General features: G+C 37.9%; 111 protein-coding genes and 1 tRNA gene (1 of these 112 running past the window's edge). 8 read left to right on the forward strand and 104 right to left on the reverse strand.

The features are described from left to right. Positions 1-103: 103 nt before the first annotated feature. The gene (locus LQE94_RS01900) at positions 104-463 is read right to left on the reverse strand and encodes a hypothetical protein (protein ID WP_240576872.1); all 360 of its coding nucleotides are present in this window, start codon (positions 461-463) and stop codon (positions 104-106) included. 181 nt (positions 464-644) lie between these two features. Here LQE94_RS01900 and dtd point away from each other — a divergent pair, with 181 nt between their 5' ends. Continuing rightward, on the forward strand, positions 645-1,091 hold the full coding sequence (gene dtd, locus LQE94_RS01905) for a D-aminoacyl-tRNA deacylase (RefSeq protein WP_022076415.1): 447 nt from the start codon (positions 645-647) through the stop codon (positions 1,089-1,091). A 156-nt stretch (positions 1,092-1,247) separates the two neighbouring features. Here the strand turns inward: dtd and LQE94_RS01910 are convergent. The 20 genes from LQE94_RS01910 to LQE94_RS02005 all read right to left on the reverse strand — a co-directional run bounded on the left by LQE94_RS01910 (position 1,248) and on the right by LQE94_RS02005 (position 20,424). Continuing rightward, positions 1,248-1,320: transfer RNA gene (locus LQE94_RS01910), tRNA-Thr, on the reverse strand. Between the two features lie 120 nt (positions 1,321-1,440). Then, on the reverse strand, positions 1,441-1,860 hold the full coding sequence (locus LQE94_RS01915) for a CBS domain-containing protein (RefSeq protein ID WP_022076416.1): 420 nt from the start codon (positions 1,858-1,860) through the stop codon (positions 1,441-1,443). 25 nt (positions 1,861-1,885) lie between these two features. After that, positions 1,886-3,205 carry an aspartate kinase gene (locus LQE94_RS01920; RefSeq protein ID WP_022076417.1) on the reverse strand — a complete coding sequence of 440 codons (1,320 nt, stop codon included), beginning with the start codon at positions 3,203-3,205 and terminating at the stop codon, positions 1,886-1,888. Between the two features lie 150 nt (positions 3,206-3,355). Continuing rightward, positions 3,356-3,838, reverse strand: coding sequence for a Cys-tRNA(Pro) deacylase (gene ybaK / locus LQE94_RS01925; RefSeq protein WP_022076418.1), 483 nt, complete (start codon positions 3,836-3,838; stop codon positions 3,356-3,358). Next, positions 3,835-5,028 (reverse strand): ribonuclease E/G, encoded by a 1,194-nt coding sequence (locus LQE94_RS01930; protein ID WP_240576873.1) that lies wholly within the window; start codon positions 5,026-5,028, stop codon positions 3,835-3,837. The genes ybaK and LQE94_RS01930 overlap by 4 nt, the downstream gene beginning before the upstream one ends. 8 nt (positions 5,029-5,036) lie before the next feature. Next, on the reverse strand, positions 5,037-5,786 hold the full coding sequence (locus LQE94_RS01935) for a TIGR03936 family radical SAM-associated protein (protein ID WP_240576874.1): 750 nt from the start codon (positions 5,784-5,786) through the stop codon (positions 5,037-5,039). Continuing rightward, positions 5,770-7,635, reverse strand: coding sequence for a TIGR03960 family B12-binding radical SAM protein (locus LQE94_RS01940; protein WP_022076421.1), 1,866 nt, complete (start codon positions 7,633-7,635; stop codon positions 5,770-5,772). The genes LQE94_RS01935 and LQE94_RS01940 overlap by 17 nt, the downstream gene beginning before the upstream one ends. A gap of 108 nt (positions 7,636-7,743) precedes the next feature. Next, entirely contained in the window at positions 7,744-8,049 is a 306-nt protein-coding gene (locus LQE94_RS01945; RefSeq protein ID WP_118723710.1) for a hypothetical protein, read from the reverse strand. Between the two features lie 95 nt (positions 8,050-8,144). Then, positions 8,145-9,428 (reverse strand): bifunctional phosphoribosyl-AMP cyclohydrolase/phosphoribosyl-ATP diphosphatase HisIE, encoded by a 1,284-nt coding sequence (gene hisIE, locus LQE94_RS01950; protein ID WP_022076423.1) that lies wholly within the window; start codon positions 9,426-9,428, stop codon positions 8,145-8,147. Between the two features lie 57 nt (positions 9,429-9,485). Then, positions 9,486-10,076 carry an imidazoleglycerol-phosphate dehydratase HisB gene (gene hisB, locus LQE94_RS01955; RefSeq protein WP_022076424.1) on the reverse strand — a complete coding sequence of 197 codons (591 nt, stop codon included), beginning with the start codon at positions 10,074-10,076 and terminating at the stop codon, positions 9,486-9,488. A gap of 54 nt (positions 10,077-10,130) precedes the next feature. Continuing rightward, on the reverse strand, positions 10,131-11,420 hold the full coding sequence (gene hisD, locus LQE94_RS01960) for a histidinol dehydrogenase (RefSeq protein WP_022076425.1): 1,290 nt from the start codon (positions 11,418-11,420) through the stop codon (positions 10,131-10,133). After that, entirely contained in the window at positions 11,410-12,066 is a 657-nt protein-coding gene (gene hisG / locus LQE94_RS01965) for an ATP phosphoribosyltransferase (protein WP_022076426.1), read from the reverse strand. Before hisG ends, hisD begins: the two co-directional genes overlap by 11 nt. An 18-nt stretch (positions 12,067-12,084) precedes the next feature. After that, positions 12,085-13,350, reverse strand: a complete 1,266-nt coding sequence (gene hisZ, locus LQE94_RS01970; protein ID WP_240576875.1) for an ATP phosphoribosyltransferase regulatory subunit — start codon at positions 13,348-13,350, stop codon at positions 12,085-12,087. Between the two features lie 75 nt (positions 13,351-13,425). Beyond that, positions 13,426-13,959 carry a Holliday junction resolvase RecU gene (locus LQE94_RS01975; protein ID WP_118723712.1) on the reverse strand — a complete coding sequence of 178 codons (534 nt, stop codon included), beginning with the start codon at positions 13,957-13,959 and terminating at the stop codon, positions 13,426-13,428. Further along, entirely contained in the window at positions 13,959-14,939 is a 981-nt protein-coding gene (locus tag LQE94_RS01980; protein WP_117988944.1) for an RluA family pseudouridine synthase, read from the reverse strand. The genes LQE94_RS01975 and LQE94_RS01980 overlap by 1 nt, the downstream gene beginning before the upstream one ends. A 24-nt stretch (positions 14,940-14,963) precedes the next feature. Then, positions 14,964-15,542, reverse strand: a complete 579-nt coding sequence (locus LQE94_RS01985; protein WP_186864879.1) for a hypothetical protein — start codon at positions 15,540-15,542, stop codon at positions 14,964-14,966. A 16-nt stretch (positions 15,543-15,558) separates the two neighbouring features. Then, positions 15,559-16,323 carry an SDR family NAD(P)-dependent oxidoreductase gene (locus tag LQE94_RS01990; protein WP_240576876.1) on the reverse strand — a complete coding sequence of 255 codons (765 nt, stop codon included), beginning with the start codon at positions 16,321-16,323 and terminating at the stop codon, positions 15,559-15,561. Positions 16,324-16,333: 10 nt separating this feature from the next. Beyond that, a complete protein-coding gene (locus tag LQE94_RS01995; protein WP_118723713.1) occupies positions 16,334-18,277 on the reverse strand; it encodes a YgiQ family radical SAM protein in 1,944 nt (647 codons plus the stop codon). Then, on the reverse strand, positions 18,262-18,978 hold the full coding sequence (locus tag LQE94_RS02000; protein WP_240576877.1) for a pseudouridine synthase: 717 nt from the start codon (positions 18,976-18,978) through the stop codon (positions 18,262-18,264). Before LQE94_RS02000 ends, LQE94_RS01995 begins: the two co-directional genes overlap by 16 nt. Positions 18,979-19,032: 54 nt before the next feature. Then, positions 19,033-20,424 (reverse strand): RsmF rRNA methyltransferase first C-terminal domain-containing protein, encoded by a 1,392-nt coding sequence (locus LQE94_RS02005; RefSeq protein WP_240577010.1) that lies wholly within the window; start codon positions 20,422-20,424, stop codon positions 19,033-19,035. A 162-nt stretch (positions 20,425-20,586) separates the two neighbouring features. Here LQE94_RS02005 and LQE94_RS02010 point away from each other — a divergent pair, with 162 nt between their 5' ends. Continuing rightward, entirely contained in the window at positions 20,587-21,501 is a 915-nt protein-coding gene (locus LQE94_RS02010; RefSeq protein ID WP_240576878.1) for a transporter, read from the forward strand. 40 nt (positions 21,502-21,541) lie between these two features. On the opposite strand, the gene LQE94_RS02015 is transcribed toward LQE94_RS02010, so the two are convergent. The 7 genes from LQE94_RS02015 to LQE94_RS02045 all read right to left on the reverse strand — a co-directional run bounded on the left by LQE94_RS02015 (position 21,542) and on the right by LQE94_RS02045 (position 27,815). After that, a complete protein-coding gene (locus tag LQE94_RS02015; RefSeq protein ID WP_022076436.1) occupies positions 21,542-22,114 on the reverse strand; it encodes a hypothetical protein in 573 nt (190 codons plus the stop codon). Between the two features lie 2 nt (positions 22,115-22,116). Continuing rightward, entirely contained in the window at positions 22,117-22,608 is a 492-nt protein-coding gene (gene coaD / locus LQE94_RS02020; protein ID WP_118723715.1) for a pantetheine-phosphate adenylyltransferase, read from the reverse strand. Further along, a complete protein-coding gene (gene rsmD / locus LQE94_RS02025) occupies positions 22,602-23,171 on the reverse strand; it encodes a 16S rRNA (guanine(966)-N(2))-methyltransferase RsmD (RefSeq protein ID WP_022076438.1) in 570 nt (189 codons plus the stop codon). Before rsmD ends, coaD begins: the two co-directional genes overlap by 7 nt. A 91-nt stretch (positions 23,172-23,262) precedes the next feature. Then, positions 23,263-23,469: an alpha/beta-type small acid-soluble spore protein gene (locus LQE94_RS02030; RefSeq protein ID WP_022076439.1), complete on the reverse strand. Its 207-nt coding sequence runs from the start codon at positions 23,467-23,469 to the stop codon at positions 23,263-23,265. A gap of 149 nt (positions 23,470-23,618) precedes the next feature. Then, positions 23,619-25,679, reverse strand: a complete 2,061-nt coding sequence (gene recG, locus LQE94_RS02035; RefSeq protein WP_240576879.1) for an ATP-dependent DNA helicase RecG — start codon at positions 25,677-25,679, stop codon at positions 23,619-23,621. A gap of 109 nt (positions 25,680-25,788) precedes the next feature. Beyond that, positions 25,789-27,441 carry a DAK2 domain-containing protein gene (locus LQE94_RS02040; RefSeq protein WP_240576880.1) on the reverse strand — a complete coding sequence of 551 codons (1,653 nt, stop codon included), beginning with the start codon at positions 27,439-27,441 and terminating at the stop codon, positions 25,789-25,791. Positions 27,442-27,455: 14 nt separating this feature from the next. Next, the gene (locus LQE94_RS02045) at positions 27,456-27,815 is read right to left on the reverse strand and encodes an Asp23/Gls24 family envelope stress response protein (RefSeq protein WP_117988934.1); all 360 of its coding nucleotides are present in this window, start codon (positions 27,813-27,815) and stop codon (positions 27,456-27,458) included. Between the two features lie 236 nt (positions 27,816-28,051). On the opposite strand from LQE94_RS02045, the gene rpmB reads away from it, so the two are divergent. Then, positions 28,052-28,237 carry a 50S ribosomal protein L28 gene (gene rpmB, locus LQE94_RS02050; protein WP_022076443.1) on the forward strand — a complete coding sequence of 62 codons (186 nt, stop codon included), beginning with the start codon at positions 28,052-28,054 and terminating at the stop codon, positions 28,235-28,237. Between the two features lie 353 nt (positions 28,238-28,590). On the opposite strand, the gene LQE94_RS02055 is transcribed toward rpmB, so the two are convergent. From LQE94_RS02055 to LQE94_RS02105, 11 genes are all read right to left on the reverse strand, one after another. Next, entirely contained in the window at positions 28,591-28,980 is a 390-nt protein-coding gene (locus tag LQE94_RS02055) for a GerW family sporulation protein (protein WP_022076445.1), read from the reverse strand. Beyond that, positions 28,973-29,926 (reverse strand): DUF2953 domain-containing protein, encoded by a 954-nt coding sequence (locus LQE94_RS02060; RefSeq protein WP_240576881.1) that lies wholly within the window; start codon positions 29,924-29,926, stop codon positions 28,973-28,975. The genes LQE94_RS02055 and LQE94_RS02060 overlap by 8 nt, the downstream gene beginning before the upstream one ends. 3 nt (positions 29,927-29,929) lie before the next feature. Further along, positions 29,930-30,274, reverse strand: a complete 345-nt coding sequence (locus LQE94_RS02065) for a hypothetical protein (RefSeq protein ID WP_022076447.1) — start codon at positions 30,272-30,274, stop codon at positions 29,930-29,932. Between the two features lie 19 nt (positions 30,275-30,293). Then, a complete protein-coding gene (locus LQE94_RS02070; protein WP_118723809.1) occupies positions 30,294-31,643 on the reverse strand; it encodes a penicillin-binding transpeptidase domain-containing protein in 1,350 nt (449 codons plus the stop codon). 37 nt (positions 31,644-31,680) lie between these two features. After that, positions 31,681-33,099, reverse strand: a complete 1,419-nt coding sequence (locus LQE94_RS02075) for an FtsW/RodA/SpoVE family cell cycle protein (protein ID WP_118723721.1) — start codon at positions 33,097-33,099, stop codon at positions 31,681-31,683. A 37-nt stretch (positions 33,100-33,136) separates the two neighbouring features. Continuing rightward, a complete protein-coding gene (locus LQE94_RS02080; RefSeq protein ID WP_240576882.1) occupies positions 33,137-35,554 on the reverse strand; it encodes a U32 family peptidase in 2,418 nt (805 codons plus the stop codon). 75 nt (positions 35,555-35,629) lie between these two features. Further along, a complete protein-coding gene (gene zapA / locus LQE94_RS02085) occupies positions 35,630-36,040 on the reverse strand; it encodes a cell division protein ZapA (RefSeq protein ID WP_022076451.1) in 411 nt (136 codons plus the stop codon). Between the two features lie 69 nt (positions 36,041-36,109). After that, on the reverse strand, positions 36,110-37,102 hold the full coding sequence (gene ruvB, locus LQE94_RS02090) for a Holliday junction branch migration DNA helicase RuvB (RefSeq protein ID WP_022076452.1): 993 nt from the start codon (positions 37,100-37,102) through the stop codon (positions 36,110-36,112). 86 nt (positions 37,103-37,188) lie between these two features. After that, a complete protein-coding gene (gene ruvA / locus LQE94_RS02095) occupies positions 37,189-37,800 on the reverse strand; it encodes a Holliday junction branch migration protein RuvA (protein ID WP_118723723.1) in 612 nt (203 codons plus the stop codon). Positions 37,801-37,822: 22 nt separating this feature from the next. Then, entirely contained in the window at positions 37,823-38,317 is a 495-nt protein-coding gene (locus LQE94_RS02100; protein ID WP_118723724.1) for a Gx transporter family protein, read from the reverse strand. Positions 38,318-38,332: 15 nt separating this feature from the next. Then, on the reverse strand, positions 38,333-38,689 hold the full coding sequence (locus tag LQE94_RS02105) for a NusG domain II-containing protein (RefSeq protein ID WP_118723725.1): 357 nt from the start codon (positions 38,687-38,689) through the stop codon (positions 38,333-38,335). A gap of 139 nt (positions 38,690-38,828) precedes the next feature. Between LQE94_RS02105 and LQE94_RS02110 the strand changes: the two genes are divergently transcribed. After that, complete coding sequence (locus LQE94_RS02110) at positions 38,829-39,797, forward strand: FAD:protein FMN transferase (protein WP_118723726.1); 969 nt, start codon at positions 38,829-38,831, stop codon at positions 39,795-39,797. Positions 39,798-39,871: 74 nt separating this feature from the next. Here LQE94_RS02110 and LQE94_RS02115 read toward each other — a convergent pair whose 3' ends face one another. The 21 genes from LQE94_RS02115 to LQE94_RS02215 all read right to left on the reverse strand — a co-directional run bounded on the left by LQE94_RS02115 (position 39,872) and on the right by LQE94_RS02215 (position 61,175). Then, positions 39,872-40,681, reverse strand: a complete 810-nt coding sequence (locus LQE94_RS02115) for an RnfABCDGE type electron transport complex subunit B (RefSeq protein ID WP_186864869.1) — start codon at positions 40,679-40,681, stop codon at positions 39,872-39,874. 10 nt (positions 40,682-40,691) lie between these two features. Beyond that, positions 40,692-41,267: an electron transport complex protein RnfA gene (locus LQE94_RS02120; protein ID WP_022076458.1), complete on the reverse strand. Its 576-nt coding sequence runs from the start codon at positions 41,265-41,267 to the stop codon at positions 40,692-40,694. Continuing rightward, positions 41,264-41,983 carry an electron transport complex subunit RsxE gene (rsxE, locus tag LQE94_RS02125; RefSeq protein ID WP_022076459.1) on the reverse strand — a complete coding sequence of 240 codons (720 nt, stop codon included), beginning with the start codon at positions 41,981-41,983 and terminating at the stop codon, positions 41,264-41,266. The genes LQE94_RS02120 and rsxE overlap by 4 nt, the downstream gene beginning before the upstream one ends. Further along, positions 41,976-42,590, reverse strand: a complete 615-nt coding sequence (locus LQE94_RS02130; RefSeq protein WP_022076460.1) for an RnfABCDGE type electron transport complex subunit G — start codon at positions 42,588-42,590, stop codon at positions 41,976-41,978. Before LQE94_RS02130 ends, rsxE begins: the two co-directional genes overlap by 8 nt. Continuing rightward, positions 42,590-43,522, reverse strand: coding sequence for an RnfABCDGE type electron transport complex subunit D (locus LQE94_RS02135; RefSeq protein ID WP_022076461.1), 933 nt, complete (start codon positions 43,520-43,522; stop codon positions 42,590-42,592). The genes LQE94_RS02130 and LQE94_RS02135 overlap by 1 nt, the downstream gene beginning before the upstream one ends. 14 nt (positions 43,523-43,536) lie before the next feature. Next, positions 43,537-44,856 carry an electron transport complex subunit RsxC gene (rsxC, locus tag LQE94_RS02140; RefSeq protein WP_240576883.1) on the reverse strand — a complete coding sequence of 440 codons (1,320 nt, stop codon included), beginning with the start codon at positions 44,854-44,856 and terminating at the stop codon, positions 43,537-43,539. Positions 44,857-45,111: 255 nt separating this feature from the next. Then, entirely contained in the window at positions 45,112-46,194 is a 1,083-nt protein-coding gene (gene rpsA, locus LQE94_RS02145) for a 30S ribosomal protein S1 (RefSeq protein WP_240576884.1), read from the reverse strand. Then, a complete protein-coding gene (ispH, locus tag LQE94_RS02150; protein ID WP_240576885.1) occupies positions 46,175-47,032 on the reverse strand; it encodes a 4-hydroxy-3-methylbut-2-enyl diphosphate reductase in 858 nt (285 codons plus the stop codon). The genes rpsA and ispH overlap by 20 nt, the downstream gene beginning before the upstream one ends. Before the next feature lie 9 nt (positions 47,033-47,041). Next, the gene (cmk, locus tag LQE94_RS02155; protein WP_240576886.1) at positions 47,042-47,698 is read right to left on the reverse strand and encodes a (d)CMP kinase; all 657 of its coding nucleotides are present in this window, start codon (positions 47,696-47,698) and stop codon (positions 47,042-47,044) included. 23 nt (positions 47,699-47,721) lie between these two features. Further along, positions 47,722-48,951 carry an NAD(P)/FAD-dependent oxidoreductase gene (locus LQE94_RS02160; protein WP_240576887.1) on the reverse strand — a complete coding sequence of 410 codons (1,230 nt, stop codon included), beginning with the start codon at positions 48,949-48,951 and terminating at the stop codon, positions 47,722-47,724. Positions 48,952-49,008: 57 nt separating this feature from the next. Then, positions 49,009-49,881, reverse strand: a complete 873-nt coding sequence (locus tag LQE94_RS02165) for a MurR/RpiR family transcriptional regulator (protein ID WP_442920067.1) — start codon at positions 49,879-49,881, stop codon at positions 49,009-49,011. Positions 49,882-49,944: 63 nt separating this feature from the next. Next, positions 49,945-51,735: an aminopeptidase P family N-terminal domain-containing protein gene (locus LQE94_RS02170; protein ID WP_240576889.1), complete on the reverse strand. Its 1,791-nt coding sequence runs from the start codon at positions 51,733-51,735 to the stop codon at positions 49,945-49,947. 377 nt (positions 51,736-52,112) lie between these two features. After that, positions 52,113-53,528: an oxaloacetate decarboxylase subunit alpha gene (locus LQE94_RS02175; RefSeq protein WP_022076469.1), complete on the reverse strand. Its 1,416-nt coding sequence runs from the start codon at positions 53,526-53,528 to the stop codon at positions 52,113-52,115. Positions 53,529-53,551: 23 nt separating this feature from the next. Next, a complete protein-coding gene (locus tag LQE94_RS02180) occupies positions 53,552-54,703 on the reverse strand; it encodes a sodium ion-translocating decarboxylase subunit beta (RefSeq protein ID WP_022076470.1) in 1,152 nt (383 codons plus the stop codon). A 21-nt stretch (positions 54,704-54,724) separates the two neighbouring features. Next, positions 54,725-55,090 carry a biotin/lipoyl-containing protein gene (locus LQE94_RS02185; protein ID WP_022076471.1) on the reverse strand — a complete coding sequence of 122 codons (366 nt, stop codon included), beginning with the start codon at positions 55,088-55,090 and terminating at the stop codon, positions 54,725-54,727. A 16-nt stretch (positions 55,091-55,106) separates the two neighbouring features. Beyond that, entirely contained in the window at positions 55,107-55,877 is a 771-nt protein-coding gene (locus tag LQE94_RS02190; RefSeq protein WP_118737005.1) for an OadG family transporter subunit, read from the reverse strand. Between the two features lie 14 nt (positions 55,878-55,891). Continuing rightward, positions 55,892-57,328, reverse strand: a complete 1,437-nt coding sequence (locus LQE94_RS02195) for an acyl-CoA carboxylase subunit beta (protein ID WP_186864862.1) — start codon at positions 57,326-57,328, stop codon at positions 55,892-55,894. A 166-nt stretch (positions 57,329-57,494) separates the two neighbouring features. After that, entirely contained in the window at positions 57,495-58,874 is a 1,380-nt protein-coding gene (locus LQE94_RS02200) for a D-alanyl-D-alanine carboxypeptidase family protein (RefSeq protein ID WP_240576890.1), read from the reverse strand. 88 nt (positions 58,875-58,962) lie between these two features. Next, on the reverse strand, positions 58,963-59,535 hold the full coding sequence (gene scpB, locus LQE94_RS02205) for an SMC-Scp complex subunit ScpB (RefSeq protein WP_118723738.1): 573 nt from the start codon (positions 59,533-59,535) through the stop codon (positions 58,963-58,965). A gap of 4 nt (positions 59,536-59,539) precedes the next feature. Next, positions 59,540-60,292, reverse strand: coding sequence for a segregation and condensation protein A (locus tag LQE94_RS02210; protein WP_240576891.1), 753 nt, complete (start codon positions 60,290-60,292; stop codon positions 59,540-59,542). A gap of 13 nt (positions 60,293-60,305) precedes the next feature. After that, positions 60,306-61,175 (reverse strand): metallophosphoesterase, encoded by an 870-nt coding sequence (locus tag LQE94_RS02215; protein ID WP_240576892.1) that lies wholly within the window; start codon positions 61,173-61,175, stop codon positions 60,306-60,308. A gap of 335 nt (positions 61,176-61,510) precedes the next feature. Here LQE94_RS02215 and LQE94_RS02220 point away from each other — a divergent pair, with 335 nt between their 5' ends. Both LQE94_RS02220 and LQE94_RS02225 read left to right on the forward strand, forming a co-directional pair. After that, positions 61,511-62,641 carry a D-alanyl-D-alanine carboxypeptidase family protein gene (locus tag LQE94_RS02220; RefSeq protein ID WP_240577011.1) on the forward strand — a complete coding sequence of 377 codons (1,131 nt, stop codon included), beginning with the start codon at positions 61,511-61,513 and terminating at the stop codon, positions 62,639-62,641. Positions 62,642-62,711: 70 nt separating this feature from the next. Then, on the forward strand, positions 62,712-63,428 hold the full coding sequence (locus LQE94_RS02225) for a J domain-containing protein (protein WP_118737008.1): 717 nt from the start codon (positions 62,712-62,714) through the stop codon (positions 63,426-63,428). A gap of 21 nt (positions 63,429-63,449) precedes the next feature. Here LQE94_RS02225 and LQE94_RS02230 read toward each other — a convergent pair whose 3' ends face one another. Continuing rightward, the gene (locus LQE94_RS02230; protein WP_186864861.1) at positions 63,450-65,879 is read right to left on the reverse strand and encodes a cation-translocating P-type ATPase; all 2,430 of its coding nucleotides are present in this window, start codon (positions 65,877-65,879) and stop codon (positions 63,450-63,452) included. A gap of 205 nt (positions 65,880-66,084) precedes the next feature. Between LQE94_RS02230 and LQE94_RS02235 the strand changes: the two genes are divergently transcribed. Together LQE94_RS02235 and LQE94_RS02240 are read left to right on the forward strand one after the other, a co-directional pair. Beyond that, the gene (locus LQE94_RS02235) at positions 66,085-67,446 is read left to right on the forward strand and encodes a Mur ligase family protein (protein WP_118723741.1); all 1,362 of its coding nucleotides are present in this window, start codon (positions 66,085-66,087) and stop codon (positions 67,444-67,446) included. Further along, entirely contained in the window at positions 67,443-68,201 is a 759-nt protein-coding gene (locus LQE94_RS02240) for a type 1 glutamine amidotransferase (protein ID WP_117989887.1), read from the forward strand. Before LQE94_RS02235 ends, LQE94_RS02240 begins: the two co-directional genes overlap by 4 nt. 53 nt (positions 68,202-68,254) lie before the next feature. Here the strand turns inward: LQE94_RS02240 and LQE94_RS02245 are convergent, their stop codons facing one another. From LQE94_RS02245 to LQE94_RS02455, 43 genes are all read right to left on the reverse strand, one after another. Then, on the reverse strand, positions 68,255-70,879 hold the full coding sequence (locus LQE94_RS02245; RefSeq protein ID WP_240576893.1) for a cation-translocating P-type ATPase: 2,625 nt from the start codon (positions 70,877-70,879) through the stop codon (positions 68,255-68,257). Between the two features lie 263 nt (positions 70,880-71,142). Beyond that, positions 71,143-72,477, reverse strand: coding sequence for an NADP-specific glutamate dehydrogenase (gene gdhA / locus LQE94_RS02250; RefSeq protein ID WP_022075141.1), 1,335 nt, complete (start codon positions 72,475-72,477; stop codon positions 71,143-71,145). A 511-nt stretch (positions 72,478-72,988) separates the two neighbouring features. Then, complete coding sequence (gene rpsU, locus LQE94_RS02255) at positions 72,989-73,165, reverse strand: 30S ribosomal protein S21 (protein ID WP_004054229.1); 177 nt, start codon at positions 73,163-73,165, stop codon at positions 72,989-72,991. 160 nt (positions 73,166-73,325) lie between these two features. Next, on the reverse strand, positions 73,326-75,965 hold the full coding sequence (gene alaS / locus LQE94_RS02260) for an alanine--tRNA ligase (RefSeq protein WP_118737010.1): 2,640 nt from the start codon (positions 75,963-75,965) through the stop codon (positions 73,326-73,328). A gap of 131 nt (positions 75,966-76,096) precedes the next feature. Next, on the reverse strand, positions 76,097-77,605 hold the full coding sequence (locus LQE94_RS02265) for a 4Fe-4S dicluster domain-containing protein (RefSeq protein ID WP_240576894.1): 1,509 nt from the start codon (positions 77,603-77,605) through the stop codon (positions 76,097-76,099). 18 nt (positions 77,606-77,623) lie between these two features. Continuing rightward, the gene (locus tag LQE94_RS02270) at positions 77,624-80,002 is read right to left on the reverse strand and encodes a homocysteine S-methyltransferase family protein (RefSeq protein ID WP_240576895.1); all 2,379 of its coding nucleotides are present in this window, start codon (positions 80,000-80,002) and stop codon (positions 77,624-77,626) included. Beyond that, positions 79,999-80,649, reverse strand: a complete 651-nt coding sequence (locus LQE94_RS02275; RefSeq protein ID WP_118723746.1) for a vitamin B12 dependent-methionine synthase activation domain-containing protein — start codon at positions 80,647-80,649, stop codon at positions 79,999-80,001. The genes LQE94_RS02270 and LQE94_RS02275 overlap by 4 nt, the downstream gene beginning before the upstream one ends. Before the next feature lie 12 nt (positions 80,650-80,661). After that, positions 80,662-81,531: a methylenetetrahydrofolate reductase [NAD(P)H] gene (gene metF, locus LQE94_RS02280; RefSeq protein ID WP_022076142.1), complete on the reverse strand. Its 870-nt coding sequence runs from the start codon at positions 81,529-81,531 to the stop codon at positions 80,662-80,664. A 44-nt stretch (positions 81,532-81,575) separates the two neighbouring features. After that, complete coding sequence (glgA, locus tag LQE94_RS02285) at positions 81,576-83,024, reverse strand: glycogen synthase GlgA (protein WP_118737013.1); 1,449 nt, start codon at positions 83,022-83,024, stop codon at positions 81,576-81,578. 128 nt (positions 83,025-83,152) lie between these two features. Beyond that, positions 83,153-83,941, reverse strand: coding sequence for a sporulation transcription factor Spo0A (gene spo0A / locus LQE94_RS02290; protein ID WP_118737014.1), 789 nt, complete (start codon positions 83,939-83,941; stop codon positions 83,153-83,155). Positions 83,942-84,067: 126 nt separating this feature from the next. Continuing rightward, positions 84,068-85,144: a SpoIVB peptidase gene (gene spoIVB, locus LQE94_RS02295; RefSeq protein ID WP_118723749.1), complete on the reverse strand. Its 1,077-nt coding sequence runs from the start codon at positions 85,142-85,144 to the stop codon at positions 84,068-84,070. Between the two features lie 134 nt (positions 85,145-85,278). Further along, a complete protein-coding gene (gene recN / locus LQE94_RS02300) occupies positions 85,279-86,955 on the reverse strand; it encodes a DNA repair protein RecN (RefSeq protein ID WP_118723750.1) in 1,677 nt (558 codons plus the stop codon). An 11-nt stretch (positions 86,956-86,966) separates the two neighbouring features. Further along, positions 86,967-87,422, reverse strand: coding sequence for an arginine repressor (gene argR / locus LQE94_RS02305; protein ID WP_022076137.1), 456 nt, complete (start codon positions 87,420-87,422; stop codon positions 86,967-86,969). A 4-nt stretch (positions 87,423-87,426) separates the two neighbouring features. Beyond that, complete coding sequence (locus LQE94_RS02310) at positions 87,427-88,260, reverse strand: NAD(+)/NADH kinase (RefSeq protein WP_240576896.1); 834 nt, start codon at positions 88,258-88,260, stop codon at positions 87,427-87,429. Positions 88,261-88,270: 10 nt separating this feature from the next. After that, the gene (locus tag LQE94_RS02315; protein ID WP_240576897.1) at positions 88,271-89,077 is read right to left on the reverse strand and encodes a TlyA family RNA methyltransferase; all 807 of its coding nucleotides are present in this window, start codon (positions 89,075-89,077) and stop codon (positions 88,271-88,273) included. Position 89,078: 1 nt separating this feature from the next. Next, positions 89,079-90,953, reverse strand: a complete 1,875-nt coding sequence (gene dxs / locus LQE94_RS02320) for a 1-deoxy-D-xylulose-5-phosphate synthase (protein WP_118737018.1) — start codon at positions 90,951-90,953, stop codon at positions 89,079-89,081. A 13-nt stretch (positions 90,954-90,966) separates the two neighbouring features. Continuing rightward, complete coding sequence (locus LQE94_RS02325; protein WP_118723754.1) at positions 90,967-91,857, reverse strand: polyprenyl synthetase family protein; 891 nt, start codon at positions 91,855-91,857, stop codon at positions 90,967-90,969. After that, entirely contained in the window at positions 91,847-92,080 is a 234-nt protein-coding gene (gene xseB, locus LQE94_RS02330; protein ID WP_022076132.1) for an exodeoxyribonuclease VII small subunit, read from the reverse strand. Before xseB ends, LQE94_RS02325 begins: the two co-directional genes overlap by 11 nt. Beyond that, positions 92,058-93,284 carry an exodeoxyribonuclease VII large subunit gene (gene xseA, locus LQE94_RS02335; RefSeq protein WP_118737019.1) on the reverse strand — a complete coding sequence of 409 codons (1,227 nt, stop codon included), beginning with the start codon at positions 93,282-93,284 and terminating at the stop codon, positions 92,058-92,060. The genes xseB and xseA overlap by 23 nt, the downstream gene beginning before the upstream one ends. A 39-nt stretch (positions 93,285-93,323) precedes the next feature. Beyond that, positions 93,324-93,722, reverse strand: a complete 399-nt coding sequence (gene nusB, locus LQE94_RS02340; protein WP_118737061.1) for a transcription antitermination factor NusB — start codon at positions 93,720-93,722, stop codon at positions 93,324-93,326. A gap of 154 nt (positions 93,723-93,876) precedes the next feature. Continuing rightward, entirely contained in the window at positions 93,877-94,260 is a 384-nt protein-coding gene (locus LQE94_RS02345) for an Asp23/Gls24 family envelope stress response protein (protein WP_022076129.1), read from the reverse strand. An 82-nt stretch (positions 94,261-94,342) separates the two neighbouring features. Beyond that, a complete protein-coding gene (locus LQE94_RS02350) occupies positions 94,343-95,935 on the reverse strand; it encodes a peptide chain release factor 3 (RefSeq protein WP_118723756.1) in 1,593 nt (530 codons plus the stop codon). A 132-nt stretch (positions 95,936-96,067) separates the two neighbouring features. Then, positions 96,068-96,679: a SpoIIIAH-like family protein gene (locus LQE94_RS02355; RefSeq protein WP_022076127.1), complete on the reverse strand. Its 612-nt coding sequence runs from the start codon at positions 96,677-96,679 to the stop codon at positions 96,068-96,070. A gap of 13 nt (positions 96,680-96,692) precedes the next feature. Continuing rightward, a complete protein-coding gene (locus tag LQE94_RS02360; protein ID WP_118723757.1) occupies positions 96,693-97,286 on the reverse strand; it encodes a stage III sporulation protein AG in 594 nt (197 codons plus the stop codon). After that, positions 97,243-97,578: a stage III sporulation protein AF gene (locus tag LQE94_RS02365; protein ID WP_118723758.1), complete on the reverse strand. Its 336-nt coding sequence runs from the start codon at positions 97,576-97,578 to the stop codon at positions 97,243-97,245. The genes LQE94_RS02360 and LQE94_RS02365 overlap by 44 nt, the downstream gene beginning before the upstream one ends. A gap of 14 nt (positions 97,579-97,592) precedes the next feature. Then, entirely contained in the window at positions 97,593-98,756 is a 1,164-nt protein-coding gene (locus LQE94_RS02370; RefSeq protein WP_118723759.1) for a stage III sporulation protein AE, read from the reverse strand. Then, complete coding sequence (spoIIIAD, locus tag LQE94_RS02375) at positions 98,753-99,139, reverse strand: stage III sporulation protein AD (RefSeq protein WP_022076123.1); 387 nt, start codon at positions 99,137-99,139, stop codon at positions 98,753-98,755. Before spoIIIAD ends, LQE94_RS02370 begins: the two co-directional genes overlap by 4 nt. Before the next feature lie 56 nt (positions 99,140-99,195). Continuing rightward, entirely contained in the window at positions 99,196-99,390 is a 195-nt protein-coding gene (gene spoIIIAC / locus LQE94_RS02380; RefSeq protein WP_022076122.1) for a stage III sporulation protein AC, read from the reverse strand. A gap of 14 nt (positions 99,391-99,404) precedes the next feature. Then, complete coding sequence (locus tag LQE94_RS02385; protein ID WP_022076121.1) at positions 99,405-99,923, reverse strand: stage III sporulation protein AB; 519 nt, start codon at positions 99,921-99,923, stop codon at positions 99,405-99,407. Beyond that, positions 99,908-100,852 carry a stage III sporulation protein AA gene (gene spoIIIAA, locus LQE94_RS02390; RefSeq protein ID WP_022076120.1) on the reverse strand — a complete coding sequence of 315 codons (945 nt, stop codon included), beginning with the start codon at positions 100,850-100,852 and terminating at the stop codon, positions 99,908-99,910. The genes LQE94_RS02385 and spoIIIAA overlap by 16 nt, the downstream gene beginning before the upstream one ends. A 267-nt stretch (positions 100,853-101,119) precedes the next feature. Next, positions 101,120-103,207 (reverse strand): polyribonucleotide nucleotidyltransferase, encoded by a 2,088-nt coding sequence (locus LQE94_RS02395; RefSeq protein WP_118737021.1) that lies wholly within the window; start codon positions 103,205-103,207, stop codon positions 101,120-101,122. A gap of 276 nt (positions 103,208-103,483) precedes the next feature. Continuing rightward, positions 103,484-103,750 (reverse strand): 30S ribosomal protein S15, encoded by a 267-nt coding sequence (rpsO, locus tag LQE94_RS02400; protein ID WP_022076118.1) that lies wholly within the window; start codon positions 103,748-103,750, stop codon positions 103,484-103,486. A 111-nt stretch (positions 103,751-103,861) separates the two neighbouring features. Then, entirely contained in the window at positions 103,862-104,752 is an 891-nt protein-coding gene (locus LQE94_RS02405; protein WP_118723761.1) for a bifunctional riboflavin kinase/FAD synthetase, read from the reverse strand. Position 104,753: 1 nt separating this feature from the next. Continuing rightward, complete coding sequence (truB, locus tag LQE94_RS02410) at positions 104,754-105,689, reverse strand: tRNA pseudouridine(55) synthase TruB (RefSeq protein WP_240576898.1); 936 nt, start codon at positions 105,687-105,689, stop codon at positions 104,754-104,756. Positions 105,690-105,694: 5 nt separating this feature from the next. Next, a complete protein-coding gene (locus LQE94_RS02415) occupies positions 105,695-106,666 on the reverse strand; it encodes a DHH family phosphoesterase (RefSeq protein WP_240576899.1) in 972 nt (323 codons plus the stop codon). A 2-nt stretch (positions 106,667-106,668) separates the two neighbouring features. Further along, positions 106,669-107,031, reverse strand: coding sequence for a 30S ribosome-binding factor RbfA (gene rbfA, locus LQE94_RS02420; protein ID WP_022076114.1), 363 nt, complete (start codon positions 107,029-107,031; stop codon positions 106,669-106,671). Positions 107,032-107,092: 61 nt separating this feature from the next. Continuing rightward, complete coding sequence (gene infB, locus LQE94_RS02425) at positions 107,093-109,783, reverse strand: translation initiation factor IF-2 (RefSeq protein ID WP_240576900.1); 2,691 nt, start codon at positions 109,781-109,783, stop codon at positions 107,093-107,095. A 25-nt stretch (positions 109,784-109,808) separates the two neighbouring features. Then, a complete protein-coding gene (locus LQE94_RS02430) occupies positions 109,809-110,123 on the reverse strand; it encodes a L7Ae/L30e/S12e/Gadd45 family ribosomal protein (RefSeq protein WP_117989857.1) in 315 nt (104 codons plus the stop codon). Next, positions 110,110-110,388 carry an RNase P modulator RnpM gene (rnpM, locus tag LQE94_RS02435; protein WP_117989856.1) on the reverse strand — a complete coding sequence of 93 codons (279 nt, stop codon included), beginning with the start codon at positions 110,386-110,388 and terminating at the stop codon, positions 110,110-110,112. Before rnpM ends, LQE94_RS02430 begins: the two co-directional genes overlap by 14 nt. 32 nt (positions 110,389-110,420) lie before the next feature. Further along, positions 110,421-111,620, reverse strand: coding sequence for a transcription termination factor NusA (nusA, locus tag LQE94_RS02440; protein WP_118723765.1), 1,200 nt, complete (start codon positions 111,618-111,620; stop codon positions 110,421-110,423). A 252-nt stretch (positions 111,621-111,872) separates the two neighbouring features. Further along, on the reverse strand, positions 111,873-112,340 hold the full coding sequence (gene rimP / locus LQE94_RS02445; protein ID WP_118723766.1) for a ribosome maturation factor RimP: 468 nt from the start codon (positions 112,338-112,340) through the stop codon (positions 111,873-111,875). Between the two features lie 249 nt (positions 112,341-112,589). Further along, on the reverse strand, positions 112,590-114,836 hold the full coding sequence (locus LQE94_RS02450) for a DNA gyrase/topoisomerase IV subunit A (RefSeq protein ID WP_022076108.1): 2,247 nt from the start codon (positions 114,834-114,836) through the stop codon (positions 112,590-112,592). Positions 114,837-114,857: 21 nt separating this feature from the next. Then, positions 114,858-115,343 carry the final stretch of a DNA gyrase/topoisomerase IV subunit B gene (locus tag LQE94_RS02455; protein WP_240576901.1) on the reverse strand. The gene runs 1,437 nt beyond the window's last position, so 486 of the gene's 1,923 nt are visible here — the last part of the coding sequence; its start codon lies off the right edge, out of view; it ends in the stop codon at positions 114,858-114,860.

The raw sequence follows: 115,343 nt of genomic DNA on the forward strand, positions 1-115,343 counted from the left end.
ATATTATACCTCTACAGGCACAAAAAATCAAGAGTTACACATGTTTTGTATAACATGCATAACCCCCGATAAAATCTGATCTTTTTATGTTTTTAAAAATCCTTCATGAAACAACCCTGCAGAAAAACCCGTCTATAACCGACACTAATTGAAGGAATTCTAAACAAAGTTCTGTTTTATTTTCACGTTCACCTATCAATAAATCAAAAGCAGGAATTCCCCATACGCTATGATTGGCTTCTCGCCAATCCCGGATCAAGATGTCTTTTAAACGCAAAAATAACGTTTCCCATTCATTTGCATCCATTGGGGCGTATAAATAGATTTCAATATTGTTCTTCATGTAATCCAGAAAACAATAAAATTGCGGAATTCCGACACTCGGTATTTCCCTTACAAATTTCATCAAAGAATTTAATGCATCACGAAGAGGAATAAGTTGGTTTCGTTCGAAATGTTCCATATGCTCACCATATCTTTCTGGCTTACAAAAGCCTTTTATTTTTAGGACAATCGCTTAGCATTTTACTTACTTACAAATTATATTTTGCAACAAAATGTTTCATGTTTTTATAGACTTTTTTCACAGCACACGATAAAATAAATTCAACGCTTTATTTTTATCCAAGGAGGATTTATTTAAGATGAGATTTGTAATACAAAGAGTTACCGAATCTTCTGTTTCTGTTGATGGTACGGTCATTGGGCAGATTGGAAAGGGCTTTATGGTTTTAATTGGTGTAGCTGAATCAGACACGGAAGAAATTGCTGATAAATTAATCCGCAAATTAATCGGGCTTCGTATTTTTGAAGATGAAAATGGAAAGACAAACCTATCCTTAGCAGATGTCGACGGAGAACTTCTTTTAATTTCACAATTTACCCTTTACGCAAATTGTAAAAAAGGCAATCGTCCGAGTTTTATAGATGCCGGCAATCCAGACAAAGCAAACGCACTCTACGAATATATTATCTCCAAGTGCAAGGAACAAGTTGGCATTGTACAAACTGGAAGCTTTGGTGCAGACATGAAGATTTCTCTCATAAACGATGGCCCGTTTACAATTATTTTAGATTCTGAAAAATTATAATAATTTCTACAAAAAAGTTACAGTGCTCAGGCTTTGACACAGCTTGTGCACTGTATTTTTTACTATATATTTAATTATTTTCCTACGAATTCTATTTCAAAATCCAAAAAGCCCCGGAAACACCGCATATATCAGTGTTTCCGGGGCTAAGTTCAAAGCTGCCTAGGGGACTTGAACCCCCGGCCTCCGCCTTACCAAGGCGACGCGCTACCGACTGCGCCAAGGCAGCATATATCGTTGCCACTTATGTGACAACGATATTAATATACACTATTTTCACAATCTCTGTCAATTCTTTTCTAGCGTTCTGTAAAATTCTTTAGCTTTTTCATCAAAAGTTCTTCCGTTTTTAGTTGGCTTCTTCCATCTGCTTCATATTTTCAAAACAATACTCGATGATGCTCTTTCTTGTTATAATTCCTATGAATTTATTCTGGTCATCTACAACCGGGACAAAATTTTGATTCATTGCTTTCTTTATCAAATCTTCCATATCAGAATCTGCACGTACTACATCATAGTCTGCTCTACGTGGAAAATCCTTAATAAAGATTGTTTCTGATTTCTTTACATTCAAATCAGTATAGTTCTTAATTCCCCAAAGAAGATCCCCTTCTGTCATTGTCCCAACATATTCGCCTTCTTTATTCAGCATTGGAATACTTGCATATTTGTGAAATTCCATCGTTTCCAACACCTGCCGAAGTGTACAGTAGTCATAAATATATGCCACGTCATTCTTCGGCTTCAAAAAGAACAAAATATTCATTTCTCAATATCCCACCTTAATTGTATTAAATTCGTGTTTCAACGAAAATCTCATATAAAGCACGAATTGCATTTTTAAAATCATCATGTCTTACACCGACGATGATGTTAAGCTCGCTTGAACCCTGATCGATCATCTTTACATTGATATGTGCATGTGCCAATGCAGAGAAAATACGACCTGCTGTTCCGCGTGTTGCACGCATACCACGTCCAACAATTGCAATCAATGCCAAATCTGATTCTAACTCAATGTGATCTGGTTTAACCGCCTTATGAATCTCTGAAAGTACTTTCTGTTCTTTCTCTTCAAATTCATCTTTGTGTACAAAAATTGTCATTGTATCGATTCCTGATGGCATATGTTCGATAGAAATATCATTATCTTCAAACACCTGCAGTACCTTACGACAAAATCCAATTTCTGAGTTCATCATTGCTTTTTCAATTGTTACAGAAGCAAAACCATCTGTACCTGCAATTCCTGTAATTGTATATTTAGGCTGTCTGCATGTTCCCTCTACAATCAGCGTACCTTTATCTTCCGGTGCGTTTGTATTACGAATATTGATAGGGATTCCTACTTTTCTTACTGGGAAAATGGCATCTTCATGTAATACACTTGCTCCCATATATGACAACTCTCTAAGTTCTTTGTATGTAATTGTATCAATTGGCTTTGGATTTTTTACAATTCTTGGATCTGCGATCAAGCATCCTGATACATCCGTCCAGTTCTCATACAAATCTGCTGAAACAGCCAGTGCAACAAGTGAACCTGTAATATCAGAACCGCCTCTTGAAAATGTAACAATTCTTCCAGCTTCAGTTGCTCCGTAGAATCCAGGGATTACAGCCCCTTTTGATTCTTTCAGTCTTTCTGCAAGCAATTCATTTGTAGTGTCATCATCAAATGTCCCATCTTCGTTAAATCGGATTACTTCTGCTGCATCAACAAATTCAAATCCGAGATATGCTGCCATAATCTTACCATTTAAAAATTCGCCTCTTGATGCTGCATACTCTCTGCCGATTTTCTTTCCAAAATCTTCACGGATCGTTTCAAACTCTTTATCTAAAGATAATGTCAGATTCAGTCCTTCTATGATTTCCTGATATCGTGCATGAATATCGTCTAATTGATTTACAAATTTTTTCTCTCGGATCGCCGCTCCATAACAGCTGTATAACATGTCTGTTACTTTTATATCATTTGAAAATCTTTTTCCTGGTGCAGACGGAACCACAAATTTTCTTGATTCATCCGCACGAATAATCTTTCCGACTTTCTTAAACTGTTCTGCGCTTGCCAGTGAACTTCCACCAAATTTTACTACTTTTTTCATTTTCAATCCTCCAACGTACTGTTGTATACATACTTACAACACTTTATCATCCTGTTCTGTTCGGAAGCATTGGTTTACTTCTTCATGAATGCAAGGTGCATCCGCAGTTCAACATTATAACTGCTAAATTCAAAGTTGTAAATCCACTTTTTAATGAAAAATAATATCTGCAAACTCTGCATTTGCAGCTTTTTTCAAATTTTCGGGTGCAAGTTTTAACTGCATTCCGATTTTTCCACCACTTACGTAGATTTCTTCCAGGCTCTTTGCTGAGCTGTCTATCACTGTCGGAAACTGCTTTTTCATGCCAATCGCAGTACATCCGCCGCGAACATATCCGGTCACTTTAGTAATGTCTTTTACATGCAGCATTTCAACTGATTTTTCATGTACTGCCTTTGCTGCCTCTTTGAGATTTAATTCTTTTTCTATTGGAATCACAAAAACATAATGCTCTCCGCTCTTACCGGTTGTAACTAATGTCTTATATACCTGTTCATGTGGCAGCCCGATTTGTTCTGCTGTCTGCACGCCACTGACAAATTCATCGCATTCATAAGTTTCATATTCATATGGTATTTTTAATCGGTCTAACAAACGCATTGCGTTGGTTTTTAATTCTTTCTTACTCATCTTTTTCTCCAACATTCATATAATGGTTTTCGTACTTTTTTTCTTGTAATTTCCATAAGCTGTAATTCTGTTACATCCACCACTGTTGTCTGAACAGGATCCTTGCCACACAGGATACGCATTTCTTTAATTAACTGCTGCATCAATTCATCGTCATCCATATTTATAAAGTCAACCAGTATAATTCCGGAAATATTTCGAAGTCGAAGCTGTTTTGCAATCTCTTGTGCTGCCTCCAGATTTAATTTCAAATAAGTTTCCGGCGTCTTTTTCTTCGAAACACATTTTCCTGAATTCACATCAATTACTGTCAGTGCCTCTGTTGGCTGTATCACAAGATATCCGCCATGCTTAAGCCAAACACGTTCATTCATTGCCCTGTCTCTGATTGTATGCAGATTATACAAACTTGAAAGCGACAGCTTATCATTTTCATAAAAATGTAATATTTCTAATAATTCCGGCTGTTCTTTTTCAAAATATGACCGCACTTCTTCATACAAATCTTCGCATTCCACCTGGATTTCTGACAAACCATTCGTATACACATTTTTAAGTCCTGACAAATATGGCTGCATAGCCATCTCTAAGCAAGAGTAACAGGTTCTATGTACTGCATGCTCTTTAATTGATTCATATCGTCTCTTCAACTGCTCAATCTCATCCAGAACAATATCAAATGGAACATCTTTTGCATTCGTCCGCACAATAATCCCATATTCTTCATTCGCAAGATCTCCAAGCTTTCGCCTGTACTCTTCACGTTCTGATTTTGCCAGCTTTGCAGATACTCCGATTCTTGTGTTGCCCGATGTCAAAACTGCATATCTGCCTGTAAAATTCAGATTACTGCTCACCGTAGGTGCCTTTGTTTTTACCGCCTCCCGGCTTATCTGAACCACAAGCTCATCTCCGATACACAATGGTTTCTTTCCGATTTTATTTGTAAATAGTGCAGTCTCAGCCTGACTCATATCGTAATAGCAGTTTACGCCTCCAATATCAATAAAAGCTGCTCCGATATTGGCTACAATATTCTGCACCTTACCAATATAAATATTCCCCAGCACAGGAGTTTGTTGCTCTGTCTGCTCCATATCATTGCAATGAATTTCAATTATTTCATCATTCTCTTGAAAATATGTCCAAACAATTCCATCTTCTCTTGTCATGAGAATTTTTCGTTCCATCTTCTTCACTACTTTCCTACAATTTCTTTTCCAAGGTTCTCTAAGGAAACCAGATTCCGCGGTTGTCCCTCTTCTGCTGTATTTGCATACATTTCCATTCGATGATATGCACATGTTACATCGGAATCTTTGATTCCTGCAAAATTCAAAAACGCAGACATAACCAAATCAGGTTTTAAATTTTCTACACTTCCTGCCGCAAGTTGAAGTGCAACCACACGGGTATCTGTCGGACTCTCGAAACAATCCGAACAATTTTTTTGCATTTTCATCTGATAGATCATCGGTCGAATATCTACGACTTTTTCGCTTCTTTTCGTTTGTTTCAAAACTTCAATCTGATCCTGAGCTATAAAATTTTGAACCAGTTCTTCTAAATTATCCGGAAACAATCCTTTTCTAAGTCCTACCAGATAATCTGCTGCTGCAACAATTGCCATACCGGTGGCTTTCTTTTCTTCTGCAATCTGACGAAAACTAAGTACTTCAATTCCCTCTACACCAACTTCATTCATCTGACGTACAGCCTTTTCACTTTCAATTGGCTCTGTAAGTTCAATGTCAAAATACTCACCCTCACTAGTCAATCCTATTCCAAGCGGGCTTGCAAATGACATGATCATATGTGGACTATAGCCTCCCGTAAATGCAATTGGAATTTGTGCGCGACGCATAACCTTCTGAAAATAGCGCATAACATCCAGATGTCCGATAAAACGAAGTGCACCATATTTTTTAAATTTAATTCTTGCCTTCATAACAGACACCTCCTCCAAACTGTGCTGCCCCGCAGCCTGAACACTGCTGACGGCAGTTCGGTGTTACCTCTCCATTCATGGCACGATTCCATTCTCTTTCTAAGAACTTTCTCGTCACACCTATATCAATGAAATCCCAAGGGAATAATTCATCCATCTCACGTTTACGCAAATTATAAAATGCCGGATCGATTCCGGTATTCTCAAAAGCCTGCATCCATAACTCATTGTTAAAGCTTTCTGACCAAGAATCATACAGACATCCTAAACGATACGCTTCCTCTAATACTTTTGCTGTTTTTCTATCACCTCTTGCAAATACACCTTCCAACACAGTTAAATCTGCTTCATGCCAGTTGTATTTCAAACTCTTACGGTTCAACTGTTCCTGAAATTCATGTCGTACTATATGTGCACGTTCAATATATTCCTCTGCTGTACACATTTGTGCCCACTGAAATGGCGTAAACGGCTTTGGTACAAAGAATGAAGAACTTGCTGTAATCTGGCATTTACCATGACGTTCTTCTTTCGGAATCTCATAATAACGTCTTGCTACTCTCTCTGACAAATGTGCAATTTCTTTCATATCTTCTTCCGTCTCTCCTGGAAGACCAAGCATAAAATAAAGCTTTACTTTTGTCCAGCCGCCTTCAAATGCCTGTCCTGCACCATTGATAATATCATCTTCTGTCAGTCCTTTATTGATAACATTTCTCATTCGTTGAGAACCAGCCTCCGGTGCAAATGTCAGACTGCTCTTTCGGATATCCTGAACCTTGCTCATAACATCTAATGAAAATGCATCAATTCGAAGAGACGGAAGTGAGATATTAATTCCTTTTCCCGGAAATTCCTCAATTAAGAAATTAACCAGTTCTTCTAGCTGTGAATAATCACTTGAGCTCAACGAACTCAGTGAAATTTCTTCATGCCCGGTGCTATCTAACATTGTTCTTGCATATTCTTTTAATGTCTCTACATTACGTTCGCGAACCGGTCTGTAAATCATACCTGCCTGACAGAAACGACACCCTCTAATACATCCACGCTGGATTTCAAGAACCACTCTATCCTGTGTAGCTTTTATATATGGAACAACAGGCTTCATCGGATATGTCGTATCTGTCACATCCATAACGACCTGTTTTCTCACTTTTGCAGGCGCATGCTCATTTATTCTATGAAATGCTTTTAAAGTCCCATCTTCGTTATATTCCGGCTCATAGAACTGTGGCACATAAATCCCTTCGATCCCGGCTGCCATTTCCAAAAATTCTTTTCTGCTCTTTCCTTCTGACTTGCATTTTTTATATGTATCTAACAGTTCATCATATACTGTTTCTCCCTCACCTATATAAAATAAATCAAAGAAATCTGCAAGTGGTTCCGGATTGTAAGCACACGGACCGCCTCCAATCACAATAGGATCTTCCTCTGTTCGTTCTGTACTATGAAGCGGAATCTGACTCAATTCTAATACCTGCAAAATATTTGTGTAACACATTTCAAACTGAATCGTAATTCCAAGAAAATCAAAATTTTTAACAGGTTCCTGAGATTCCAGTGCGAATAACGGAATCTGTTCTTCTCTCATAATCTTATCAAGATCTGTCCATGGAGAATACACACGTTCACACCAGACATCTTCTCTTCGATTAAACATATCATACAAAATCTGTATACCCAGATGTGACATTCCAATTTCGTATACATCTGGAAAACACATGGCAAAGCGCACATCTATATTCTCTTTATCTTTCATAACCGAGTTCACTTCCCCTCCGATATAACGGGCAGGCTTCTCGATTTTCATTAATATCTCATCATCTAATGCTAGTTTTCTCATGAAGTCCTCCTTTTATTTTTTGTAAAAGTCACTTGTTTAATCATAGCTTTTAGTTGAAAAATTTGCAACCTCTATTTCCAATTTACTATGATTGAGCAAATTGATATTTTACTGTCCAATAAAAGAGCTGTATAAAAACGTTTTTCCAATCTGATTAACAATCTGAGTGCTAGTTACATTGATAATCTTCACATCCTCTTGTTTCATCCATACAAATCCGGCAAAACATATAATTGCAATGACGCATCTCAGCTGAAAAGTACTTTTTTCTGTTCGTTCTTCTTTTGCGTAAAGTGATTGATAGCTATTTCTATATCTCGGATGTATTGCCGGAATATCCCATCCCTGATATTGCTTTACTCCTCTCACCTGGTGTAATAATTGTTTTCTGCGTTCTTCTGTTTCACTGAGCATAAAAACACCTCCAAAAAAGACATAGTATACCGTATTCCCTACTGCATACTATGTCTTTTTTTTGTTCACTAGAACTATCTGTACAAATCGTTTTTCTATCTTTCAGAAAGTTCCTTTATAATATCTTCCCATGTGATTCCGCGTTCAACCATCAGCACCATCATATGATATAAGAAATCAGAAATTTCATACTTGACTTCTTCCTGATTTGGATTCTTTGCAGCGATTACAATCTCTGTTGCCTCTTCTCCAACTTTCTTTAAAATTTTATCCAACCCTTTATCAAAAAGATAATTCGTATAGGAACCTTCTTTTGGATTTTTCTTTCTGTCCACTATCGTATTATATACTGCCTCAAAAATCTGAAGAGGATTCTTTTGCTCGACATCATTTCCTACGATTGGCTTAAAGAAACAAGTTCTGTTTCCAGTATGACATGCTGCTCCTATCTGATGCACTCTTGCCAAAAGAGTATCGTTATCACAATCTGCTGTCAACGATTTTACATACTGGTAATGTCCTGAAGTTTCTCCTTTTACCCACTGTGCCTTCCTGCTCCGGCTAAAATATGTCATCCGCCCAGTCATCATCGTATGCTCAAATGCTTCCTTATCCATATATGCAAGCATCAGCACTTCATTTGTCTGATAATCCTGGACAATAACCGGGATTAAACCATCTGAATTTAATTTTAATTCTGAAAAATCCATCATACTCTCAAAAGAAGTCATCTGTATTCCTTCTTCTAAACAGACATTTTTAAACTGATTGAAATCCATATCCTGCTGACTGATAAATTTACCAGATACTCCCTTTACACCCTGTGACTTTAATATTTTCACAATTTCTGCCTGTTCCATTGTGTCTGTCACAACAACACATGGTATATCTGTAATATTCTCTACAGATGCAAGATCCAAACGATGCATAAATACTAATTCCGAGGCCGATTCATCAATCAGATGCTGGTGCTTAAACAACTGATCAAAATCATTCATAGATACAGCAATACGATGTTTGCCAAACCGCTGTGACACTTCTTTTAATAATTCTACAGATATTGGTTTTGACATATTTAACATTGCACGTTTTGCACCCGCATATAGAATTTTTTTCACATCTTCCTGTCGGGAAATATTTCCGCCTACCACCATTGGAATTCCAATGACGCGATTTATCTTTTTCATCAGATCGATCGTCATATCGTGCTCTTCATCTGAATTGGACAAATCAAATATAAGCAGTTCATCCGCACCATGCTCGCTATACTGCCTTGCCAATTCTACTACGTCTTCTGCAATCACTGTTTTGTCATCAAACCAGCGAACTGCTTTACCCCCATCGATCAAAATACATGGGGTCAGTCTTTTATAACTCATGTTATGTTACCACTCCTTTATAAGTGTTACTGTTATTGGATTCCTCCAAGCAGTAACCTATAAGCTGCCTTTTGTAGACCAGACGTCTTTCATACGAGGCTCTTCCATAGTTGCAGCATCTAACGCTTTCCCGAATGCTTTGAATAAAGCCTCTGCCATATGATGACTGTTTCCGCCATCCATAATTTTCAAATGCAGATTCATGGCTGCACTGTAACTTACGGCATAAAAGAATTCTTTGATCATCTCAGTGTCTAATCCACCAATATGCTCGGTTGGAAATTCAGCCTGAAAATTCAGATACGGACGACCTGAAAGGTCAATTGCACAAAGTGCAAGTGTCTCATCCATTGGAAGCAGGAATGAACCATACCGTTTGATGCCTGCTTTATCTCCCAAAGCTTCTGCGATTGCCTGTCCTAACACAATACCTGTATCTTCTACAGTATGGTGACAATCCACCTCAAGATCACCAACAACCTTTACATCCAGATCAAACAGTCCATGTCTTGCGAATCCATTTAACATATGATCAAAAAACGGAATACCTGTATCAATTTGATTCTTTCCCTGTCCATCTAAATTAATTGTAATTGCAATATCTGTTTCTTTTGTTTTTCTTATACAATTTCCGATTCTTTTTTCCACTGAGATAATCTCCTTATCTACTAATTTCTATTAACAATAATAATGTCAGCTCTTTTATTCAAATCTTACTTTAATAGAATTTGCATGTGCTGTCAGTTGTTCTGCTTCTGCAAATTTTTCAATATCTTCATGAATCTCACTTAACGCATTTCTTGAATAAGAAATGATGCTGGATTTCTTTAAAAAATCATCCACTGACAATGGAGAAAAGAATTTTGCAGTTCCATTTGTAGGCAGGATATGATTTGGTCCTGCGAAATAATCTCCCAAAGGTTCGCTGCTGTATTCTCCGATAAAAATAGCCCCGGCATTGCGAATCTTTGTCATAACATCAAATGGGTTTGCTGTCATAATCTCTAAATGTTCTGATGCAATCTCATTTGCAGCATCAATTGCATCTTCCATTGTATCTGCAACTAAAATGTGTCCATAATTATCCAGTGATTTCTGAATAATCTCACCTCTGGATAACTCCTGGATAAATTTGTCCGTCTCTGCTGATACTTTTTCTGCAAGTTCACTACTTGTTGTCACAAGAATTGCAGAAGCCAGTTCGTCATGTTCTGCCTGAGAGAGCAGATCTGCTGCGACATAACGTGGATTTGCAGTCTCATCTGCCAAAACAAGAATCTCGCTTGGTCCGGCAATAGAATCAATACTTACATGTCCATATACAGCTTTCTTTGCAAGTGCGACGTAAATATTACCTGGTCCGACAATCTTATCTACCTTTGGTATACTCTCTGTTCCATACGCAAGTGCTGCAATTGCCTGTGCTCCACCAACCTTATAAACTGCTGTTGCTCCTGCTTCTTTTGCAGCAACCAGTGTTGTAGGATTTACCTTTCCGTCTTTTCCGGGAGGTGTCACCATAATGATTTCCTCAACTCCGGCAACTTTTGCAGGCATAATATTCATCAAAACAGAAGATGGATAAACCGCCTTTCCACCCGGAACATAAACTCCGACACGTTGAAGAGCCGTAACTTTCTGTCCAAGTATTGTTCCATCAGGTTTGCTGTCAAACCAACTATACTGCATTTGTTTTGCATGGTAAGATTCAATATTTTTTAATGCCCTTCTTATGATTCTCAGTAACTCTTCATCTACACATTCATAAGCTTCCTTTATCTCTTCTTCAGTCACTTGAATATTCTGTGCGTTAATCACTGCTTTATCAAATTTCTCAGTATATTCAAATAAGGCAGCATCTCTTTTTTCTTTGACTGTATCCAGGATTTCCTGCACACTTGCTTCATAAGAACCATAGCTGTTCGGACTACGTTTCAAAAGATCTTCCAGAAGATTTTTCTTCGTATTTTCGTCTAATTTCTCAATTCGCATTTTTCTCCTCCTGTAAGAGATTACGTAAATTTGTAATCAATTCATTAATTCTTTCATTCTCCATACGCATGCTTACCGGATTAACGATCATTCTTGCAGAAAGTGGGCACACTTCCTCTAACACGACCAAACCATTCTCTTTCAACGTAGTTCCGGTTTCAACAATATCTACAATCACTTCAGAAAGTCCAACAATTGGTGCCAGCTCAATAGAACCATTCATTTTTACAATTTCAACTGTCTGATGTTTTTTATTATAAAAATAATCCTTTGCAATATTAGGATACTTTGTGGCAACACGAATCAACTCATGGTGCTGCAACAATTCCCGTGCGCTTTCGTAACCACATACGCACATCTTACATTTTCCAAAACCAAGATCCAGCACCTCATGTACTTTACGCCCTTCTTCCACGATTGTATCTTTTCCGACCACTCCGATATCGGCTGCTCCGTATTCTACATAAGTCGGAACATCCGGTCCCTTCGCAAGGAAGAACTTAAGTTTCAACTCTTCATTGACAAAAATCAATTTTCTGGAATCCTTATCTTTCATTTCTTCACAAGTGATTCCAAGATTTTCTAACATCTCTAATGTTTTCTTTGCAAGTCGTCCTTTTGTCAGAGCAAATGTTAAATATCTCATCTGTGTTCCCTCTATTTCTTAATTTGATTCTGTTTTTGTCCTCTTTGCTACATCAATTACTCGTTCTTTCCCGCTTCGCAGGTTCACCATTGTAATCGTTCTGTTTTCATTCAGATACATTAAACTAACTGCATGCATCTGTCTTCCATACTCCACATAAACTTCTTTTGATTCCAGTTCTTCTCTTTTTATTAATTCCATACATTTTCCTCTGAGACGGAATTCTTTTGCAAGAGAAACGGCCCATTTTAATGTGGTATCTGTATATACAATAAGATTTGTCTTTTCTATTTCAACTGCAATTTTCTGACGGCTGAGTGCACTCATCAGTTCATCAATAATAATTGCAAATCCAATCGATGGTGTCTGCTTTCCAAACTTTTCTATCAAATGATCATAACGTCCACCACTCACAACTGCATCTCCGGTTCCATATGTATATGCCTTAAATACAACCCCTGTGTAATACCCATAATTACCACACATGCTCATATCAAATGTAATATGATCTTCCACTCCATAAAAAGCAAGGATCTTGTAAATTTTAAGCATACGTGCGACTGCTTTTTTGGCTTTATTGTCTGTAGCTACAGCAGATGCTTTTTTCAACACTTCTACTCCACCCATTAATTCAGGCAGCACTTGAAATTCATCACGGATTTTTTTGCTCACATGATTTTCTGTAAGTACTTCATCTACTCCGAAGAAATTACGATTCAAGATCAATGAATATAATTCTTCCTTAATTTCTTCCGACAATTTTGTCTCATCCATCAGACTTTTCAAAAAATCAACATGTCCGATACTCACCTGAAACTCAGAAAGTCCTATCTGTTTCATTCCATCTACAACCATCGCAATCATCTCTGCATCTGCTTCAATAGAATCATCTCCGATCAATTCAGCTCCAAGCTGTGTATTCTCTTTCAGTCTTCCCTGATAGCTTGTGCGATTGATAAATGTATTACCTACATAACAGAGACGAAGTGGCACACGGTCTGTTTCAAATAATGTTGCAACTGCCCTTGCAATAGATGGTGTCATATCCGGACGAAGTGCAAGTGTATTACCCTCGCGATCAAAAAATTTATATAATTCTCTGGAATCAATTGTACCGATTTCTTTTCGGAATACATCGAAATATTCAAATGTAGGTGTCTGAATATCCTGATATCCGTATAAATGCAAAAGCTGATGTAGTTTATCTTGAACTGCCAGTTTTTTCTTGCATTCTGAATTGTAGATGTCTCTGACACCTTCCGGTGTATGTAATTTCTGTTCCATAATTCTTTGCCCCTTCACTTTATCGTGCTAAAACACTAAAATCTTACGTTATTATACGAATTTTCCTTCTGAATGTCAATCCCTTGTATCTAAATCCTTTTGAACATAATTTAAATACGGAATAAACGCCCTGTTTTTCTGTTGAATAATATATTGGGAATCCAGCTCGTCAAACCGGAAGCTCTTTCGCCCCCCTTGTATTGCACGCTCCCAAAACTTTTTTATTTCTTCAAATCTCATATAATACAGCACGTCTTTCGCCGTATAATATATGATTAGAAATGAAATTCCTCCCTGCTTTTCATATTTTTCCATAAAAGAAATCTGATGTTCGTGTACATTTTGCAGCGGAAATGTATCCGCACTACATTCTTTTGCATCAAAACAGATGGGAATCCCCTGCACTGCACCGATATAATCTACTGTACTGATTTTATCAAAATATGCCAGTGTGATATGCCGATGTTCTTTATCTATCTGTACCGGAGTAATTGGTGTTGGAATCTTCTGGATCAATGCAAGTCCCAATTCTTCATACTGCTCATTGGTCCGGTTTATCAAATCCTCCAGTGTAGATCCTCTAAGTCCTCTGGAATTCCATGTTCCCATTATAACACACCCTTATCCTTACAGATTTTAATAAATTTATCAGGAAGCTCGGCAACAAATTTTTTATCATTTAAATATGCCAGACTTCCATCCGATGACGGCATTTCCAGACGGTATGCATGTAAAAGCTGCGATTTTAGACCATATTCTTGTCGGTACATCTCATTGATCTGCTTATCCCCGTATTTGTAATCTCCAATAATAGGATGTCCTATGGATGCAAGATGAGCTCGAATCTGATGTGTCTTTCCGGTAATAAGATGCACTTCCAGCAAACTCACTTCGTCATTGCTCTGAATAACACAATATTCTGTTTCTATTGGAACACCTTCTTCGGTCTTTTTCTTTGTTATACTCACCTTGTTTGTTTTCTGGTCCTTTACCAAATATCCTTTGATGTAATCCTCGTTTTTTATTACTCTGCCTTTTACAAGACACCGATAATATTTTGCAATTGTACGCTCTTTAAAGAAACGATTCATCTCCTGAAGTGCCGGTAATGTTTTTCCGGCCACCAAAATTCCGCTTGTATTCCGATCCAGACGATTGCAAATGGATGGATGAAAGGTTCTGAACTGCTCTTTAGAAAGCTGGTTTGTTTCTATTAAATAATTTATCAATATCTCAACTGCAGATACATCGGAATCCTTTGCTTTCTGCGATAATACACCTACTGGTTTATTCATAAGCAAAACCTGTTCATCTTCATATATAATCGGAAGCATATTTATTTTTTCTTTCTTCGGTGTTACATAAGTTCCTGCTGAAAACTTCTCTATTGTCTCATCTGAAAAAAATAATTTTATACTGTCACCTTGTTTCAGTTTCTCATTTCCTGTACATTTTTTTCCGTTCAGGACAATATTCTTTTTTCTCATCATTTTGTATAGAAAACTTTTTGGAGCCTGATTCAAAAATTTAGCCAAAAGTTTATCTAACCGTTGTCCTGCTTCATTCGCTGTCACATGTAATTCTTGCATAACATATCCTTTTCTTTATCTGTTTTATAGAGAAATATTTAAAATAATATTTTTTATGCCTTCTTCATACTCTTTCATATCACTTTTCTCAATCGTCTGAATATTATTAAGGCCTTCTGCTCTTGCCAGAAATGCGGAATACTGATCAAACAATTTTACTGTTAATCCTTCATATTGATTTTGATTCAAAATTGTTTTAATATGCTTCGCTGCATAATTCAAATCTACTTTTGAATTGGAAACATATCCAAATATTTTATTTCCTGAAATCACAACGCACTCGATTGGCATGATTTTTTCTGTACTTGTCACGACAAGATCAAATGCTAAAGTAAGAAGAGATGCTTTCTGAGTAATCTCTTTCGCCTTATCCGCAGCAATGGAATGATACGGCCACCTTGTAATCACCCCGACCAATACTTTACAGGCCGGCAGACATCCTACAATTCCAACCACTGTAAGTAAATTCTTCTTAGTATGAGTCTGGCTGTACCCCAGTAGTATAATTGCTGCAACGATTAAAAAATAAATCACTGCGCGAAGAATCTCCATTCTTTTTTTATAATCCAGATATCCCGGAGAACCTTTTTTTCTTTTCTTCATTTGTAATACTATCTCCTTACTTCTTTCTCGTCATTGCTTTTAATATCGCAGAATGTGGAATCACTTTTGTCCCTGCCCAGGCACATTTCATTGCTATTCCATAAACTGAAACTTCTTTTTTCTTTCTTGAATCCTGCAGTGCTTTTTTGACTACATTTGAAGCTTTTACAAGGGTTAATTTTTTCAACACATTTTCCAGTTCACCTGATACTTTAAAAAACTCTGTATCTACAGGTCCGGGACATACTGCCGTTACATAAATATTGCGTGGTCTCAGCTCTCGGTTTAATCCTCTCGAAAAACTCAAAACATAGGATTTTGTAGCAGCATACACAACAAACTCTGGTTGTGGACAAAACGCTGCCGCAGAAGCCAGGTTAATAATCCTGCTTCCTTCTTTCATATATTCCAGGCACAAAAATGTCATTCTTGATAACGCAATACAATTCAGGTCGATCATTTTTAATTGCACTTTTTGATCTTCCTTTAAAATATCTTCTGCCAGCCCACTTTTCCCGAATCCGGCCGCATTTACCAGCATACGTATATCTGGCTTTTCTTCCTCTAACGCTGCCCTTAATTCATGATAAACCGGAGGATGAAGCAAATCCCCACAAAATATTCTCACTGGTACCAGCAATGTTTTTTCTAATTCTTCCAGCCGTTCTTTTCGTCTGGCAATTACCCAAATTTCATCTAAATTTTTATAGAAATGTGTAATTTGTTTTGCAAATTCTCTTCCCATTCCAGAAGAAGCTCCTGTAACGATTGCTATTTTCATATTCAACCTCCTATCGTCTCTTCTCTGTTTTGTTCCGCTTTCCAGAGCGTACTCTGTTGTTTTTAGTATCTACTCTGTTTTTTGAATTTACACGAGTCCCTGCTTTTTTCTTTTGTACATTTGTGCCTTTACGTTTTGGCGCCGCATCCTGCTTTTCTTTTGCAAATTGTCTAGGCCGTATCAGACACTGTTCGTCAAATCCAATCAGATCTGTTCTCCCCGCCTTAACTAGTGCCTCTTTTACAAGATTATAATTTGCCGGATTACGATATTGTATGAGTGCTCTTTGCATTGCTTTTTCATGCGGATTCTTTGGTACATAAACCGCTTCCATTGTTCTTGGATCCAATCCTGTATAATACATACATGTAGATATTGTTGATGGAGTTGGATAAAAATCCTGTACCTGTTCCGGCATATAGCCTAAATCTCTGCAATACTCAGCAAGTTCCACCGCTTCTTTCAGTGTCGAACCCGGGTGTGAAGACATCAAATATGGTACGAGATATTGTTTTTTTTCAAGCTGTTCATTCATCTTATAAAATTTCTTTGTAAATGTCTCATACACTGAATTTTTCGGTTTTCCCATCTTCTGCAATACTGCATCTGAAACATGCTCCGGAGCAACTTTTAGTTGTCCGCTGACATGATATTCGCAGAGTTCTTTTAAAAATGTCGGATCTTTATCCGCAAGCAAATAATCAAATCGAATACCAGAACGGATAAATACCTTTTTCACTTTTGGCAGACTTCTCAATGTACGCAATATATCAATATATTCTTTATGATCTGCAACTAAATTCTTACATGGTTCCGGAAACAAACATTGCTTATTTGTACATGCCCCATATTTTAATTGCTTTTTACATGCAGGTTGTCTAAAATTCGCTGTTGGTCCTCCCACATCGTGAATATATCCTTTAAATTCTGGCTCCTGAATACATAATTTTGCCTCCTGGACCAGCGATTCTTTACTACGTGTCTGAATAATACGCCCCTGATGAAAGGTCAATGCACAGAAGCTGCATCCTCCAAAACACCCTCTGTTACTGATCAAACTAAATTGTATCTCCTTTGCTGCCGGAATCCCACCATCTTTTTTATAGGACGGATGAAAGGTTCTCATATAAGGCAGTGCATACACATCATCCATTTCCATCTGTGTAAGTGGTTTTGCCGGTGGATTCTGCACCACATATAAATGTTCGTTATATGGTTCAACCAATCTTTTCCCGGAGAAAGGATCTGTATTACAATATTGCTTATAGAAACTTCTGGCATAAGTTTCTTTGCTTTCCTTTATTTCTTCAAAACCAGGTAAAATCTCGGCATCATATATAGAATCGAGATCTTTCACTTTTACAACAGTTCCATCTAAATACGTAAGATCCTGTATTTCAATTCCTGCATTCAATGCATCTGCAATCTCTACAATAGAGCGCTCACCCATTCCATAAGAAATCATATCTGCCCCTGAATCCAGCAGAACAGAACGCTTTACTTTATCTGACCAATAATCATAATGTGCCAATCGGCGTAAACTTGCCTCGATTCCGCCAAGAATGATAGGTGTATTCTTATAAGTCTGACGAATTAGATTGCCATATACAACCGCCGCATAGTCTGGTCGCTTTCCCATCACCCCTCCTGGTGTATACGCATCGGATGGTCTTCTTTTTTTCGAAACAGAATAATGGTTTACCATAGAATCCATATTTCCTGCCGATACGAGGAAACCAAGTCTTGGTTCTCCAAAAATCGTTACACTATTTTTATCTTTCCAGTCTGGTTGTGATATAATCCCCACTTTATATCCCCTGGATTCCAATATTCTGCTTATAATTGCATGACCAAAAGAAGGATGGTCCACATAGGCATCTCCAATTACATATACGAAGTCTACCTGCTTCCATCCTCTCCTTTTCATATCTTCTTTACTTATTGGTAAAAACATAAATCTGCAATCTCCTGTTCTGTCAATTCACGATATTCTCCTGGCTTCAATGATTCGTCTAAAATCAATGTCCCCATCTGAAGACGTTTCAAATATACTACTTCTTTTCCTACTGCTTGAAACATTCTCTTTACTTGATGAAACTTACCTTCACATATCGTAAGCTCAATTTCTGACTGTGTTCCTGATTTTAAAACCCGAAGCTTTGCAGGACGAGTCAATTTTTCTTCCCCTATGTCAACCCCTTGTTGAAATGCCTCTACATCTTCAATTGTTACCTCCCCATCAATTTTTGCATAATACACTTTATCCACATGCTTTGATGGTGACAAAAGTCTATGTGCAAGTTCACCATCATTTGAAATAAGCAACAATCCTTCTGTATCTCGATCAAGTCTTCCGACAGGAAAAAGATCTCTTCTCTTCCTTTCTATAATTAAATCTATTACTGTTTTTTCGCGTTTATCTTCCGTTGCTGAAATCACACCGGCCGGTTTATTCAACATATAATATTCATGCTGTGCATAACCCACCAAAACTCCGTCAAACAAAACATGGTCTGAATCTGTATCCAACTTTGTTTCCGGTTTCTTGACAATCACATTATTCACCCGGACAAGTCCTTTACTGATTGCTTTCTTTACTTCACTTCGTGTACCTTTCCCCATATCAGCAAGATACTTATCCAATCTAATTTTCATCTTTCTTCTCCCCTGCTTTAAATGCTTAACACCGGCCTTTAAAAGTGTTCCTTATTATGACATCCAACGCCAACCCGGAAGATATTTATTCTTCAACGTCTGGTTTGCAAGTTTTCCAAAACCTAACGGATAACCGTCCACGCAGACAAGATACCACCCTTTTTCTTTCCTTGAAGTAATATCTTCTACATCCAGTGTTTCCCCTTTTAAATATTTTATTACTCTGTCGTCCGACACCGGCAAATCTAATATGCGTGGATATTCCTCCTTTTTTAAACACATTGCCAGTGCCTGGCTCGGCTCAAAACGGTTCTTTTTCACTTCTCCTAACAAAAGTCCTGAACGAAGGAAACGCACTCCTTTTAACATCGGAAGATTCTCTGGCATATAGTAAACACGCTCTTCGCGAATATCCAATCGAGATTTATCAATATCCCATGACAGCTCCTTTAAAAACTGTTCCAGTTCTTCTGGAAGTTTTTTCACCCCGCCTTTTGGTTTTGCTGGTTTTTCATTTTTTCCTTCTGCATTGTCATCACCTTTTTTTACTAAAGCAAGATAATGGCCTTCGCCTTGCATCTTATGTGGAAAAATACGAACTGTCTTACGATATTCCTCACTATGATTTTCAACATATTTCGGAATTCCTTCACAGAAGCCCTCATATCCCTCCATTTCACAAATTTTAAACTCAGGACATGTCTCTAGCAGGTATTCTACTGTTTTCTCATTTTCCAACGGATCAAACGTGCAAGTTGAATATAATATCATTCCCCCCGGCTTCAACATCGCTGCTGCCTGTGTAATGATACTTCTTTGCAATTTAGAGAAGAACTCCGGTCCATGCTCTTCCCACGCTTTTACCATCTTTTTATCTTTTCGGAACATTCCCTCTCCGGAACATGGTGCATCAATCAGTATTTTATCAAAATACTCCGGAAAATATTCCACAAGTTTTCCCGGTTCCTCACTGATCACCATCATATTTCCAATACCAAACAATTCCAGATTTTTGAGCAACCCTCTTGCTCTTGAATTGCTGATATCATTGGCGATCAGTACACCCTCTCCTTTTAATTTTGCTCCTAATTCTGTAGCTTTTCCACCGGGAGCAGCACATACATCCAGAACACGTTCTCCTGGTTCAACCGGAATACGGCTTGCAGGCGTCATTGCACTCGGCTCCTGAAGATAATACAATCCGGCAAAATAATATGGATGTTTCGACGGCTGTATTTTATCTCCATCATAATAAAATCCATTTGGTATCCATGGAACCGGTGTTAATGACCATGGCGCAATCTTCAAAAAATCTTCTACTGATATTTTATTTGTATTCACACGCAGTCCATAATAGCGCGGTTCATCATAACACTGCAAATAATTGTCATATTCATCCTGCAGTAATTCTTTCATTTTATTCTCAAATTTTTCCGGTAATTTTATCATTCTATTGCATTCCTCGTGTCTTTATTTTCACTGTTTTTTACAGTATATACAATAATCATATCATACTTCATTGTGTCACAGGAATCATAAAAAATCAAGTTGTTTCATATATCTTTACCAACCCACTTTCTCTTAGGTCATCCGAATGGAGTAGTCTTTATGCAAAAAACTTTTCTTGGTATTTCCAGTGTTATCTTGTTTATATCTATGCTTATTTTTCCAAAAGCAGTTTTACTTGGAGCCTCAAACGGACTCTTGCTCTGGTTTCATATTATTATTCCCACTTTGTTTCCGTTTCTCTTATTAAGCACTTTTCTTTTATCTACAAAAAATATCTGCTACATCACAAACATGTTTGGCAATTTTATTTCTTATATATTCGGTGTATCCAAACCTTCCAGTTATTGTATTCTGGTTGGATTTTTGTGTGGTTATCCTCTCGGCGCGAAAACAGTTGCGGACTTTGTACGTGATGGGCTCATCTCACAAGAAGAAGGGCGTTATTTGTTGTCTTTCTGTAACAATACAAGCCCTTCTTTTATTATGAACTATCTTGTACTTAAAACATTAAACAAAGAAAAACTTTTACTCCCTACTCTCTTTATTTTATTTTTCTCATCATACCTCATCAGTATTTTCGAACGTAAACACTATCATTTTACACCTTTAAATAGGCATTTTTCATTCCACAAACCTGTCTGGTCTATAGAGGCCTTTGACCTTGCAGTTCTTGATAGCTTTGAATCACTTGTAAAAATAGGCGGATATATCATATTTTTTTCTGTCTTGCTAACACTTTGTCAGCAGATTCCATTCCGTTCCCCTGTTTTCCAGATAATCTTTTCTTCTCTTGAAATTACAAACGGACTCAAACTTCTTGCGAATCTTCCGTTTTCATTCCAGACACGATATATTCTATGTGTAGGACTTACAGCCTTTGGCGGTTTATGCTCTGTTGCTCAAACTAACTGTATGCTTCATGATACCGGTCTGTCCATATGTTCCTATACAAAACAAAAACTGGCAGCCGCAGTGACCGCCAGTATTCTATGTATGCTTTATTGTAAAATTTAATTCATACTTGTCTTTCTATTTTAAATCAATATGAGCACTTCTATGCATCTACATCTTCCGGAACAAGTCCATCATCCTGTACAAGTTCTGCACGATTTGAACGTACTACATCATAACACTCCTGCAATGAATTAATCAGTCCATCATATTTTGTAGAATAACTGTCCAAAGTATGTCCAATAATGTTCTCAGCATTAGAAAGAAGGTCATCCGTATACTGAATTGCTCCCATACGGATTGCATTTGCATCAGAAGTAGCATTGTCAACAATCTCCTGCGCCTGTGCAGTAGCCTGTGTTACAATCTCGTTTGCCTGTGCATATGCCTGCTGCATAATCTCATGTTCACTTACAAGTTCTGTTGTCTGTACCTGTGCTTCTTCAATCATAGCATCAGCTTTCGCCTGTGCATCTGCCAGAATCGCATCTCGATTAGCGATAATCTTCTGATAACGTTTAATCTCGTCTGGCGTTTTCATACGAAGCTCTCTTAACAATTCATCTAAATGCTCTTTGTTAACAATAATTTTAGTAGTAGACAATGGCTGATATTTACAATCTCTGTCTATGTACTCTTCAATCTCTTCAATAATCTGTTCAATACGACTGCTCATGATTATACTCTCCTTTTTTCTTTCATCTTCTGTTCAAGCTTTCCAACTACCGCTTCCGGCACAAACTGTGTAATATCTCCACCATAAGAAGCAATTTCTTTTACAGTTGTAGAACTTAAATATGAATATTCTATACTAGTCGTCAAAAATATGGTCTCAACGTCCGGATTCAGTTTGTGATTCGTCTGGGACATCTGTAACTCATATTCAAAATCTGTGATTGCACGCAAGCCACGAATTACAACCCCTGCCTCCATCTTGGCAGCAAAATCAATCAACAACCCATCAAAAGGATAAATCCGAACATTTGGTATATCTTTTGTCACTTCCTTTAACATTCTAACACGTTCTTCGACAGAAAACAACGGCATTTTAGCATTATTATTCAGCACTCCGACAATCAATTCGTCAACCATTTTACTAGATCTTCTGATCACGTCCAGATGTCCATTTGTAACCGGATCAAAGCTTCCCGGATATATTGCTCTTAACATATTTCTTGTTTCCCCTCTTTTTCTATAAAGACATGTTTGTTTGTTTTATATTCTTTTGTTTTAATCATTCGAAATCCCATCTGTTCCAGATAAGAAAACTCTGTATCTAATGAAGCTTCTACGATAATTACGGTATCTTCATAAACCAGTTCTGATTTCGATAAATAAGATAGCACCATCTTCTCCAGTTCCTGATTATATGGTGGATCCATGAAAATATAATCGAAGGTTTTTTCACCTTCCAATTGATACAACGCTGTCATGACATCCTTTGTCATAGTCATCGCTTTCTTATCTAATTTTGTATATTTTAAATTTTCTTTAATACATTCCATCGCACGAGGATTCTTTTCCACAAATACCGCTTCTTTCGCACCTCTGCTAAGCGCCTCTATCCCGATTCCTCCACTTCCACTGAACAAATCTAAAAATATGCTATCATAAATATATGGGGATATCATATTAAACAATGTTTCTTTAATTCGATCCGTCGTCGGTCTCGTCTCCATCCCATCCAGTGTTTTTAATTGTAATCGTTTTGCACTTCCTGCTATTACTCTCATAAGACTCCTCCTGTCTAACATGGTGAATTTTAGCAGAAAAAAGCACCTAGGTCAATTCCTAAGTGCCTTTTCTTCATATTTTCTATGGTTGTTATTTACCTGCCATCTGTTTTTCCTGCTGCTCGATCATCTTTTTAACCATATAACCGCCAACAGAACCATTCTGTTTTGATGTCAGATCCCCGTTGTATCCATCTGACAACGGAACTCCAAGTTCACTTGCTACCTCATATTTAAATTTGTCTAATGCACCTTTCGCTTCTGGCACAGCTGCTCTGTTTGATGAACGATTTGCCATGTTTGTTTCCTCCTTTTGCGTCTTTTTGTAACTCTCTTTTCGTTACGTTTTTTGTTGTAACTGTGTTGTTACACTCATAGTATATGAAGGATTCAAACTTTTACACTGGGAATTTTTCCTATTTTAATTTCTACACTCAAATCTTTTTATTACAGTGTTGTCTCAAGCATTCCTCCCTGAATGATTTTTTGAACTTGTTGTTTTAAAGATTCATATTTTTCTTTTTCAAGTTGTGGATCTTCTTCCAGAATCAGATTTGCAACTTCACTTGCCTGTTGAAGCACCTGCGAGTCCTGAAAGACATCCCCAAGCTTAAAATCAAGAATACCGCTCTGCCTGATTCCGAATAAATCTCCGGGACCTCTAAGCCTCAAGTCTTCACTCGCTATAAAAAATCCATCATTTGATTTATTCAAAATATCCAAGCGTTCTTTTGTCTCTTTGGATTTTGACGCACTCATAAAAATACAATATGATTGATACTTTCCTCTTCCGACTCGCCCGCGCAACTGATGTAACTGTGCAAGTCCAAATCGTTCTGCATTTTCAATCAGCATGACTGTCGAATTCGGCACATCAATTCCGACTTCAATTACAGTTGTTGAGACTAATACTTGAATTTCATTTTTTGAAAATGCTTCCATAATCTCGTCTTTCTGAGACTGCTTCATTTTACCATGAAGGCATTGTACCTTAATGTTCACACCCATTATTTCCTGCAAATTTTCCGTATAATCTGTAACATTTTCTACTTCAAGTGTCTCACTTTCTTCAACCATAGGACAAATCACATAACATTGTCTTCCCTGTGCTATCTGATTTTTTATAAACCGATATGCTGTATTGCGATAGCCCGTATCAACGACACAATTTTTTATCGGAAGTCTATTTTTCGGGAGCTCGTTTATTACAGAAATATCTAAATCCCCATACACTATAATTGCCAGAGTTCTTGGAATCGGTGTCGCACTCATCACAAGAATATGTGGACTTACACCTTTATTTGCCAAACTTTCACGCTGTTTTACTCCAAAACGATGCTGTTCATCTGTCACGACCAGCGCCAGATTTTTGTAAATCACCTTTTCCTGGATTAATGCATGTGTGCCTATAACCAACTGAATTTCACCTGCTTCAACTGCTTCATAAACCATTCTTTTTTGTCTGGCTGTCATAGAGCCCGTCAAAAGTCCCACTTTCAATGAAATCTCATATTCCTGCAACATATGATTGATGTTTTCAAAATGTTGTCTTGCCAAAACCTCTGTTGGTGCCATCATCGCAGCCTGATATCCATTTAGTCCTGCATACATCATTGCAAGCAATGCAACAATCGTTTTTCCAGAACCTACATCCCCTTGCACAAGTCTCGACATCACATGGATTCCTGCCATATCATTTTTTATTTCTCTCCAGACTGTTTTTTGCGCATCCGTAAGTTCAAATGGCAGACTGTTTAAAAATTTCTCAATTTGCGGTTGCTTGCGAAAACAATACGGATTTAAAACACGTTCCTCGCTTTCTTTCAGCATACGAAGTGAAAGAATAAACAACATAAATTCCTCAAAGACAAGTCGTTTTCTCGCATGATAAAATTCTTCTTTATCTTTTGGAAAATGAATTCCATAAATTGCCCGGCGATAATCAGAAAGCTGATATTCCCTCACCATATCTTTTGGCAAGATTCCCTCTCCCACATCACACTCTTCCAACACCTGCCTGACTGCTTTCATCACTGCGTGATTGGTAAGCCCGGTAACTAATGGATAAATCGGCTGAAGCGTATCTTGTTTCAGATCATATTTGGATGCAGGGCAAAACACTTCCGGATGTTCCATTACAAGCCCTTCTTTTTTTCGGATAACACGCCCTCGAAGTGTGATTGTCCCTGCTTTTGCCAATGTATTTCGCAAAAACGGCATGCGAAACCATATAACCTTTAGTGTTCCTGAAATATCTTTTAAATATACTGTTGTAATCTGCATCTTAGGACTTCCGCCAACCTGGATTCTCCCATAAATACTCCCGGTAACAGTCATTGTTTTTCCTTCTTCTAATTCACTGATTGGCACAGGCTCTTCATACACATCATAACCTCTCGGGAAATATCTGATCAAATCTCCAATTGTATAGATTCCTGCTTTTTGAAATATCTTTTCTGTCTTCTCTCCAATTCCTTTCAGGGTACTGATCCTTGCTGTCTCGTTCATCTTTTATATCACCTTATATTTTAAAACAGATCAGTCTTCACATAGAAAACCGATCTGTTATTCAATCTCTTTTGGTCTCTGTTTTTGTTTTATAGAACCCTCTTACTTTTTATTCTACTGACAGCACATAATAATAAATTGGCTGTCCACCACAATGAAGATCTACATCTGCATCTGGATATAATTCTTCAATTTCAGATGCAAGTTTCTCTGCATCTTCTTCCTGAGTATCTTGTCCATAATAAATACTGATCAATTCGCTGTCTTCATCTGCCATCAAGGACAACATCTCTTTTGTTGTTGCTTCTACAGACTGCCCTACTGAAAGGATTCCTTCATCCCCGATACCCATGATATCCCCTTCGTGAATTTCTTTATCATCAATGTGTGTATCACGAACCGCATATGTCACCTGACCCGTCTTAACATTCTTGATTTCTTCTTTCATCATCTCTTCATTAGCCTTTGCGTCCTCTTCAGGCACATAGTTAATGATTGCTGTAATTCCTTGAGGAACTGTCTTTGTTGGAACTACGATAATGTCTTTATCCTCTGTCAATGCTTGTGCCTGGTTTGCTGCAAGAATGATATTCTTATTATTCGGAAGAATAAAGATATGATCTGCATTGACCTGATCAATTGCTGTCAACATATCTTCTGTACTTGGGTTCATTGTCTGACCGCCTTCAATGATATAATCAACTCCCAGCTCACGGAAAATCTCATTCATTCCTTCTCCGATAGATACAGCAATAAATCCCACATCTTTACGTGGCTCTTTTTTTGCCTGCTCTGCTGCAAGTTTTTCTGCATCACGGATTAATTTTTCCTGATGTTCTTCTCTCATATTATCAATCTTCATACGCGAAAGCTGTCCATAAGTAAGAGCTCTCTGAATTGCAAGTCCTGGATCATTCGTATGCACATGGATTTTAACAATATCTTCATCCGCTACACATACAATCGAATCACCTATAGATTCCAGAAAAGCCTTAAATTCATGCTCATCTTTCTCTGTAAATGCTTTTTCTGTCATAATTATAAATTCTGTACAATATCCGAATTTGATATCTGTCTGTGCCTGTGCATCCGGCTTAACCATCGTTGTTCCCACACCGGATTCAATTGCACTATAATCAATCTCTTTACCTTGGAAAGCATCATATGCACCATTCAGCACTTCAAGAAGACCCTGTCCGCCAGAATCCACAACTCCTGCTTCTTTTAATACCGGAAGCATCTCAGGTGTTTTAGAAAGAACTTCTTTTGCATATGCGATAACTTCTGGAATGAATACTTCCAAATCGTTCGTTGTCTCAGCCATCTCACGGGCTTTCTCTGATGCACCTTTTGCCACTGTCAGAATTGTTCCCTCTTTTGGCTTCATAACCGCTTTATAAGCAGTTGCTGTTGCACGTTCACACGCTGACGCCAATGCCTGCACATCTACTTCTTTATGTTCTTTGATTTCTTTTGTAAATCCACGAAGAAGCTGGGAAAGAATAACTCCTGAGTTACCTCTTGCTCCTCTTAATGAACCAGACGAAATTGCTTTCGCAAGTGCTGTCATATCTGCAGATTCCAAACCTTGTACTTCTTTTGCAGCTGACATAATTGTAAGTGTCATATTTGTACCTGTATCTCCGTCTGGAACCGGGAATACATTCAATTCATTAATATATTCTTTTTTAGCTTCCAGATTTGCTGCTCCTGCAAGAAACATCTTTGTAAGCAGCTCTGCATTTATCGAATTCGTTGCCACGATCAATATCCTCCTTAATCAATCACTCTGACACCTTCAACGAAGATGTTAATTTTATCGACTGTCATACCGGTGAATTCTTCTACTTTATATTTTACATTATTCATCAAATTATCTGAAACAGACAGAATATTTACACCATAAGCAACAATCACATGAAAATTCAGAGTTAAACTGTTCTCATCTGAAATCTCAATCTGAATCCCATGAGTCAGACTCTCTCTTTTTAATAATTTTACAAGACCGTCTTTCATATTCACCGCTGCCATACCTACAACTCCAAAGCACTCTACTGCAACGGAACCTGCATACTTCGCAATTACTTCCGGGTTGATTGTAATAATCCCCAGATCTGTACTCATACTACCTTTCATTTCTATATACCTCCAATTTCAAATGGATTTCAAACCTATACTTTTTAATACAGATATGATTATATTAGCATGAAAACTATATTCTGTGAACCATCTTTCTTTAAAAAATATCGAGAAAATTAAAAATAAATGTCACTAATTCAAAAAAACGCTTGCATTCATTGCAGCTTTCTGCTAGAATATCAGTGTTGTGAGTCTAATTATAGACTATTTCAAATTGTTAGGAGGTGTTTGTGATGGCTAAATGTGCTATTTGTGAAAAGGGTGCTCACTTCGGAAACAACGTAAGTCACTCTCATAGAAAATCACCAAAAATGTGGAAATCAAATGTAAAGTCTGTTAGAGTTCAGACTGAAGGCGGAGCTAAAAGAATGTACGTATGTACATCATGCCTGAAATCAGGACGCGTAGAACGTGCTTAATTTAAGTATCGTTTTCAGACAGAGCGGATTGTAAATGACCGCTTTACAGACACGGATTAAAAAAGACTCAGTATTCTCTTTGAATATTGAGTCTTTTCTTTTTTCTGTCAAGCATATGATCAAACAGATTACTGTTCAATAACCCTTTTTGGTTTCTTATTTACAGAATAATATATATCCCGCTATCATAAATCCAAGAAACAGCATTATACGAAAAAACAAAGTCTCTGGCATCATCCATGCGATTACCATCCCTATTGCTGCACAAAAAAATGCAAACCCTATCACTCGTTTCATTCTATTCCATCTATCATATCCACTTCTTATTTATGCTTATGCAGTTCTTTCTGTCTTTATTCTGCATCATCCAACATTTCTGCAACGTCTTCTTCTGTTACAGTGTCTTCTTTTCTTGTTGTAAATTTATCTAAAATTCCAGGTACCATATCAAGCAATTTTGTCATCGTATCTTGATTCTTAATATTTACCAATCGTGTTGTTCCATCTTTAATCACCAGCACAGCACTTGGTGTGATTTTTCCACCAATACCTCCACCGGTTCTTTCTTTCTTATCGTTATCAAATGCACCGGCACCAAGTCCAAACGAAACATCTAAGAGCGGAAGTATTGTCACTCCATCTGTATGAATTGCCTCTCCTACTACTGTCTTTGAAGATACTACTCCATCCATCCCCTTAAACAAAGCACCTACTGTATCTTTAAAATTATTTGTATCAGCCATTTTGTACTCCTCCTTCATCAAAACTGAATTTCCTAATATCTCCAATTGTTATTCTGACATTTTTTGTCCAAATAAGATTCCATGCCATCTTTACGATACTCGAGATTCTGATTTTTCCTTTTATAAATAATCTTCCATCCAAAACAGACTTTTCAAAATCCGGACTGATATTTAGATATTCTCCAATCAACGGATATATCATTCCCAGCACTGCTAAAACTTTCCCTGTCAAATCAGGCTCTTCAAATCCAAAATGGATATCTCCCTCTACTTTTTTGGGGCAATATTTTTTCAACAATTTCTTTAATTCACAAATAAGCTTTTTTAATGCTGCCACGTGTGTCTCTTCTGTTATAAATGCCATTAAGATATTCTTTTTTTGAATAAGTAATTTTATCTTATCACAAACCTTTTGAACTGTACACCTAAGTGTCCGCAATTTAGAGACTGCTCTTTCATAAAGACTTGATTTTTTTTCTTTTTTTGACTTGATTTCAGCTTTTTTTTCTGAAGTAGTCTCTTCTTGCACATGCTCTTCCTTTGTTTCTGACACCACAGCCTTCGGCTTGTGGATTGGTTGTTCTCCCTCTTTTTCTTCCATAGCAGTCAATATTTTATCATTATCTGATTGTAGTACATCGCTCTTCTTTACATTTTCTTTTTTTACATCTGTTGTTTCGGCAATATTACTTTTTTGTATCCAGGCAATTCGTATTTTCCAGGTAAATTGCTCTTTTTTGTAATTTATCTCTCCCGAAATCAGATGAAACAGATACGTAAATGACCCATGAACATCAAGATTTTTTATTTCTTTATCACATTTGCCTCTTGCCTGATAACAAAATGGTGATAACAATACTGTAATAAGCATTAAAGCAAGTAACACGATAATTCCCAGTATCAGATACCCTATTAACTTTAATATAAACAGGATTACATGGAGCATTTTTCACCCTCTGCTTTCTTCAAATCTTCTTTGTTGTTCTACTATATACGCCCTAATCTCTACACCACCAGTTTTTTCAACTGTGTCCTGTGTGATACATTCAACAAGACTCATTGCTGATGTATAATCTTCGGCTATCCCAACAATAAATATTGTCTCATCATCATAAATTCCTTGTTGTAACAGCAGAGAAGAATATATATCAAGATGATTCTGTTCTCCCTGTGCCAATGTAATCAAGTAAAAAGGTGTTTGAAATTTCCTTTCCATTAATTTTTTCAGCACTTGATTCTTCTTTTTTTCAAATCGTTCACTAACATATAAGTCACAAAAACATCTAATCTGCATTCTTTTCCCTGCTCTTTCATTATCTGTTATAGTATGAATCCAAAATCTGCTTTGCTATCGGCACTGCTTTTGCACCACTGTTTCCATCATATCCTTCGATAATAACACTGATCACCAACTCTGGATTATCTACATTGGTAAAACCAACAAACCAAGAATGGGTTTTTTCACCATCATCCATACTGTACTCTGCTGTTCCGGTCTTTCCGGCAACCGTATAAGAGCCATAATTCAAATCCATTCCGGTTCCTTCTTCTACTACCGCACGCATATATTCTTTAAGCTGAGCCGCTTCATCTGAAGTCATAAGCTTTTTATAACTCTTTGGTACATTTTTACTAATTTCATTACCAGTATGGTTCGTCACTTTATCAACCAGATATGGGCGCATCAGTGTTCCTCCATTCGCCACTGCTGATGTGATAAGTGCCATGTGATAAGGACTGACCAGGGTGTTTCCCTGCCCCATCGCTGTCATCATTATCTCTGCTTCTCCGGTATTCTCATCCACCGCAAAAGAACTCTTAGAATAATCCAATACCGATGGAAGTTTTTTATTAAACAATAATTCCTCCGCTGTTTGTCTATAAGATGTTTTATTTAATGACAACCCTATATTTGCAAAAGAGGAATTACATGAATTTGCAAAAGAGCTTCTTAAATCTTCCAGCCCATGAACAGTACTTGCAAAACAATGAATTGTAGTATCTCCCCAAGTAATAGCTCCCTGACAATCATATGTATAATTTGCATAATCTGGATTTTCTCTCATAAACTCTAACGCCGTTACAATTTTAAATGTTGATCCCGGAGCATATGCTCCCTGCGTCACACGATTTAAAAGCGGACTATTATCACTATCCGAATTCAAATAATCCCACTCTGTTTCAATCTGATTCGGATCAAAAGTCGGTTTTGACACCATTGCCAGTATCTTTCCTGTAGCTGGCTCCAAGACAACTACCGCACCTTTATTGTCTGCAAGTGCATCATATGCCGCTTGTTGAAGCTGGGCATCCAACGTTGTTACAACTGTATCTCCGATATTTTTTGTGTCCTGAAACTCATTTCTAATCTTCTCCAAGAAAAATGCATTCGATGTTAAAAGTTCGAAATTTTCTACTGATTCCAATCCGGTTTTTCCAAGACTGGAATCATACCCTATAACATGTGCAAATACATCTCCATATGGATACACTCTCGATTCATTTCCCGCTTCATCCGTTTGCGTTTCTGCAAGCACAACTCCATTCTTGTCTGTGATATTGCCTCTGACTACCTGTTGTGCAAAATTATTCTGTCGTTCATTGTGTGGGTTGTTCACAATTTTCTGTGCACGCACAAGATTAAAATAAACAAGATATCCCATCAACGCAAGGAACAACAATACAAAAATATACGTAACTCTAGCGAATTCTTTGTTTCGGGACTTCTTCGAATTTTGTTTTGTTCTTTTTGGACGTTCTTCCCGTTTCATTTCTTACTACTCTCTCTTTTCTTGCTCTTTTTAATTCTCTTTTTTCAACTTCATCTTCTCTGACTATGTACAAACCTTGTATGATACCAAACATAATCATTGTACTTAACATGGAACTTCCACCATAACTTACCAATGGCAGTGTAACTCCTGTAGAAGGAATAAATTTCGTTACTCCTCCGATCATCAAAAACACCTGGAAAATGTAGCAGGTTCCCAATCCCAGTGCAACCAATTTATAAAATTGATTTCTAATTTCCATTGCAATATTTAAAAACATAACATAACAGCTTACACAAATCAAAATCATACATAACGCATAAATCAGCCCCATCTCCTCGGCAATCGCTGCGAATATAAAGTCAGACTCTGCTACCGGTATCAAATCCGGACTTCCCTGCATCAGTCCCATTCCAAACCAGCTGCCGGTACCAATCGCAAATAATGACTGTGCTACCTGATACCCGCCCTCGTTATATGAAGCGAACGGATCCTTCCATACAGATACTCGTACTTTAATATGTGCAAACAAACGATATCCCAGCATAGCTGCAACACTTCCTGCACCAATTCCTGCTATTGCATACAGTGGTTGTCTTGTTGCCACATACAGCATAACCAGATATACGACAAAGAAAATCAGTGCTGCTCCCAAATCTGTTGATAAAACTAAAATAAGTACGTGTGCTGCCGCAATTGCTGTTGTAATCAAAACATTTTTAAAGTCTGTTGATTTTTGCAAACTCGCTGCAACAAAAAACACAAACAATATTTTTACAAATTCTGATGGCTGCACTCCAAATCCTGCAATCGTAAATCCTAATTTTGCACCTCCGGAAGTTGCAGCAAACACTGCAACAAGACATAAAAGTGCAAATCCTACACCCGCATATATATATGTCCAATCTATCAATGTCTTCATCTTACGAATAATAACCGGAACAACAAGTCCAATCACCGCACCTACAATTGCATAAATAAACTGTTTTACTGCATCTGCAAACTCCAGTCTTGTGATCATGATTAATCCAATACTGATCAACATACACATATTGTTTACAATCAAACTGGATACATTCGGATAGATAATCCGATACAATACGATTACTGCAATAAAATATACAACCTGACATCCGTAAAAAACAATTAGTTTCTGTTCTCCTGTTTTTAAATACATAACCATATAAGCCATAAAATGTATTAAAAACATTAATATATTCTGACGAATCAGAATGTGTCTTTCGCTCTCTTCGTATTCTTGTACAAAGATAGAAAAGCACGAAAATGTATATGCAGTCATCAAAAATATAATAATATATTTTGAAAGTTCTATTATAATATTAACCACTTTTCCACCTACCTAATAATAATCTTTTCTAAAATTTTCAAGAAACTCCTCTTCTGAAATGTCCTCTCGTAATAGAATCCTTTTGTGAAAACAGCTCTCCCTTTTCGTCACTAAACATGCTATTACATTGGTTCAAAATTTGCTTCACTTCGTCTCTGTTTTCTATTGAAAACTGAATGCGATACCGTTCTGCATTCAATTCTTCCAAATCTTCTTTCAGGTCTATCAGATACAGTGGCGCTGTATTATAAATTACATTATAACAATCTCTACACTGATTTTTGACCGGAAATTCATTCTGATACCGATCCTTTAACATCGTGATCTTACAATCTTTTTTACACCCGTGAACCGTAGATGTCACGCACTGGGCTGTCACCATTGCCGGAATATACCCGTATACAATCATCTCATCCTGTTTTGAATCCAGGTTTACAATTTCGCTTTTATTTAATTCAACCGGTATTGTACCATAAGTAATACCCTGCTTTTTCCAGAATTGCTTTGCAAATCTATTCATAATATATAAATTATAATCCAAACGAATGTTGCCCGAATAATTTTTTGATTTTAAAAACTGATATTCTTCCATGCTTCGAATCAACATTCCATCAAAGTATCTTGTCAAAATGCTGTCATATGCCTGTTCAAAAATCTCTATCGTCTGATTTCGAAAAATACGTGGCATTGCTAAAAATACTTCTATATTCTTTTTATGAATCCTGTCCGATATTCCATTCCATAGTTCCGCATCTAATCCTGTTGTATCAAGATTACTGTCAACATAGATACATGCAACTGAATTATCATTTTCTAAAACTGCTTCTAATTGTTCTTGTGTCTCAACCAAAACAGACAGCTTATTCTCTTTCTTACTAAATTTCACCGATACTGTATCCAATATTTCTTCTTGTAAAACTTTCTTTTCGGCTGTTTTTCTATGAAAAGAATCCTGTATCTTTTTTTCTAATTCTTCTAACGCTTTTCGTCTCATTTCATTAAGTTGCTGCATCGGAAGAAAGACTTCCCCATGTAATTCGACATCTAACATATCAAACGCAAATTCCGTATTTCCTGTTTTCTGTAGCTGCTTTTTTATTCGCTCTTCATCAAGTGGACGGCTGCTTGCTGCTTCAACTTGTTGTTCCGATTCTACTTCTACGCTATATTCATCTTTACAAACTACTAATTTTGCTGCTTTTCCTGCTTCCATTGAAATGTATCCATAAAGTTTTTCGATTACCTTTCCTTTTGAATACATTATCTCTAAAGTATTCAGTAATTCCGGACTCTGAACACGATATAAAACTTCACCCGCAGGCAGTCTCATTCCTTTTGGCGCAAGAATTGTTATCACTTCTCCCTGCTTACAAGATTTTCCAGTGGTATAACGCTGTGCCTCATTTTTAAATTCAATCAAATCACCTGCAGCTATATCAGTCAGAGCTCTCATCTGAACTTCTCTTCCTTTTTGAGAAAGCACCGCCCCGACTTTAACTCCAATATGATTCGGCTTTTGAATTGTAATCATATTACGACCATTTTTCTGTTTATAATATCCGGTGTGAAACCCGCCTCGGTTAAACAAATCCATCAGCATCTCTTTGTCTTTATCATCCACCAAATATGGTTTTTGAGGATTTTTCAGATATAAATCTACATATTTACGATATATTGATGTTACACCGGCAACATACTCCGGACGTTTCATTCGACCTTCAATTTTAAAAGAATCAATCCCTGCCTCAATCAAATCCGGAATGATATCCAAAGTACAAATATCTTTTAAACTAAGTAGATATCCTTTTTCTCCATCTACTGTATAAGGAAGTCTGCAAGGTTGAGCACATTGCCCTCTATTTCCGCTCCGCCCTCCGATCAGACTGCTAAGCAAACACTGTCCGGAATAGCAATAGCACAATGCTCCATGTACAAAACATTCCATCTCCATACCTGTTACAGATTTTATATTACGAACTTCTTCCAATGAAATTTCTCTCGCCGGAACAACACGCACTGCCCCGTTTTCTTTTAAAAATTGTGCCCCATTTACTCCGGTAACCGTCATTTGTGTACTTGCATGTATGTCCATATCCGGGAAATATTGCCGCACTACATTTAAAACTCCCATATCCTGAACAATTACTGCATCCAGCCCTCTTTGATAAAGCGGTTCCAGATATTCCGGAAGCTGTTCAATTTCATAGTCCTTCAACAAGGTATTTACTGTAAGGTAAAATTTTCTCTGATGTAAATGTGCATAATCAATTGCATTTAAAAGCTGATCTTCCGTAAAATTCTCAGCAAATGCCCTTGCACCAAACTTCGGTCCGCCGGCATAGACTGCATCCGCTCCGGCCACAATCGCTGCATGAAAGCTTTCGTAGGAACCCGCCGGTGCAAGAATTTCTATTTTTCTGTCTTGATTTTTATTTAAATCATACTTTAAATTCATATAGACTCCCTTTTCTATATCAATATATGGTTGATATATTAAATAGGCTGTCTGAACCAGACAGCCTACTATATTTTACTTTCTGTGATTCTTCATCTCAGTTTCCAATTTTACAATCTGCATCTGCAGATCATTATTCTCTTCTTTCATCTTCGCCAGTTCTTTTTCTGCATTCTCCAGCTTAATCTGAACAGAAATCAACTCATGTTTTAAATCATACATCTCTTTATCTTTCAGTTCAATATCACTCTCCAGCGAATCGCCCTGTTTTTTTGCTTTAAAATAATCATCTGCAATATTCAGAGCAAGGAGCACATTTCTTGTATCTGCACTCTGTTTTCGATATCCTTCACTGTTCGTGCATTCTGTAATTTTATGGTTCAGATAAGAAGATACTTTTTGTAAATACTCTTCTCCCTCAAATCCACTTAACGTATATACTTTTCCACCTATTAAAACTTCTGTAAAATGTTTTGCTGAACTCATAGCTTCCTCCTTGCGTTTCTTCATTGCTATTATAAACTATATAAACACAAAAACCAACCATTTTTTAAATTATATCTCAATCCCAAGATGTTTATATGCCAACTCCGTCACAACTCTTCCTCTCGGAGTTCTCTGTATAAATCCATTTTTCAAGAGATATGGTTCATATACATCTTCCAGTGTTCCCGCATCTTCTGCTATAGATGCAGCCAAAGTTTCAAGTCCTACCGGTCCACCTTGGAATTTTTCAATCATTGTAAGTAAGATCATTCGGTCTATGTGATCTAGTCCATACGTATCAACATCTAACAAATTCAGTGCGTAATTTGCCACTTCCTCTGTAATCACTCCATCATATTTTACTTGTGCAAAATCTCGTACTCGTTTTAATAAACGATTAGCAAGACGCGGAGTTCCTCTTGAACGCTTTGCCAACTCCACAGCTCCGCTTTCTTCTATTTCAACTTCCAACACCTTTGCTGAACGCAATATAATCGTAGTTAATTCTTCTTCTGTATATAATTCCAGATGATGAATAACTCCAAAACGATCTCTCAAGGGTGCTGTTAGCATTCCTGCTCTTGTTGTTGCACCTACTAATGTAAATTTAGGAAGATCTAAGCGGATAGATCTTGCTGATGCCCCTTTTCCGATCATGATATCAATTGCATAATCTTCCATTGCCGGATAAAGAACTTCTTCAACCTGCCGATTTAATCTATGAATCTCATCAACAAATAAAATATCATTTTCTTGCAGATTATTCAGAATTGCTGCCATCTCTCCAGGTTTTTCGATAGCAGGACCAGATGTAATCTTTATATTAACACCCATTTCATTTGCAATAATACCAGCAAGTGTTGTCTTTCCAAGCCCCGGAGGACCATAAAATAACACATGATCTAAGGCGTCTCCACGTTCTTTTGCTGCTTTAATATAGATCTCCAGTGTTTTCTTTGCTTTTTCCTGACCAATATAGTCTTTCAAATACTGTGGCCTCAAATTATTTTCTATTTTTATATCTTCTTCCAGATTTTCCGTTGTAATAATTCGTTTTCCCATATTATCCCTCTGTCATTGCTTTTGCCGGTATTTAGATTTTGACCAGTGCTTATATGTGCTTTGGTAATATAATAACATCAGCCGTTCTAAAACAAATTTTTAAGTGCCGCCTTCAACACATCCTCAACTGTCTCGCATTTTGCTGATACTTTCTTGACCGCCCGAAGACTTTCCGTACTTCCATACCCAAGCGCAACCAATGCCTGAACCGCTTCTGATTGGATTTCACTTGTACCGCCTGATGTATTTGACTCCTGAAAGCCATCCCCATTCGCCTTGTTTTCTAATACTTCTTCTAAATTCAATTTGTCTTTCAATTCAATGATCAACTTTTCTGCCGTCTTCTTCCCAATTCCAGGTGCTGCTGATATCGCTTTTGCATCCCCAGACAGCACTGCAAATCGAAGATCATCTGCTGATAAACTTGATAGAATATTTAATCCGCCTTTCGGACCTATACCACTTACTCCTATAACTAATTTAAAAATTTCCAAATCATCTCTCGTGCAAAATCCATATAACTGCATCGCATCTTCACGCACATTCAGATAGGTGTGAATTTTTACTTCTTCGCCAATTGACGGTAAACGTCCCATTGTCTGTTCCGGCATATAAATTCCCCATCCTACACCATTCACATCCACCACTATTTTATCTTTCTCAACTGCTACCAATTCTCCTCTTATATAAGAAATCATATAAATAGAACTCCTTTTTCCTCTATTCAAAACAAATGTTCCTGATACGCTTTAAAACTTCTTGTGATACAACTCCTATTCCCAATCCGGTTAAAACACCTGCTACAAGTAACACAGGGAAATAATATCCCACTTGATATGTCTCAACCACCAGCATAGCAACAATGAGCTGACCTACATTATGACTCACACCGCCAGCTACACTGACTCCAATTACACTAAAGCCGCCTTGCTTCTTTAACAGCGTCATAATTCCCAGACTTAATACACCTCCGGCAATGCTATATAAAATACTTGATAAATTACCAAATAAAAAACCTGAGAGCATAATTCTAACAATTGAAAGTAATAAAGCCTCCTTAGCACTGCCTTTATAAAGCATAATTACGATCATTATATTAGCAAACCCCAATTTAATACCGGGAACTCCAAATCGAATAGGTATCATAGTTTCAATGTAACTAAACATCAAAGCAAGTGCCGTAAAAACACCAAAATAAGCCACTCTGTTCTTCATATTGCCAGCCTCCTTCTAGTTCGTTACAGCATCTAATTCTTTCTCTTCTCCACCAACAATCGACACAACTACTTTATTAGGCAGACAAATAATGCTTTCGCCTTCTTTCGAAATAGCTTTCTGCCTTACACATATCTGATCCGGACAATCTGCACTTTCCATCTGTGCCCTCCCGTCTTTTATCATTAATACATTCGAATCTTGTATAACAATCTTTTGTTCCTTGGAAAGATCATAAGTACCATATATTTTGCCGGCCACATATACTTCTGCTTTTCCCTGTATTGTCCTGCCGCTTGTTATATGTAGGACAAAAAAAATCCCTGCAATCGCAAGAATCACAGTAATCAATATCCAATCTTTTTTCTTCATACTCTACCTCTTGCATACCATCATAGCACAGCATTTTCAGAAATGCAACCACATGTTCGATTGTATAACCTTCTGTTTTCCGTTATAATAAAGTGTATTTTTTATATTATACAATAAAGAAATAGAATTTGAGGTGCATATGAAAAAATATATCGCATTGTTACTTACTTTTTTTACTTTTTGTTCGATTTTGGGTTGTACTTCGCCAAAAAAAGAGGAACTTATTCAAGTATCTGGTGTTTATTTTGATACCGTCATTCAAATCCAGGCATGGGATGCAGCCCCTGATGTGTTAGAAAACTGCAAAGAAATGTGTCAGGAATATGAAAATAAATTCAGCACAGAAATTCCAACAAGTGAAATTGCTCAGATTAATTCCGCACATGGAAATCCTGTCAATGTATCTGATGAAACCATCGATATTCTAAAAACTGCTTTGTATTACTGTAAACTTTCAAATGGGAAATTTGATATTACAATTGCTCCTGTCAGTAAACTTTGGGACTTTAATGGTGAACACAGTGGAACACTACCAAACAACGAAGACATTTCCAATGCATTAACTCATGTAGGGTATCAAAATATTGTCCTCAATGGCAATTCTGTAACATTATTAGATCCAGAAGCACAAATTGACTTAGGAGGAATTGCCAAAGGATATATTGCTGATCGTTTAAAGGAATATTTACTCAGTATGAACGTCCATCACGCCTTGATTAATCTAGGAGGAAATATTTTGGCAGTAGGCAATCGTTACGATGGACAGCCTTTTCATATCGGAATCCAAAAACCTTTTGACAAACAAAATGAACCTATCACACAACTTGAAATTACAGATAGGTCCGTTGTATCTTCCGGTAATTATGAACGCTATTTCAAAGTAGGCGACACCATTTACCATCATATACTGGATACTTCTACCGGTTATCCATGTCAAAATGATCTTTATCAAGTAACTATTATTTCTGACAACTCTGTAGATGGCGATGCCCTTAGTACGACCTGCTATGCTCTTGGCTACGAAGATGCCTCTAAATTAATCAAACAGTTAGATAACATAAAAGCTATTTTTATTACATCTGATTACAAACTTCTTACAGTAGAATAATAGAAAGAATAAAAGTCTTTACCTTATATGGCAAAGACTTTTTTATTCTTTCTATTATTTTAATTACAAATCTATTAAGATACCGGAATTTTTCTCGGAACAATGACTTTTCGTGGACATTTATCTGCACAAACTCCGCAATTAGTACATTTAGATGCATCAATATGTGCCAGGAAATTTGTAACTGTTATAGCTCCTGCTTCACAGTTTTTCTCACACAGCTTACATCCAATACACCCTACTGCACAGACATCCATCAGGGCTTTTCCTTTATCATTAGAATTGCACTGTACAAATGTCTGCTGTTTGTATGGAACAAGTTCAATCAATTTTTTTGGACATGCAGCAATACATTTTCCACATGCCTTACATTTTTCTTTATCTACCACTGCAATTCCATTTACAATATGGATTGCATCAAATGGACATGCCTTCACACAGTTTCCAAACCCAAGACATCCGTAATCACAGCCTTTTGGTCCGGCATCCTGCATCATATTAACCATAACACAGTCTCTCACTCCATGATACTCATACTCATCTTGTGCTTTCTCGCAAGTTCCCGCGCATTTTACAAATGCTGTCATTTTTTCCTGTCCGTCTGCTGAAACACCCATGATTTCACCTATCTTGACTGCAACCGGAGAACCACCAACAGGACATCCGCTTACTTCTGCCTCTCCTGCTACAATTGCTGCTGCAAGACCTGAACATCCTGCATACCCGCAACCACCGCAGTTATTTCCCGGGAGTACACCGAGAATTGCTTCTTCACGTTCATCTACTTCAACGGCAAATTTTTTCCCAGACACTCCAAGGAAAACACCGATGAACAATCCTGTTCCGCCGACAATAACGGCTGCCAGTATAATACCTGTAATCATATTTTCCCTCCTAAATCAATCCTGAGAAGCCAAAAAATGCTATCGCCATCAATCCTGCAGTTACAAGCACGATTGGTGTTCCTTTAAATGCTTCCGGAATATCATTGTATTCAATTTTTTCACGAATACCTGCCATCAATACAATTGAGACAAGGAATCCAAATGCTGTTGCAATTCCATTTACAACACCTTCTAAAATTGAATAAGATTTCTGCACATTTGTCAACGCAACACCTAAAACCGCACAGTTTGTTGTAATCAATGGAAGAAATACTCCAAGTGCGTTATATAGTGGAGGCATAACCTTCTTCAAAAACATTTCTACAAACTGAACCAGAGCTGCAATAACTAAAATAAATACGATTGTCTGTAAATATTCAAAGCCTGTCGGAATAAGAATAAACTTGTAGATCAAACCAGTAACAAAGGAAGATATTGTAATAACAAAGATAACGGCACCTCCCATACCTGCCGCAGTCTTTGTGTTCTTTGAAACACCGAGGAACGGACAAATTCCAAGGAACTGACTCAATACGACATTGTTTACAAATGCAGAACCTACTGCAATTAACAATAATTCTTTCATTTCTGTTCCTCCTCTTTCTTATCTGTCTCTATTGTAGTACTGCCACCACACTCCAAACGCTTTCCACATGATTCACAACCTGCTCCGCATCCGATTTTTGCTGCATTCGGATCACCTTTTGCAATTGCTTTTTTCTTCATTACATTTTGCAATGCAGTCAGGCATGCAAGAACAAAGAATGCTCCTGGTGCAAGAATGAAAATTGTAATCGGCTGATAAGAATCCGGAAGTATCTGATAATTAAAAAGTGTTCCGGCACCGATTAACTCTCTGACGATACCAATTGATGTCAAACCAACTGTAAAGCCAAGTCCCATACCAAGTCCATCAAAAATGGATGGAAGAACCGGATTCTTTGAAGCATAGCTTTCTGCTCTTCCAAGAATAATACAGTTTACAACGATCAGCGGAATATATAACCCTAATGAGTCATAAAGGCTTGGAACAAATCCTTCGAGAAGAAACTGTACAATTGTTACGAAAGAAGCAACTACCACGATAAACGCCGGCATTCTCACCGAATCCGGAATGATTTTACGAAGCATAGAGATCAACATATTGGATAACACCAATACAACTGTTGTTGAAAGTCCCATACCAACACCGTTAATAGCAGATGTTGTAACCGCCAATGTCGGACACATGCCAAGCATTAACACGAAGGTAGGGTTTTCTTTGATTAGTCCGTTATATAAACGTTCTGTATATTTATTCATTTACACTACCTCCTAACTCTTCTTGAAAATACGCCAACGCAGAATCTACTGCATTTGTTACTGCATTTGTTGTAATTGTTGCACCACTCAATGCATCAATTTTATCATCGCCTTCTTCTCCTGATTTTGTATAAGAGAATTTTTCAACCTTTTTATCTTTAAACTGATCTTTAAAATCAGCCTCTGTCGCCTTCATACCAAGACCTGCTGTTTCACTGATAGAGAGCATTTCAATACCTTTTACTGTTCCATCTGTCTCAATACCAACTGAAATCTGAATATCTCCGCCATATCCTTCATGAGATGTAACAGTAATAACATATCCTACAGTTTCTCCTGAAGTATCTTGTCCGACAACAACTTCTGAAATATCGTCGCTTACATAGCCTGCTTTATTCAAAATTTTCTGAGCCTTACTTTCTTTAAAACCTTCTTCATTTACAAATGTATCTGCATCTGCAAGAACTGTTCTATAGGCTTCTTGTTTTGCATCTTCCTGAGCCTGTGCGATTGGTATTTTTGTTACTTCATATACCAGACCCAAAAGTGCTCCCGCAACCAATGTGATTGCCATCAAAATCCCTGTATTTTTTATAATCTTATTCATTATTTTTCTCCTCCTTTACCGAATGGTTTTGGAAGAGTAACCTTTTCAATCAATGGAACTAAAAGGTTACTGATAATAATCGCATAAGAAACTCCTTCTGCAGATCCTCCGAACAAACGGAATAATCCAGTTAGCACACCTAGGCAGATACCATATACTATCTGTCCGCTTTTTGTAATCGGTGATGTAACATAATCGGTAGCCATAAACCAGGCTCCAAGCATCAGACCACCACCACAAAGATGTGCTGTGATAAACTGCGGATCAAAACCATGTCCACCAAAAATAGAAATAAAAATCACAAATGTTACAATATAAGTACCCGGAATTCTAAGATCAATAATCCCAAGAAGAATTAAAAACATTGCACCGATCATGATTGCAAGTACAGATGTCTCTCCGATTGTTCCACGAATATTTCCAATAAGCATATTCATTGTATTAACAGTTTCTCCCGCCTTTAATTCAGCTAACGGAGTCGCTCCTGTTACACCATCATATACAAAATACGTCATCTTTCCTGTAAAAGAAATCAAAAGAAAACATCTGGCTCCAAGTGCCGGGTTCATGAAGTTCTGGCCAAGCCCACCGAAAAGCTGCTTTACAACCAGAATTGCAAATATCGAGCCTAAAGCTCCCATCCATACAGGAAGTGTAGGAGGAAGGTTTAATGCAAGCAATAATCCGGTTACTACTGCACTAAAATCCTTGATTGTAATAGTTTTATGCATTAATCGCTCATAAATATACTCTGTAGCTACCGCCGTTAAAGTTGTAACAACCACAAGTACCCATGCATGTTCATGACGGAAGTTATAAATTCCGAAGAAAGTTGCTGGTAACAGTGCGATCACTACCATCAGCATAATGTTGCTGGTTGTCACCTTATCCCTAATGTGTGGAGAAGATGATACTTTTAACTGTTCATTCACTGTCTTTCACCTCTCTATTTTTTTCTCTTATTTGCAAGTGCAATTTTTCTCATCGCACCAATGGATTGTTTCAATTGACGTTTTGCCGGACACACATAACTGCAAGAGCCACATTCTACACATTCAAGTCCATTCCATTTCAAAAATGCCTCTTCATTAAATCGCTGAGCAAAATCTGCCAATCTGGACGGAATGATTCTACTAGGACAGACTTCTACACAGCGTCCACAGTTAATACAGGCTGATTCAGAACTTGCTGCAACAACATCTTTCTCAAATGCCAGAATAGAGGACGATGTCTTTGTAATTGGAGTATCCAGAGAAATCATTGCAAATCCCATCATCGGGCCACCGGAAATTACTTTCTCAGGTGAACAGTTAAAGCCACCTGCTGCCTCGATTACTTCCTGATGATTTGTTCCTAATAATACTTTAAAGTTTCCCGGACGTACCACAGCATCTCCACTGACAGTCACAATTCGTTCCATTAAAGGTTTTCCATTTATAACCGCATTATGGATTCCCACCAATGTTTCCACATTATCTACAATACATCCTGCATCGGCTGGCAGCATTGATGAATTAATTGCCCGCTTTGTCAGAGCATAAATAAGCTGACGCTCTGCTCCTTGTGGATATTTTGTCTGCAAAATGCGCACTTCCATACGAGGTTCATCTTTAACTGCTTCCTGTAATTTTTCAATACAGTCTTTTTTATTATCTTCTACACAAAAAATTCCTTTTGCATTCTCAAACAATGACAATACAACACGCATACCACTTACCAGTTCTTCTGTATTTTCAAGCATTCTTCTGTAATCTGCTGTAATATATGGCTCACATTCTGCACAGTTTGCTATAATATATTCAATTTTATCTGGTTCCTTCGGTGACAACTTAACACGTGTTGGGAAACCTGCACCTCCCATACCTACAATTCCCGCTTCGCCAATTTTGTTAAGAATTTCTTCTTTTGACAGTTCTCCTAATGCTTTTGAGCAAGAATATTCCACTTCATTATATTCACCATCATTTTCAATCACAATACAATCCACACTGTTTCCTGTCGGGTTCAAATGTTTTTCCAATGCAAGTACTTTACCTGATACAGATGAATAGATTGGCGCTGAGACAAATCCACCTGCTTCCGCAATCTTCTGCCCCTTTAACACAGCATCTCCCTTTGCGACAATTGCAGTTGCCGGAGCGCCTATATGCTGAGACAATGGATAAATCATCTTTCCTGTTGGAATTACTTCTTTAATTGACTGATCTTTTGCAAGACTTTTACCATCATTTGGATGAATCCCACCTTTAAATGTTAACAATCCCATTCTTTTTTCTCCTTTCCCTTACGTTAATCACAATTTTACTAAATTATGTATACAAAATCCAGTATATTTTGATAAGTCTTTGTATCTTTTGATGTACATAAAGCTAATTTCGTTCATTTTTAGATTGTGAATTTTTCATCATTTTTGCATTAAAAAAGACCAGCTCCTAACGGATGCTGGTCCTTTACGTTCTTCAAAGAATTCGAAAAGATCTAGCAGACCTCTTCTATTGTATATATCTTTTTACAACTAAAATTATTCTTCTGTCGCTTCCTGAGAATCATCAGTGCTCTCAAGTGCTTTCATGCTCAGGCTGATTTTCTTATCTGCTTCGTTCAAATCAACGACTTTAGCTGTTATCTCCTGTCCAACTGCAAGAACATCTGAAGGTTTTTCTACATGTGCTCTTGAAATCTGTGATACATGAAGTAATGCATCAACACCTGGTGTCAACTCAACAAATGCTCCGAAGTCTGTCATACGAGCAACTTTACCTGTTACTACTGAACCTACTGCAAATTTTTCTGAAGCATCAGCCCATGGATTTGTCTCTGGGAATTTCAAGCTAAGTGCAATCTTAGTATCATTGATATCTTTAATAAGAACTTTTACTGTATCTCCTACACGGAATACTTTCTTAGGGTTCTCAACTCTTCCCCAAGACATCTCTGAAATATGGAGTAAGCCATCAACACCACCAAGATCGATAAATGCACCGAAATCAGTTACATTTTTAACTGTTCCTTCTACTACATCACCAACATTCAGTTTTGCAAAAAGTTCTTTCTGTTTTTCAGCTCTCTCTGCAACAAGAAGCTGTCTTCTATCACCGATAACACGGTTTCTTCTTGGATTGAACTCACTGATCACGAACTCGATTTCCTGTCCATCGTATTTGCTCAAATCTTTTTCATAAGAATCAGATACCAGACTTGCCGGGATAAATACTCTTGCACCTTCAACCTCTGCGCAAAGTCCACCGCCAAGAATCTGTGTTACAGTTGCTTTTAATACTTCTTTGTTCTCAAAAGCTTCTTTTAATCTCTCATTTCCTTTTTCAGCTGCAAGTCTCTTATATGTCAGTAACACCTGACCTTCACCATCATTTACTTTTAGCACTTTTACAGTCATAGCATCTCCAACTTTTACTGCTTCAGTTAAGTCTACAGACTGATCATTTGAGTACTCGCTCTTTGTAATAATACCATCGGCTTTGTATCCGATATTAAGGATAATCTCTTCAGGTTTCACATCGATAACTGTACCCTCTACAACCTCTCCATTATGAATTGTTTTGAATGACTCATCTAACATTTGTTCAAAAGATAATTCTGACATTATTTTGAACCTCCTCAATTATATTGTTGGGCGTGGATGCCCCTGCTGTAATACCTACTGTTTCCACTGACCCTAATTGATTCATATCCAAATCGTCAAGTGTCTGTATGTAGTACGTATCTTTACATGCGTTTTTGCATATTTCAAATAACTTCTGGGTATTGGAACTATGTTTATCACCAATCACGATCATAGCATCCACCTCTTCTGCAATGCGTTGTGCCTCTGTCTGGCGCTCCTTTGTAGCATTACAGATTGTATTTAAAACACTTACATCATAACTCTTTTTTAAAATAATTTCAACTAATTCTTTAAATTTATTGTAATTAAATGTCGTTTGAGAAACAACACAGGCCTTTTCATTTTCCGGAATTATCAACTTGTCTATATCTTCTTTCGTTTGTACCACCACAGCTTTTATACCAGCCCAGCCACGAATTCCCTCTACTTCCGGATGCTGTGGGTTTCCTACTATAATAATATAATTTCCGTTTGTGCTTTCTTTTTGTACAATATTATGGATCTTTTTCACAAAAGGGCAGGTTGCATCTACAATCTTAATTCCTTTCGCATTTAACTTGTCATAAATCGCTTTCTCCACTCCGTGTGAACGAATAATCACCGTTCCTTCTGTCAACGCATCCAGTTCTGCTTCACTTTGAAGTACGATAACTCCTTTTTGTTTCATATCCTTTACAACTTCTTCATTATGAATGATCGGACCATATGTGTATATCGTTGTACTTTCCGAAGCCTTTTCTAATTGTTCATATACGGTATCTACTGCGCGTTTTACACCAAAGCAAAATCCTGCGGTTTTTGCACGAATCACTTCCATAAGCTCCTCCTATTTACAATAGCTGCAGATTGTTTTTACAACTTCATCTATTGTCATTTCTGAACTATCTACTAAAATAGCATCTTCTGCCTGTTTTAACGGAGCAATCTCTCGATTCATATCGCGTTCATCTCGTTCCTTGATGTCTTGCGCGATTTCTTCATACACACAGTTTTCTCCTTTTTCCAGAAGTTCTTTGTACCTGCGTGTTGCTCTTGTTTCAACGCTCGCTGTCAGATAAATTTTCACATCTGCATTCGGCAGAATATTTGTGCCAATGTCACGACCATCCATAATAACATCTTTTTCTCTTGCCAGTGTTCTTTGAAGTTCTAATAATTTCTCGCGTACTGCCGGAATTGCCGATGTTTTAGAAGCCATATTACCAACTTCTTCCGTTCGAAGCATAGCTGTTACATTTTCACCATTCAAATATATCTGCTGTACATCGTTTTCATAAACGATACTCACTTCTGCATCTTTGCAGGCTTCCACGATTCCTTTTATATCTTCTGCTTTAAGTCCTTTTTTTATAAAATGAATTGCAAGCCCTCTGTACATTGCACCAGTATCTACATAAATATATCCTTTTTCTTTTGCAACCAGCTTTGCAATCGTACTTTTTCCTGCTCCTGCCGGGCCGTCAATTGCTACATTATATCCCATTTTTGCTTCCTCTTTCTTAATATTTATTGTATCGAAATTCCTGCCAAATATCCTGTAGACCAGGCAATCTGCAAATTAAATCCACCTGTCAATGCATCAAGATCTAATACCTCTCCGGCAAAATACAATCCCGAAACTTTCTTCGATTCCATCGTTCCAGGATCAATATCCTTCACGCTTACTCCACCTTTTGTGATAATTGCTTCATTATAGCTACGCAATCCTGTTAATGTCATTTTAAAATTCTTTATCAGATCAACAAAGTAAAGTCTCTCTTCCTTTGAAATTTCATTTACTTTCTTCTCTGGCGAAATTCCACTTAGCTCTATCATAATAGGTTTAAGTTTTGCCGGAAACAACTTATCTACTGCGTTTTTAAATTGTTTGTTTTTATTTTCTTCAAAATCCCTTAAAACTCTCTGGTCTAGTTGTTCTCTGCTTAGTGCCGGTTTCAAATCAATCTGCAGTGTAAGTTCTTTATCTTGCAATTTTTTCCCAACAACACTGCTTGCACTGATGATGATTGGACCGCTGACGCCATAATGTGTAAATAGCATCTCGCCAAATTCATCATATAATTTCTTCTTGCCATCCAAAATGGTTCCCCGGACATTTCGAAGGGATAATCCTTGCAATTCCTTTGCATACCATTCTTTTACTTCTATAGGCACAAGTGATGGATATAATTTCGTTACCTTATGCCCTGTTTTTTCTGCGAAACGATATCCATCCCCCGTAGACCCTGTAGATGCATAAGAAATTCCTCCTGTTGCAACAACACAGGCATCTCCCGAAACTTTCTTCCCATTTTTCAAAACAATGCCTGTAAACTTTTCATGTTCCACCAGCACATCTTTTACTTCCGTACAAAAATGTATTTCTACACCTAATTGCTCTAATTCATGCTTCAATGCATGAATAATATCAGACGAATGGTCTGACTCCGGAAAGACTCTGTTTCCTCTTTCCACTTTTAATCGAACACCCAATTCTTCAAAAAAATCCATTGCCTGTTCATTGGTAAAGCTATAAAAAGCACTGTATAAAAATTTTGGATTACTCTTTACTGCATCAAATAGCGCATCCATATCTCCTGCATTTGTTACATTACAGCGGCCTTTTCCAGTTATGAATAACTTTTTTCCAATTTTTTCATTTTTCTCAAAGAGTTCTACCCGATGTCCGTTTCTTGCCGCAAAAATTGCCGCAACAGCTCCGGCTGCTCCTCCTCCTATAACTATTACTTTACTCATATACTTCCATTATCCTATCTTCTATATTTCTTTGAATACCACATTTAACAGGTACTCTTACACTTCAGAATTATCCTCGATATGATTCAGTTCATCTCCACTGTAAACTTGGTATTCACCCCAAATTTGTTCTAATGTCTCAAGTGTCCCTATTACTTCTTCCTGTTTTTTCATACATAATGCAACTATCAATGCATTCACTACACTCAATGGTGCTACCAGGGAATCTACAATTGATGCCATATCGCTTCGTGCGATCAGATTACATGAAGAATATATATTTATCGGTGAATGGACACTGTCCGTCAATGTAATAATTTTTGCTTTGCGTTTACTGGCAAATTCCAATGCTTTCAATGTTCTTTGAGAATATCTAGGAAAACTGATCCCTATGATCACATCCTCTTCTCCAATTCGAATCAGCTGTTCAAAAATCTCACTTGAACTGTTTGTATTTACCGCAATTACATTATCACAAAGTAGATTCAAATAGAAACTCATAAAAGCTGCCAATGGTGCACAACTTCGAATACCAAGCACATATATTTTTCTTGCATTTAAAATAGTATCAATCGCTTGATTGAAGGCTGAATGATCAATTCCATTCAATGTCTGTTTTATTTTTTCAATATCTGATTGAAGCACCGTTTCCAAGATTTGAGACTGACTAATTCTTCCATATGTCACTTTCATTCGTTGAATAGAATTCAATCTGTTCCTCACCAGTTCTTCTAATGCTTTTTGAAATTCCGGATACCCTTTATATCCAAGCTGTGTTGCAAAACGCACCACTGTAGATTCGCTGACACCTACTACTTCTCCTAATCTCGCAGCAGTCAAAAATACTGCTTTATCATAATTATCCAGCACATATTCCGCCACACGTTTCTGTCCTTTACTGAGATCTCGATATTTTTCCTCTATTCTCATCTGCAATTCATTTGTACTGTTTTCGACCACTTTGAAATCCTCTTTTTCTTTCATGTTAATTATTTAAACTTCTCTTGTATAAAGCTTAAGCCATTCTTTTTCTTCATCGTTTAAATACGGAGAAACTATACTATAAACATCTTTATGATATGCATTTAACAGTTCTTTTTCTTCTGTTGTCATAATTGTTGCATCAATCGCATCCAGATCGATTGGAACAAAAGTCAAGATCTCAAATTTCATAAACTGACCATATTCATTTGACACATCTTTCTTTACCAGCAATTCATTTTCAATTCGCACACCATGAGAGCCTTCAATATACAATCCCGGCTCATCTGTAATCACCATGTGCTCTTCTAACGGATGATTGTTGTCTTGATTGAACTTCCATTGGAAGCGCTGTGGTTCCTCATGAATGTTTGCTAAATATCCAACTCCATGTCCTGTTCCATGATTATAGTTTAAATGTTGACGCCAGAATGGTTCACGTGCAATACAATCAAGATTCATTCCTGTACAACCATACAAAAATGTAGTTTCAGCCAATTTCAGCATACTAATTGCCACTGTTGTGAAATGACGTTTTTCCTCAGCCGACACCTCTCCAAGAGCTATTGTTCTCGTAATATCTGTCGATCCTTCCCAATAGTTTCCGCCTGTATCACTAAGCAGCAATCCTTCTGGTCTTAATTCCACATCAGTTTCCTCTGTTGCAGAATAATGAACGATTGCACCATGCTCTTTATATGCACTGATTGGTCCAAAACTTGGCCACAAATATCCTTCCTGCTCTGCACGAAAGGCTGCCAGTTTATCTGAAGCACTAATTTCTGTAATTTTTTCTTTTCCGACATGTTTTTTCAGCCAATACATGTATTTTGTATGAGCCACTCCATCTTTTATATGTGCATTTCGAATATTCTCAACTTCTATATCGTTCTTAACCGCCTTCATTAGAATAATTGGATTTTCTTCTTTTACAACTTTAACTTCCTTTGGAATGTTATTAAACAAAGCATAATTCACCTGTCTTGGATCTACCATTACAGTCTCGTTTTCAGATATTTCTTTCACTCTCTGATAAATAGAATCATATGCATATACTTTTACATGGCTATCTTGTAAATGCTTTTTTAGTTCCTCATCTAATTTTTCCGCATCTACATACAATTCCACTTCGTCCATTTTAACAATTGCATAACTTAACAACAATGGAGAATATTCTACATCATCACCACGTATATTAAGCATCCAATCAATATCATCCAGGCTTGCCAGAATCTGCATTGTTGCCTTGTGTTCTTTCATCACCTTACGTACTCTTGTAAGTTTTGATTCTACACTTTCGCCTGCGTAATTCAACGGAAGTAAAAATGCTGGTTTCTTTGACATCTCTGGTCGATTACTCCAAAGTTCTCCTAACAAATCATATTCATATACAATATTTCCATTCTTTTCTTCTACGATTTCAGCAAACTGTTCACCTTCTTGTTCCCCAATGGTTCTTCCGTCAAATCCGAGAACTTCATTTTCTTTTAATTCTGCTTTTAAAAACTCCTCAATTGTAGGAACTTCCGGTTCTCCCATCTTCATCAGTTGGACTCCTGTTCCTTTTAACTGTGTAGCTGCCTGTAAGAAATAACGTCCATCAGTCCACAAGTATGCACTATTTTTTGTTACAACTGCAGTTCCTGCTGATCCGGTAAAGCCAGTTAAAAATTCGCGTTCTTTAAAATAATCCCCCACATATTCGCTCTGATGATAATCTGCTGTCGGAACAATATATGCGTCTATTTTATGCTTCTTCATAAGCTCTTGGAAATTTGCAATTCTGTCTGCAATCTGATTCATTTCAATTACCTCTCTTTCATTCCCGTTTCGGGCAAATCTATTCTATTCAAGAATGCCTCGGCATTCTTGCTGCGAGGTGCGCGTCATGCAATTGCATGACATACTTCTACTGCGCACCTCTGCAATCCTGCCGGAGGCTATATCAGATGGGGGATTGACTCCCCCACTGATACCAGCTTGTTTCTCACCACCTATAGAGGTGGGAGTCATCTCCCAGCTGATATAATGTTTTATCAAGCCTGAACCACACTATTTTTATTATAACATATTTCTTTGCTTTTTTACCAATTAAAATATTTGTCTGTATTTCCTATATTTCTCTCCAAAGAAAAAGGGTCCCTTTCGAACCGAAAGCGACCCTGATATTTTACTTATTCTTATACTGGATATGCTCCATTTTCTGTATCTGCAACTGTTGCATCTACTTTTGTCTGCTGTGCTTCTCTGTATTTAAAGAAATCAATAGCTACCTGTGGGAATAATGCATATGTCAATACATCTTCATCCTGCTGAATGTACTGTGCACACTCTTTACGAAGTGTATCAAGCTCATCAGGAATCAAATCTGCCGGACGGCATGTAATGATTTCCGCATCCTCTCCGATAACTTTCTTCTGTACTTCTGGATTAACCGGTTTTGCAGTCTTTCCATATTTTCCAGCAAGAACATCTTTTGTTTCTTTTGTAGCCATTTTATAACGTTCACCCATCAATACATTGAATACAGCCTGTGTACCAACAATCTGTGAAGAAGGTGTTACAAGTGGTGGCTCACCAAGATCTTTACGTACGCGTGGTACTTCTTCCAATACATCATAGAACTTGTCCTCTGCTCCCTGCTCAGCAAGCTGTGATGTCAGGTTTGAAAGCATACCGCCTGGTACCTGGTAAAGAAGAGTCTTGATATTTACACCAAGGTTCTTTGGATTGAGCAGACCACTGTCTAACGCTTCATCACGAATAGGTCTGAAGTAATCAGCAATCTCAGAAAGTAATGTCTGATCTAAGCCTGTGTCATACTCTGTTCCCTTAAATGTCTCAACCATAACCTCTGTAGCCGGCTGTGATGTTCCCATTGCAAATGGAGAAATTGCTGTATCAATAATGTCAGCACCTGCCTCTACAGATTTCAAATATGTCATTGATGCAACACCAGATGTGTAATGTGTATGCATCTCGATCGGAATATTTACTGTATCTTTTAATGCCTGTACAAGTTCTGTTGCTTTGTAAGGTACAAGAAGACCTGCCATATCTTTAACACAGATAGAGTTTGCACCCATATCCTCGATTCTCTTCGCAAGATCTTTCCAGTATTCCAGTGTATAAGCATCACCCAATGTATAAGACATTGCTACCTGAGCATGTGCTTTTTCTTTGTTTGCTGCTGTAACTGCTGTCTGTAAGTTACGGATATCATTCATACAATCGAAAATACGAATGATATCAATTCCGTTTGCAACAGATTTCTGAACGAAATATTCTACAACATCATCTGCATATGGACGATATCCAAGGATATTCTGTCCACGGAATAACATCTGTAATTTTGTATTTTTAAATCCATCTCTGAATTTACGAAGTCTCTCCCATGGATCTTCTTTTAAGAAACGAAGGGAAGCATCAAATGTAGCTCCTCCCCAACACTCTACTGCATGGTATCCGACTTTATCCATTTTCTCTACGATTGGCAGCATCTGTTCTGTTGTCATTCTTGTAGCAATCAGAGACTGATGAGCATCACGCAGAATTGTTTCTGTAATTTTAACTGGTTTTTTTACAACTTCTGCCATTGTATTTGTCCTCCACTAATATTCTACTTCACACCGAAGATGGCCATAAATGTTCCGGCTGCAACTGCTGTACCGATAACTCCGGCAACGTTTGGTCCCATTGCATGCATCAGCAAGAAGTTTGTAGGATCTGCTTCTGCACCAACTTTCTGAGAAACACGTGCTGCCATAGGAACGGCAGATACACCTGCTGAACCAATCAGCGGATTTACTTTTCCACCTGTAGCCTTACACATAATCTTACCAAAGACAACACCTGCTGCGGTACCAAATGCAAATGCGATCAAACCAAGAATTACAATTTTGATTGTATCCCAGTTCAAAAATGCTTCCGCACTTGTTGTAGCACCTACTGATGTACCAAGCAAGATAACAACGATGTACATCAATGCGTTAGAAGCTGTATCAGAAAGCTGTCTAACAACACCTGATTCTTTGAACAGGTTACCAAGCATCAGCATACCAACCAATGGAGCTGTTGTTGGAAGAATTGTACATACTACGATTGTAACAATAATTGGGAACAAAATTCTCTCCAATTTTGATACCGGACGGAGCTGTTCCATTTTAATTTTACGCTCTTTCTCTGTTGTAAGGAGCTTCATAATTGGTGGCTGGATAATTGGTACCAATGACATATATGAATATGCTGCTACCGCGATTGGTCCCATAATTGCAGTCTGTGACAATTTACCTGCAAGGAAGATGGATGTTGGTCCATCAGCTCCACCGATGATAGAAATTGCTGCTGCTGCTTTATCAGAGAATCCCATAGCCATAGCTCCAAGATAAGCTGCAAAAATACCAAACTGTGCTGCTGCTCCAAGAAGGAAACTCTTTGGGTTAGCGATCAATGGTCCGAAATCTGTCATTGCTCCAACACCAAGGAAAATCAATGATGGAAGAATTGACCACTCATCTAATACATAAAAGTAATAAAGAAGTCCACCTGTTCCATTTGCCGCATCTTCTGCATGAAGCATAATATCCGGATAGATATTAACAAGCAACATACCAAATGCGATTGGAACAAGCAGCAACGGCTCAAAGCCATGTCTGATTGCTAAATATAAGAACACACATGCAACTGCAATCATGATCAGGTTACCAAATGTAAGATTCATAAATGCCGTCTGCTGCACGAGGTTCGATAGCGTATTTGAAATATATTCCATTTTTCAAACCTCCTGGTCTAACTAGTTTAATGTAGCTAAAACTGCTCCTGATTCTACGGCGTCTCCTACTGCTACATCAATACTAGCAACTGTACCAGCCTCTGGGGCAACTACTGGGATTTCCATCTTCATAGCTTCAATGATAACTACTGCATCACCAGCTTCTACTTTCTGTCCAACGCTTGCTTCTACTTTAAATACTTTACCTGCTGCTCCTGCTTTAACCTGGATGCTTCCTGCTCCTGCCGCTTTAGCTGGTGCTGCTGCAGGTGCTGCAACTGGTGTTGCTGCTACAGGTGCTGCTGCAACTGGTGCTGCTCCTGCACCTTTTTCTTCTACTGTTACGTCATATACATTGCCATTTACTGTAATTGTATAGTTTTTCATTCTTGTATCCTCCTGATTAACTCCACTTATTGGATTTTCTTCTCTTAATAGAACGAACAACAAAACCATCTGTTGAAGTTCCCTCTGATGCTGCGATTGCTGCTGAAATTACAGCAATAAGCTCACTATCATCTGTTGCCGGTACCACTTCAACTGGTGCCGGTGCTGCTGCAGAAGTTTCCTTCTTTGTTTCAGCCTGTGGTTTTTTACTAAACTTATTCTGAATTGCAGGAATAAATTTAAACAGGGAAATGATAAATGAGATAAAGATCAATACAACAAATACAGTTCCCATACCTAACAATGTGTTAAGTCCTGCTTTTTTCAAAATCTCAGCCATGCCATAGTGGCCATTGACTGTGATGCTGTCCATGTTCATCTTCTCGTCAAATGTGAATTCCAGGTCACCATCTCTTGTTTCGCCTTTGAATGGTACAGTCAATGTAGCGCTGCTGCTCTTTACTGTCAGCTCATAATCCCCAAGATCTGAGATTGTACCGCACTCATCCAAACCTGCTTTCCAAGCATCAATCATAGATTTAAAATCATCTGCTTCGATTGGAAGACCTGACTGCATCAATGTCAGATTCAATTCGAGGTCTGACATGTCAGCAAACTGATCCAGATTCTCCTCGGACATATTACTGAAACTTGTAACGATTGTGTCAGCATACTGTTCCATCGTAGCCTGATCATATTCTGCCTCTTCACTAGCCTTGCTTCCACATCCTACAAGACTCAAGACTAAAATGAGGACAAGTCCTAATAAACTGAATTTTTTCTTCACTTTGCCTCACCTCACTAAACCGTACCGTGTTTTTTGTCCGGACGATCCTCTCTCTTTGTGAACAACATCTCGAATGCTCCGATTACATATTTTCTTGTATCTGCTGCTTCAATGATTGCATCAACATATCCTCTTCTTGCTGCAGACATTGGGCTTGACTGAAGTTCTTTATACTCTGCTGCTTTCTCTTTCAATGTATCTGCGTCAGCACCTTCATACATGATCTTAGCAGCCATAGTTGCATCCATCATTCCAACTTCTGCTGTTGGCCATGCAAATACCATATCTGCTCCGATTGATTTACTATTCATTGCAACATAAGCACTTCCGAATGCTTTACCTACGATTACGTTTACTTTTGGAACTGTTGCATTTGCAAATGCATATGTGAGTTTTGCAACACTTCTTGCCATATCTTTCTCAGCTTCTTTTGTCGCCTCAAATCCTGTCACACTTGTCAATGTAAGTACCGGGATAGAGAATGCATCACAGAAGTTGATGAAGTCTGTTGCTTTCTTGCATCCGTCAACTGTAAGAACTGCATCAAAGCTTTCTGCATTTCCTTCAGCGTCATATACTTTAGAACGATTTGCAACAGCTCCGACTGTCATACCATTCAGACGGATAAATCCTGTTACCATCTCTTTTGCATAATCTTTTTTTGTCTCAAAGAATACATTGTTGTCAGCGATTGTTGCAAGTGCAATACCTGTGTCTTCTGCTGCGTTTGCAAGATCAGAACAAACACGGTTCAGATCATCTGTACACTCTTCATATGAAGCATCATCTTCATTATTTGCTGGGATCATGCTAATCAATGTACGGATCTGTCCAAGGATTTCTGCCTCTGTTCCAATTCCATCAACAAGACCTGCTGTCTCACTCTGATATGCAGCACTTGCTGTATCACATTTAGAAACTTCGTTTCCTTCCAAAGCATTTGGTGAATTTACAAAAAGCTTTCCTTCTTTGCTTTCCATAAATGTAAAATCTGTAAGTCCTGGAACAACTGCCAATCCGCCACCACACATTCCAAAGATTGCTGTGATCTGTGGTACAACACCTGAAGCCATTGCCTGTTTATGATACAGGCTTCCAAATGCCTCTAGTGCGTCTGTTGCTTCCTGAAGTCTAAGTCCTGCACAATCTACAAGACCGATCACAGGTGCTCCCATCTTCATTGCCATATCATAAATATTTGCGATTTTTTTTGCATGCATCTCTCCGATAGCACCCTTTAACACTGTAGCATCCTGACTGTATACATACACAAGATTGCCATCGATCACTCCATAACCGGTAATAACGCCGTCAGACGGAGTTTCTTTTGTCTGTAAGTTAAAATCTGTATTTCTTGCTGTTACAGCACCACCGATTTCAACAAAGCTTCCCTGATCAAGCATTGCGGCAATTCTTCTGCTTGCTGGGTTTCCAGTTGCATTGTAGCTCATATTCTAGCCCTCCATATTGTAAATATTTTTAAAATAAACCAAAATTTTTGCCTATTCTAGTATAAACCACTCTTATCTAAATTTCAATCAACAAAATACATATTTTGTCATTTTTTTCACACGTTTCTTAATTTTCACGTTATTACAATTTCAATTCACATTACTATTATAATAGGAAGTTTTCCACTGTTTTCCTTGCACACCATTTATAATTTCTCCTTTCAATGGCATTTTTTACTATCAGCGTTTGTCTTTTTACGACATTTCCATCTAATAAGTACTGTATTTCTCCCACTTCTGTTTTTGCTTCAACCGGTGCATATAACTGTTTTTTCAGTACAATTTGCAAATGTACTTTTTGATCTTTCCGAACCAAAAGCTGTTCCAACTCTGCTGAATCTGTATTTTCTCCATCTTCCATATATTTCATCCACACTTTTGTATACGATTTTCCACTTATTTTCCCATTATCCGGAACTCCATTTACAACTGGAATTTTAATATCTGCCAATTCTTTTGAAATGTTTTCCTTTCCTATCATAACATATTCAAATGAGTCCAATCCATATTGTATCAATTTACGTGTATCCTGCCATTTATAGCCCTTGTTATTTGGCCAGCCACAACCTAAAAGTGCAACAATTAATTTTTTATTATTTTGTTCCAAAGCTCCTACATAACAATATCCTGCCTCACCCGTAAATCCTGTTTTCCCTGCTATTGCACCCTCCATCATTTTCAAAAATGCGTTATGATTATTGCATATATACTTGTATACATGTGAGCAATCTTCAAAGTGATGTGTTTCTGTCTGTGATATTGCCACAAACTGTTTTGCCTGTGCTGAATCCTGTATGCAATATTTCATGATTCGTGCAAGTTCTTCCGCTGTTGTCTGATGACTTCCGTTTTTGTCTGAAGCATCTAATCCATTTGGTGTAATAAAATAAGTATTTTTACATCCTAAGCTTTGTGCTTTTTGATTCATCATATCTGCAAAACCCTCCACACTGCCTCCAATATGTTCTGCAATCATGACCGCCGCATCATTATGGGATTCCAACATCAATGAATATAACAAATCCCTCAACAAAATTTTTTCTCCTTCGACAACTCCCAATCGTACTTTAGGCTGATTTACTGCATTTGAACTTGCTATAACAACATCATCCAAATCACCATATTCTAATGCAAGAATGCAGGTCATAATCTTTGTTGTGCTTGCCATCGCACGTTTTTGTCCTCCATTTTTTTCAAACAATATTCTTCCGCTTTTTGCATCCATGAGCACCGCAGATTGAGCATATAAATCATGCGGTTCCTGAATCTTACTTTTTTCAGATGCTTCTGTTTCTTTTGTATTTTGTATTTTTCTAGTAGTATACACCTCCGTTTCATTCACCATACACATCGGAACAGAATAATTTTCTTCATTTGAGCAGATAAAATCCCACAAAAAATAAAAGCCAATGATAAATATCGATGCAAGCATCAACACCTCCATGGCTCTCTTTTTGTTTAATATTCTATTTTTCTTCAGCATCATAAATTCACCCGACATTATTTATTAACTATTATATGCCGGTCTATTTGCTATATGTCTTGCAAATTACAACTATACAAACGAATCCACTTTACAAATTCAATTTCAGTTCCGCTTCATCTTCTGCCTCTTCTTTAAACTGCTCAATTTGATCTGTATTAAGCATCGGAAGTTCATCTAAAGACTGTACACAAAATCTCCGCAAAAATTCTTCTGTTGTTCCAAATAAAATAGGACGTCCCGGAGCATCTAACCTTCCAACCTCCTCTGCCAAACCATACTCAACAAGCTTATTAACTGCATGATCTGATTTCACACCTCTGATTTTTTCAATCTCAATTTTTGTAACCGGCTGTTTATACGCTATAATAGACATAGTTTCCAATAATACATCCGTTAAAACATGTTTCTTCGGTTGTCTTGCAACACGAATTAAATATTCATAAGCTTCTTTTTTGGTACACATCTGAAACGCATGATCTAACTCGATAATCCGAATTCCTCGATCCTTTGCTTCATATCGTTTCATCAATTTATGTATCAATTCCAACGTTGTATCTTCATCCTGTTCAATTGCACGTGCAATCTTATTTAGCTCAACAGATTCTCCCATTGTAAAAAGAATTGCTTCTATCGCCCCCTGAAGTTCCTTTTCTTTTTTCATTTTATTAACACTCCTGTATTTGAGACTCTATGATAATCTCACCACAAGTCTCTTCCTGCTCTACCTTGATCATTCCGCTCTTCATCATTTCTAAAATCGCAAGAAAGGTTACTACCACATGCATCTTGCTTTTTTGTTCCTTCAATAATTGTCGGAAACTAAACCTGCCATGTGTTCTTGCATAAGATTCTACATAAGCCATCTTATCCGGAAGGGGAACCTCTTCTTTTTCTATTTTTCCAAATTTACTTCGAATAGGATCAATTTTTCGCTCCTGCCGCTTCATGACTTCTTCGAAAATTTTATGTAATCTCTGCAGATTCAAATCTCCCAATAGCAAATCTAAATCAACCGGCTCTTCATATTTTAAAATTTCATCAGGAACTGACGGATTCTTATACATAATATACTCCGAATCCATTTCCCTATCTTTTAGCTCATAAGCCATATATTTATACATTTTATATTGTAGTAATTGTTCCACAAGCTCTTGACGCGGATCTTCTTCCTCGCCTTCTTCGTTTACTTCCTTTGGAAGCAACATTTTGCATTTTATATCTAATAATGTAGCAGCCATCAGCAAAAATTCACTCATAATATTAAGATCTTCTCTTTGCATCTGATGTATATATTCCATATACTGATTTGTAATTTCAACAATTGGAATATCGTAAATATCTACTTTGTTTTTATCAATCAGGTGCAAAAGCAAATCTAACGGTCCCTCAAACACCTCTAATTTTATAGGAATCCCCATATATATTCTCTCTTTACTGTTTACTTATTTGAAATACGATCAATTCTGCCGGATTAAACAACCGAATATTGACTGTATGTGTTCCCAGACCACGACTTACGATTGCTGTCTGATTCCCTTTGACTTTCATCTCTCCTGCATGCTTTGGAAAAAGATGAAATTGCGGTGTTATTACACTTTTACCATTCGGAAGACAAATCAAACCTCCATGCAAATGCCCGGACAAAGTAATATCTGCCCCCCATGCCTGGTACGCCTCCATATATTCCGGATTATGTGCCAGCAATATCTGAATCTCTTCCTGCTTTGCCGGACCAACCTTCTGTGCTATATCACCTTTAGTCACCTTATGAGTTTTCATCTTTTCATATACTTCCATCCGTAATTCCAAGCCTGTCAAAGACAATTTATTTCCATCCAACTCTACTTCTGCACTTTCATTTTCCAAAAAACAAACTCCTGCATCAAGTAATCGTTTTTTATATCCAACAAATGCATTTCCATATTTTTCCGGCTTTTCTTTCATACGTTGTTCATGATTTCCATTTGCATAATACACCGGTGCAATCTTACAGATTGCTTCCACGAATTTTGCTGCTGATTCATATGAGATATCTTCTTTTCCGACCAGAATATCTCCTCCAATTAAAATCAGCTCTGGATTTTCCATCCTTATCTTATCGATCAGTTTCTTATTATGTAAGCCGTACTCATGATTGTGGAGGTCACTCAAAAATATGATTTTACCGCTTTTTTCACCATTCCATTTTGGTGACAGTACTTTGTATCTCGTAATACAAAATGTGTGTAATTCTCTTTCAACCTCAGCAAACACGCTCGCTATTAATAACAGAATAACTATACAAAACCACATTTTCCACATATGTTATGTTTCCTCGTTTCCTATTATCTTAATAATTTTTCATTTTTATACGACAAATATGCCCAATCCATTTTATATTAACATTTTTCTTTTTGGAATTCAACTATTGCAATCCTTGAGTTTCCGCAATATATGAACCATTCCCGCAATATTGTTTTGATTAGATCATCAATATTTTGAGATAATATATTCGAATTACTAAAACAGGATATGAATATAAATAGATTAAATAGTTTTATGGTGTGTGTCCATTGAAAAACAAAAAAATATTATTTCTACGAAGTTTTTGTCTGATTCTAGGATTGATAATCCTCGTAATAGGAAATCATAATTTCATCCTTTTTGCCAAAGAAAATCCAAAAAATTCCAAAATACTCGCCAACATTGAATTACATGCGCCTTCTGCAATCTTAATGGAGGCATCTACCGGAACTATCCTTTACGAAAAAGATCCCGATACACCACGTCCGCCTGCCAGTGTAACGAAAATCATGACAATGCTTCTGATTTTTGACGCTTTGGAAGAAGGAAAAATACACTTAGATGATACTGTGCCTGTTTCAGAACATGCCGCTTCTATGGGAGGTTCTCAAGTATTTTTAGAGGTTGGTGAAACCCAAAGTGTAGATACCATGCTAAAATGCATTTCTGTCGCAAGTGCAAATGACGCATGTGTATGCATGGCGGAATATATTTGCGGCAGCGAGGAAGAATTTGTCCGACAAATGAATCAACGTGCAAAAGAATTAGGTATGAACCACACCACATTCATCAACTGTAACGGACTGGATGCAGATGGTCATGAAACAAGCGCACGGGACATTGCACTCATGTCAAAGGAACTGATTACGAAATATCCTCAGATTCATGATTATTGTACTATCTGGATGGAAAACATAACTCATACAACGCGTAAGGGAACATCTGAATTCGGACTCACTAACACTAACAAACTAATTCGTCAATATGAATATGCCACTGGCCTGAAAACCGGCTCCACAGGATTAGCAAAGTTTTGTGTCTCTGCAACTGCCAAAAAAAATGATATCGAATTAATTGCCGTGATTCTTGGTGCCGACAATTCTAAAACTCGTTTTCAAGATGCTGTCACCTTATTAAATTATGGGTTTGCCTCCTGCCAGATTTATAAAGATTATTCGCCTCCTAAACTCGGAAAAATAAAAATAATTGGCGGTGTAAAAGAAAACATTCCTTGCAAATACAAAACTACATTTCAATATCTCGATACTAATGGACAAAATCTATCGGCTATAACAAAGCACTTAGAATTAAAAAAAGAACTGCACGCACCTATCCAAAAAGGAGATTCCGTTGGAAATTTGATTTATAAATTAAACGGAGAAGAAATAGGACGAATCCAAATTCTGGCTGCTGTTTCTAGTGATAAAGCCAGCTTCTGGGATTGTCTAAAAAAATTACTTTCTTTCTACTTTCATGTTGCTTAAACAGTTGATTTTTTTTATTTCTTGCCTTACAATAAATAACTAGGTATTTATTAACAATCAAGGAGAACTTATGGCAAAACGCACATATTATCATATACTTGGCGTTTCCCGAGACGCCAGTTTAGAAGAAATTACAGCTGCTAAAAACGCATTGGCAAAAGTGTATCATCCGGATGCCAATATGCATACAGATATCGATACCACTGCCCAGATGCAGGAAATCCTCGAGGCTTATCGAATATTATCGAATCAGGAAAAAAGGAAGGCCTATGATTTAGAATTAGGTGGTGGAAAGAAACGTGTTTTCCGTACATTTAATATGGAAGAAGAAGCAAAACAAGCAAAGAAAAAACCTGAAGCAGACTCTTTTGTAACTTATTGGAATGCTGCACAAAGACTAAATGAAATTGTTACAAAAAGTTCTATGCTTATCCAACGAGAGTCCAAACGAAAAAGCATTCCAATTAAAATACTGGAAAAATTTGGAAACAAAGAATTTGAATCACCTGCTTTGAATGCTGAATTAGAACATTTGTCTATCGAAGCCTTAAAATATATTACAACATTAAAAACTGCTAATATTCCCATGCAATACTGGAATTCTGAAACAATGAACTGGCTGTTGATTCAATGGGGGCAGGGTGTATATCCAGATCATCAAACACTTCTTGCACAATATGATGTTTATTTAGCTCAGAACAAAACCAGTTCAGAACGAATGAAATTAAACAACGAAAACAAACAATTTCATCATCACTTAAAAAAGCTGCTGACTTATGCTCTATAAGTCAGCAGCTTTCATTTATAATCATTCCGTCGCTTTTCCACGAAGTCGCAAATAATAAAACCTTGTTTTATCTACAAGAATTGTCAAAAATCTAAATGCTGATTCTGTTGCAATTGAAAATACTACAAACAACATAATGCATTTTACAGACATTCCTGTGATTGCAAACAGTCTATGAAGATATACACTGCAGAACAATAGCCCTGCGATACACCCCATAAGAATTCCAACACGTAATTTATTCATTGGTGCACTAATCTTAAACAAAATCATAAATCCGACTATTGCAAGCAGCATCGTTGCTGCAGTCGAAATATCTTTTGAATCCACACCAAAAGTCTGTCCAAATATCACCAAAGCCCCTACCGCCAGGACATCTGTCAATGCTGCCGGTAATGCTTTCAAGAACACATTTGTAAGGAAATGACCTTTGATAATATTTTTGTTTGGCTCCAATGCAAGGAAGAAAGCCGGAACACCAATCGTAAACATACTGATCAAAGAAATCTGTGATGGTTCCAATGGATAAGTAATCATAAATACCACAGAGAACATCGACAATAAAAATGAGAAAATATTCTTCACAAGGAACAAGCTTGCCGAACGCTGAATATTATTTACAACACGACGTCCTTCCAATACAACCTGTGGCATACACGAAAAATCTGATTCCAGTAACACAAGCTGGGATGCTTGTGCCGCTGCATCACTTCCTGATGCCATCGCAATACTGCAGTCTGCATCCTTCAATGCAAGTACATCATTGACACCATCTCCTGTCATGGCTACTGTTTTTCCTGCATCCTTCAACATCTGAACAAACTGCCTCTTTTGATTCGGAGTAACTCGTCCAAATACATTATATTTTAATACTGCATCTCTCATTTCTTCTTCATCTTTGAGTGTAGATGCATCGATATAGCGTTCTGCGCCTTCTACCCCGGCTTCTTTGGCAACCTCCGACACTGTACGTGGATTATCCCCGGAAATAACTTTCACTTCAACTCCTTGCTCTGCAAAATATGAAAAGGTTTCTTTTGCAGCTTTACGGATTGGATTTGCCAGCATCAAATATCCTAATGGGCAAATTGGTTTTGCCAATTCATTTCCATCTATTTCTCCATCATATGTTCCAAATACCAGAACTCGCAGCCCCTTAGCGGCATAACTTTCAATGTCTTCCTCATATTTTTCATACGCTTCTTTCAAAACAAACTCTGGTGCGCCTAATACATATGCTTCGTCTTCAAATGTAACACTACTATACTTTGTTGCTGATGAAAATCCCGTTTTTGAAATCGGTTTGCGTCCAGAAGCATGTGGAAAACTCCTTTTAATTGCTTCCATCGTAATGTTATCTCTATCCATTGCCGCAGCAAAATCTCCAATCAGCTGACTAAGAGGTGCCATAGTCTCTTTATCATATTCATCTGTCGGTTTAAACTCCCGAACTTCCATTGTATTATCTGTGATTGTTCCTGTTTTATCTACACAAAGTACATTTACACGGGCAAGTGTTTCGATACACTTCATATCATGAAGCAGAACCTTCTTTGTAGCAAGACGCATGGCACTAACTGCTAATGCCACACTAGCAAGCAAATACAATCCTTCTGGGATCATTCCAATTACTGCTGCGACCATAGATGTTACGCTAGAACGAAATCCTTCCCCTTGAAAAAAGAAAGCCTGTACAAATAAAAGGATTCCAATTGGAATAATTGCAATTCCGGCAACCAGTACTAATTTATCCAGAGCACGTATCATCTCTGATTGTTCGCTGTCCTGCATCTCTTTTGCCTGCAAAGTCAATTTTGAAATGTAAGAATCCTCTCCTACTTTATCCAAACGAGCCCGACATTCTCCCGATACAATAAAGCTTCCAGACATCAATATGTCTCCCGGCTGTTTTGTAATCTCGTCCGCTTCTCCTGTCAAAAGAGATTCATTAACCTGTACAGTACCTAAACATACTTCAGCATCTGCACAAATCTGATTTCCTGCTTTAAAAACCACAATATCGTCGAGCACTAATTTTTCTGCATCTACCAGGCTTTGTTTTCCATCTCTTATAACCATTGCATGCGGTGCATTAAGCATCGTCAGATTATCCAGTACCTTTTTTGCTCGGATCTCCTGTATAATTCCTATTAACGTGTTAGCAATAATAACCGGTAAAAATGTCAGATTTCGAAATGAACCGACAAGACACAACAATATTGCCAAAATCAAGAAAATCAAGTTAAAATACGTAAATACATTCTCATGAATAATATCACGAGTTGTCTTTGATGGTGGATCTACCGCCCTGTTTGTCCATCCATGCAACCTGTGTTCCTGCACTTGTTGTGAAGTCAGTCCTTGCTCTGGATTCGGTGTATATCTCGTTGTTGGAATACGTTTTACTTCTTGTTTTTTTTCTGTCTTTTTCTCTAAGTTATTTTTTTTCAATATTAACCAACCTCGTTTTCCTTTTTATAGCATTCATTTTATCATAGCCACAAAAAAATTCCAGTATCTTTATAAAATATTCAGAAATTCCTCGATTTCCTTGTTTTATTATGTCTCTTCACTTATAATAGTACAAGTATCGGCAGAATTCTATATTTTAGTTCTTGCTGACTATAAAACATAAAGAATGAAAGAGTGAGTCATTATGAAATTAAGAAGCAGATTAGCAATTCGCTGTGCGAAACTAACCAGTATTTTGATTAAAAAAATGAATCGCGGAAGTGGAGTTACTCTCCCTGGATATGTTGCGCGAATCATTGACCCTAATATTTTGAACACGATGTCAAAACAAGTACGTGAAAAGACCATTGTAACAATGGGAACAAACGGAAAAACTACAACAAACAGTATTTTATATCACGCATTGAAGGCGGAGGGAAAGAAGGTTATCATTAACCGAACAGGTGCCAATATGATGAACGGTATCATTTCTGCATTTGTTCTTTCTACTGATAAGCACGGACATTTAGATGCAGACTACGCCTGCATCGAGGTAGATGAAATCGCATCTGTCAATGTTCTTCCTCAGCTCAAACCTGACTGTGCTTTATTAACTAATATTTCACGTGACCAATTGGATCGCTTTGGTGAGGTTGATATCACTTACAATAAGTTGAAAACAGCTGTCACAAGTGTCCCTGATACAACATTGATCATTAATTGCGATGATATTTTATCCTACTCTCTTGCAAAGGACTGTGGTAATTCTTACATCACGTATGGAATCAGTGAACAGATTTTTGATGACATTTCCCGTTCTGAGATTCGTGAAAGTATTTTCTGTCGTTCTTGTGGTACAAAACTTGAATATGAATTTTTCCATTATGGACAACTTGGTATCTATCATTGTCCAAATTGTGGATTTAAACGTCCAGACCCGGATTATACAACAACCAATGTTGTATTAAAGGATGAATTATATTCCTTTGATATGGATGGCATGCATATTCAATCCACAGCGCGTACTCCATACAATATTTATAACACATTATCCGCTTATGTGGCATTACGTGCATTACATGCACCACAACAACATTTCCAGAGTATGATAGAATCTTTCGATTATGGTAATAATCGCGAAGATATTTTTAATATCAATGGTGCACGTGTACAACTTCATTTATCTAAGAATCCAATTGGATTCCAGCAAAAGGTTTCACTTGTACTCAAAGATCCAAAACCAAAAGATATCATTATCCAGATTAATGATACCTATCAGGATGGTGAAGATGTCTCCTGGCTTTGGGATGTAGATTTCCAGTATCTTGCAGATGCTAATGTATCTACTATCCTTACAAACGGAACTCGCCGACACGATATGGGACTGCGTTTAAAATATGAGGATATTCCTTGTGGTTCTACTACAGATTTAAAACAGTCTGTTGAAGATTTAACTAAGAATGGCACAAAAAATCTTTATATTATTGTCAACTACTCTGGTCTGTATCGCACAAACCACTTATTAAATGAGATGCAAAAGGAAACGGAAGGAGAACTGAAATCATGAAATTAACAATCGGACATCTTTATCCTGATTTATTGAATCTTTATGGTGACCGCGGCAATATTCAATGTTTTCGTAAACGTTTAGAGTGGCGTGGGATCGAAGCAGAAGTCATTCCTTTTCTTTCTGGCGACAAAATTGATTTTTCCAAACTTGATATTGTACTATTAGGTGGTGGATCTGACAGAGAACAGGAACTGGTTTGCGGATATTTAAAAGAGATCAAAGCTGATTTTAAAAATTACGTTGAACAAGGTGGCGTTGTTCTTGCTGTATGTGGTGGTTATCAATTATTAGGTAAATATTATAAAACTGATAAAAAAATGATTGAGGGGCTTGGTATTCTCAATATCACAACAGAATGGGAACCTGAACGTCTGATTCGAAACATCATTTTACAAAGCCCTCTCTTCTCTGATCCTGTTGTCGGCTTTGAAAACCATGGCGGACGTACCTATATCAATGACCATACACCATTTGGAAAGGTATTCTTCGGACTTGGCAACACTGGAAAATCCGGTTATGAAGGTGTAGTTTATAAGAACGTTATTGCAACATATCTTCATGGCCCACTCCTTCCAAAGAATCCTCAGGTATGTGATTACTTATTGGAACGGGCTTTACAGCGTAAATATGGAGAAAATGTAACGTTATCTCCACTTCCTGACGAATTGGAACATAAAGCAAATAGTTATATTTTTGATCGTTATAATGACAAGAAATATGTACTCCAAGAAACAATTAAACGTTATACCTAAATTATTTTCATCAACAAAAATGAGCAATCACAAACGATTGCTCATTTTTTGTATTATTTTTTTCTGGATTTATAATATCCTTGAATAGTTTTTATCAACTGAATCACCGGAAGATTTAAAAATGCAAGGAAATATACCATCAAAAGCTGTGTTATTGTCAATGTCTGAACCTTGAATAATCCTTGTAAGCCCGGAATCATAATTACTAATGTTACCAAAATCGTTCCTAATGCAAATGCACCCAGCAGATATTTATTATTAAAGAATCTTCTTGTAAATATTACCGGTTTATCTGACTTACAGTTAAATCCATGTACCAATCTTCCCAAACACAGCGTTGCAAATGCCATTGTGCTTGCAAGCGTTGTATTTCCGCTGCGATATCCTATCAGAAATGCTATCATAGAGATTGCACCAATTACAAAACCATCAACCCCGATTCTCGCCAAAAAAGATCTTGTTAAGATTGATTCCTGCATCGGTCTAGGTTTATCCAGCATGACCTCTTTCGTATGCGGTTCTAATCCAAGTGCAATTGCCGGAAGGCTGTCTGTCAACAGATTAATAAACAACAAATGAACCGGAGCAAACGGAACCGGTAAGTTCATAACCGATGCATATAGTACCGCTAAAATCGCTCCAAAATTACCTGATAAAAGGAATAAAATTGCCAGTTTTATATTTCGGTATAAATTTCTTCCATTTTCTACCGATTTCACAATTGTTGCAAAATTATCGTCTGTCAGAACAACCGCTGAAGCATCTTTTGCAACCTCGCTTCCCGTAATTCCCATTGCGACACCTATATCTGCCTGTTTTAATGCAGGAGCATCATTCACGCCATCTCCTGTCATTGCTACGACATTTCCTTTTTCTTGCCATGCACGGACAATTCGGATCTTATGTTCCGGAGATACTCTTGCATATACAGATATATGCTCAATAAAATCCTGTAATTCTTCATCTGACATGCCTTCAATCTGAGCGCCTTCACATGCTTCTGATTCATCTTGCAGAATGCCTATTCTCTTTGCAATTGCAGCTGCTGTTACTTTATGATCTCCTGTTATCATAATCGGACGTATTCCAGCTTTCTTACATTCTGCTACCGCCGCCATTGATTCTTCTCTCGGAGGGTCCATCATTGCTATCATACCTAAGAAAATCAAATTATTTTCATCATCATATGATAATTCCCACTCGTCCACAACTTTCTTATATGCAAATCCTAATACTCGCAATCCTTCTCTTGAAAATTTCTGATTGTCCTCTTCAATTTTTTGTTTATCCTCTTTTGTAATCGGACGGATTATTCCATTCTCCATTATTTGTGTTGCTCTGGATAATAATACATCCGTTGCCCCTTTTACAACCATAACAGGAATGCCTTCTATTGTATGTTTTGTCGACATCATTTTCCGATCACTATCAAACGGAATCTCGCTTTCCCTTGGATATCTTGCTCGAATTTCTTCAACATTAATATCCAATTTTCCACCAACATTCAAAAGTGCTGTCTCTGTAGGATCTCCAATTTCAACACCATCAATGTTAGATGCATCATTACACAAAACACTAAATGTAAATAACTTTCTTTGAATTTCAGAATCCATATCAATGTCTTCTGACGAAATTCTTGTTTTATTTACATAATAATCTTCTACAGTCATCTTATTTTGTGTCAATGTTCCTGTTTTATCAGAGCAGATTACTGACACACTGCCAAGTCCTTCAACAGCTTGTAATTTTCGGATGATTGCATTTTCTTTTGCCATTTTCTGTGTTCCGAATGACAACACTATTGTCACTATTGAACTAAGTGCCTCTGGAATTGCTGCTACTGCCAGCGCAACCGCAAACATGAATGCATCTCCTGCACTTCCTCCTTGCAAAATATTTACTCCAAAGAGAACGCCACAGAATATTAATATCAAAATTGACAGCTTCTGTCCAAATTGATCCAGATTTACTTGTAACGGAGTTTTCTTGTCTGCTGCATTTTGTATCATGCCTGCAATTTTACCAACTTCCGTATTCATACCAATTCCTGTTACAATATAGGTAGCTCTTCCATAGGTAACAAAACTACCTGAATACAACATGTTAGTCCTATCGCCAAGTGCAATTTCTGACTCACCTTTTATACATATTGTTGTTTTTTCAACTCCTACACTTTCTCCTGTCAATGCACTCTCATCAACCTTGAGCGTCGCTGCTTCCAAAATTCTTCCGTCTGCCGGAATGAAATCTCCTGCATCTAGATGAACAATATCTCCTACTGTAATTTCTGTAGATGGGAGCAATACAACATTTCCATTTCTAAGTACTTTAGCCTCTGGACCTGACAGTTTTTTCAAGCTTTCCAATGACTGTTCAGCTTTTCGTGTTTGAACAGTTCCGAGCACTGCATTCATCGTAATTACAACCAATATTACAAGCGCACTTTCCCAATCTCCAAGCACACCAGATACGATTGCAGAAATGATTAGTATAATAACTAAAAAATCTTTGAATTGTTCCAAAAACAACTGTAGTACAGATTTCTTTCCTACGGTCTCAATTTCATTCCGGCCATATTTTGCAATATGTTCTTTCACCTGCGATTCTGTCAATGGTTCCAGAGTTCCATTCACACTTTGACAGACTTCTTCACCAGTCATATGATAGTATTCTTTCATACCAGTTCTCTCCTTCTTTCAAATTATTTAAAAGGAATCATTTTACATATTAGGAAAAAAACTTTTGCTAATATATAAAAAAAGAGACTTTTGCTGTATCAATCTAATTATGATACAGCAAAAGTCTCATCATTTCATCACGATACGGATAGGTAGACCCATCGTATTGACGACATCGTGAACGCACTATGTACGTCGATTACTCCCTTTTACAAGGTAACTATACAATTTTAATTTTAAAATGTCAATCATTTTTTATCTGATTAGCAGATTCCCTGAGCTGTCATAGCGTCAGCAACTTTCTCAAATCCGGCAATGTTAGCACCTACAACATAGTTGCCTTTGAATCCGTATTTTTCAGCTGCATCAGCTGCATTATGGCAAATATTAACCATGATATTTTTCAGTTTAGAATCTACTTCTTCAAATGTCCAGCTCAATCTCTCACTGTTCTGTGACATCTCAAGTGCAGATGTAGCAACACCACCGGCATTAGATGCTTTACCTGGTGCAAACAGTACTCCATGCTCCTGTAAGTACTCTGTAGCTTCCATTGTTGTAGGCATATTAGCACCTTCTGCAACAGCTATACATCCATTAGCAACAAGTGCTTTTGCATCCTCAAGATGAAGTTCATTCTGTGTAGCACATGGAAGAGCAATATCTACTTTGACATTCCATACGCCTCTTCCTTCATGATATTCTGAATTTGGACGATAATTCTTATATTCTGTAAGTCTTGCACGTTTTACTTCTTTGATTTCTTTCAGTGCTGCAACATCGATTCCGTCTGGATCATATACCCATCCTGTAGAATCACTTACTGTTACAACTTTAGCACCAAGCTGCTGAGCCTTTTCTGTTGCATAGATTGCTACGTTACCAGCACCAGAAACTGCTACTGTCTTACCTGCGATATCCTGTCCGTTTAATTTCAGCATCTCTTCTGTGAAATATAACAGACCATATCCGGTAGCCTCTGTACGAGCTAAAGATCCACCATAGCTTAATCCTTTACCTGTCAGAACACCTTCATACAGTCCGCGGATTCTCTTGTACTGTCCGAACATATAACCAATCTCTCTTGCACCTGTTCCGATATCTCCTGCTGGAACATCTGTATCAGCTCCGATATATTTGCAAAGCTCTGTCATAAAGCTCTGGCAGAACGCCATAACTTCTCTGTCTGATTTTCCCTTAGGATCGAAATCTGATCCACCTTTACCTCCACCGATTGGAAGACCTGTCAAAGAGTTTTTAAAGATCTGCTCGAATCCAAGGAATTTGATAATTCCAAGGTTAACAGATGGATGCAGACGAAGTCCTCCTTTGTATGGTCCAATAGCACTATTAAACTGTACACGATATCCTGTATTAACCTGTACCTGTCCTTTATCATCTACCCATGGAACGCGGAATTTAATCTGTCTTTCTGGCTCAACCAATCTTTCAAGTAAAGCATCTTTACGGAATTTTTCTTCATTTGCTTCTACTACTACACGAAGAGACTCTAATACCTCTTTTACTGCCTGATGAAATTCAGGTTCTGCTGGATTTTTTTTCACTACTAATTCAATGACTTCATCTACGTATGACATTCTAATCTACCTCCTAAAACTAGAAAAAGCATGCAGTTAGTCTGCAAGCTTTCCGACATCTTTGTCTTCGTTCTTTATTGTATAAGCATTATCCTCTGTTGTCAATAAGAAATTTTATTATTTTACAACACTGTTACGTTAACGTAGTAAAAGTATGCTGAAACCTTGTAAAATAATTTCTTAAAAATGGGCTTTGCGCGTACCAGTGCCTGCGAAATCTACATTGTACACTGTACTACCAATCCTACCAGAAGATTTTTATCTCAGTCGAGAAGACTCCCACCTCTTTAGGTGGTGAATAATAGCAAATTTATCTCAGTGGGAGTCCAATCTCCGACTGAGATAAACGCTTCGCGAGGATGCGCAGTGATTCTGATAGGAATATGTCAGCTTCGCTGACCAGAATCACGCACCAAGTCTCACGGACGTTCGACTTGAATACACAAGAAATGTAATTTCTCATGTAATAAAAAACAAGGCACTGAATTCAGTACCTTGTTAATCTGCACTATTAATTATACTTACGTTTTCTAGCAGCTTCAGATTTCTTTTTACGTCTTACGCTTGGCTTTTCGTAATGTTCTCTTTTACGAATCTCCTGCTGAATGCCAGCTTTCGCACAGTTTCTTTTGAATCTGCGTAAAGCACTATCTAACGTTTCGTTTTCTTTAACGATTACATTTGACATAGTCTCACACCTAACCTCCCCTCCAGCCTTGTATTGTGCATCATACGACTGTTCGGGTATATTTATTGCACTACAAAAGATTATAACATATTTTTCAGCTACGTCAACTGTTTTTTCACCAAAAATTGTTATAATTTTTGGTGAAATTCACATGATATTCCTATGCAAGTTGCTCAGAAAGTACCTCTTCTGCCTTTTTCAATGCATCTGCAATACCTGCCGGATTCTTTCCACCAGCCTGAGCCATGTTTGGACGACCACCGCCGCCACCGCCTACACATCCTGCAATTGCTTTGACAAGATTACCGGCATGTGCTCCTTTTTTCATAGCTCCATCTGTTGCCATAACCATCAAGCTTACTTTGCCATCATTACCTGATGCCAATACGACTACTCCGTCATCAAGTTTTTCTTTCATCTGGTCTCCAAGATCACGAAGACCATTCATGTCTACACCGTCAAGTTCTGCTGCAAGCAATTTAACACCTGAAATTTCCTTCACCTGATTCATAATATCTCCGGCTGCATCCTGTGCCATCTTACTCTTCAAGCTCTCCAGCTCACTATGAAGAGTTTTATTTTCTGCCTGAAGATGAGCAATCTTCTCTGAAACTGTATCTGGTGTTGTTTTCAAAAGTTTTGCTGCATCACGAAGTTTATTTTCCAAATCGCTATAATATTTCAATAAGCCCTCTGATGTAAGTGCCTCAATACGACGTACTCCAGCTGCAACACCTGACTCAGATACAATCTTGAGAGCCATGATTTCAGATGTATTAGATACATGAGTACCTCCACAGAACTCAATTGAAAAATCACCCATATTTACAACACGTACGACATCTCCATATTTTTCACCAAACAATGCCTGTGCGCCTGTCTTTTTAGCCTCTTCAATCGGCATATTCTTAATCACAACTGGAAGTGCTTTCTGAATTGCATCATTTACAATCTTCTCAACCTTCTCAAGTTCTTCTGCTGTCATTGCAGAAAAATGAGTAAAGTCAAAACGTAATCTGTCTTCATTTACACTTGAACCTGCCTGCTCAACATGATTGCCAAGTACTATACGAAGTGCTTTCTGAAGCAAATGAGTAGCGCTATGGTTACGAGCAGAAAGTGCTCGTTTTTCTGCGTTTACTTCAAGAGTAGCCTTGTCTGCTACTTTAATCATACCTTTTGTCACAATACCTACATGACCAATCTTACCACCGAGAAGCTTAATCGTATCTTCTACTTTAAATTCACCATCTGCTGTACGAATCACACCAGTATCTGCTTCTTGTCCACCACTTGTTGCATAAAATGGTGTTTCCTCTACAAATACAGTTCCTCTTTCTCCATCTGAAAGAGCATCAACCACTGCTGTCTCAGAAGTCAGTACTGTTACGTTTGATTCATATGTCAGATTATCATAACCAACAAACTTGCTTGTTACGCTTGGATCGATAGACTCATATACAGTTACGTCAGCTCCCATATAGTTTGTCACTTCACGGGCATCACGGGCAGTCTTTCTCTGGATTTCCATTGCTGCATGGAATCCGTCTTCATCTACATCCAAATCTTTTTCTTCCAGAATTTCTTTTGTCAGATCTAACGGGAATCCATATGTGTCATAAAGACGGAATGCATCTTCACCGGACAATGTTTTCTCACCTTTTTCTTCCATGTTTGCAATCATATCAGAAAGGATTCCAAGACCCTGGTCGATTGTTTTATTAAACTGCTCTTCCTCTTTTGCTATAACCTTTAAAATAAATTCTTTCTTTTCTTCCAATTCAGGATATCCGTCTTTCGAACCGGCAATTACAGTCTCTGCAAGTTCTGGCAGGAAATTTCCCTCGATTCCTAATAATCTTCCATGACGGCATGCACGACGAAGCAGACGACGAAGTACATATCCACGGCCTTCATTTGAAGGCATAATACCATCAGAAATCATAAATGTTACAGAACGCACGTGATCTGTGATAACACGGAGTGAAACATCCGTATTATAATCTTTTCCATATTCTTTGTTTGCAAGCTTAGATACATGATCTCGAAGTGCCTTAATTGTATCAACATCAAAAATTGAATCAACGTCCTGTACAACACTTGCAAGACGCTCTAATCCCATACCTGTATCAATATTCTTCTGCTCTAATTCAGAATAATTTCCATTGCCATCGTTATCAAACTGTGTAAATACATTGTTCCAGATTTCCATGTAACGGTCGCATTCACAACCTACTGTACATCCTGGTTTACCACATCCGTATTTTTCTCCACGATCATAATAAATCTCTGAGCATGGACCACAAGGACCTGAACCATGCTCCCAGAAGTTATCTTCTTTACCAAATCTGAAAATTCTCTCTGCCGGGATTCCCATCTTTTTATTCCAGATTTCAAAAGCCTCGTCATCATTCTCATAAATAGATGGATATAATCTTTCCGGATCCAGTCCGACTACTTCTGTCAAGAACTCCCATGACCATTCGATTGCTTCTTTTTTGAAATAATCTCCAAACGAAAAGTTTCCAAGCATCTCAAAAAATGTACCGTGACGTGCTGTCTTACCTACATTCTCAATATCGCCTGTACGAATACACTTCTGACATGTTGTCACACGTGTTCTAGGTGGAATCTCCTGTCCTGTAAAATATGGTTTTAATGGTGCCATTCCTGAATTGATCAGTAACAAACTTTTATCGTTATGAGGCACCAGCGAAAAGCTCTTCATCGCAAGATGTCCTTTGCTCTCAAAGAACTCTAAAAACATTTTTCTTAATTGGTTTACTCCATATGGCTGCATTGCCTTCTCCTCCTGTAAATTAAAAACATACTATTTCATATAATAACATAGCATTTTTCAAATGTAAAGCAGACATAGAACTGCTTTTTTCGTGTCATTCTATGCCTGCTTTTTATTTCTAAACTATCAGACTATTTTAATTCAATATTCTCTAATTCCTTTGATGGAATTGATTTTGTTGAGTTCTTCACATAAGTTGCAACATCTTTCTTAGCCTGTGGAATTGGAATGTTAGTTCCTGCTCCTGCAATACATCCTCCCGGGCAGCCCATTCCTTCAATCAGGCAGCCATTCATCTTGCCGGCTTTTGCAAGAAGCAGTGTTTTTCTACATTCTGCAAGGCCCTCTGCATGTTCGATGTTTACGTCTACGCCTGGATAATACTCCTTAATGCATTTTTCAATTGCTTCTGCAACACCGCCTGCACATGCATATCCACGTCCTGCACCGGTTGCATCATGTAAAGAAGATTCAGCTTCATATTTTGACAGATCAATTCCTTTTGCATCAAACATAGCCTGCAACTCTTCAAATGTCACAACAAAATCTACATCACTTCTTACTGTCCTTCTGGAAGCCTCCAGTTTCTTTGCTGCGCATGGTCCGATAAACACAACCTTTGCATTTGGATGCTCCTGCTTAATTGTTCTTGCCGTTGCAACCATAGGCGTCAGCTCCTGTGAAATCTGATCGATCAAATCTGGAAACTGTTTTTTTGCAAGCATTGCCCAGGATGGACAACATGATGTAAGAAGAAACGGGAGTTCTCCTGATACAACTTTATTTACATAGTGATGTGCCTCTGCCACTGCCCCGATATCTGCTCCAAGTGCGACTTCATACACTTCTGAAAATCCCATTTCCTGCAATGCAGCTTTAATATTTCTTGCAGTAATATTTTCTCCAAACTGACCTACAAATGCCGGTGCGATTTCTGCAACAATTTCTTCACCTTCACTTAAAGCACGTGCAAGCTGGAATATCTGCGATTTATCAGAAATTGCTCCAAATGGACAACTTACCATACACATACCGCATGATACACACTTGTCAGGATCAATATAAGCTCTTCCCATTTTATCAGATACAATTGCTCCAACTCCACATGCATTTTTACATGGACGTTCTTTTTTTGCAATAGCATCATATGGACAGGCTGACTTACATTTCCCACACTTAATACACTTTGTCTGATCTATATATGATTTTCCATCTACCATAGAAATTGCGCCCTTTGGACAGACTTCCTGACATGGATGTGCAAGACAGCCTTTACACATATTAGATACTTCATATCCTCTTTCCTCACACGCTTCGCACGCTGAAGGAATTACCTGCATCAATGGTGGCTCATAATATTTTTCCGAAATATTACTTGCTTCTACTCCCTGTGTAAGATGCACAGGTTTATTCTCTGGACGAAGAGATAACCCCATTGCCAAACGCAATCTTTCACGCACAACAGCTCTTGCTCGATAACGGCTATCTCGGTAATCCTGATCCTCGGTAACAATTTCATATGGAATTGCTTCCATATCATCAATTAATGTCTCTGCATCTGCTTTGAAACCTAATTTTGCAACTTCTGTAAATACTCTTCTTCTGATCATTCTTACTGTAGTCTGTAATCCTCTCATCATAATTGTATATTCCTCCTTTTATTTATTCTGTAATAATTTTTGTGCATAATACACCGACTGCATTGCATCTTTTCCATAAAAATCTGCACCGATCATATCCGCATAATCTTGATTTAAAACCGCACCGCCAACCATCACTTTGCAATCTGGAGCTTCTTTTCGTAATAACTTAATTGTCTCCTCCATACTCACTACAGTTGTTGTCATTAATGCACTAAGACCTACCAGCTTTACATCTTGCTCCTGAACAGCTTCAAGAATTGTTTCTGGCGGAACATCTTTACCAAGATCAATAACATCAAAACTATAGTTTTCCAATAAAACTTTTACAATATTCTTACCAATGTCATGTATATCCCCTTTTACGGTTGCCAGAACAACTTTTTCTTTTTTCTCTTCAGCATCTTCATTGCCGCTCATCTGCTCTTTCAGCACTGCAAACGCTGTTTTAGCTGCCTCTGCACTCATCAATAATTGTGGCAAAAAAACAGTTCCTTTCTCAAAGCCTTTTCCAACGTGATCCAGTGCCGGAATCAGTTGTGTATTGATGATATCCAATGGCTGTTCTGTTTTTACCTGTTCAAGTGTGATCTGTCGTGCTTCATCTTTCACACCTTTTTCAATTGCCATCTGTAATGTCATTGAACCTGTCTGTGTTGTTGATACGGTTGTAGTCTGACCTGAATATTTTCCGATATATCGTTCACAATTTATATCGTAATTCATCAATGCATGATATGCATCAAATGACTTCATCATTTCTTCCGATGCCGGATTTACAATTCCACAACTTAGCCCATTATACATCGCCATTGTATAAAAATGCGAATTCACAATCGGGCGCATTGGCAACCCGAATGAAATATTTGAAACCCCAAGAATTGTATGAACTCCGAGCTCATGTCTTACGCGATGCAATGCATCTAATGTGATAATTGCCCCTTGCGGCTCTGAACTAATTGTCATTGCCAACACATCAATTACGATGTCTTTTTTATCAATCCCATACTTAGCTGCTTCCGCTATTATTTTTTTTGCAATCTCTACTCGACCATCTGCTGTCGCAGGTATTCCATTTTCATCCAATGTCAGTCCGACAACTACACCACCATATTTTTGAATCAAAGGAAATACTGCATCCATCGATTCTTTTTTTCCACTGACGGAATTGACCATAGGCTTTCCATTATAAATACGAAGTGCTGCTTCCATGGCATTGATATCTACTGTATCGATCTGGAGTGGAAGACTTGTCACTCCTTGCAAGCTCGTTATTGCTTCTATCATCATCTGTTTTTCATCGATATCCGGAAGCCCTACATTCACATCTAAAATATGTGCCCCTTTTTCTTCCTGCATGATACCTTCCTTTAAAATGTAATCCAGGTCATGATCTTTTAAAGCTTGTTTGAATTTTTTCTTTCCTGTTGGATTGATACGCTCCCCGATAATTTTAGAACCATTTCCAAATATAACAGATTTACCATATGAGGACACGATTGTTTCCGTCTTCTTTGTGACTGGTTTTATCTGTTTATCTTTACACATCGTAATCATAGCACGGATGTGATCTGGTGTCGTTCCACAACAACCTCCAATAATAGCGGCACCCATATCCACTATTTTTTCCATTGTCTGTGCGAACTCTTCCGGCTCAACATCATAATAAGTTTCATTTCCACGCTGTTTTGGAAGTCCTGCATTTGGTTTCACAACAATTGGTAAAGAAGAATATTTTTGCAATTCTTCCAGCATTGGAAACATTTGTTTCGGTCCCAATCCACAGTTAATTCCAAGAGCATCAACTCGAAGTCCTTCCAACATACTGACAAAAACCGGAATATCTGCACCTGTCAATAATTTCTTGCGTTCATCAAAAATTGCTGTCACAAAAACGGGCAATTTTGTATTTTCTTTTGCTGCAAGAACTGCTGCCTTAATCTCATAGGTATCACTCATTGTTTCAATATGAATGAGATCTGCACCGGCCTGTTCTCCATAAATCATCACTTCTTTAAATGCGTTATAAGCATCTTCAAAGTCAAGGTCTCCCATCGGTTTTAAAAGTTTTCCTGTCGGACCTACATCCAATGCCGTGTAAACTTTTTTCCCTGCTCGTTCCTGCGCTGTTTTTACGTTTTGAACAGCCGCCTCTACAATTTTTTTCAGCGGATAGGTGTCGTCCTTAAACTTCAGTGCATTAGCTCCAAACGTATTCGTAAGCACAATGTCACTTCCTGCCTCTATATATTCCTGATGTATTCCTATAATATCCTCAGGATGATTTAGATTCCATGTCTCTGGAAGTTCTCCCGGTTTTAATCCCTTCTCCTGAAGAAGAGTTCCCATTCCCCCATCAAAAAATAAAAGTCTCTTTCCTAATTGCTCCAATATCATATTATGTCCCTTCTATATATGCAGTCCTTCTTTGAACACGCTTCGCATCCTTGTCTATGACAATTTTCTTCTGAAGTGCTAAGTCCGATCACCGCCGTTACTGATTTGGTTGGTGTCATCATCAAACTGTCTGTTATGGTTAATCCAATTGTCTTTGCACTGTCTATCATTCTCGTAATATAGTACTGATGTTCAATCGAAAAATCTCCATATCCCGGACTAAATCGCGGTCTTAAATAATATCCTTCTTTTCGCATCTGCACTTCAATTTTTTCCTGACATTCATCACAATACTCTTCCAGCAACGCTGCCGCACAAGCTTGAAGAACAACTGCTTTTGCCATATCTGTAAGTGATGTTCTACGTATCAACTGGTCTACTCCGATTCCTAAAGTAGCACCAAACACTACTATTTTATCACAGCCTTTTAAATTTTTTGCAAGACTCTTGCTTTGTACTTCTAAATTTCCAAATGATATCCGATTATCTCCCAGATGTTCTAAACAAAAGATGCGATAGATGGATTTTCTGCCTGCAATTGACTGCAATATTTCAAAACTCTCTGCAATCATTGTTCGCGTTTGATCATCTACCGCATTTCTCCCATATCCAAGATAACGGACAGCTTCCTTTGTCAGTTGGTCCATTATCCTATACTCCTAACATTTTATTACTTCTGAAAGATTCTCCATGATTTTAGCCGCCACTTCCGGTTTATTCATAGAATAGACATGGATATTTTTCACTCCATTAGCAAGCAAATCGATAATCTGATCTGTAGCATATGCGATTCCTGCTTGTTTCATTGCATCCGGATAATCGCCAAACCGATCCAGCAATGCCAGAAATCTTCTTGGAAATACGGTTCCTGACAATTCCTGACTACGTTTCATCTGAGCCGCTGTAGTAATCGGCATGATTCCCGGAAGAACTGGGACGGTAATACCCGCTTCACGAATCCGATACAAAAAGTTATAATGAATATCATTATCAAAAAACATCTGTGTTGTCAGGAAATCAACTCCACTATCTACTTTTTGTTTTAAATATTTGATATCATCTTCTTTGTGTTCGTTTTCCACATGTCCCTCCGGGTAACATGCGGCACCTATACAGAAATCTCCATGTTTCTTTATCTCTTCAACCAATTCATATGCATAATGAAAACGGTCTTCACTTGGAAAGGTCATTCCCGGTACGATATCTCCTCGAAGGGCAAGAATATTTTCAATTTCCAACTGTTTCAGATTTTCAATTACTTGTCGCACTTCTTCTTTTGTAGATGACGCACACGTAAGATGTGCCAGGCTTTCTACTCCAAGCTCATGTTTTATGTGTGATGCAATCTTTGCTGTATTCTTACTTGTTCCTCCGCCGGCACCATATGTAACGCTAATATATGACGGGTTTAACTGGGCAATTTTATCTGTTGCATCTTTCACTTTTTCAAATCCTGCATCTGTTTTTGGTGGAAACACCTCGAACGAAATATGAATTCTATCTTCGTTCAATTTATCAATTATCTTCATGTCCTTCTCCTAAATCTGTCGTATTTATATTACTTGCTTTGCTTCTATTCCCCAATCAGGCTTGCATACAAATTCTGATACTGGATTGCAGAATTTCCCCAAGAAAAATCTTCTTCCATAGCACGCTCAACCATCTTATTCCAGTCGCGCTTTCTATCATAGTAAATATGTTCTGCATATCGAACAGTATTCAACATTTCATGTGCATTATAATTTGCGAAACTAAATCCTGTTCCTGTTTTCTCATATTCATTGTAAGGCTGTACTGTATCTTTTAATCCACCTGTCTCTCGAACAATTGGAAGAGTTCCGTATCTAAGACTCATCAACTGACTCAATCCACATGGTTCAAACAGAGACGGCATTAAAAATGCGTCACATGATGCATAAATCTTATGTGAAAGATCTTCTGAATAAAAGATGTTTGCAGAAACCTTTCCTGAATATTTCCATGCAAAATGACGGAACATATTCTCATATTTTGCTTCACCAGTTCCAAGTACTACGATCTGTACTGCATCCTGACATAATTCATCCATCATATAATCTACCAGATCGAAGCCCTTCTGATCTGTCAGTCTGGAAACCATACCAATCATCATAGCCTTTGGATCTCTGTCAAGACCAAGTTCCTCCTGCAAAGCAGCTTTATTCATTGGTTTTAATTTTCGGAAATCTCCCACATTAAAATTCTTTACAATTCTTGAATCCTTCTCAGGATTATAGTCATCATAATCTAATCCATTCACAATGCCACAAAGATCATTAGAACGTGCATTCATTAATCCATCTAACGCTTCTCCATAGAATGGAGTTTTAATTTCTTCCGCATAAGTCTGGCTTACAGTTGTAACCTTGTCTGCATATACGATACCACCTTTAAGCAGGTTTGCATCTTTATATGCTTCCATCTTATCCGGAACAAAATAATAATCTGGAAGTCCTGTGATTGCCTGTACTGTTTCTCTATCCCATACACCCTGGAACTTCAGATTATGTATTGTCATAATAGACTTAATTCCTCGATAGTATTCTCCAAGATAACGGAAATTATCCAAATATACAGGAATCAATCCTGTCTGCCAGTCATGACAATGAATCAGATCCGGGCGGAATCCGATAACCGGGAGAATACTTAATACAGCTTTTGAGAAAAATGCAAATTTTTCAATATTCCACTTTGGATCCCCATCATAAGGTGCAAAACCATTGAAATAATATTCATTATCGATAAAGTAAAAGCGAATCCCCTCATATTCACAAGTCATGATTCCGACATAACGATCCTCACCTGCAAGTTCCATATAAAAATGATCTACATATTCCATCATATCTTTCCATTTTTGAAACATACAATTATATTTTGGAAGAACAACTCGGACATCATATTTATCTTTATCAAAATATTTTGGAAGCGAACCAACTACATCCGCCAGACCTCCTGTTTTAATAAATGGAACGCATTCTGAAGATGCAAATAAAATATTTTTCATAATAACCCTCCCGTTTTTCGCTTTTTTCAGCCTTGCTTTTTTGAATAATCATAAAATTATTATAACGCATTTCATTTTTAATTAAAAGCCTTATTTCGCATATATACAGCGAATCACAGTAGTTTTTATTATCTGTTTTTATATTCTAACTGGATGGTATCTGCGATTAAGGCAATGAATTCAGAATTTGTCGGTTTTCCTTTTCCGTTACTGACAGTATATCCAAATAAACGATCTAATGTATCTAATTTACCTCTGCTCCACGCAACTTCTATCGCATGTCGAATTGCACGCTCTACACGACTCGAGGTTGTCTGATACTTTTTTGCTACAGTAGGATACAATATTTTTGTAATTGCATTTAATACTTCCATATCTTCTACCGCCATTATAATAGCGTCTCTCAGGTAGTGATAGCCTTTGATATGTGCCGGAATTCCAATTTCATGCAACATATTTGTTACTGTATTGAGTAATGATTCTTCACTGATTGGATTCTTTTCTACTATTTCATTTATATTTTTCTCCGGAATTCTCCACGTTCTGCGCGAATCCTTGATTCGATTTAATAATGTTTGTTTATTAAACGGCTTCATAATATAATAATCTGCTCCGCGATTGAAAGCATCTTCTGTAATTTTCTCTTTTCCCACTGCTGTAACGATAATAAAACTTGGCTGTTTACTTACTGCTTTATCTCGATTTACATATTCCATAACAGTAAGTCCATCCATCTTCGGCATAATCAGATCTAAAAGTACAACATCCGGTTTCTGTTCTTTGATTATCTGACAAATCTCCTCTCCGTTTTTTGCTTTTCCAACAATGTTTAAGTCTTTATCTGAAGAAATTAGCTCTCCTAGCATATCCAGCATTAATTCATTATCGTCGGCAATGGCCACTTTCAATGCTTCCATATAGTGTCCTCCTCCACCCCTTCTACTCTCATCGTCCCGCTTTTCCTTTACCATTTCACTATTATATAAGCCTTGTCGATGAGAATCAAGAGCTTTCATGCGTCTCAATTCGACAAAAGACAGCAGTTACATGTTGCATTTTTCGGCTTCTTTCAACATTGTTTCTGCAAATATTCCATATCCCTTTGTAGAATTATTAACAAATACATGTGTAACTGCACCGACTAATTTTCCGTCTTGAAGTATTGGCGAACCACTCATTCCCTGCACAATTCCACCTGTTTTTTCTAACAATTCAGAATCTGTAACTTGTAATGTAATTCCTTTATTTATTTCATTCGGTGTCTTATCAATCTCCAAAATTTCGACATCATATTCTTTCACTTCTCCGTCTAAAAAGCAACGAATTGTTGCTTTTCCTTTTCTAATTTCTTCTTTTTTTGCAATCTGTACAGCATATTGTTCTTCAAATAATGTATTTAAGTCATCTAATATTCCATATATTCCAACCTCTGTATTCTTTTTAATCGACCCTAATTGATTATTGCGATTATATACAATAAGTCCCTCCATGCTCCCCGGAGTTCCCTCGGACCCTTTCACAACTGAACGTATACTTGTTCTGTATATTCTTCCATTTGCTATTTTCATCAATACACTTGTATCCATATCATGGATTCCATGACCGAGTGCTCCGAATTCACTGTTTTTTGTCAAAAATGTAATTGTTCCTAAACCTTGTACATTATCTCTTACCCAGATTCCCAGTTTATATTTCTTTGCCGCAGACTCTACTGCTTTCATTTTTACATTTAAATTCTTTTGTTCTCTATATATTGACAGTTCTACCTCCTGATCATTCAGTTTTTCAACCTGTTCCATCAATTGCTTTTTATCATGAATTTCCACTCCATTTATTCCGATAATATAGTCTCCCGACTTCACTTGTTTTTTAGCCGGATTATACTCTTTTCCGTCAACGCCTTTTATTTTTTGTGTATTTAAGACCAATACCCCATCCGTTTCCATGTAAATTCCAATTGGCATCCCTCCTACTAAAACCACATCTTCATCCAGTTGCTCTGTTGTCACCTCTTTTTGCGTTGCTGCCCAAGATACATTCCAGCCCATCTTTCCAAACATCGCCATCGTAATGATAAGAATAACTACGCAAAGGATTTTTTTCTTTCTGTCCTGTTTCATCTCACATACCTTCTTTCGTTACTTTTTTAATAATGGAACTTTTTCTACTAACAGAAAAAACGAACATCCACAGGAAACTTATTTCCCTGGTGTTCGTTTTTAGTATGTGAAAGAAACACAATTTCACACTGGTATTATATTTCACTCATTGCCAATTCTTTCATCTCTTTTGCACTCTCAAGAATACTTGCTGTCATCTTATCGCCTCCAAGTAATCTCGCGAGTTCATGAATTGAATTTTCTTTTGATAATGGTATAATTTCTGTTTTTGTTACGTTTTCTTTTGCCTGCTTTTGAATCAAATAATGGGCATCTGCTTTTGATGCGATTTGTGCCAGATGCGTAATACATAAAACTTGTCTGGACTTTCCGATAAATCGCATCTTTTCTGCAACTTTTCCTGCCGTAATACCACTGATTCCCGTATCAATCTCATCAAATATTAACGTTGGTGTATCTTCCTGCCCGGCAAGAATTGTTTTAATTACAAGCATAATTCTGGACAGCTCACCACCGGATGCTGCCATTCCCATTGGTTTTAAGGCTTCACCTGGATTGGTTGACATATAAAATTCAGCATCATCCATTCCACCCAGTCCATATCGATCATGTTTTGTAAAACGCATTTCAAATTGCACATCCAGAAAATTCAAATCTTTCAATCCTTTTTTTATTTCCTCAACAAATGGAATTGCTGCTTTTTCACGCTCCATTGTCAATGCATTTGCCTGCTTCACATATTCTTCTTCTGCACTTTGCAATTTTTCTTTTAACTCATTCATGCATGCTTCATAATCTTCCAGTTCGTTTAGTCTCTGTTTTTTTTCTTCACAATATTCCAAAACTTCACTGACAGAATTACCAAATTTTGTTTTTAAACGATTAATGATATTCAAACGATTCTCTGTCTCATAAAAATCTTCTTCCGAAAATTCAAAGCTTTTTGCGTAGTCTGATAACTCTCTGTTAAAATCATTTAATAAGCTATCAATTTCTGACAGCTGGTCGTATAGAGACATTCCTTGTTCATCCACTGATGAGACATCCTGAAGTGCTCGGATTGCCCTGCTTAAATAATCACTTGCATTACCAGAAGAATCTTCACTGGTATATTGATAAGCCTCACTGATTGCTTCTGTGATTTTCTTACCTGCTGCCATTCTCTGATAAAGCTGTTCCAAATCTTCATCTTCGCCATCCTGAAGATTTGCCTCTTCTATTTCATGTATTTCAAATTCTGCCAACGATATTTCCTTTTGCCGTTCTCTCTCATCCATACTGAAATTATCCAGCTTCTTCTGATAATCCATGTAAGTATGATAAGCCTTTGCAACTTTTTCTTTCAACGGCTCAATTTTATCTTTCGCATATAAATCCAGAAAAACCAGATGATTTCTCTTATGAAGAAGTGACTGATGCACATGCTGCTCATGAATGTCAATCAGCATACATGCCACTTCACGAAGCGTCGTCATATTTACGGTTTCTCCGTTAATCTTACTGACACTTCTTCCTTCCATCAGCTTTCGGTTCAATACAATCCGCCCATCTTCCGGATAAATATCCATTGCCTCGAGCTGTTTTTCTAACTTTTCATTTTCAATTGTAAATGTCAATTCCACCAGTCCGAATTTAGCTCCTGTGCGAAGCATATCCGCACTGTATTTACCACCTAATGCCAGATTCACAGAACCTAATAAAATTGATTTTCCAGCTCCGGTTTCTCCTGTCAGAATATTTAATCCAGGCTGAAAATCAACCTCAACTTCATCAATCAACGCCAGATTTTTTACATGCAGATTTTCTAACATAATTTCTTTTATTATCCTCTTGTTGCAATTTTTCTAATCTTATCCATCACACAGGTTGTGTCTTCTACTGTTCGGATTGCACACATAATCGTATCATCTCCGGCAATACATCCGACCACTTCTTTCCACTGCATAGCATCTATAGCAGCCGCAACTGCCATAGCCATTCCTGATACAGTTTTTATCACAAGTATATTTTGTGCCATGTCCATGGATACATACCCATCTCGTAATACCCTCATATATTTTTCCGTCATACCGCCATCTTCCGGCTTAATAATAACGTATTTCTGTTTTCCTCCATCTACTGACATTTTCGTCAGCTTTAGATCACGAATATCTCTGGAAACTGTAGCCTGAGTCACTTTAAATCCGGATTGATTCAAACGATCTGCCAATTCTTCCTGGGTTTCAATATCATACTGATTGATCAATTCAATTATTTTTGCATGACGACTAACCTTCATTTTCCTAATTTCCTTTCATTTTTTCTCGCATAGTTATCATGAAACTTTCTTTATTCAATTTAATCAGCTTTGTAGTATCTTCAGCTTTTTGAACCACAACACGATCTCCTGTACGAACAGCAATCTCTTCCGCCCCATCAAATGTAACTAACGCATGCTCTTGTCTTCCATATCTACCTTCACAGACTTTTACTTCTATTGTATCCTCTGCCGAAAGTACGACGCTACTTGCATTAAGTGCATGCGAACAAATCGGAGTAATTACAAACATACTTGCCGTTGGCTCAACAATCGGTCCTCCCGCAGACAGATTATATCCTGTTGTTCCTGTCGGTGTCGATATGATTACTCCATCCGCACGATAACTATTTAAAAGTGCTCCGTTCACATAAATATCCAGATGTACCACACGAAGCTCTCCCGAACGCGTCACTACAATATCATTCACTGCAACGTGCGATTTTCCTCCATTAACACTTCCTCGCAACATCATACGATCTTCCACTTCTGGCTCTTTTGCAAACAACTTGTCCAGAGCTGTACGATAATCATGCAATTCTACCTCTGCCAGATACCCCAGCGTTCCCATGTTTACACCAAGTAATGGAATATGATATCCTTCTAATTCTCTTGCAGCACGAATTAAAGTCCCATCTCCTCCAAGAACTATTGCACATTGTATATCTTTTGGCACTGTTCCCGGAATCAAATAACCCTCTTCGTCTTTTTGAGCGATTACACAAGTTTTTCCATTTTTTTCAATGTATTCTTTAATTTCATTTGTTATTCGATAGTCTGTATCTTTTAATTGATTTGTAATCACATAAAATTTATCCATGTTCTTATCCTCAACGTGCCAGCTCCTCGAATGCATGATCCACGACACTAGATAAATCTACTGAAATTTCCGGCGGCTGTCCATCTGGACATTTTTTCAAATGAATCAAATATTCAATGTTTCCCTCTGGTCCTTTAATAGGCGAAAAATCAATATTTAATATTTCAAATCCTATCGAGTGTGCATACTGTGCAACTTTTTCAATCACTTCGTGGTGTGTGCTTCGCTCTCTGACTACCCCTTTCTTTCCAACTTTTTCTCTTCCTGCTTCAAACTGAGGTTTAATCAAAGCCACAATCTCACCCTCCGGTGTTAAATAATTGCGAATCGGCTCCAATACTTTTGTCAATGATATGAATGATACATCAATGGATGAAAAATCAATCGGTTCTCCTATATCTTCCGGAGTAACATAACGGATATTTGTTTTTTCCATACATACAACCCGTTCATCCTGACGAAGTTTCCAATCCAACTGACCTCTTCCCACATCAATTGCAAATACTTTCACTGCCCCGTTTTGCAGCATACAATCTGTAAAACCTCCTGTTGAAGAACCAACATCTGTACATACCTTACCTTCTACCGTAACATCAAAAACTTTCATTGCTTTTTCCAGTTTTAATCCACCACGACTTACATACGGAAGTGTATGCCCCTTAATCTCAATCTGTACTTCTTCCGGAAATGTCGTACCAGCTTTATCTTCTCGCTGTCCCTCGACAAAAACATTACCGGACATAATAATCGCTCTTGCTTTCTCGCGAGATTCTGCAAGATTCCGTTTTACTAATAATACGTCTAATCGTTCCTTCATGTTATTCATTCCTTGCTATATTATAATCTGTAATAATTTTTTCAACTATGTTTGTTTTCTCCAGACCAACTTCTTTTCGCAGTACATCTACATTGCCATGCTCTACATAATCATCCGGAATTCCAAAACTGTGTACATAAACATCTAATCTTTCACGCTCCACACAATCCAATACCTGCTGACCAAATCCACCGGACAGGACATTTTCTTCAATTGTCACATATATACGATGGTTTGCAGCCAATTGTACGAGCATCTCTTTGTCTAATGGTTTTACAAATCTCGCATTGACCAACGTACAAGAATATCCTCTGTTTTTCAATTCTTCTCTGACATCTTTGGCCAGCTTTGCCATATGTCCAACAAAAATAATTGCAATCTCGGATTCCTGATACAACATCTCACTTTTACCATATTCAATCGGCGCCCGGAATTCTTTAAAGCCTTCGTATGCTGCTCCTCTTGGATATCGAAGTGCAATCGGATATTGAAAATCAATTGCATAGCGAACCATATCAGCCATCTCCCAGCGATTTTTCGGAGACATGATCGTCATATTTGGAATCGTTGTTAAAAATGACAAGTCAAAAAGTCCCTGATGCGTTTCTCCGTCACTTCCAACCAGACCGGCACGATCTACGGCAAGCACAACCGGAAGATTCTGGAGACAGACATCATGAATTGCCTGATCATAGGCACGCTGTAAAAATGAAGAATACAATGCTACGACAGGCTTCATGCCACCAGCCGCCAGTCCTGCTGCAAATGTCAGTGCATGCTCCTCTGCTATTCCCACATCAAAGAATCTGTCCGGAAAATGTTTTGCAAATCGGTTTAACCCTGTTCCATCTGCCATTGCAGCTGTAATCGTTACGACCTTTTCATCTTTCTTTCCAACATCTGTTATTACTTTTGAAAATACATCTGTATAAGAATCCTTTTCGGATGTCTGCTTTGCTTCCCCTGTTTCAATAACAAATGGCGGAGTTCCATGAAAGCGGGATGGATTTTTCTCTGCCGGTAAATAACCTTTACCCTTTTTTGTAAGAACATGTACAAGCACAGCATGATTCAATCGTTTTGCTTCACTAAATACTTTATAAAGTTTTCTTATATCATGTCCGTCTACCGGTCCCAGATACGTAATCCCCATATCTTCAAAAAACATTCCCGGCACAAGAAACTGTTTCAATCCACTCTTTGTCTTTTTAATCTGTGAAACCAGTTTTTCTCCCTTAACAGGAATCTTTTTCAACGTATCTTCCACGCCACGCTTCAACTCTGTATAAGCAGTTGCTGTGCGAAGCCCACTCAAATAATTTGATACGCCTCCCACATTCGGTGAAATGGACATATTATTATCATTTAAAACAATAATAAAATTGCTTTTTACATGTGCAGCATTGTTCAAGGCTTCATATGCCATTCCTCCGGTCAATGATCCGTCTCCAATAACAGACACAACATGATAATCCTGTTTCTGAATGTCTCTGGCTGCCACATATCCAAGTCCGGCTGAGATAGATGTTGAACTATGCCCAGTATCAAACGCATCACAATCACTTTCTTTGCGCTTTGGGAATCCGCTCATTCCGCCATATTTTCTCAGATCATCAAATCCAGCTTTACGTCCTGTCAGTAATTTATGCGTATATGCCTGATGCCCTACATCCCAGATTAATTTATCTTCCGGGAAATCAAGTGCAAGATGCAGTGCTATCGTAAGCTCTACTACACCTAGATTTGAGGCCAAATGCCCTCCGGTGCAGCTTATTTTTTCAATCAAGAAGCTTCTGATCTCCTTAGCTAATACTTCCAATTCCTCTGGCTCTAAGTTTTTAATGTCATTTGCTTTTTGAATCTTTTCTAAAACCATAAGGAACTCCTCCTTATTTCTTCCTGTATATTAATGACTCGAGCAACATCTCCAAGTATTCGTCTGTACTCTCAAGTCTTTTCAATTCCTTAACTGCTTCCTCGGAAAGTTGTTTTACCTCTGCTTTTGCAGCTTCAATTCCTTTCCAGGTTACATACGTTGTCTTTTCATTTTTCTCATCGCTGTGGATTGGTTTTCCTAACACCTCTGCCGTACTTGTCACGTCTAAAATGTCATCCTGGATTTGAAATGCCAGCCCGACTTTTTGTGCTATTGTCTCCACGCTCTTAATTTCATCTTTAGATGCACCTGCAAGAATTGCTCCGATCATCATTGAGCTTTCAATCAATGCACCTGTTTTCAAGCGGTATATAAAATCCAGCGTATCTCCTGAAATGCTCTGACCAGTACACTTTACATCTACAACCTGACCACCTATCATCCCATAAATTCCAGCTTTTTTAGCCAACACTTGAAGTGCTTGCCCTATATTTTCCGCATCTACACCTTCTATAGAAAATGCTGAAACTGCTGTCTCAAATGCATAATTCAAAAGCGCATCTCCGGCAAGGATTCCCATATCTTCTCCATAAACAACATGTGTTGTCTTACGTCCTCTGCGATATTCATCATTGTCCATTGCCGGCAGATCATCATGTACAAGAGAATATGTATGAATCATCTCCATAGCTGCCATAAACGGATAGATTGCTTCTGATGTTCCTGAAAACATACGGTATGTCTCCCACATCAGCATTGGACGTAACCGCTTGCCTCCTGCCATCAAACTATATTCCATGGCCTCCATAATGATTTTTTGTTTTCCTTCTTGTTTTGGAAGATAACGCATTAGAATTGCTTCGATCTGCTCTATTCTTTTCTTTTGTTCTTCTTTAAAATTCATACGTCTCTCCTTCCTCATCTAAAACAAGTACTTTCTTTTCTACAGAATCAATTGTCTCGTTACATCTCTTTAAAAGCTGCATTCCCTCGTTGTAATACTGAAAGGATTCTTCCAAAGAGCTTTCCGGATTTTCCAGATTCTTAACTACTTCCTCTAATTTTGAAAATAACTCTTCCAGAGGAATCTGTGTCTCTTTCTGTTCACTCTTTTTCTCTTCTAACATCATACTCCTCCTTATATATATCCACCACCTGTGTACGAACACGCCCATCTGTCACATACACATCAAGTACTTCTCCTTGCTTTGTATCTTTAATGCTTCTCACTGTCCGCCCCGATTTATCCGTTACATATGCATACCCTTGATTCAATTTCTGAAGCGGTGACAATCCTTTCATTTTCTCTATATAAATTGCCAGTTTATGCCTGCTCTCTTCCAATGCCGAATTCATTCTGATACGCATACGACTGTCTAAATCAGCCAGATATTGTCTTTGTTCATTCAATTTCTGACGTGGATGAGCTACTTTTAATCGAAATGCCATCTGTTCCGTCTGCCGTCTGGAAAAATCTATACGCTGCCTTATCTGTTGATACATTCTTCTCTTATATTCTTCACACATTATCTGAACCGAAGATAGTTCGTATACTGCCAATTCTGCTGCCGCAGATGGTGTAGGTGCCCTCAAATCGGCAACATAATCCGATATCAACGTATCTGTCTCATGCCCAACGGCAGAAATAATCGGAATTGTGCATTCGAAAATTGCTCTTGCCACAGCCTCTTCATTAAATGCCCATAAATCTTCCATTGAGCCTCCGCCACGTCCGACAATGATCACATCTACGTTTTGTTGTTCCATCATCCGGATTCCACGGACGATACTTGCAGCTGCGCCTTCTCCCTGTACAAGTGCAGGATATAAAATCAACTGTACATAAGGATTTCTTCGCTTAGAAATATTGATGATGTCTCGCACTGCCGCTCCTGTCGGTGCTGTCACAATACCGACACTCTTCACATAGCGTGGTATCGGCTGCTTGTACTCGGCAGCAAACATCCCCATCTCCTCAAGCTCTTTCTTCAAAGCCTCAAATCGTTCATATAGTGCTCCTGCCCCATCCAGGATAATCTCTTTTGCGTAAAGCTGATATTTTCCGTCTCTTTCGTACACGCTTACAGAACCAAGCACGATTACATTCTGCCCTTCCTGCATACGAAAAGAAAGCCCCGACCTTGCACTTGCGAACATAACGCATGCTATCGTTCCGGACTCATCTTTCAGCGAAAAATAAATATGACCAGAAGTATGATATTTACAATTCGATACTTCTCCTTTTACATATATGTGATTCAGCATAAAATCCTGGCTAAACATATTCTTCACATAAGAATTAACTTGTTTAACCGAATAAACATTACGCATATGTTATGCCTCCTAATGTCTGCTATTATCCGATTAACACTAGTTTGCGATCTTAGCCAGCACACCATTTACAAAAGCAGGTCCCTCTTCTCCACTGAATCTCTTAGAGAGTTCTACTGCCTCGTTAATCGCTACTCCAGTCGGAACATCTTCGTCCCACTTAATCTCGTATACTGCCAGTCGCAGAATCGTAAGATCCACTTTGTTCATACGAGTTGTTTTCCATCCTTCACATTTTTCATTGATCAGATCATCAATCTCAGAAACTTTCTCTACAACTGCATGATACTTATTCTCTATATATTCTTTATCCTGCTCTGTCGCATTCTCCAGACTTGCAAAATATAATTGCAAATGTTCCGGCATCTCGTCCATCTCATTAAATTCTATCTGAAAAAGCATCTTAAATACATGCTCTCGAAGTTCTGTTCTTTTCATAACAGCTCCTTTCCACATTTTCTCTCATGTTTCTTTATTGTTATTCAGATCATAAAAAGCTGCTTACAACTTTTTATCACGACCCATCAGGTAAGAAAAAGGATGTCTGTACGACATCCTTTTTACTACGCCGCTTCTTAGAATAATCAAACTTTTATTCCTGATTATCCATCTCAACTCCAGCCACACGAATATTAATATCTGCTACTTCCAGACCTGTCATATTCTCGATTGCTGCTTTTACTTTCTCCTGCACCTTCTCTGTTACAGTCATAATGCTATAATTATACTTCAGATTTAATGCCAGTGAAACTGTCACAACGCCTTCCAGCACGTCAACCTTCACACCTTTAGACAAATTTTTCATACCGAGCTTACTAATCAGTTCGTTTGTGATATTGCCTGCCATAGATGCAACGCCTTCAACTTCTGTTGCTGCAAGTGCTGCAATGATTGCTACTACTTCATCTGCAATCTTAACTTCTCCTTTGCTGCTGTCATTGTGTATTGTATAAGTGGTTCTTTCTTCCTTCGCCATTTTTCAAAACCTCCTGTATGGTTCAATCTGTAAGTATTATACCAAATATTAGTCTATTTGCAAAGAAATTTGTCTGTTTTCTTTAAGAACGTCCAAATTCCGAAAGCTGCAGTCCCTCGTTTCTTTCCAATGTCATACGAATACTCCATTCATGCACAAATAACAATAATGGACGGTCCTTCAAATCTTTAATCTTCTTCATATCTGAAGTACCAGACAATTTAGCCATATCAATTTCATCATTTTCAATCCAGCGGATATATTCGTATGGCAGATTTTCCAGTCTGATCTCCACGTTATATTCATTTTGCAAACGATATTTCAAAACATCAAATTGCAGAACACCGACTACTCCAACGATAATTTCTTCCATTCCTGTATTATATTCCTGGAAAATCTGGATTGCACCTTCCTGAGCGATCTGATTAATACCTTTTACGAACTGCTTACGTTTCATTGTATCAACCTGACGCACCCTTGCAAAATGTTCCGGTGCAAATGTCGGAATTCCTTCATATGCAAATTTTTCTTTTGATGTTGTCAATGTATCTCCAATTGAAAAGATGCCTGGATCAAATACCCCGATAATATCTCCTGCGTAAGCTTTTTCAATCATTTTACGTTCACTTGCCATCATCTGTTGTGGCTGAGACAAACGAATATCCTTTCCACCCTGCACATGATATACAGACATTCCCGCATCAAACTCACCAGAACAGATTCTCATAAATGCAATACGGTCACGATGTGCCTTATTCATATTAGCCTGGATTTTAAATACGAATGCAGAAAAATCTTTTTCTTCTAATGGATCAATCAACCCATGATCTGATTTTCTTGGAAGCGGAGAACTTGTCATTGCCAGGAAATGTTTCAAAAATGTCTCCACGCCAAAGTTTGTAAGCGCAGAACCAAAGAATACCGGTGAAAGTTCTCCTTTTGAAACAAGCTCCATATCAAATTCAGCTGCGGCACCATCTAACAATTCGATCTCATCTGCCAAGATACTTTTCGCCTCATTGCCAAGGATTTCATCAAGACTCGGGTCATCGGCACTAAGTATCTCGACTTCTCCCATGCGTGTACCCTTCTGCGTATCAGAAAATAATTCCACTTCATTTTTTTGACGGTCATATACACCTTTAAACGCTTTTCCAGAACCAATTGGCCAGTTTACAGGGCAAGTTGCGATTCCCAACTCTTTTTCAATATCATCCAAGAGTTCAAATGTATCCATCGCGTCTCTATCCATCTTATTAATAAATGTAAAGATTGGTATATGACGCATTACACATACCTTGAACAGTTTTCTCGTCTGTGCTTCAACACCTTTCGATGCATCAATTACCATCACCGCAGAATCCGCAGCCATCAAAGTACGGTACGTATCTTCCGAGAAATCCTGATGTCCAGGTGTATCCAGAATATTGATACAATATCCACCATAATTAAACTGTAAAACCGAAGAAGTAACAGAAATACCTCTTTCCTTTTCAATCTCCATCCAGTCTGAAACTGCATGCTTTGCTGTTGCTTTTCCTTTCACTGAACCTGCTTGGTTAATTGCACCTCCATATAACAGGAATTTTTCTGTAAGTGTTGTCTTTCCTGCATCCGGATGAGAAATTATCGCAAAGGTTCTTCTTTTCTTTATCTCATTTGTAAAATCAGACATATTATTATCTCCTATCAAACATTATCGCATATGGAGTTTATTTTATCACATTCTTTTTTCCCCCGCAATGCTTTACATTAAGAATTCGCACTGATATATAATTTTTATCCACTCTTCTTTTATGTTTTGATTTTATTCACTTGCATGAATTGGACTGATCACAATATTCTCCGGCGCTATTTCAGTTTTTCTTGTTACAATATCTTCAATTTGAGCTCGATTTGCATCTGTCAGTTCGGCTGCATTTACAACAATATCTGCCGAATCTTCTGTAAGATTAACGACTGCATCCGAAAAACCTTTTGATGACATCAATGTTTCTATCGCCATCTCCTGTTCAGATAATTCAGTCATTTTCAGCATCTGTGCAATCGCATCTTGTTTTTCTTCTTCACTGACTGTAGTACTGTCAATGATCGACTGCAGCATCTCTTTATTTTCTGAACGCACTTGTTCGCGTGATATTTTAGCCTGTGCCACAGTGGATTCCATGCTTCCGCTTGTCAAAACTGCCTCGCCTGGGGTTCCTTCCACATCCGAATCATTGCTTGCGATTTCATTGTTTCCAAGATCATCCTCCGAAATATCCAAAAGTTCCTTATTTGCCATATCTGCATTTGTCTCTTCCGTTCCACTTTTCGTTTCTCCAAATAGTTTCCCTGAATAATTCAAATATCCGGCAATTGCAATCATAACAGCCAGCGTAGTAATAATAATTTGGTTCTTTTTGAATATTTGTTTCATGTAAAAACCTCCCTTATGTATCTGTCCGTTTCATTATTTTAATCTTATGCGCTTCCACTCCAAATAATGCCCGGATTGCGTCTGTAATATTCTTCACTACAACAGCATTATCTCCACCATCTGCCACAACAAGCACTCCTGCTATTTCCGGAGTCAGTTCCTGACTCACATATGGAATTTCTGTCCCATCTGACTGACGCTCATAAATACTGGTTCCATCTGAACTTTTTGTTTCAGAACTATTTGTTATTCCCGCCTCATTTGTGTTTGAATCAGACTGATTGTTTATACTTTGATCTTTTTCCACGATTTTCTGCCCAGATGATTTTAAGGTAATAACAATTTCTGTTCTTCCAACCCCATCTACTGATTCCAGGACATTTGTCAGACGTTTTTCCAGATACTCCTCATAATTTTCCAGATTTGTCTGCACATTTCTTACAGAACTTGTCTCTTGTATCGTTTTCTCTGCTTTCGAATCCTTTTTTGATATAGGAAATGCAACAACCAACAGTAAAATTCCCACAAGAAATATCAGCAGCAACTGGTTTTTTCTACTTAAATTATCTTTCCATTGTTCCAGAATCTGTTTCCATTTCTTCTCCATTTTTCCAATCCTCCGGAAGAAAATCTATAATATCTATATTTTCAAAATAATTATCTTTTTCCAGCAACTCTCTTTTCTCCTGCTCATATTCTCGATTATTATATATCTCCCAAAAATTTTGTTCCATTCCTGTCACTTTTAAAATTGGTGTTACCAAAAGTAGGATAAGCACAAGACCTGCAAAAAACTGAATATATTTTTTATACTCTTTTCCCGGCAGCACTTCCAAAACAGCAGTAAATATAACCAGATAACAGACCAGATTCTGAATCCATTCATAGAGCAAATCCATTCTCTTTTCACCTCTCAGGTGGCAGCTGCTGCCACTACAGCAATCGTAATCAAAAACAGTATCATTGTAGTTATAATAATCTGTAACAGCAATTCATACCCCTCACTTACACTGCTGATACAACCTGTGATCCTTGAATCAGATATCGGCTGTATCATTGCCGCAACAAGCTTATACAAAAAAGTCAAGAGTGCTGTCTGGATGATCGGCATAAGACAAATTCCAACAATCACGATTGCCCCTGCCATTCCTATTCCATTTTTAATCAATACTGCTGTTCCAAATATTACATCCGCCACACTTCCAAATGTATTCCCAATCCCCGGAATTGCTGTCAGTGATTTTGTCCATGCACTCTTCTTAAGTGTATCCATCGCAGGTCCCAAAAGCCCCTGTACAACATTCACTCCAATCACAATGCCGATCAGACTTTTCAGGCTCCACTGTATTCCTTTTTTTACCAGCTCTGCAAATTCTGACAATACCTCTTCTTCCAGCATATAGTTCATTACCTGAATCATAATGTATAAATTTATGATTGGAAGTAAAAAGCGAAATACCACTATCTCTACCAGGTAGATCAGCACCAAAATAAAATTGTAAAACATCAATGCACTGCTGCTTCCCGCCGCAAACACCACCGACAAAAGATATCCCGGACAGAGTACTTTCATAAATTCCAGAATATTTTCCATTTTTTCCTCTATGCCGGATATTGCAATCCGAAATGAGTTCAAACTCATTGTGATCAAAAGCATATATAAAATATAAAAACTAATCTCCCCCACTTGTTTATTTTGCAATGCATTTGAAAAATTTGTAAATACCGCTGCTGTGATTGCAATAAAAAGAATATGTACCAAATTTGTTTTATTTGCACGAAATTCATAACTAATCTGGTCTTTTACATACGAAAGTATCTTAATTCCTGTTTCTTGAAGATTTCCTTGCATCAATGTTTCCACTATATCTTGAAAACAAATTTTTTCATCCGGAAATAACAGCTTCAGATTTTGATTTATTTCAGAAAAATCCACTTCTCCCAAAATCTTATTTTTTATTTCTTCCTGTAGTATATCGCTTTGATCTTTTTCAGTTTCGGCAGCACTTACATAGAAACACATATTCACACAGATAAATAAAAATAATAGTATTAAATATCCCCTTTTATTTCTCATGAAAGGAACTCCTGTATTGTCTCTAACAACGTAAGCAGAACCGGAATACCAAGGACAAGTATTGTCAGTTTACTAAATATTTCTATTTGCACAGATATTGTCTGATACCCTGCATCTTTGCAAATGCTAGAGCAAAATTCTGCAATATAAGTAATTCCAATCATCTTTAACAACGTATATAGATATACTGTATTCATATTCAAATACTGTCGGATTTCTTCAATTGCATCAACAAAAATTGTTAATCTTTCTACAATACAAGCAAAAATCAAAATACTTACCGCCACACTTATATAAATCCCATATTCTGATCTGCCATTTTTAAACTGTACTGCCATCAGCACACCTAATACTCCGACAATCCCTATCTGAACAATATTCATATTACCTTCACCTTGCTTTGCCCGACTCCTAAAATTATCTTTACCTTCCGTCCATTTTATAATGCAAATAATTGTTTCATCGTAATAAACAAGTCGTAAATATACGGCAGTACCCAGGAAAGCACAAGAACAAGTGCTGCAAAACTTACAAGAAATGCCTGCTCGTCTCTGCCACTATGCTTTAGCACTTGGCTTAGAATAGACACCAGAATCCCAACTGCCGCTATTTTAAAAATTAAATTGATCGTCATGGTGTCCCTCCGTATCACAATAATATCACTACCAGAAAAATTCCTGCCATCACTCCCAGACAACTTCCAATCCGTCTTTTTGTCTCAATTCCTTCTCTCATCTTCTCAATTTCCAGTTCAAGTCGTTCAATATAAAGCTGCAGATTCCGGCTTTCTACTGCTGTGTGATTTTGTCCCAGATAGCATCCCAGCTCCTTTAATTGAATTAAATGAGACGGCTTTAGACTTAATTCTCCCAAGTATTGATCAATCGTACGCATCCAAATTGTAAAAAATTCATCTGCCTCTCTGTTTTCTACCTGCTTTTGCATTGCTAAAAGCCAGTTTTTGTATGGTTGTTTTACCCGCTGTGCTATCTTTCCGAATACTTCACCTATCGGTGCGACACAATATTCTAATTCCCCCTTTAATAAATAAATTAAATGCCGGATATACAACATTTTTTCCAGATAAATTTGTAATTCTTTACTGTACAAAAAACCAATCCCGCTCGTTGCAGCAATCACCAGTATACCGCCTATAATCCGCTGCATAGCAAACTCCCCCGCTCATCATAAATCGTTTTGATTTCCCCCGGATGATGCCTGTTTTCCAAAATAACATAACGTTCAAACCGACGCTTCCTTATCAGATCTCCAAGTACCGGCTTTTGCGATGCTTCCTCCATGTCCATTCCATGTACACTTGCAATTAATTTACATCCACATTGCATTGCATATTCTACCGCATGAACATCTTCACTTGTTCCAATCTCATCAATTGCAAGTACGTGTGGTGCCATTGACCGGATCAGCATGATCATTCCTTCTGCTTTGGGACAACAATCCAAAATATCTGTCCGCATTCCAAGATGATTCTGTGCCACACCAAGATAACACCCACCTAATTCTGACCGTTCATCTACTACCCCCACCGTGCATCCCCGAACATATTGATTTCCATCGGATATCTGGCGAATGATATCTCTGATCAGTGTTGTCTTCCCGCATCGTGGCGGTGATATGATTAACGTATGACATACTTCTCTGTTTTTTGTTATATACTGCATGATTGAATCTGCGCATCCGATTATTTCATGTGCAACACGAATATTCACCGAAGATATGTACTGTAGATTTTTTACTCTGTTATTTTCTAATATCACTTTTCCCATAACGCCAGCCCGATGTCCTCCCTCTATTGTAACGAATCCCTGTTTCAATTCCTGTTCGTATGCATACAACGAATATTTACAAATATAATCCATTGTCTCTCGAATTTCTTCTTTTGTTACAATATGCTTGTTTTTTGCTTTTGATGGCAGTAGCATTTCTACATTTTCATACTCCACAATCAATGGCTGGTCAATACGCAGACGAATCTCTTCTAATTTTTCAAAATCTAATTCTTCATTTTCTATGATTGCTCGAATCGACTTTGCCAGGACATTTAATATTTGTTGCCTTTTTTTATTTTCCCTCATCTTGTCCACCTCTTTAAACAATATATGAAGTGGCAGAAGAATTATGACTAAAAATATTCACCGGACTTTTTTGTAATATATTATGGAAAAAGAATGTGCCTTGACACATTCTTGTGCCTGCGGCGGTCGCTTGTGACACCTACATTATACGCCGCAGTGCGCATCCTTAGCGGAGCGGTTTTTGTATATTAGGAAAGCACTTTCCTAATATACAAAAAGGCGAGGTCTGTGTTCATACACATTCCTCGCCTAAACTCTTATTTTTTATTATTCTGCTACATCTCGCATGCTGAAGCTGAATCTTCCCATCTTATCTTTGCCCATGCAAACAACTTTTACAACATCACCGATATTAAGAACATCTTCTACTTTGTTGATTCTCTCTTTCGAAATCTTGGAAATGTGAACCATTCCTTCTTTTCCAGGAGCGAATTCAACAAATGCTCCAAATTCCTTGATGCTTGTTACTTTACCTTCAAAAATCTGGCCTGCTTCGTAATCTGTTACGATAATGTGGATCATCTTTGCAGCTTCTTCCATCTTCTCTTTATCTGTTCCACAGATTGATACAGCACCTTCATCTGTAATGTCAATCTTCACGCCTGTCTGCTCAATGATTGCATTGATTGTCTTTCCGCGCTGTCCAACTACGTCACCAATCTTCTGTGGATCAATCTGCATCTGCATAATCTTAGGTGCATATGTGCCTACTTCTTCTCTTGGCTGCGCAATTGCTTTATTCATAACTTCATCCAAAATGTAAGTTCTTGCTTTCTTAGTAGCTGCGATTGCTTCCTCAATAATTGCTCTTGTCAGACCATGAATCTTAATATCCATCTGGATTGCTGTGATACCTTTGTGTGTTCCGGCAACCTTGAAATCCATATCTCCAAAGAAATCTTCTAATCCCTGAATATCTGTCAGTACAAGATAATCATCATCTGTCTCACCAGTTACAAGACCTGCTGAAATACCGGCTACTGCTGCCTTGATTGGTACACCCGCTGTCATCAATGACATACTAGATGCACAAATACTAGCCTGTGAAGTAGAACCGTTTGATTCAAATGTTTCTGAGACTGTACGGATTGCATATGGGAATTCGCTTTCGCTTGGCAATACAGGCACTAACGCTCTCTCAGCCAATGCTCCGTGTCCAATCTCACGACGTCCAGGTCCTCTTGATGGTTTCGTCTCTCCTACAGAATATGATGGGAAATTATAATGATGCATATATCTCTTTGTAGTCTCTGCTTCATCCAATCCATCTAATTTCTGTGCTTCTGACAATGGTGCAAGTGTTGTCAGTGTGCAGATCTGTGTCTGTCCACGTGTAAACATTGCAGAACCATGTACTCTAGGAATCAAATCTACCTCTGCTGCCAGTGGACGAATCTGGTCGATTGCACGTCCATCCGGACGCTTATGATCTTTCAGGATCATCTTTCTAACTGTCTTCTTCTGGTACTGATAAACAGCTTCTCCGAGCACTGCAAGCCATTCTTCATTCTCAGCAAATGCTTCTTCTAATTTTTCTGTAATAACACGGATATTCTCTTCTCTTGTCTGTTTGTCATCTGTAAATACCGCATCTTCCATCTCTGCCGGAGGAACAATCTCCTTAATTGCAGTAAACAATTCTTCCGGAACTGCACAGCTCTCATATGCATGTTTTTCTTTTCCACACTCTGCAACGATTGTATCGATAAATGCGATAACTTTCTGGTTCACCTCGTGTGCAGCAAAAATAGCCTCGATCATTTTATCTTCAGGCACTTCATTTGCACCAGCTTCGATCATGATTACTTTCTCTTTTGTAGATGCAACTGTAAGAGCAAGATCTGATACAGCTTTCTGCGCTGCTGTTGGATTAAATACAAATTCTCCATCAACTAAACCAACCTGTGTTGTAGAAATCGGTCCATCAAATGGAATATCAGAAATACTTGTTGCAATCGCAGCTCCGAGCATTGCTGTAAGTTCAGGACTACAATCCTGATCCACTGACATAACCAGATTCTCCAGTGTTACATCATTTCTGTAATCTTTTGGGAATAACGGACGCATCGGACGGTCGATTACACGGCATGTTAAAATCGCATTCTCAGATGCTTTTCCCTCTCGTTTATTAAATCCACCCGGAATCTTACCCACAGCATACATTCTTTCGTTATATTCAACACTTAATGGGAAGAAATCAATACCATCTCTTGGTTTCTCTGAAGCTGTTGCTGTACACAATACAGTTGTATCTCCATAGTGCATCAGAACTGCTCCGTTTGCCTGTTTTGCGACACGATCTACATCGACTCTCAGAGTTCTTCCGGCAAGTTCCATTTCAAACTTTTTATACATGTTTGTTCTCCTTTTTATTTTATCTTTCTGAAAAGTGTCTCATCTATAATTCACTCTTCTGCTTTTCTTTCGTTGTCAGCAGAAGTGTCCGAAACTACTGAAAAAAACAAGAAAACATTCTTACACTTTTCAGTGGTCTCGGGAATCAATCTTCTGCCCGCAATCTTTTATATTATAACATAGGTCCATTGCTTACGCAAGGGCAAAGAAAAAGCCTGATATGATTTTCCTCATATCAGACTTTCCGTTATCTCTTAGGCTTTTGAGCAACTAAAATTATTTTCTTAATCCAAGTTTCTCGATCAAAGCACGATATCTTTCGATATCAATTTTCTTTAAGTATGCAAGAAGTCCTCTTCTCTGTCCAACCATTTTCAAAAGACCTCTTCTTGAGTGGTGATCTTTTGGATTAGCTTTGAAGTGATCTGTCAGCTCGTTGATTCTTGCTGTCAAGATAGCTACCTGTACTTCCGGAGATCCTGTATCTCCTTCGCATCTTCCATATTCTGCAATAATTGCCTGTTTCTTTTCTTTAGAAATCATGTTCTTTTCCTCCTAATAAATATCTTTTATGACCGCCTGACATTAAGCAACGGTTGGAGTCATCCAATTACCGAACGTCGGCTCACAGTTATTAACTATAACATATCTTTCTTATTTTGTAAAGAAGTTTTTCCCATACAAAATATCTTTATCTACGCGTGCTTTCAATTCATCAATCGATGCAAACTTTGTCTCTGGCCGTTCAAACTCATGAAACCATACCTTTACATATTTTCCATAAGTATCTCCAGAATAATCAAACACATACACTTCCGTCAACAAATGCGGTTCATTTTCCACTGTCGGTTTAATCCCTACATTTCCAATTCCATAATATCTTGCACCATCAATTTCAATCTCGCATGCATACACGCCGAACTTCGGTGCGATCTTATGCTCGTCCCATGTAATATTCATTGTGGGAAATCCCAATGTTCTCCCCAACTGGTGTCCGTATTCCACAACACCCTCGGTTCCGTATAAATATCCAAGAAGATTATTGGCTAACGTCACATTTCCTTCTGCAAGTGCTTCTCTTACATAAGTGCTACTAATTTCTCTGCCCTCATACATTTCTTTTTTGATTACATCCAGCTGATATCCACATTGCGCTGCATATTTTTCCAGCATTACCACATCGCCACGTTTCTCATGTCCAAACTGAAAATCTTCTCCGACAACAACTACTGCTGCATGAAATTTTTCAACAAGAATCTGCAAGATAAACTGTTCTGCTTCCATTTCTCGGATTTCTTTTGTAAACGGACATGCGATAAAGCAATCCACTTCTTGTTCCAGTCGTTCTTTTCTCTCCTCTTTGGTGAGTAAAGAATTTCTTCCCATATCAAATGCACACACTACACTTTGAATTTCTTCGGATGCCAACTCCTTGACACGTCCGATCAACTTTTGATGTCCACGATGAAGGCAATCAAACTTTCCCAAAGTTACTGCAGATTTTTTTTCGCTTTGATATGCATTTATGTCTGTTATATATTGCATGCTACTTTTTTAATTCCTCCTGATCCAAAAACATCTTCTCTACCACGAATTTTCGTTCATTTTCATGATAAACAAAAATGCCGATGAAATGTTGTGCCTGATCATATAATCTTATTTGTTCCCCTTCAACAAATTCTGTTGCCTTTGGTTCTTCTTTTAATTTTATCATAGACATTTTCAATTCATTTCCATTGTATGCAAGTGCTTCAAACTTTTTCATTACAATAGCTGCTTTTTTATTCAAAAACATCTCATCAATTGGAATCAATATTTCTGCAAGCTTTTCTTGTTCGCGATATGCTCTGACTTCATCAAGTTTCAAACTATCTTTTAAGTTAAAACAACTCACACGTGTGCGAAGGAGTTGTTCCATACAACCACCGCAGCCCAACTCTTCGCCTATATCATGACAAAGCGTCCTTATATAAGTTCCTTTCGAGCAACTCACTTCCATCCTTACACGCGGTAATTTTACTTCCTTAATTTGAATATCTAAAATCTGAACTTTTCTTGTTTTTCGTTCTACTTCTTTCCCTTCACGAGCCAATTCATATAATTTTTTTCCATTCACCTTCAAGGCTGAATACATTGGTGGAAGCTGATCATATTCACCGATATATCCACAAATGCAATTTTCCACTTGTTCTTCTGTCAGTGCAGCTGTATCTCCCGTTTTTAATACTTCTCCTGAAATATCCTGTGTATCCGTCGTCTTTCCTAAAAGCAGTATTGTCTCGTATGTTTTATTTTTGTCAGTCAGCATATCACAAAGCTTTGTTGCTCTACCAAGACACACCGGCAATACACCTTCTGCATCCGGATCAAGCGTTCCTGTATGACCAATCTTTTTTTGCCCTACGATTCCTCTAAGCTTTGCTACTACATCATGAGATGTATAGCCTTTTTCTTTGTATATATTCAGAATTCCGTTTATCATGAAGCCTATTCCTTTATGCCAATTCCTTTTAACTGTATGTCAATTTCTTTCATAAGATTATTTACTACATCATGCACTGTACCTTTCATCGTACAGCCTGCAGCTTTAACATGTCCGCCACCGCCAAAGTATTTTGCGATTTTACTAACATCAACAGCATCTTTTGAACGAAGACTCACCTTATATTCCTGATATCCTGTCTCATACATAAAAATTGCTACTTCTATCCCTGTGGTGTACCGAAGCTGACTTACAATTCCTTCCAAATCCGATGGCACTGCATTGAAAAATTCCATATCTCTTTTTGACACATAAGAGAAAATACATTTCTTGTCTAATACCATCATACTCTCAAGCAATGCTTTCCCGAGGATTTGATTTTGTACATATGTCTTTTCATAGAATGTCTTATCGATGATATCACTTCCATTTACACCCTTACGGAGCAATTCTGCCGCCGCCTCCATTGTTTCCGGTGCTGTACAGGAATATTGGAACACTCCGGTATCATGGGCAATTCCCATATAAAGTGCTTCCGCGCAATGCAAACTGATTTTATCTTTGTCTATCAATCGATAAACCAATTCTGATGTCGAGCTTGCATCCGGGATTATCTCATTATAATCTGCAAACGCCTCATTACTTACATGATGATCAATACACGCCGTCATCTTTGCACTCTCAAAAAGTGGTGTAGAAAACCCTAATCGTTCTTTGTCTCCACAATCCATACAAATAAAAAGATCATAAACCTTTGAATCATCAATTTCACTATGGATTTTATCTGTATCCTGAATAAAAAGAAAACGATCTGCTAAATTTTCCAGATATACATCAACCTGCAACTCTGGATATTGTTCCTGCAAATAAAGATATAGTCCCATTACAGAGCCGACACAATCTCCGTCCGGACGTATATGTCCCCCGAGAGCAACCGTCTGCTTTTCTGCTAAAATTTCAGATAAAACAATACTCATGTTTATTCCTCACCTTTTTTTGTCAAATCATCTATCATCTTACTCATGTTTACTCCATATTCAATGGACTGATCTAAAATAAATGTAATCTCCGGAGTATTTCTCATATTGATCGTTCTTGCAAGCTCACGACGGATATATCCTTCTGCACTCTGCAAACCTTTCAATGTATCTTCCTGAGCTTTTTCATCTCCCAGCACGCTGATATATGCCTTGCAGGTCTTTAAATCCGGAGCTACTTCAACCGCTACAACGGATGTCATCGGTGCAACTCGTGGATCTTTAATCCCGCCACGCAGTATATTACTTAACTCATGATGAACTTCTGCATTCACTCTTGTATTTTTTATACTGTTCTTTCTCATGTTTCATCGCTCCTTATACGTTCTGCCCCGAACAGATTCTGTCCGGAGCAGTATTTTTAGATTATTTTCTTTCTACTTCAACCATCTTGTATGCTTCTACAAGGTCACCCTCTTTAATGTCATTGTAATTTTCAAATACAAATCCACACTCATATCCGGCTTTTACTTCTTTTACATCATCTTTAAAACGTTTCAGTGATGCAAGAGGTCCATCAAAGATTACAATACCATCACGAGTCAGACGCACTGAACAGTTACGCTCGAAGATACCATCCTGTACATAAGAACCTGCAATTGTACCAACACCGGATGCTTTAAATGTCTGACGCACTTCTGCGTGACCAAGTACTTTTTCTTCAAATACCGGATCAAGCATACCTTTCATAGCTGCTTCCACATCTTCAATCGCACTATAAATAACACGATACAATCTCAAGTCAACACCTTCACGCTCTGCAATGTCTTTTGCAGTTGCATCCGGGCGAACGTTAAATCCGATAATAATTGCATTCGATGCAGATGCCAATGTTACGTCTGATTCATTAATCGCACCAACACCACCATGGATAATCTTAATTACTACTTCATCATTAGAAAGCTTAAGCAAGCTCTGTTTCATTGCCTCTACAGAACCCTGAACATCAGCTTTTACAACAATGTTCAATTCTTTCAAATTGCCTTCCTGAATCTGTGTGAACAGATCATCCAAAGACATCTTACTTTTTGTTTCTTCCAAAAGCTTTGCTTTATTCTGTGCAATAAATGTCTCAGCAAAGTTTCTTGCAGCTTTTTCTGTTTCACATCCCACAAATACTTCTCCGGCATTTGGCACGTCATTAAGACCAAGAATCTCAACTGGCTGTGAAGGTCCTGCTTCTTTCACGCGACGACCTTTATCGTCCATCATTGCACGTACTTTACCATGTGCAGAACCAGCTGCGATTGCATCTCCAACATGCAGAGTACCTTTCTGCACAAGTACAGTTGCAACAGATCCTTTTCCTTTATCCAACTGAGCTTCAATAACAAGACCTCTTGCTGCACGATTTGGATTTGCTTTTAACTCCATAACTTCTGCTGTTAAAAGAACCATCTCAAGTAATTCTTTGATTCCTTCTTTTGTATGTGCTGATACTGGTACAAAAATTGTACTTCCGCCCCAGTCTTCCGGAATCAATTCATACTCTGTCAATTCCTGTTTTACACGTTCCACATTAGCACTTGGTTTATCAATCTTGTTGATTGCAACAATAATTTCAATTCCGGCAGCCTTTGCATGGTTGATAGCCTCTACTGTCTGTGGCATAACACCATCATCTGCGGCTACTACAAGGATTGCGATGTCTGTAGAACTTGCACCACGCATACGCATAGCTGTAAATGCTTCATGTCCAGGTGTATCCAGAAATGTAATTTTTTCTCCATCAACTTCTACAACAGATGCACCGATATGCTGTGTAATACCACCTGCCTCACGATCGATCACATTCGAATGACGGATTGCGTCAAGCAATGATGTTTTACCATGGTCAACGTGACCCATAACACAGACAACAGGAGGACGTTTCACCATATCTGCTTCATCCTCTTCGTCTTCTTTCAAAAGTTCTTCGATCACATCGACAACTACTTCTTTCTCACAAAGAACATCGAATTCCATTGCGATTTCTTCTGCTGTCTCATAATCAATTTCCTGGTTTACTGTTACAACCTTGCCCTGCATAAACAACTTTTTAATAATTACAGATGGAACAATCTTCATCTTATCAGCAAGTTCCTGGATTGTAAGAACTTCAGGAATTGTAATCTGTTTAATTTCTTCTTCCACCTCAACCGGCTTCGGCTGTGGTTTCTGAGGTTTTTTCGCTTCAGCTACCTGTTTCTGCTTTTTACCTTTTTTGCCTTTATTCTCAAACTCTCCGTCACGAAGCTCTTTCTTCTTGTAATCTTTCTCTTTGTCTTTTGCTTTATTTCTCTGAGTTTTCTGCTGTTCTACCATTGGTGCCGGAATAGAATCACGATCTTCTCTGCGTCCCTGTCCCTGTCTTCCCTGTGGACGTGAATTACCTCTGTCATTTCTGTCGTTTCTATCATTTCTGTCATTATTATTAAAGCGTCCGCCACGATCATTTCTATCGTTTCTGTCATTATTGTTAAAGCGTCCGCCACGATCATTTCTATCGTTTCTGTCATTATTATTAAAGCGTCCGCCACGATCGTTTCTATCGTTTCTGTCATTGTTATTAAAGCGTCCGCCACGATCATTTCTATCGTTTCTGTCATTATTGTTAAAGCGTCCGCCTTGAGGCCTGTCATTTCTTCTCTGACCCTGTTCCGCATTCTGTGGACGTGATCCGTTTACGCCGTTTGACTGTGGTTTTGCTGCTGCCACTCCCTGTGTATTCTGACCCTGATTTGCAGGTTTTGCAGTTCTGTTTTCATTCTGTGGGCGCTGTCCCTGGCGGTTTCCATTCTGTGGACGCTGTCCCTGACGATTTCCATTCTGCATTTTTCCACTCTTAGAATTCTGTGGACGAAATACTTGTACGATTGTTTTCTTTTTCGGAGCTCCGTCCTCTGTATTCTCAGCTTTTTTCTTTGCATACTCGCTACGGATTGTATCTGTAACCTGCTCTTCCAAAGTACTCATATGGCTTTTCACTTCCACTTTTTTCTTTGCAAGAATATCTAATAACTCTTTGTTGTCCATTCCCAACTCTTTTGCTAACTCATGTACTCTCAATTTTGTCATATTATAAACTACCTCCTTTATGCAATTACTCGTTGACTGTTTCAAATTGTTTTTGAATTCCCTTTGCAAATCCTTCATCCAATATTGCCAGAGATGCACGGAATTCTTTTCCCATTGCATGCCCTAAGGTATCTTTATCTCCGTAAAAATAAATTGGAACCTTATAAAATTCACACATGTCCCGAAACTTCTTTTTTGTATTATCAGATGAATCTTCTGCTACGATCACAAGTGTGGCACGACCACACTTTGTTTCTCGTTCTGTCATAAATTCTCCACTCACGCATCTTCCTGCCTTTGTTGCAAGTCCTATCAGAGACAATATCTTATCTGGTTTCAAGTTCACTCATCTCCTTTTCCAGACGATCGTACACCTCTGTCGGAATTGCCTGTTTGAAAGACCTCTCAAGTCCTTTACTCTTTACTGCCTTTTCAAAACAATCTTTTGACATGCACAGATATGCGCCACGTCCATTCTTCTTGCCTGTTGTATCCAGAACAAATTCATTCTCCTCTGTTCTTAAAACACGCATCAATTCTTTCTTCGGTTTCATTTCGCCGCAGCCAACACATTTTCGCATTGGTATCTTTCGCTTTGTCGTCAACTATCTTATCTCCTTCCAAAGATGAATATGAATTATTCTTCTGTTTCTACAAATTCGAATTCTTCTACATCGTCTTCTGTATTATCATACTGAGCATCTGCATCTTCTGCATCTGTCTCGTACTCTCCTACATATCCCTCTTCATCCTCTTCCATGTTGTTCATCTGATCCATGTAATCTTCCGGAAGTTCTCCTGATTCGATTGCCTGTGTTTCACTCTTAATATCAATCTTATATCCTGTAAGACGAGCTGCAAGTCTTGCATTCTGTCCTTCTTTACCAATTGCAAGTGAAAGCTGGTAATCTGGTACAATCACGCTTGCTGTTTTCTCATCCGGATCAGCCATAACTGAAATAACCTTTGCAGGACTCAAAGCATTTTCAATTAATAATGCCGGATTATCACTCCAGTTAATAATATCAATTTTTTCTCCACGAAGTTCATTTACAACAGCATTCACACGTGCTCCATTCATTCCGACACATGCTCCTACAGGATCCACATTCTCATCATTAGACCATACTGCCATCTTTGTACGAGAACCTGCCTCACGTGCAATACTCTTAATCTCTACTGTTCCGTCTTTTACTTCTGCAACTTCTGCTTCAAACAAACGTTTTACAAGTTCCGGATGTGTTCTTGACACAAGAATCTTCGGTCCCTTTGTTGTATTCTTAACCTCTACAATATAGAGTTTAATTCTCTCTGTCGGCTCAAACTTTTCACCTTTTACCTGTTCATTTTCTGTCAGCATCGCATCTGCTTTACCAAGGTTGATGCTGATATTCTTGCCTACATAACGCTGAACAATACCTGTTACGATATCTTTTTCTTTTGCAAAATACTGATCAAATACTACTTTTCGTTCCTCTTCTCTGATTTTCTGCAAAATCAGGTTCTTTGCATTCTGTGTTGCGATACGTCCAAATGATTTTGATTCTACAGGAATTTGAGCGATATCTCCAATGTGCAAAGATGAATCCAGCTTTTCAGCATCTTCCAGACTGATCTCGATTGCAGGATCAAATACTTCCTCTACAACTTCTTTCTCTGCATATACAGAATAATCACATGTTTCACGATTCATAATAATTTTGATGTTATCAGATGTTCCAAAATGATTTTTACAAGCGCTGATCAATGAATTTTCGATTGCATCCATCATAGTATCTTTACTGATATTTTTTTCTTCTTCCAAAATTGTCAAGGCTTCCAGTAATTCTGTGTTCATTATTCATTCCTCCTAAATTTATAAAATTTCATTTCTATTTTTTCAACTTCTTGTTACTGCTCAATTTTATCTCAGTCGAGAAGACTCCCACCTCTTTTAGGTGGTGAGTAACAGCAAATTTGTCTCAGTGGGAGTCCAATCTCCGACTAAGATAAACGCTCCGCGAGGATGCACAGTGATTCTGTAAAGAATGTGTCAGCTTACGCTGACCAGAATCACGCGCCAAGTCTCGCGGCTGCTCGACTTGAATGTTTAAAAATCCAGAGCAAGACGGATCAAAGCGATATCACTTTTATTAAATACCTGCTCCGTGTCATCTTCATAAGCAATTGTTACGGTATCATTATCATATGCTTTCAGAATACCTGTAAATTCCTTCTGACGGTCAATTGCCCGATATGTACGAATCTCAACTTCCTCTCCCATGCTTCTCTTAAAATCTTTCTCCTTTTTCAACGGACGACCAAGTCCCGGAGAACTCACTTCAAAAATATAAGCATCTTCAATATAGTCTTTCTCATCCAGAATATCCGAAAACTGACGGCTTACAACCTCACAATCATCCACTGTGATTCCACCCGGCTTATCAATATAAGCTCGCAGATACCAGGTTCCTGCTTCCTTTACATATTCCACATCCACCAGTTCAAATCCATGTCCGGTAACGATTGGTTCTAAAAGTTCTTCTGTCTGTTGTTCGTATTGTTCTCTTCTTGACACGTTATACTTCCTTTCTCACAATGCAATAAAGAAGAGTGAACTTTCGTTCACTCTTCTGCCAAATCCTTTATGTAACTAATGCTTACTATAACACTTTTCAATCTACAATGCAAGAGGGTTTGCATTTTATTTTAAATTTTACTCACTCTTTCGTTGCTGAACACAGATACCGTGAGACTTGGTGCGTAATTCTGGTCAACGAAAGCTGACAGGTTCCTATCAGAATCACTGTGCATCCTCGCGGAGCGTTTATCCTCGATACTTTGTACCAACTCCATCTCTTTTTGCGAGTTTCAAACGATTTAATGTCACTTCTTTTTCATTGTACTGGATCTTTGTCTCTATACCATCTTCATATAAATAAACATGTTCCATCTCATCATTTTTCTGCAAACGGATACCTCTCACTCCTACAGCTCCTTTTTTCTTTTCCGGAACATCTGCAGCAGAAAATTTTAAGAAATATCCATTCTTCGTCTGCAGCACCACACACTGATTGTCTGTTACAACCTGTACACTTAGTAATTCATCATCTTCTTGAAGCTTTGTTGCTGCAATTGTACGTTTTGCAACCTGGAATTCACTTCCATCCACCTGCTTGAGCATCCCTTGCTTTGTCGCAAACAGTAATTTTACAAATCTCATCTGCTCTGCATCACATACCATGATAATTTGTTCTTCGGCACTCGAATAATTTGTCAGATTATCAATCGGGGTTCCCTTATCTCTGAATTTTCCATATGGAAGATCAAGCACTTTCACCTGATGCATTCGCCCTGCGTCTGTAAAGAAACAAATCTTCCCTGTATTCATACAATGCACAACATACTTGCTTTCTTTATCCGCAGCTTCTTTGTTACGCTCATAAACACTGACATCAACCGTCTTAGAATATCCAAATCGGTCCATCAAAAATACAACTTCTTGCTCCTCGATTTTCTTTTCTTCAAATACAGCTTCCTCAGCATTCTCTACAACTGTGCGGCGTTTCCTTCCATATTCCTTTTTAAAGTTATCCAATTCGCCTATGATAACTTCTGACATTGAATCATAATTATTCAAAATATCTTCATATCTTTTAATATTCGCCACTGTTATCTCATGTTCTTTTTGAAGTGCTTCAATTTCGAGTCCTATTAATTTATACAGACGCATTTCAAGAATTGCTGTCGCCTGACGTTCTGTAAATCTAAGCATTGCTGCCATCTTTTTAGAAATATTTGATTTAAATTTGATATTATCTGTCACACCATTTACCAGACAGGCTTTTGCATCTTTCACAGACTTACTGCCTCTCAATATTTCAATAATAAGATCGATCACATCACAAGCTTTGATCAACCCTTCCTGAACTTCTCGTTTTTCCTGTTCTTTTGCAAGTAATGTCTTATATTTTCGCGTTGTTACCTCAAACTGAAAATCGACATGATATTCAATGATCTTTTTAAGCCCCAGTGTCTCTGGTCGCCCGTCTGCTACAGCCAGCATATTTACTCCAAATGTATCTTCCAGACGTGTTTTCTTGTATAGCATGTTTTTCAGATTCTCTACATCTGCACCACGCTTCAATTCCAGTACAATTCGAATTCCCTCTTTTGAAGACTGGTTTGAAATATCTACAATATCTGTTGTTTTTTTCGTTTCTACCAGATTCGCCACATCATTTAAAAATTTAGAAATTCCAGAACCAATCATTGTATATGGAATCTCAGTGATAACAAGCTGTTTCTTTCCACCTTTTAAATCTTCGACTTCTACCTTACCACGAATCTTAATTTTTCCTTGTCCGGATTCATAAATTGAAAGTAAATCATCTTTATTTACAACTATTCCTCCTGTTGGAAAATCAGGTCCCTTCACATACTTCATCAATTGCTTTGTAGTAATCGCATCATTTTTCATATATGCTTTTACCGCATCTACTACTTCTGCAAGATTATGTGTAGGAATGCTTGTTGCCATACCGACCGCAATTCCTTCCGCACCATTGATCAACAAATTAGGCACACGTGCCGGAAGTACCAACGGCTCTTTCTCTGTCTCATCAAAGTTCGGCCCAAAATCAATAACATTTTTATCCAAATCTGATAAATATGCTTCCTGCGTAAATTTAGTAAGTCTTGCTTCTGTATAACGCATTGCAGCGGCACCATCACCCTCAATGGAACCAAAGTTACCATGTCCATCTACCAGTACCATTCCTTTTTTGAAATCCTGTGCCATTACAACAAGCGCATCATAGATTGAACTATCTCCATGCGGATGATATTTACCCATTGTATCTCCGACGATACGGGCACATTTTCTATAAGGTTTGTCATAGCGGATTCCCAACTCATGCATATCATACAATGTTCTTCGCTGTACCGGCTTAAGACCATCTCTTACATCTGGCAATGCACGTGCAATAATTACACTCATGGCATAATCGATATAAGATTTTTTCATCAAATCAGAATATTCTGTTCTGATAATCTGTGATTCATTATTGCTCATAATTTTCTCCTTCCAGGCATCTTAGATATCCAGTTCGGCTTCCGTTGCATTTTCATAAATAAATGCCCTGCGTGGTGGCACTTCTGTCCCCATCAACATCTCTGTAACACTGGATGCCATACGTGCATCTTCAATTTCTACTAATTTCAAAAGTCTTGTTTCCGGATCCAATGTTGTCTCCCAAAGCTGCTGGGCATCCATCTCTCCAAGACCTTTATATCGCTGCAATGTAAATCCACCCTCATGAGTTTTCCGATAACGTTCAAGGGCTGCATCATCATATAAATACTCTTCCTCCCCCTTCTTCGGCATTGCCTTATAAAGTGGCGGCATCGCAATATACACATGTCCTTCATAAATCAATTCTGGCATAAAGCGATAAAACAGTGTTAATAATAATGTAGAAATATGCGCTCCATCTACATCGGCATCGGCCATAATAATAATCTTGTCGTATCGCAATTTAGTAATATCAAAATCATTGCCGTATCCTTCTGAAAATCCACA

Origin of the sequence: Mediterraneibacter sp. NSJ-151 (genome assembly GCF_022487435.1) — a bacterium.
Lineage (GTDB): Bacteria > Bacillota > Clostridia > Lachnospirales > Lachnospiraceae > Schaedlerella > Schaedlerella hominis.

Coding starts and splice junctions, on each gene's coding strand:
- LQE94_RS02170 (WP_240576889.1), bottom strand. CDS start 51,735: ATGAATCAGATTGCAGACAGAATTGCAAATTTCCAAGAGCTTATGAAG.
- LQE94_RS02270 (WP_240576895.1), bottom strand. CDS start 80,002: ATGATATTGGAGCAATTAGGAAAGAGACTTTTATTTTTTGATGGGGGA.
- rpsO (WP_022076118.1), bottom strand. CDS start 103,750: ATGATTTCTAAAGAAAAGAAACAGGCAATTATTGCAGAATATGGAAGA.
- scpB (WP_118723738.1), bottom strand. CDS start 59,535: ATGAAAAAAGAAAAGGAACTTCAGGGGGCGATAGAAGCAATTCTTTTT.
- LQE94_RS02160 (WP_240576887.1), bottom strand. CDS start 48,951: ATGAGTAAAGTAATAGTTATAGGAGGAGGAGCAGCCGGAGCTGTTGCG.
- LQE94_RS02355 (WP_022076127.1), bottom strand. CDS start 96,679: ATGAAACAAATATTCAAAAAGAACCAAATTATTATTACTACGCTGGCT.
- zapA (WP_022076451.1), bottom strand. CDS start 36,040: ATGAGTTCAGCAAAACATTTTACAGAAGTTTTAATAGGTGGAAAAGTA.
- LQE94_RS01900 (WP_240576872.1), bottom strand. CDS start 463: ATGGAACATTTCGAACGAAACCAACTTATTCCTCTTCGTGATGCATTA.
- LQE94_RS02310 (WP_240576896.1), bottom strand. CDS start 88,260: ATGGATAAATTTTATGTGATTACAAATCAATTAAAAGATACAGACTAT.
- hisIE (WP_022076423.1), bottom strand. CDS start 9,428: ATGAGTTATAAAAGACTGACCCCATGTATTTTGATCGATGGGGGTAAA.
- LQE94_RS02055 (WP_022076445.1), bottom strand. CDS start 28,980: ATGGCTGATACAAATAATTTTAAAGATACAGTAGGTGCTTTGTTTAAG.
- gdhA (WP_022075141.1), bottom strand. CDS start 72,477: ATGTCATACGTAGATGAAGTCATTGAATTAGTAGTGAAAAAAAATCCA.
- LQE94_RS02450 (WP_022076108.1), bottom strand. CDS start 114,836: ATGAGCAATAATGAATCACAGATTATCAGAACAGAATATTCTGATTTG.
- ispH (WP_240576885.1), bottom strand. CDS start 47,032: ATGGAAGTGATTCGTGCAAAAACCGCAGGATTTTGCTTTGGTGTAAAA.
- LQE94_RS02080 (WP_240576882.1), bottom strand. CDS start 35,554: ATGAATTTAAAGTATGATTTAAATAAAAATCAAGACAGAAAAATAGAA.
- coaD (WP_118723715.1), bottom strand. CDS start 22,608: ATGTTAAGAGCAATATATCCGGGAAGCTTTGATCCGGTTACAAATGGA.
- LQE94_RS01930 (WP_240576873.1), bottom strand. CDS start 5,028: ATGGAACGAAAAATTCTCATGACAAGAGAAGATGGAATTGTTTGGACA.
- spoIIIAA (WP_022076120.1), bottom strand. CDS start 100,852: ATGAGGGAAAATAAAAAAAGGCAACAAATATTAAATGTCCTGGCAAAG.
- LQE94_RS01945 (WP_118723710.1), bottom strand. CDS start 8,049: ATGCTCAGTGAAACAGAAGAACGCAGAAAACAATTATTACACCAGGTG.
- rsmD (WP_022076438.1), bottom strand. CDS start 23,171: ATGAGAGTAATAGCAGGAAGTGCAAAACGATTACAATTAAAAACACTG.
- LQE94_RS02010 (WP_240576878.1), top strand. CDS start 20,587: ATGCAAAAAACTTTTCTTGGTATTTCCAGTGTTATCTTGTTTATATCT.
- LQE94_RS02100 (WP_118723724.1), bottom strand. CDS start 38,317: ATGAAGAACAGAGTGGCTTATTTTGGTGTTTTTACGGCACTTGCTTTG.
- LQE94_RS01995 (WP_118723713.1), bottom strand. CDS start 18,277: ATGTTTTTACCAATAAGTAAAGAAGATATGAAAAGGAGAGGATGGAAG.
- LQE94_RS02385 (WP_022076121.1), bottom strand. CDS start 99,923: ATGCAGCGGATTATAGGCGGTATACTGGTGATTGCTGCAACGAGCGGG.
- LQE94_RS02240 (WP_117989887.1), top strand. CDS start 67,443: ATGAAATTAACAATCGGACATCTTTATCCTGATTTATTGAATCTTTAT.
- spoIIIAC (WP_022076122.1), bottom strand. CDS start 99,390: ATGACGATCAATTTAATTTTTAAAATAGCGGCAGTTGGGATTCTGGTG.
- LQE94_RS02275 (WP_118723746.1), bottom strand. CDS start 80,649: ATGGACCAACTGACAAAGGAAGCTGTCCGTTATCTTGGATATGGGAGA.
- LQE94_RS02315 (WP_240576897.1), bottom strand. CDS start 89,077: ATGAAGGAACGATTAGACGTATTATTAGTAAAACGGAATCTTGCAGAA.
- infB (WP_240576900.1), bottom strand. CDS start 109,783: ATGACAAAATTGAGAGTACATGAGTTAGCAAAAGAGTTGGGAATGGAC.
- nusA (WP_118723765.1), bottom strand. CDS start 111,620: ATGAACACAGAATTACTGGAAGCCTTGACAATTTTGGAAGAAGAAAAA.
- ruvA (WP_118723723.1), bottom strand. CDS start 37,800: ATGATTTCTTATATAAGAGGAGAATTGGTAGCAGTTGAGAAAGATAAA.
- nusB (WP_118737061.1), bottom strand. CDS start 93,722: ATGAAAAGAACAGAACTTCGAGAGCATGTATTTAAGATGCTTTTTCAG.
- LQE94_RS02130 (WP_022076460.1), bottom strand. CDS start 42,590: ATGAATAAGATTATAAAAAATACAGGGATTTTGATGGCAATCACATTG.
- ruvB (WP_022076452.1), bottom strand. CDS start 37,102: ATGGGAAAACGAATTATTACAACGGAAAATCTGGAAGAAGATATAAAA.
- LQE94_RS01935 (WP_240576874.1), bottom strand. CDS start 5,786: ATGAAGGCAAGAATTAAATTTAAAAAATATGGTGCACTTCGTTTTATC.
- spo0A (WP_118737014.1), bottom strand. CDS start 83,941: ATGGAAGCATTGAAAGTGGCCATTGCCGACGATAATGAATTAATGCTG.
- rsxE (WP_022076459.1), bottom strand. CDS start 41,983: ATGAATAAATATACAGAACGTTTATATAACGGACTAATCAAAGAAAAC.
- xseB (WP_022076132.1), bottom strand. CDS start 92,080: ATGTTAGAAGAGAAAAAGAGTGAACAGAAAGAGACACAGATTCCTCTG.
- LQE94_RS02325 (WP_118723754.1), bottom strand. CDS start 91,857: ATGAATTTTAAAGAAGAACAAAAGAAAAGAATAGAGCAGATCGAAGCA.
- rbfA (WP_022076114.1), bottom strand. CDS start 107,031: ATGAGAAAGAACAGTATAAAAAATACAAGAGTGAATGCAGAAGTTCAT.
- LQE94_RS02000 (WP_240576877.1), bottom strand. CDS start 18,978: ATGAAAATTAGATTGGATAAGTATCTTGCTGATATGGGGAAAGGTACA.
- hisG (WP_022076426.1), bottom strand. CDS start 12,066: ATGAGATATTTAACATTTGCTCTGACAAAAGGACGACTTGCAAAGAAA.
- rsxC (WP_240576883.1), bottom strand. CDS start 44,856: ATGGGATTGTTAACATTTAAAGGTGGGATTCATCCAAATGATGGTAAA.
- LQE94_RS01990 (WP_240576876.1), bottom strand. CDS start 16,323: ATGAAAATAGCAATCGTTACAGGAGCTTCTTCTGGAATGGGAAGAGAA.
- LQE94_RS02215 (WP_240576892.1), bottom strand. CDS start 61,175: ATGTGGAAAATGTGGTTTTGTATAGTTATTCTGTTATTAATAGCGAGC.
- LQE94_RS02060 (WP_240576881.1), bottom strand. CDS start 29,926: ATGCTCCATGTAATCCTGTTTATATTAAAGTTAATAGGGTATCTGATA.
- LQE94_RS02175 (WP_022076469.1), bottom strand. CDS start 53,528: ATGGCAGAAGTTGTAAAAAAACCAGTTAAAATTACAGAAACAATTCTG.
- LQE94_RS01975 (WP_118723712.1), bottom strand. CDS start 13,959: ATGGGAACATGGAATTCCAGAGGACTTAGAGGATCTACACTGGAGGAT.
- LQE94_RS02225 (WP_118737008.1), top strand. CDS start 62,712: ATGGCAAAACGCACATATTATCATATACTTGGCGTTTCCCGAGACGCC.
- LQE94_RS01940 (WP_022076421.1), bottom strand. CDS start 7,635: ATGAGAAAACTAGCATTAGATGATGAGATATTAATGAAAATCGAGAAG.
- LQE94_RS02120 (WP_022076458.1), bottom strand. CDS start 41,267: ATGAAAGAATTATTGTTAATTGCAGTAGGTTCTGCATTTGTAAACAAT.
- LQE94_RS02105 (WP_118723725.1), bottom strand. CDS start 38,689: ATGAAGAAAAAAGATTGGATATTGATTACTGTGATTCTTGCGATTGCA.
- dtd (WP_022076415.1), top strand. CDS start 645: ATGAGATTTGTAATACAAAGAGTTACCGAATCTTCTGTTTCTGTTGAT.
- LQE94_RS02245 (WP_240576893.1), bottom strand. CDS start 70,879: ATGAAAGAATACTATCATATGACTGGTGAAGAAGTCTGTCAAAGTGTG.
- truB (WP_240576898.1), bottom strand. CDS start 105,689: ATGATAAACGGAATTCTGAATATATACAAAGAAAAAGGCTATACATCT.
- LQE94_RS02345 (WP_022076129.1), bottom strand. CDS start 94,260: ATGGCGAAGGAAGAAAGAACCACTTATACAATACACAATGACAGCAGC.
- rpmB (WP_022076443.1), top strand. CDS start 28,052: ATGGCTAAATGTGCTATTTGTGAAAAGGGTGCTCACTTCGGAAACAAC.
- recG (WP_240576879.1), bottom strand. CDS start 25,679: ATGAACGAGACAGCAAGGATCAGTACCCTGAAAGGAATTGGAGAGAAG.
- LQE94_RS02115 (WP_186864869.1), bottom strand. CDS start 40,681: ATGATTACAGGTATTATACTGGCAGCCGTTATTGTCGGCGGAACAGGA.
- LQE94_RS02360 (WP_118723757.1), bottom strand. CDS start 97,286: ATGGAGAAGAAATGGAAACAGATTCTGGAACAATGGAAAGATAATTTA.
- metF (WP_022076142.1), bottom strand. CDS start 81,531: ATGAAGATAATTGATAAATTGAACGAAGATAGAATTCATATTTCGTTC.
- rpsU (WP_004054229.1), bottom strand. CDS start 73,165: ATGTCAAATGTAATCGTTAAAGAAAACGAAACGTTAGATAGTGCTTTA.
- spoIIIAD (WP_022076123.1), bottom strand. CDS start 99,139: ATGAATATTGTTCAGATAGGGATTGTCGGAGTATTAGGTGTGCTGATG.
- ybaK (WP_022076418.1), bottom strand. CDS start 3,838: ATGAGTAAGAAAGAATTAAAAACCAACGCAATGCGTTTGTTAGACCGA.
- spoIVB (WP_118723749.1), bottom strand. CDS start 85,144: ATGAAACAGGACAGAAAGAAAAAAATCCTTTGCGTAGTTATTCTTATC.
- LQE94_RS02065 (WP_022076447.1), bottom strand. CDS start 30,274: ATGCAGATTAGATGTTTTTGTGACTTATATGTTAGTGAACGATTTGAA.
- LQE94_RS01920 (WP_022076417.1), bottom strand. CDS start 3,205: ATGAAAAAAGTAGTAAAATTTGGTGGAAGTTCACTGGCAAGCGCAGAA.
- hisD (WP_022076425.1), bottom strand. CDS start 11,420: ATGCGAATTGAGAAATTAGACGAAAATACGAAGAAAAATCTTCTGGAA.
- LQE94_RS02235 (WP_118723741.1), top strand. CDS start 66,085: ATGAAATTAAGAAGCAGATTAGCAATTCGCTGTGCGAAACTAACCAGT.
- LQE94_RS02070 (WP_118723809.1), bottom strand. CDS start 31,643: ATGGGATATCTTGTTTATTTTAATCTTGTGCGTGCACAGAAAATTGTG.
- LQE94_RS02415 (WP_240576899.1), bottom strand. CDS start 106,666: ATGAGTATTGTTTTATCTGAAATTTTAGCAGAAAAGCAGACGGTTGCT.
- LQE94_RS02395 (WP_118737021.1), bottom strand. CDS start 103,207: ATGTATAAAAAGTTTGAAATGGAACTTGCCGGAAGAACTCTGAGAGTC.
- alaS (WP_118737010.1), bottom strand. CDS start 75,965: ATGCAGCCATATGGAGTAAACCAATTAAGAAAAATGTTTTTAGAGTTC.
- LQE94_RS02265 (WP_240576894.1), bottom strand. CDS start 77,605: ATGATGAGAGGATTACAGACTACAGTAAGAATGATCAGAAGAAGAGTA.
- argR (WP_022076137.1), bottom strand. CDS start 87,422: ATGAAGGTTAGTCGTCATGCAAAAATAATTGAATTGATCAATCAGTAT.
- LQE94_RS02365 (WP_118723758.1), bottom strand. CDS start 97,578: ATGGATTTGCTCTATGAATGGATTCAGAATCTGGTCTGTTATCTGGTT.
- LQE94_RS02110 (WP_118723726.1), top strand. CDS start 38,829: ATGAAAAAATATATCGCATTGTTACTTACTTTTTTTACTTTTTGTTCG.
- cmk (WP_240576886.1), bottom strand. CDS start 47,698: ATGGGATATAATGTAGCAATTGACGGCCCGGCAGGAGCAGGAAAAAGT.
- LQE94_RS02180 (WP_022076470.1), bottom strand. CDS start 54,703: ATGGAATATATTTCAAATACGCTATCGAACCTCGTGCAGCAGACGGCA.
- LQE94_RS02200 (WP_240576890.1), bottom strand. CDS start 58,874: ATGATGCTGAAGAAAAATAGAATATTAAACAAAAAGAGAGCCATGGAG.
- LQE94_RS02210 (WP_240576891.1), bottom strand. CDS start 60,292: ATGGGGATTCCTATAAAATTAGAGGTGTTTGAGGGACCGTTAGATTTG.
- recN (WP_118723750.1), bottom strand. CDS start 86,955: ATGTTAGAAAATCTGCATGTAAAAAATCTGGCGTTGATTGATGAAGTT.
- xseA (WP_118737019.1), bottom strand. CDS start 93,284: ATGCGTAATGTTTATTCGGTTAAACAAGTTAATTCTTATGTGAAGAAT.
- LQE94_RS02045 (WP_117988934.1), bottom strand. CDS start 27,815: ATGAAAGGTAGTATGAGTACAGATCTGGGGATTATTACAATCAACCCG.
- LQE94_RS01985 (WP_186864879.1), bottom strand. CDS start 15,542: ATGAAGAAAAGAAAAAAAGGTTCTCCGGGATATCTGGATTATAAAAAA.
- LQE94_RS02030 (WP_022076439.1), bottom strand. CDS start 23,469: ATGGCAAATCGTTCATCAAACAGAGCAGCTGTGCCAGAAGCGAAAGGT.
- LQE94_RS02165 (WP_442920067.1), bottom strand. CDS start 49,881: ATGAGAATAGAGGAAAAATATCGAGATCTCAGTAAAGGACAGAAACGT.
- rpsA (WP_240576884.1), bottom strand. CDS start 46,194: ATGTCAGAATTATCTTTTGAACAAATGTTAGATGAGTCATTCAAAACA.
- LQE94_RS02185 (WP_022076471.1), bottom strand. CDS start 55,090: ATGAAAAACTATACAATTACAGTAAATGGCAATGTATATGACGTAACA.
- glgA (WP_118737013.1), bottom strand. CDS start 83,024: ATGAAAAATATTTTATTTGCATCTTCAGAATGCGTTCCATTTATTAAA.
- LQE94_RS02405 (WP_118723761.1), bottom strand. CDS start 104,752: ATGCAATATATAACAGACATAAATGCATATCAAAGCGAAAAAAAATCT.
- dxs (WP_118737018.1), bottom strand. CDS start 90,953: ATGGTTTTAGAAAAGATTCAAAAAGCAAATGACATTAAAAACTTAGAG.
- hisZ (WP_240576875.1), bottom strand. CDS start 13,350: ATGGAACAGAAATTACATACACCGGAAGGTGTCAGAGACATCTACAAT.
- LQE94_RS02015 (WP_022076436.1), bottom strand. CDS start 22,114: ATGAGCAGTCGTATTGAACAGATTATTGAAGAGATTGAAGAGTACATA.
- LQE94_RS02195 (WP_186864862.1), bottom strand. CDS start 57,328: ATGAGCTACAATGCAACTGGAAACCCAGCAAGCAGAAGAATTGCCGCA.
- LQE94_RS02350 (WP_118723756.1), bottom strand. CDS start 95,935: ATGTCTGATTTTACAAATGAGATAAAGAAAAGAAGAACCTTTGCGATA.
- LQE94_RS02370 (WP_118723759.1), bottom strand. CDS start 98,756: ATGAGAAATAAAAGGGGATATTTAATACTATTATTTTTATTTATCTGT.
- LQE94_RS01915 (WP_022076416.1), bottom strand. CDS start 1,860: ATGAATATTTTGTTCTTTTTGAAGCCGAAGAATGACGTGGCATATATT.
- LQE94_RS01980 (WP_117988944.1), bottom strand. CDS start 14,939: ATGCAAGAATTACATGTGACAGCGAATGAAGCAGGACAACGGTTAGAT.